Here is a 105,148-nt window from a genome sequence, read left to right on the forward strand (position 1 = left end):
CTTAAAACGACGCGCCGCAGGCGCCAGAGACATCGTAGCGCGGTGCACCTTGACGCGCACCGCCCCCGAACTGGAGACATGGCGGTTTTCCGCCGGCGCTGCACGCCGGGCGACCAGCCGCCGACACGACATGACCCGTGCCCCCGCTTCCCAGACGCCCCACCGCATCGCGCTGCTGTTCAACGCGAATAAGGTGTACGACCGCGAGATCATTGCGGGGATTGGCCACTATCTGCGCTCCACGCGCGTCGCGTGGGACCTCTTTCTCGAGGAGGACTTCCGCTGCCGCCTCGCGGGCATCGAGCGCTTCGACGGGGACGGCATCATCGCCGACTTCGACGACCCCGACGTGGCCGACGCCCTGCGCGGCTGCCCGCTGCCGGTGGTTGCCGTGGGCTCGTCATTCGAAGACGCGGCCCAGTACCCGGCCGACGTGCCCTATATCGCGACCGACAACCGCAAACTGGTCTCGCTCGCGTGGACGCACCTGATCGGCGCGGGCCTGCCGAATCTCGCGATGTACAGCCTGCCTGTCGCGCAGGAAAACCGCTGGGCCCAGGAGCGCGAACTGGCGTTCCAGGCGCTCGCCCGCGAAGAAGGCGTACAGGCGCCGATCTACCGGGGCCAGGCCACCAGCGCCAGCGCCTGGAACCAGGCCATCGAGCAGTTGAGCGTCTGGCTGCACAGCCTGCCCAAGCCCGTGGGCGTGATCGCCGTGACCGACGCACGGGCGCGGCATTTGCTGCAGGCGTGTCTGATTCACGGCATTGCCGTGCCCGAGCAGGTGGCGATCATCGGCATCGACAACGATCCGCTCACCCGCACGCTCACGCGCATTCCGCTCTCGTCGGTCATCCAGGGCACGGAGGAAATGGGCAAGACCGCCGCCCACCTGCTGCACCAGATGCTGCGCGGCGCACGTTTTCCGGGTCAACGCATTCTGGTTCCGCCCGTCGGCATCAACGTGCTCGAATCGACCCGCCACGAACCGCTGTCGAGTCCGCATGTCATGCGCGCACGCCATTTCATTCGCCAGTACGCCTGCCAGGGCATCAAGACCGAGCAGGTGGCCGACTACGTGGGCGTATCGCGCTCGTCGCTGGAAGACTACTTCCGGCGCGAACTGCAGTGCACGGTCCACCAGGAAATCCTGCGCCACAAGCTCGACGCCGCCAAGGCGATGCTCGCGAGCCGCGACGCCTCGAGTGCGGAGGTGGCGATCCGCTGCGGATTCACGTCGCTGCAGTACATGTATGCCGTCTTCCGGCGCGAACTGGGATGCACGCCGCGCGAATATCAGGACAGTGTCGCGAACGCTTCGGGCCCGCGCCTGTCCACCTGATGAAGCGGCTTCGGCCACCCCGGACAATCACGCTTTCTTCATACGTTCCCTTCACCTCATGAACACTCTTGCTGCCCATCTGACTTCCGAACCGTGGGGTGCCCTGCCCGGCGGCGACGCCGTGCGGCTCTACACGCTGCGCAACGCGCAGGGCATGAAGGTGACAGTCAGCGACCTCGGCGCGACGCTCGTCTCATGGCTCGCGCCCGATCGCGCCGGCCGCCTCGCGGACATCATGCTCGGCCACGACACGCCCGCGGACTATCTCGCCGCCACCACGTACATGGGCGGCCTGGTCGGGCGCTGGGCCAACCGCATCGCCGGTGCGCATTTCACGCTGGACGGCATCGACTATCCGCTCGATCGCAACGAGAACGGCAATCTGCTGCACGGCGGCGCGAACGGTTTTCATCGGCAGATGTGGCAGGTGGAAGAGGATCGGGGCTCGCTGGTGCTGCGGCTCGACTCGCCCGAAGGCGACGGCGGCTTTCCGGGCAACGTGAGCGTGCAGGTGCGCTATACGCTCGACGACGACGGCACGCTGACGCTCGAATACGAGGGGGTGACCGACGCGCCTACGCCGCTGAATCTCACGAGCCACGGCTACTTCAACCTGTCCGGCGAGGCGAGCCCGGACATTCGCGGCCACGTGCTGACGATCGACGCGGACGCCTTCCTCGAAGTCGATCCGCAGTTGATTCCCGTGCGCATCGCCGACGTCTCGGGCAGTGCCTTCGACTTCCGCCATGGCGCGCCGCTCGGTGCGCGGCTCGACTGGCCGCACGCGCAACTCGAGCGCGCACGCGGTTTCGACCACTGCTACGTGCTGCGCGCGCCCGAGAGCACGGCGGGCACGCTGCACGCCGCGCCGGGTCGCTGGCCCGTGCGGCCGGTGGCGCGCGTCTACGAGCCGGGCAGCGGACGCGAGCTTGCCGTCGCGACCGACCAGCGCGGTCTGCAGCTCTATACGGGAAATTATCTGAAGGGACAGCCGGGACGCCGCGGCGCGACCTGCGCGCGCTATGCGGGGCTGTGCCTCGAAGCGGGCGGCTTCCCGAACCAGATCAACATGGAAGCGCCCGCCTGCGAAGAGGTGGTGCTGCAGCCCGGCAAGACCTATCGGCAGGTCACGCAATACCGCGTGAGCGTGCTCGCCTGATGCCGGGCGCCAGGCCTTACGACACCTTGTCATACTGATACACGCCGCGGCCGGTCTTGCGGCCGAGCTGGCCCGCCGCGACCATCTCGCGCAGCAGCGGGCACGCACGATACTTCGAGTCGCCGAAGTCCTTCAGGAACACATCCATCACCGAGAGACACACGTCGAGTCCGATCAGGTCCGCCAGCGCGAGCGGGCCGATCGGATGATTGGCGCCGAGCTTCATGCCGGCGTCGATTTCCTCGGCGCTCGCAATGCCCTCGGCGAGCACGAAAAACGCTTCGTTGATCATCGGCACCAGAATGCGGTTCACCACGAAGCCCGGCGCGTTCTTCACGGCGATCGGCGTCTTCTCGAGGCGCAGCGCCATTTCGCGTACCGACTCGGCCACCTCCGGGCGCGTCTGCAGGCCGCGGATCACCTCGACGAGCGGCATCATCGGCACCGGGTTGAAGAAGTGCATGCCGATGAAGCGCGACGGGTCGGCGAGCGTGGTGGCGAGCGCCGTGATCGAGATCGACGAGGTGTTCGACGCGACGATCGCGTCGGGGCGGGCCGCGGCTTCGATCTGCTTGAGAATGCGCGTCTTGAGCTCGGCGTTCTCGGTCGCCGCTTCGATCACGAGATCGACGCTCGCGAGGCGCTGGTAGTCGGTGGTCGTTTCGATGCGTGCGAGCGCGGCGTCGCGCGCGCCGGCTTCGAGCTTGCCCTTCGAGACGAGCCGCTCGAGGCTATGGGTGAGCGCGGCGACACCCTTGGCGAGCGCCGCGTCGGTGACGTCGATCATCACCGCCTTGAGCCCCGCCACTGCCACCGCCTGGGCGATGCCGTTGCCCATCGTGCCTGCGCCCACGATCCCTACCGATTCGATTGCCATGCCTCGTCCTCACTCCTTGTCTGCGACCCCGGCGTGTCGCTATGGAAAATGCCGGTCGTGCGGCGCAACCCGTGGTGCACCGCACCAATACCCACAGTGTAACGGGTTGCGCGAATCGACTGGCACTCGCGTGACGGGGGAATCTGCGGCAAAGCGCCTGCGCGGCGACCTGAAGGGCTCGGCGCTCAGGCGCCGCCAAGCCGGCCGTACTCGATTGGCGTGCGCGTATAGAAGAGCTCGACGCCGCCCGTTTCGAGTGTGACGAGGAGCGCATCGATGGAGGGCTCGTCGGCGACGATCAGCACCACGGCGGGCTCGTCGGCCAGATCGAAGAAGTGGGCGGCGTGCATCTTTCCGTGGGCGTCGAGGCCTTCGTAGCCTTCCAGCACGGTGATGCCGAAGACGCCCTGCGCACGCGCGGCGTCGATGATCCACGCGACCGCGGACTTGTGGCCCTTCTTGTGCTTGCGGCTCGTGTAGAGCGTGAGTTGACTGCCTGCGGGCACGGGCACCTCCATGCAGCCGGAAATAGCGTCATCAAGCGCCGCGCGACAGGCGGCATGAAAAAAGTCTAGCACGCGCCCTGATACGCGCCGGCATGCCCGCTGGCGCCCTAGAAGTTGTACTGGAAGTAGATCTGACTGAAGTTCGTACCCGGATTCGGCTCCTTGATATCCGCGTTCGACAAATGCTGGAAGCGGAACCCGGCCTGGTAGTTGCCGTGCTCGCCGAACTGCGCGCCGACGCCGATCATGTCCACGAACTGGAACGACGTCGACGTCGCGCGATCGGGCGTCTGCCGGACATGCGAGAGAAAGTGAAAGCCCACGCCCGCCTCGATGAACGGCTTGAACCAGCCGCTGTCCTTGATGAAGCGAAAAACGGGCGTCACGCCGTATTCCCAGATATGCGAGTAGACGGCATCCGGCGCGTTCAGCTTCCAGTAGGCGACATGCGCCTCGCCAACCAGCGTGAAGTGATAGCCGCCGAGATGCCACCACTGCAGGCCCGGATCCCACACGAGGCCGAGATCGAGCTTTTTCACGTCGTGGTCCGCTACGCCCGCGCCGAGTTGCACGCCGAACGTGTTGTCCGCCTGCGCGCCAGCCGCGCCGAAGGCGCAAAGCGCGGCGAGCGCCCCACGCACTGCATGAGCGCGCCAGACGAATCTTCTTACTCTCATATATTTCCCCGATTCGCTCGATTCAGCACGACGCCATGCATCGGGCCCTACCACGCTTTGCGCGGATTCGGTACCAGCGCAAATGCCATACAAATGCACTACGCGCTTGTCGCCTGTACAGAACAAATACCATCACGCTCCAATGTTCACTAATGACTGGCGCACATATGAGAGCGAAGTTTAGCGTCGAAAAATCGGGCACGCTCGCTCGCGTGCCAACAGACCGTGCCCGTGCAGGGCCTGCGGCTTGATAAAGACTGACTGGCAGCTTTCAGTTTCGATTATCGAGTCGGGTAAATGGTGCTGAACGATTATTTACGGAAGGATTTACAAAATATGGAATCACCTTGTTAACGAATCCGTCTCAATTACCGCCCGTCGATTTACCGGGTATTCGCGTTTGTGATTAGCGATTTTCCGGTCAGCTGCCCATCCCGATAATCCTCAGCGTAAAGCCGGCGTGACATCTGGACCCGGGTATTCCCGAACATCGCGGAATGCGCTGCGCAGCTGTACCCAAATTGAGGACAGACAGCGCGCGGGCCCCTCGCATAATCCGCGTGAATTGTGATCCGCGGCAAACAACAACGTCATAACCCTTGCCACGCTCACGTCCCGGTGCTTAGGAGGAGACACATGAGCCCAATCCCGCAAGGGCATGCTTCGCGCGTGCCGCAAACGTCCGCGCAGGCGCAGTCGAACTGCGCAGCCGCCACCGAACAAGTTACGCGCAAGGTATCGCGCCATTTGCTCGGCTTCCTGTTCCTGCTGTTCGTCGTCTCGTTCCTCGACCGCATCAACATCGGCTTCGCGGGCCTGACGATGATGAAGGACCTCGGCCTGTCGAGCACGCAGTTCGGCTTCGCCACCACCCTCTTCTATGTCGCCTATATCGCGTGCGGCATTCCCGGTAATCTCATGCTCGCGCGCGTCGGTGCGCGCCGCTGGATCAGCTTCATCATGATTGCGTGGGGCCTCGCCTCCACAGCGACGATGTTCGCCACCAACGCCACCACGCTCTACTGGCTACGCATGCTGGTTGGCGTGACCGAGGCAGGATTCCTGCCCGGCATGCTGCTGTATCTCACCTGCTGGTTCCCGAGCGCGTGGCGCGCCCGAGCCAACGCCCTCTTCATGATCGCGATGCCCGTGACGGCCGCGCTCGGCTCCGCGGTCTCGGGCTTCATCCTCAAGCTCGACGGCCATGCGGGACTCGCGGGCTGGCAATGGCTCTTCGTGCTCGAAGGCATGCCGGCCGCACTGCTCGGCTGCGTGGCGTTCTTCTATCTGGACGACACGCCGCGCGCCGCGCGCTGGCTCAGCGCGCAAGAAAAGCACACGCTCGAAGCCGCGCTCGCCGAGCCGGCCGATGCCCTCGCTGCGCCCACGACGCACGCCGCGAGCGAGCGCAGCCTCTGGCAGCAACTGCGCTCGCCGGTGGTCCTGCGCTTCGCGGCGGCGTACTTCTGTCTCGTCAATACGCTCGCGATGGTCGCGGTGTGGGCACCGCTGATCGTGAAGGGCTTCAGCGCCGGGGCCAGCAACGTTACCGTGGGCCTCGTCGCGACGATTCCGCAGATCGTCACCATCGTCGCGATGATCGTGTGGGGGCGCCGCTCGGACCGGCGTCAGGAACGCAAATGGCACCTTGCCGCGCCCATGCTGCTCTCCGGGCTCGGCTGCGTGCTGACTGCGCAAGGCGGCGCGCCGCTCGTGCAGCTGCTCGGCGTGTGCCTCGCATCGGCGGGGTCGTACACGGCGATGTCGATCTTCTGGACCACGCCCGATCAGGCGTTCACGCCGCAGGCGCGCGCGGTGGGTATCGCGGTGATCAATGCGATCGGCAATATCAGTTCGGCGGCGAATCCACTCGTGGTCGGCTGGCTCAAGGATGCGACGCACAGCTATGCCGCGGGGCTCATCTATTCCGCGGTGTTGCTCGTGCTTGGGGGCGGTGATCGTCGCGACGTTGCCGATCGGGCGCGGTGGCCGCAGCAATCGGGAGAAGGAAGTGAAAGCCGTGCCGCGCGCGGCGGTTTGAGCGAGCTTCGGAGTGCAAATCGCGCGACGGTGGGCGCCGCGCGATTTCGTTGAGGCAGCTCGCAACGCAGTGCGTGGCGGTTCGCCCGCATCGCGCTCGCAGCACCCGCTTCGAGCGCGCCGTGCGGGCGCTACCCTGCTAACGTTCCGCGCCTGCCCGGCTGCGGCGCGCGGTGAAGCCCGGCAAGCGCTTCACGAAACCGGTGGCGAGCGCGGTGCCCACGAGAATCGCCGCGCACGCCTCGACCATGCCCATCGACACGCGTTCGCCGAGAAAGAGCGCGCCCCACAGAATGCCGAAGATCGGGATCACGAACGTCACCGTGATCGCGCGCGCCGGGCCCACCGCCGCGATCAGGCGAAAGAACAACAGATACGCGATGCCCGTGCACGCCACGCCAAGGCAGAGCACCGCGCCCCACGCATGCAGCGAGATGGGCGTAGCCGGCCAGGTTGCCACGGCGAACGGCGCGAGCACGAGCGTCGCGCCCGTCATCGTCCCGGCAGCGACCGTGAGCGGATCGACGCCCGTGAGATGGCGCTTCGTGTAGCTCGCGGCAACGCCGTACAGCGCCGCTGCAACGAGCGCCGCGAGGGCGGCGAGCGCAGCGCTGGTGGATGACGCGCCGTCGCCGGCGTGCGTCACGACCTGATCCCACACCAGCGCGAGCACACCGGCGAAGCCGATCGCGAGCCCGACCACCCGTAGCCCGCTCAGACGATCCTTGAGCCAGACATACGCGACGACCGCGCCCCACAGCGGCGTGGTCGCGTTGATCACGGACGTGACGCCCGCGGAGAGCGTGAGCTCGGCCCATGCGAACAGACAGAACGGTGCGGCCGAATTGAGGATGCCGACGATGAAAAGCGGCCACGCACGTTCGCGCAGCGTGCCGAGCGCTTCGCGTGCGGGGCGCCGCGAAAACAGCACGAGCAGCAGGAACAGCGCGCCGATGCCGACACGCAGCGCCATCAGGGGCGCGACGCCGAAGTCGGTCACGCCGACGCGGATGAACAGAAATGACCCGCCCCACAGGGCGGCGAGGATGACCAGTTGCGCGAGTTCGATCGGGTTCATGTGAAGTGGCGCTGAATGAGCACGGGTTTGCGCGCGGGCGCGCGATTGCACGAATCACCGGCGCGAAGGTATGCGTATCGTAAGGCGAGCGGCACGCGCCGTATAACGAAGGATTCTCACCGATATGTGAGAAAAATTAACAGCCGGATCTTGCGGTCTCGTTCTACGCTTCCTGCGCTTTCTTGTGCTTGCTATGTATTTGCTTTGCGGCGCACAAAAGAGAAAGCCCGCGTAATCTTTTGATTACGCGGGCTCTATTCTGGTCGGGGCGAGAGGATTTGAACCTCCGACCACCTGCACCCCATGCAGGTACGCTACCAGGCTGCGCTACGCCCCGAGAGCTAGAAAGTATAACAGAGAGTTTCTCTAATTAGAACCGCCTCGCACGTAATTCGTGAACGACTCACATGCATGCGTTCAGCGAGGTGTTTCAGCGCCCAAGCAGATCGAGCACATGCAGCAATTCCTTGCGCAACTGATCGACGTCCACGAGGGCGGTCGTGCCTTCGGCAACCGGCGCCCCTGCTGCTTCGGACTGCCCGGCTTCGTCGGCCGCCGCCCCGTGCGAGTCGAGCCGGTTGCGCGCGCCGTTGATCGTGAACCCCTGCTCGTAGAGCAGTTCGCGAATGCGACGGATCAGCAATACTTCGTGATGCTGGTAATAGCGACGATTGCCGCGCCGCTTCACCGGCTTCAACTGCGTGAACTCCTGCTCCCAATACCGCAGTACGTGAGGCTTCACGCCGCACAATTCGCTCACCTCGCCAATGGTGAAGTAGCGCTTGGCGGGGATGGGAGGCAAGACGACCTTTTCGCTTGTCGATGTCATCGCCGGGTTGCCGTCGTGGTGGTTGCGCAATGAGGCGTCGCCGCCTGGGTCCTTGAAGTCTGCTATTTCTACTTATACGTTCACGCCCGCCATATTGCCACCGGCGCGGGCATACCGGCGCGGGCATACCAGCGCGGGCAAACAACCTCAACGCATCAACGCGGGAAGCTCGCCTCGGCGCCGCTCTCCACGAGCGCCTTCAACTTCTGGCTCGCATGGAACGTCACCACGCGACGCGCCGCGATGGGTATCGCCTCGCCCGTCTTCGGGTTGCGGCCGGGTCGTTGCGGCTTGTCGCGCAACTGAAAATTGCCGAAGCCCGACAGCTTCACGCTGTCGCCGCTTTCAAGCGCGTCGCGAATCACTTCGAAGAAGGCTTCGACCATGTCTTTCGCTTCGCGCTTGTTGAGACCGACGTTGTCGAACAGCAGCTCAGCGAGTTCGGCTTTCGTCAGCGTGGGCGTGTCGTTCGTGGCGCTTGCCGACGAGGCAGGAATGTCGCGAATCATGGCGCTACGCTGTGCCGCAAGAAGGGCTTCGAAATCACTCGAGTTCATTTCGTTCATCTATCTATGCAATGGCGCGCTGCCGGTTGCGGGGTTCACTTGCTACCTCGCAAACCGGAAGCCGATGTCGGTACGTGAAGAGCCGAGGAGCTTATCCGCGCAACCGGGCGCCATACACTCGAGCCAGGCGATCCACCAGGGACTTGATGGCCGTATCGACCGTCTCGTCCTGAAGGGTTCCGCCAGTATCTTGCAGGGTCACCCGGAAGGCAAGGCTTTTCTCGTCCGCGCCAAGTCCGGAAGTATTTGATTTTGCACGAAATTCATCGAATAGCGCAACCCTCTGCACAATCCGGCAAGGCTCGTCTTGCATACCCTTCTGGAACTCGTCGAGCAACGCTTGCACCTCGATCTTTTGATCGACAACAAGAGCGATGTCACGGCGGACCGGCGGGAATTTCGAGACTTCGCCAGGCGTCGGCAGTTCGCGCGCCATCAGTGCGTCGGCCTCGACTTCGAAGAGCATCGGTGCGTGCGGCAGGTCGTACTTCTGCATCCAGCGCGGATGCAGCTCGCCAATCCAGCCCACGGCACGACCATCGACTTCGATGCGCGCGCTACGTCCCGGGTGCAGCGCGGGGTGTTCCGCCTTCACGAAACGCGGCGTCTTCGCGGCGCCGAGCGATGCGAACAACGCCTCGAGATCGCCCTTCACGTCGAAGAAGTCGACGCCGCGCGTCTGTGCGCCCCACTGCTCTTCGAGCGCGGGACCGTACGCGAGCGCGCCAATCATCTTCGGTTGTGCGAAGCCTTCCACCGTCATCTCACTCGCCTTGATCGACGGATCGTGCAGGAACACGCGGCCCGCCTCGAACACGCGCACGCGGTCGGCGCGGCGGTTGAGGTTGTGGCGCAGCACGTTGATGAGGCTGCCGAACAGCGTCGTGCGCATGACCGAGAGCTGGCTCGCGATCGGATTCAGCAGCTTCACGGGATTCGCGTTGCCGGCGAAGTCCTGCTCCCACTCGGCATCGACGAAGCTGAAGTTGATCGTCTCGGCGTAGTCGCGCGCGGCGAGCGCGTGGCGAATCGCGTGGATCGAGCGGCGCGTTTCGTGGGTCGCACGCATTTCGCTGCGCGCCACCGGCGGCAACGCCGGAATCTTTTCGACGCCGTAGATCCGCGCAACTTCTTCGATCAGGTCTTCTTCGATCTCGATGTCGAAGCGGTACGGCGGCGGCGTGACGCTGAAGCTCTCGTCGCCCGCATCGTCAACGCTACGCGTGAACGTGAGACCGAGGCGCGTGAAAATCTGCGCGATCTCGTCGGCGCCGATCTTCACGCCGATGATGCGGTTCGCGCGCGCCACACGCATCTTCACCGCTTCGCGCGTGGGTACGTTCACGGTTTGATCGTCGACAGGGCCGGCAGCGCCGCCGCAGATATCGAGGATCAGCTGCGTGATGCGCTCGATGTGCTCGACCGTCGTCGACCAGTCAACGCCGCGCTCGAAGCGATGGCCCGCATCGGTCGAGAAGTTGTAGCGGCGCGAGCGGCCACGGATGCTGTCCGGCCACCAGAATGCAGCTTCGAGATAGATGTTGGTGGTGTCGAGCGTAACGGCCGTGCTGTCGCCGCCCATGATCCCCGCGAGGCTTTCGATCTCGCGCTCGTCGGCGATCACGCCCACAGTTTCATCGAGTTCGACGGTGTTGCCGTTGAGCAGCTTGAGCGTTTCGCCCTTCTTGCCCCAGCGCACGTCCATCGAGCCGTGGATCTTGTCGAGATCGAACACGTGCGACGGGCGGCCGAGTTCGAGCATCACGTAGTTCGAGATATCGACGAGTGCCGAGATGCTGCGCTGGCCCGAACGCTCGAGGCGCTCGACCATCCACATCGGCGTCTTCGCGTGCGCGTTCACGCCGCGGATCACGCGGCCCGAGAAGCGGCCGCACAGGTCCGGCGCCGAGATCTTCACGGGCAGCTTTTCATCGAGCTTCACTTCGACCTTCGGATACACGGGCGCCTGCAGCGGCGCGCCGGTGATCGCAGCGGTTTCGCGCGCGATGCCGTACACCGAGAGGCAATCGGCCTTGTTCGGCGTGAGCTTGACTTCGAAGACGGTGTCGTCGAGATTGAGCGCTTCGCGGATGTCCTGACCGATCGGCGTATCTTCCGGCAGGATCATCAGGCCGCTGTGGTCTTCCGAGAGCTTCAGTTCGCGCGCCGAGCACAGCATGCCCTGGCTTTCCACGCCACGCAGCTTCGAGAGCTTGATCGCGAAAGGCTTGCCGCCTTCTTCGGCGGGCGGCAGTTCGGCGCCCACGAGCGCCACGGGCACCTTGATGCCGGGCGCGACGTTGGGCGCGCCGCACACGATCTGCAGCGTCGCGCCGGTGCCGGCATCGACCTGCGTGACGTTGAGCTTGTCCGCGTCCGGGTGCTTCACGACTTCGAGCACGCGCCCTACGACAATTTTCGTGGTGGGGGGCGCCGCCGGGCTCAGGCCTTCGACTTCGAGGCCGGCCATGGTGAGCGCGTGGGCCAGTTCATCGGTCGTGAGCTTCGGATCGACAAAGCTTCTCAGCCAGGATTCGGGGAATAGCATTTGGTTTTACGTTCCAGACAGATTGTGACCGTCGCGTAGGCGGGTGCTCGCGCACCTTCTCCAGGTGCTGCGTCCGCCTCGCGCACTGCAAGCGAATGCGTCGCTTCGCTCAGGCGAACTGACGCAAAAAGCGCAGATCGCCTTCGAAGAACAGGCGCAGGTCCTGCACGCCATAGCGCAGCATCGTCAGGCGTTCGAGGCCGCTGCCGAACGCAAAGCCGATGTAGCGCTCCGGGTCGAGGCCCATGTTGCGGATCACGGTCGGATGCACCTGGCCCGAGCCCGAAATCTCGAGCCACTTGCCGGCGTTCTTGCCTTGCTCGAACATCATGTCGATTTCGGCCGACGGCTCCGTGAACGGGAAGTACGACGGACGGAAGCGCACCTTGATATCGTCGCGCTCGAAGAACTTCTTGAGGAAGTCGGTGTAGACACCCTTCAGGTCTGCGAAGCTGATGTTCTCTTCGATCCACAGGCCTTCGACCTGGTTGAACATCGGCGAATGCGTGGCGTCGCTGTCCACGCGATAGGTGCGGCCCGGCACGATCACCTTGATGGGCGGCGTGTGCGTGCGCGCGTAGCGCACCTGCATCGGACTCGTGTGCGTGCGCAACAAAAGCTGACGGCCATCGGCGTCCTTGCCGTCCACGTAGAACGTGTCCTGCATGGAGCGCGCCGGATGGTTTTCCGGGCTGTTGAGCGAGGTGAAGTTGTACCAGTCGGTTTCGATCTCGGGGCCGTCGGCCACGTCGAAGCCGATCGAGCCGAAAATGCGCTCGACGCGTTCCCACGTCTGCATCACGGGGTGCAGGCTGCCCGTGCCCGTGCCGCGGCCCGGCAGCGTGACGTCGATCGCCTCGGCGGCGAGACGCTGGTTCAGGAGCGCGTCCGCGAGCGCCTGGCGGCGCGCGGTGAGCGCAGCTTCCACTTGCTGCTTGACGGCGTTGATGCGTGCGCCTTCGGTCTTGCGCGTTTCCGCGTCGAGCTTGCCGAGACCCTTGAGCAGTTCGGTCAGCGCGCCGGACTTGCCGAGAAAGCGGGCCTTTTCGTTTTCAAGCGTGTTGACGTCGGGGGCGCAAGCGAACGCGCTTTGCGCGTCGGCGACAATCTGGTCCAGATCCATTGATCCCATCTTTTCAGCGTCAGAGTTTGAGACTTGGAGCCTCTCCGCGCTCACGGCACGCCATGATGACGCCTGGCAATGACGGTGCGAAGACACTCCATGAAGCGGCGCAAGAAGCGTAATTACCAACAAAAACGGGGCTCGGTGAGGAGCCCCGTTTTTGTTGCAGCATCACCGAGACTACCGGAATGTCTGCTGCAACCAACCTGCGCAATACCTGCTATCAGGCAGCGACGGCGGCCTTCACCTGCTTGACGATCGCAGCAAATGCAGCCTTGTCGAACACAGCCATGTCAGCCAGAACCTTGCGGTCGAGTTCGATCGAAGCCTTCTTCAGGCCGTTGATGAACACGCTGTAGGTCATGTCGTGCTGACGCACCGCCGCGTTGATACGCGTGATCCACAGTGCGCGGAACACACGCTTCTTGTTGCGGCGATCGCGATAGGCGTACTGGCCTGCGCGCATGACCGCCTGCTTGGCGATGCGATAGACGTTATTGCGACGGCCGCGGTAACCCTTGGCCAGGTTGATGATCTTCTTGTGGCGGGCCCGTGCGGTAACCCCACGTTTGACTCGAGGCATGTTTCGCTCCTATGAGTTATCGGTTGAGGATTACGCGAACGGCAGCATTGCGCGCACGGAGTTCAGATCGGAATCATGAACGGCCGTTGCACCACGCAGATGACGCTTGTTCTTGGTGGTCTTCTTGGTCAGGATGTGACGCTTGAAGGCTTGACCGCGCTTGACGGTACCGCCCGGACGAACCACGAAGCGCTTTGCAGCGCTCTTCTTGGTCTTCATCTTCGGCATGACAGACAACTCCATTATTTGATGGACATGGGTGTGCGGTTGGCGCGGTGTTCGCACACCTTGCCGGGACTCCGCCCTTCGAAACCCACTCCACTTGTTTTGGCGACTGGCTGGCTTTTTAAAACAAGCTCGCCGCCGCTTCCAGGAAAAACGCCCGTTTGCCGCACTTCACGTGCAGCGCGCGGGCGCCGTTCCGGAACCTGCTTGCCGCCTTCTGCGCACCACGGCGCCGAAGACGTCATTGAAAACTGCATGTTGACCGCCGCGCAGGTCGAACCGCGCGGCGCGCCAATTACTTCTTCTTCTTCGGAGAGAGCACCATGATCATCTGGCGCCCTTCCATCTTCGGCATCTGCTCGACCTGACCGACTTCTTCGAGGTCGGTGCGCAGGCGCTCGAGCATGCGCATGCCGATTTCCTGGTGGGCCATTTCGCGGCCCCGGAAACGCAACGTGATCTTCGTCTTGTCGCCATCGTCAAGGAAGCGCATGAGATTACGCAGCTTGACGTTGTAATCGCCATCGTCGGTACCCGGGCGGAATTTGACTTCCTTGACCTGGATGACCTTCTGCTTGAGCTTGGCCTCGTGCTGCTTCTTCGATTCCTGGTACTTGAACTTGCCGTAATCCATCAGGCGGCACACGGGAGGCACGGCCTGCGGAGCAATTTCAACCAGATCGACGTCCTGCTGTTCCGACATGCGGAACGCATCGGCCAGCTTTACGATGCCGAGCGGCTCGTTCTCGATTCCGACGAGACGCACCTCGGGTGCAGTGATTTCACCGTTGATGCGATGCGACTTATCCGTAGCGATGTTACGTTTCCTCTAAAAATTAAAAAAACGAGCCGCGCTGCCGCAGTGGCTTACCTGAACGTCTTGATGTCTTCCGCAAGACGCGCTGTAAAGGCATCGACGGGCATGACACCCAGATCGACGCCGCCACGGGCACGCACGGCTACCGTTTGTGCTTCACGCTCCTTGTCGCCGACGACAAGCAGGTATGGAACCTTCTCAAGCGTGTGCTCGCGTATTTTATAGCTAATTTTCTCGTTGCGCAAATCGGCCGCCACTCTAAGCCCTTGTTTTTGCAACGATTGGACCAGATTCGCGGCATATTCGGCCTGACTTTCCGCGATATTCATCACAACGGCCTGCACCGGAGCGAGCCACGGCGGCATTGCGCCGGCATGGTGCTCGATCAGAATTCCGAGGAAACGCTCCATCGAACCGAGGATGGCCCGGTGCAGCATGATCGGGCGACGGCGGCTGTTGTCCTCGGCCACGTACTCGGCGCCAAGGCGCTCCGGCAGGACCATGTCGAGCTGCAGCGTACCGCACTGCCACGAGCGGCCCAGCGCGTCCTTGATGTGGTACTCGACCTTCGGACCGTAGAACGCGCCCTCGCCCGGCAGCTCTTCCCACTGCAGGCCGCAGGCCGTGAGCGCCTCGCGCAGGCCCTGCTCGGCGCGATCCCACGTCTCATCCGTCCCCGCGCGCGAATCCGGACGCAGCGAGAGCTTGATGTCGATGTGATCGAACCCGAAATCCTTGTAGATGCTCATCGCCAGCGTGTTGAAGGCGATCGACTCGCTGATGATCTGGTCTTCCGTACAGAAGATGTGCGCATCGTCCTGGACGAAGCCGCGCACGCGCATGAGGCCGTGCAGCGCGCCCGACGCCTCGTTGCGGTGGCACGAGCCGAACTCCGCGTAACGCAGGGGCAGATCGCGATACGAGCGCAGGCCGTGGTTGAACACCTGGACGTGGCCCGGGCAGTTCATCGGCTTGATCGCGTAGTCGCGCTTTTCCGACTCCGTCGTGAACATGTTTTCACGATAGTTCTGCCAGTGACCCGACGCTTCCCAGAGCGAGCGGTCCATGATCATCGGCGTCTTGATTTCGTCGTAACCGGCCAGGCGCAGGCGGCCGCGCATGTACTGCTCGACCTGCTGCCAGAGCGTCCAGCCCTTCGGGTGCCAGAACACCATACCCGGCGACTCGTCCTGCATGTGGAACAGGTCGAGCTGCTTGCCGAGCTTGCGGTGATCGCGCTTTTCGGCCTCTTCAAGCATATGGAGGTACTGGTCCTGGTCTTCCTTCTTCGTCCAGGCCGTGCCGTAGATGCGCTGCAGCTGCTCGTTCTTCGAATCGCCGCGCCAGTAGGCGCCCGCGACCTTCATGAGCTTGAAGACCTTGAGCTTGCCCGTGGACGGCACGTGCGGGCCGCGGCACAGGTCCGTGAAGCCGCCGTGCGAGTACAGCTTGATTTCCTCGGCGCCCGGAATCGACTCGATGATCTCGGCCTTGTACTTCTCGCCGATGCTCTTGAAGTAGTCCACGGCTTCGCCGCGCGTGACGACGCGGCGCGACACCGGCTCGTCTTTCTTCGAGAGTTCCTGCATGCGCTTTTCGATCTTCTCGAGATCTTCGGGCGTGAAGGGACGGTTGTAGGCGAAGTCGTAGTAGAAACCGTTGTCGATGACCGGCCCGATCGTGACCTGCGCTTCCGGGTACAGCTCTTTCACCGCATAGGCTAGCAAGTGCGCCGTCGAGTGACGGATGATGTCGAGGCCGTCGGCGTCCTTGTCCGTGACGATGGCGAGCGATGCGTCGTGATCGATCAGCGTCGACGTATCGACCAGTTCGCCGTCGAGCTTGCCGCCGAGCGCCGCCTTGGCGAGGCCGGGGCCAATCGAAGCCGCCACTTCGGCGACCGTGACGGGATGATCGTACTGTCGAACCGAACCGTCGGGCAGACGTATCGCAACCATGTTTTTCTCCAGAAGTGCCAGGCAGGCACATCGTATTGTTCGTGGGAACAGACTGCGGAAAACTTCACAGCGAAAAAAAATGCGGCCCCGCTTTCGAGGGGCCGCATTCACTTTTCAAACCTGCCTACAGAGGCGAAAGAGGTCCTCGACTAGCGTCGCTCCGAAGTAGTTTCGGTAAACGTTCGCGGTGTCATAACCGTATTCGCCTTATGGCGCTTCCTTTGCAGGCGCAGCGCGCTGTGTGCATTTACTGCCTTGAGCCCCGGCGAAGCCAGGATCTCGATTTCGTTGGTAGGCTCGATTGGACTCGAACCAACGACCCCCACCATGTCAAGGTGGTGCTCTAACCAGCTGAGCTACGAGCCTGAAGAAAAAAGATTATATGAAGTGGCCACAGACTTGGCAAGCATTTTTTTGCAGCGCGGCAATCTTTGGCTGCCCCGTCTGGCCGCTTCAGCCCCTGCGCGACGCCCGCTGCACCCCGCCCACCTCGCCGAGCAGCACGCAGGCGCGCTGGATCTGCGCCGAATTCGACACTTCCACCGTGAACTGCATATACGCCGCATTGCGGCGCGACTGGGTCTTCACGCCGATCACGTTCATCTTCTCGCGCGCGAACACTTCGGAGATGTCGCGCAGCAAACCCTGGCGGTCGGTGGCCTCGATCGAGATGTCGACCGGGTAGACCGACTGGCCGCGCCCGCCCATGACGTCGGCCGACCACGTGGTGTGCAGCACGCGCTCGGGCGCGCGGTTGGCCATGCGCCGGAAGGTCGGGCAGTCGCTGCGATGGATCGACATGCCCTTGCCGCGCGTGACGAAACCACTGATCACGTCGGGCGGCGCGGGCCGGCAACAGCGCGCGAGCTGCGTAAGAAGCGCGTCGACGCCCACCACCAGCACGCCCGACGACCCGCCATGCGCGACGTTCGCGCCGCTCGCGCGTTTGGTGAGCTGCTCGGGCGTCTCCTCTTCGGGCTCGGCCGTGGGCGCGTCGTGCAGCGCATGCTCGACGTTGCGCAGGCTGAACTCTTCCTTGCCGACCACGCTGAAGAGGTCGTCGGGCGACTTGAAGCCCAGCTTGGCCGCGAGCTGGTCGAGACTGACCGACGTGCGGCCCTCGCGCTGCAGCGTCTTTTCCACCATCGCGCGGCCGTTAGCGATGTTCTCCTGCGCCTCGATCGCGTTGAACCACGCGCGGACCTTCTGACGCGCACGCGGGCTGTGCAGATAACCGAGCTGCGGATTGAGCCAGTCGCGCGACGGGCCGCCCTCTTTCACCGAGACGATCTCGACCGTCTGGCCGTTGCGCAGCTGGGTGTTGAGCGGCACCATCGCGCCGTCCACGCGCGCGCCGCGGCAACGATGGCCCAGTTCGCTGTGCAGGTGATAGGCGAAGTCGAGCGGCGTTGCGCCCTGCGGCAGCGCGATCACGCGCGCCTGGGGCGTGAGGACGTAGATGTGGTCGTCGTCGAGCGTGGCCTGGCGCAGCTGCTCCCACGGCTGGCGCCCATCCGACACATCGTCCTTCCAGGCGAGCAGCTGGCGCAGCCACGCGATCTTCTCGTCGTAGCTGCTGCTCGCGCTGAACTGGCCGCCGTAGCCCTTCGCACCGGCTTCCTTGTAGCGCCAGTGCGCGGCCACGCCGTATTCGGCGAACTGATGCATCTCCTGCGTGCGGATCTGCACTTCGAACGCGCGGCCGTCGTCGCCGATCACGACCGTGTGCAGCGAGCGATAACCGTTGGGCTTGGGCCGCGAGATGTAGTCGTCGAACTCCCTCGGCACCGGCTGCCAGAGGTTGTGCACGATGCCGAGCACCGTGTAGCAATCCTTGATGTCGGGCACGATCACGCGGAACGCGCGCACGTCGTAGAGCTCGGAGAAGTCGATCTCCTTGCCGCGCATCTTCTTCCAGATGCTGTAGATGTGCTTGGGCCGCCCGCTGACCTCGGCCTGGATATGCGCCGCCGCAAGCTCGCTCTGCAGCCGCGCGATCGCCTCGGACACGTAGCTCTCGCGCTCCACGCGCTTTTCGTCGAGCAGCTTCGCGATGCGCTTGTAGGTGTCGGGCTCCTGGAAGCGGAACGCGAGGTCTTCGAGCTCCCACTTCAGTTGCCAGATGCCGAGCCGGTTGGCGAGCGGCGCGTAGATTTCGAGCGTCTCGTGCGCGATCCCGGGCGCCGGCTTGATCTTCGCCGCCGCATAAAAGCGCAGCGACTGCAGACGCGACGCGAGCCGGATCAGCACGACGCGGATGTCCTGCGCGAACGCCAGCAGCATCTTGCGCAGCGACTCGACCTGCGCGCGCCGCGCCGCCTGGGCGTCGCGACTTGCCCGGCCCGCTTCGGGCACGGCATGCTGCGCGGCGCGCAGGCTCACGGTGCCGAGCCGCAACAGCTTGCGCACGTCGAACACGAGCTTCGCGACTTCCGCGCCGAAGCGCGCTTCGAGCGCGTTTTCCGGATCGTCGAGATGCGGCGCGAGATTGAAGAGCGCCGCGGCGAGCACCGCAGGCGGATCGACGTTGAGCCGGCTCATGATGAATGCCGTGCCCTGCGCATGTTCGATGAGCGGCTCGCCCGTGGAAAGACGTGCGTCGCCGGCGTGCTCGCGCACGAACGCAAGCGCGTCGTCGAGCGACGGCAGCGCGCCGGTATCGGCGGAAACGGCGGGGGCGGGAGGAACGGTGTCGCTACTCATGAGGCGATGCCCGCCGGCTTGCCGGACGGGCGACAACGAAAAGGATCAAACCAGCTGCGCCGACTGAACGACTCGCGCTCAATCGCGCTGCGCAGCCACCACGACGATCTCGACGAGGCATTCCGGATTCGCGAGCTTCGCTTCGACCGTCGCGCGCGGCGGCGTCGCGCCTTGCGCGACCCACTTGTCCCACTCGGCGTTCATGCCGGGGAAATCCTTCATGTCGGCGATATAGATCTGCACCGAGAGCAGCAGCGACTTGTCGCTGTTCGCCTCACCCAGCAGGCGGTCGATGTGGCCGAGCACTTCGCGCATCTGGCCGCCGATGTCCTGCTTCGTGTCTTCGGCGATCTGGCCAGCCAGGTAGACGGTGCCGTTGTGGATGGCGGTTTCCGAGAGACGCGGGCCAACGTGGTGACGAATGACTGCCATGAAAATTCCTGTTGAGATGTGAAAAACGGTCGACTTCCGGGCCGTTGCGATCGAGCGCGCATCGGCGCACGCCAGAATATGCCGGCGAATCTCATATTATGACGCGCGAAGGGCCTCGCCGTCGAAGAAACGGCGCGCGATCGCGATCTGGTCGGGCGCGAGGAAGGCCGGCGCGTGCCCGACGCCCTCGATTTCCACGCTCGATACCTGGCGCCCGGTCGCGACCATCTTCTCGACGGTTTCGCGCGAAAGCAGGTCCGAAAGCGCGCCGCGCACGACGAGCACAGGCCCTTCGAACGCGGCGAGCGAGCGCCACAGGAACTTCTCGCCCTCCTCGTTCTGCTCGGGCGTGAGCGACTTGAAGGGCTCCGCAATGCGCGGGTCGTACCGGTAGCGCCACGTGCCTTCGACTTCATGCAGCAACGGCGTATTGATCTCGCGCCATTCATCGGCGCTCAGCGGGCCGAACGAGGCCGCGAGAAGCGCCGCATTGTCGATGCCTGCCTGGAGCGTGGCGAACGATCCGCCTTGCCCGACATACTCGCCGATCCGCGTGAGCGACGCGGGTTCGATATGCGGCCCGACGTCGTTGAGCAGCATGCGGCCAATGGGCGCGCCCGGCAGCCCCGCGAGCGCCATGCCGATCAGGCCGCCCATCGAGGTGCCGAACCAGTCCACCTTCTCCACGCCTGTGCGCGCGATCAACGTGACCATGTCCGCCACGTACTGCGCGACGCCATAGCCGCGCGGGTCGAGCAGCCACGATGACAGGCCCCGTCCGGCCACGTCCGGGCACACGACGCGATACTGGTCGGCCATCGCGGCGGCGAAGCGGTCGAAGTCGCGCCCCGAGCGCGTGAGTCCGTGCACGCATACGAGCACGCGCGGGTTGGCGGGGTCGCCCCACTCGGTGTACGCGATGCGGTGCAGGCCCGCGGGACTGAGACACTGGACGTATTGCTGGCGCGGCACTGCGGTCGATTCGGTCATCGCGGAATCCTCGCTCGAAGGCGCATCAAGGCTTTCGAACGATTGTAGACGGCTTTGCCGCACGGCATCGCCGGTCGAGCCTCCCGCGAACCACGCGCAAGCCGTGCGCAAAAACGAAACGGGCGAGACCGAAGTCTCGCCCGCCGTCAATCGTGCTTACGCTACGACGTTCAGCCCACGGCGCTCACATCGAGCGGCGCGCCGGTCTTCGCCATGATCTCGTCCACCGTCACGCCCGGTGCGAGTTCGGTCACCTTCAGCCCCGCGTCGCTCACTTCCATCACGCCGAGGTCGGTGATGATGAGATCGACCACGCCCACGCCCGTCAGCGGCAGCGTGCAGGCTTCGAGAATCTTGTGCTGGTCGCCCTTCGCGACGTGCTCCATCAGCACGACCACGCGGCCGACGCCGGCCACGAGGTCCATCGCGCCGCCCATGCCCTTGATCATCTTGCCGGGGATCATCCAGTTGGCCAGGTCGCCCTTCTCGCTCACCTGCATCGCGCCGAGGATCGCCAGGTTGATGTGGCCGCCGCGAATCATCGCGAACGAGTCCGCGGACGAGAAAATCGACGAACCCGCCAGCGTCGTCACGGTCTGCTTGCCGGCGTTGATCATGTCGGCGTCCACTTCGTCCTCGGTCGGGAACGGGCCGATGCCGAGCAGGCCGTTTTCCGACTGCAGCCACACTTCCATGCCCGCGGGCACGTGGTTGGCGACAAGCGTAGGCAGCCCGATGCCGAGGTTCACGTAGAAGCCGTCCTGCAGTTCCTTCGCCGCGCGCGCGGCCATTTCGTCACGATTCCATGCCATGGTCGGTCTCCTTCCTCAGTTGCCCGCGGGTTTGCCAGCTGCGGCGCGCACGGTGCGTTGTTCGATGCGCTTTTCCGGGTGCGCGTTGAGCACGATGCGCTGCACGAAGATGCCCGGCGTATGGATGGCGTCCGGATCGAGTGCGCCGTTCTCGACGATCTCTTCCACTTCCGCCACGGTGATCTTGCCCGCCATCGCGCACATCGGGTTGAAGTTGCGCGCCGTGCGGCGGAAGACCAGGTTGCCCGACTTGTCGGCCTTCCACGCCTTCACGAGCGCGACATCTGCCGTGAGCGAATGCTCGAGCACGTAGTGATTGTCGCCGAACTGGCGCGTTTCCTTGCCTTCGGCGATCAGCGTGCCGAAGCCCGTGTTCGTGAAGAACGCCGGGATGCCGGCGCCGCCCGCGCGCAGCTTTTCAGCCAGCGTGCCTTGCGGCGTGAATTCGAGTTCGAGTTCGCCCGACAGATACTGGCGCTCGAATTCCTTGTTCTCGCCCACGTAGGACGAGATCATTTTCTTGATCTGGCGCGTCTCCAGCAGCAGGCCGAGGCCGAAGCCGTCCACGCCCGCGTTGTTGCTGATGCAGGTGATGCCCTTCACGCCCGTATCGCGCAATGCGGCGATCAGGGCTTCGGGAATGCCGCACAGCCCAAAGCCGCCGACTGCGAATGTCTGGCCGTCCTTGACGATGCCCTCGAGCGCGGCAGCCGCGCTTTTATAGACCTTGTTCATCAGTGTGTCCCTTCCTCGAATGGAAATCCGCCAATCCGGTTTGTCGCGCGGACGTCTGGCGCGTCCGGATGTTCAATTCTAGTCATGCCCCGGCGGCGTTGCCGTGAAGCCGGCAGCCCGGCCGGGCCGCGCGCACTGGCCCAAACGAGCCGCGCGAGCCTGGAAAACCGCCCCTCCGATGGGTGCAAAGCGTACGCTGGCCCCCTGTTGCGGCACAATACGCAAAACTACATAAAGCAATACCCGCACCGTCCGCCATGGCTGCTCCCACCCAATCCGTCGAACGCTCCGCTCTCGACTACCAGACCGCGTTCCATCTCGCGCCCATCGGCCTCGTGCTGGCGCGCGAGCGCACCATCGTCGATTGCAACGATCAGGTCGCCGCCATCTTCGGCTGCGCACGCGAGGCGCTGATCGGCCAGTCGTTCCAGGTGCTCTACCCGTCAGCGGACGAGTTCGAGCGCATTGGCGCACGCATCCCGCCGATCATGACGGCGCAAGGCAGCTACGCCGACGACCGCATCATGAAGCGCGCCAACGGCGAACTCTTCTGGTGTCACGTCACGGGGCGCTCGCTCGATCGTGCCGAGCCGCACGCGGCGGGCGTCTGGACGTTTGAAGACCTGAGCGCGACGCGGCGCGTGGCCATCGAACTCACGCCGCGCGAGCGCGAGATCGCCGCGCAGCTCGTGACCGGCAAGACCAGCAAACAGATCGGGCGCATTCTCGAGATCAGCCCGCGCACCGTGGATGTCTATCGCGCGCGCCTCATGCGCAAGTACGACACCGGCAACGCCACCGAGCTGCTGCAGCGGCTGCTCGGCCAGTAAGGGCGCCAAGGCCGCGCGCTGCAGGGCAGCGCGCGATATAGGGGCGCTCAGCCTACCCGGTCGGACTTGACCAGCCCGGCATGCTCGATGGTGGCGCGCAGCATGTCGGGAATCGGCACCGATTTGCCTGCCGCGTAGTCGATCCACACGCAGCGCGCGTTTCCGCGTGCGTAAAGGGTGTCCGGCTCGTCGGCGCGGCGCAGTTCGAAACCGGCGTCGAAGCTGCTGCGGCCTGGCTGGCCGACCGTCATCGTGCAGACGATGTCGCCGGGGTAATGCAGCTGCTTGAGGAATTCCATCGAAGCATTGACGATCACGGGGCCCTGGCCGTCGCCGCTCTCCGCGGCCACGCCCAGATGCTCGAACCAGGAAATCCGCACCTGCTCCATGTAGCGGAAATAGACCGTGTTGTTCACATGGCCGAACGCATCCATGTCGCCCCAACGGATCGGCATGGTCATTTCAAATACGGGGTGGTAGTCACTCATTGCACTTCAACTTCGTGTTGTTGCGAAAAACAGGATGCCGGCGGGCGGCCGGACTCGCCTCGGTTCAGGTGAGCCCGAAGCCGTCGTCGGCGGCGATGATCGACCCGTTGATGAACGACGACTCGTCGGCCGCGAGCAGCAGCAGCAGGCCGTCGAGGTCCTCGGGTTTGCCGACGCGGTGGCGCGGCAGCATCGAAACGAGCTTTTGTCCCTGCTCGGTCGACCAGTGGTGGTGGTTGATCTCCGTGTCGATGTAGCCCGGGCAGATCGCGTTCACGTTGATGCCGTGGCGGCCCCACTCGAGCGCCATCGCCTTCGTCATATGGACGACCGCGGCCTTGCTGATCGCGTACAGGCCGATTTGCGGCAGCACGCGCAGGCCCGCCACCGAAGCGATATTGATGATGCGGTAGGCCGGCTTCGGGCCGCCGCCGTTGCCGCGCATGATCATGCGCTTGGCCACTTCCTGGGCCACGAAGAAGGCGCCGCGCGTGTTGGTGTCGAACACGTATTCAAAGTCGGCGGGTGTGACGTCCGCGAGCTTTTGCGTCGTGGAGACGCCCGAGTTGTTGACGAGGATGTCGATGGTCCCCGCCTCGGTTTCCGCGTGCGCGACCGCCGAGCGTATGCTCTGGTAGTCGGTCACGTCGAGCGAAACGACGTGCGCGGCGCCCCCGCTCGCCTCGATTTCGGCGCGCAGTTCCTTGAGCCGCTCCACACGACGGCTCGCCAGCACGACCTTTGCACCCGCCTGCGAGAGCACCTGTGCGAAACGCTTGCCGAGCCCGCTGGAGGCCCCCGTGATCATCGCGACCTTGCCTTCCAGATTGATCGAACGGCCCATTTCCGGTTCCTGTTCAGAAGTAAATAAGCGCCAGAACGCGGCGGCGTCGGCCCGCCAAATCTGACGCCAAAGAATAGAACGGTCGTGCTAATGTTAGCCTGTTGGGTTGCGGCACGGGGAACGTTACCCGACAATACGAACCCGAAAAAAGCATTCTAATGGCAAGAGGAGCATTGATGACCCCCGCAAGTCTTTTAGAGCAATACGGCCCACGCGAGTCGATGGAATACGACGTGGTGATCGTCGGTGGCGGCCCCGCCGGGCTGTCTGCCGCGATCCGCCTGAAGCAGCTGGCCGCGGAGAAAGGCGCTGAGATCGGCGTCTGCGTGCTGGAGAAAGGCTCGGAAATCGGGGCGCATATCCTCTCGGGCGCGGTCATGGATCCGCGTGCCCTGAACGAGCTGATTCCGGACTGGAAAGAGCAAGGCGCACCGCTGAACGTGCCCGTGACCGAGGACAAGTTCCTTTTTCTTTCCGAAACGGGGGCTAAGGCTGTGCCGAACTGGGCGCTGCCCGACAACTTCAAGAACCACGGCAACTACGTCATCAGCCTCGCGAACGTCACGCGCTGGCTGGGCCAGCAGGCCGAGGCGCTGGGCGTCGAAATCTTCCCGGGCTTCCCCGCTGCCGAAGTGCTCTACAACGACGACGGGTCGGTCAAGGGCGTCGCCACCGGCAACATGGGTGTCGGCAAGGACGGCGAGCCCACCGAGAACTTCCAGCTCGGCATGGAGCTGCACGCGAAGTACACGCTGTTCTGCGAAGGCTGCCGCGGGCATCTGGGCCGTCAGCTGAACGAGAAGTTCAAGCTGGGCAAGGATTCGGATCCGCAGGTCTACGGCATCGGCATCAAGGAACTGTGGGAGATCGATCCCTCGAAGCACCGGCCCGGCCTCGTGATCCACACCGCCGGCTGGCCGCTGGAAAGCGACACCTATGGCGGCTCGTTCCTGTACCACACCGACAACAACCAGGTGATGGTGGGCTTTGTCGTGGGTCTTGCGTATCAGAATCCGTACCTCTCGCCGTTCGAGGAGTTCCAGCGTTACAAGACGCACCCGGAAATCCGCAAGTATCTGGAAGGCGGCAAGCGCGTCTCGTATGGTGCGCGCGCGATCACGGCCGGCGGCCTGATGTCGCTGCCCAAGCTCGTGTTCCCGGGCGGCGCGCTGGTGGGCGACGACGCGGGCTTTCTGAACGCCTCGCGCATCAAGGGCAGCCACGCGGCGATCAAGACCGGCATGCTGGCTGCGGACGCCGCATTCGAAGCCGTGCAGGCGGGCCGACAGAGCGATGAACTCGCGGCCTACCCGGAAGCGTTCAAGCAGTCGTGGCTCCACACGGAGCTGTACAAGGCGCGCAACTTCAAGCAGTGGATGAGCAAGGGCCTGTACCTGGGCACGCTCATGGTGGGCATCGAGCAGAAGCTGCTGGGCGGCAACGTGCCGTGGACGCTGCATCACCAGCATCGCGACCACGAGATGCTAAAACCGGCTTCGCAGTGCAAGCCGATCGAGTATCCGAAACCCGACGGCAAGCTCACGTTCGATCGTCTGTCTTCGGTGTTCATCTCGAACACGAATCACGAAGAGAACCAGCCGGCGCATCTCACGCTCAAGGACGCGAGCGTGCCCGTGAACGTGAACCTGCGCACCTACGCGGGTCCCGAAGCGCGCTTCTGCCCGGCCGCGGTGTACGAGTTCATGAAGAACGACGACGGCAGCGACCGCCTGCAGATCAACGCGCAGAACTGCGTGCACTGCAAGACCTGCGACATCAAGGACCCGACGCAGAACATCGTATGGGTCACGCCTGAAGGTGGCGGCGGGCCGAACTACCCGAACATGTAAGTCCGGTGAGCGAAAAAAAGCCGCTTCAGGTGTGAGCCTGATGCGGCTTTTTTGTTGCCCGCGCAACGCGTGCGGCTCACGCCGCACCGATCGACTTCACTCGTCGCTGGCCGCGATCTTCGGCGTCGTCACGACGACGTCGGCATTCTGCGCGCGGTGGCGCAGCGCGTGATCGATCAGCACGAGCGCGAGCATGGCCTCGGCGATCGGCGTCGCGCGAATGCCCACGCACGGGTCGTGGCGGCCGAAGGTCTCGACCGTCGCGGGATCGCCCGCCTTGTCGATCGAGCGCCGCGGCGTGCGGATGCTCGAGGTCGGCTTGATGGCGATCGAGACGGTGATGTCCTGCCCCGTCGAAATGCCGCCGAGCACGCCGCCAGCGTGGTTGCCATGGAATCCATTGGGCGTGAGTTCGTCGCCGTGCACCGAGCCGCGCTGTGCGACGCTCGCGAAGCCCGCGCCGATCTCCACGCCCTTCACCGCGTTGATGCCCATCATGGCGTGCGCGATGTCGGCGTCGAGCCGGTCGAACAGCGGCTCGCCCCAGCCCACCGGCACCCCGCTCGCCACCACGTTCACGCGCGCGCCGATCGAGTCGCCGTCCTTGCGCAGCGCGTCCATGTAGCTCTCGAGCTGCGGCACGACGTCGGCGTTGGGCACGAAGAACGGATTCTCGTGCACGTGCTCCCAGCTCACGAACGGCACGTCGATCTCGCCGAGCGCGCGCATGTAGCCGCGCACTTCCACACCGAAGCGCTCGCGCAGCCACTTCTTCGCCACCGCGCCCGCCGCGACCGTGGGCGCCGTGAGGCGCGCCGACGAGCGGCCGCCGCCGCGATAGTCGCGAATGCCGTACTTCTGCCAGTAGGTGTAGTCGGCGTGACCGGGGCGGAAGGTCTCGACGATGTTGCCGTAGTCCTTGCTGCGCTGGTCGGTATTGCGGATCAGGAGCGCGATCGGCGTGCCCGTGGTGCGCCCTTCGAACACGCCCGAGAGAATCTCGACCTTGTCCTCTTCCTGGCGCTGCGTCACGTGGCGCGACGTGCCGGGGCGGCGGCGGTCCAGGTCGATCTGGATGTCGGCTTCGGTGAGCACCATGCCGGGCGGGCAGCCGTCGATGACGCAGCCAATGGCCGGGCCGTGGGATTCGCCGAAGGTGGTGACGGTGAAAAGCGTACCGAGCGTGTTGCCGGACATGGCGGTCGTCCAAAGTGAATCGGGGAATCCAATATTATGCCAGCCCGCGCGCGGCAACGCCCGACCGGGCGGTCGGGCCTTCTGGCGAAAGGAGGCGACGTGTTGGGTGGCGCGTACGCGCCGTATGGCCTGGCGTCAGCGCCGCGCACCGCGCAGTTCCGCCACCGTCTCCTGCAAGCGCTCAAGCGTCGCGTCCGCCGCCGCGATCGGCTCGCCCACCGCGAGCGTCAAACGGCTCGTCAGACCGCGTCGCAGCGGCCGCTCCTGGCCGGACCCCGCAAAACGCGAGAACGCACTGCCCCACAGCCCGCGCAACGCCATCGGCACGACCGTCACGGGCGAGCGCCTCAAGATTTCGCTCACGCCGTGGCGAAACGGGTTCATCTCCCCGGTGCGCGTGAGCTTGCCCTCGGGAAAAATGCAGACGAGGTCGCCCTCGGCCAGTGCGGCCGCACACGCGTCGTAGGCAGCAGCGAGCGCATCCGGGTCTTCGTGCGCGGGCGCAATCGGAATGGCCTTGGCGTGGCGGAACACCCAGCCGAAGAACGGCGAGCGGAAGATCTGCTGATCCATCACGAAGCGGATCGGCCGCGGGCTCTCAGCCATGATGACGATCGCATCGACATAGCTCACGTGATTGCAGACGAGCACGGCGGCGCCCTCGACCGGTATGCGTTCGGTATGCACGAGCCGCACGCGGTAGACCGTATGCACGAGCACCCACGCCACGAAGCGCAGCAGGAACTCGGGCACGAGCGTGTAGATGTAGGCCGCCACGACGATATTGAGCAGCGCCGTGGTCAGAAAGATGCCGGGAATGCCGACGCCCGCGGACGTGAGCGCCATCGCCATGAGCGCCGAGACGATCATGAAGAGCGAATTGAGGATGTTGTTCGCGGCGATGATGCGCGCGCGGTGGCTGGGCGCGCTGCGGCTCTGGATCAACGCGTAGAGCGGCACGCTGTAGAAGCCGCCGAACATGGCGAGCAGGAACAGGTCGGCGAGCACGCGCCAGTGCGCGGCGGTGCGCAGGAATTCGCCTACCGAAAGCAGATGGGACGCGGGAGGCAACGCGTGGCTCGCAAAGAACAGATCGATGCCGAACACGCTCATGCCGATCGAGCCGAGCGGCACGAGCCCAACCTCGATGCGCCGCCGCGAGAGCCGCTCGCAGAGTAGCGAACCCGAGCCGATGCCGAGCGAAAACATCGCGAGCAGCACGGTCACGACGTCGGGGTCGGCCGACATCACGTCCTTCGCGAAATTGAAGAACGAGGCGAGAAACGTCGCGCCCACGAACCAGAGCCACGAGATGCCGAGCAGGCTCAGGAACACGGTGCGGTTGCCGTGCGCGAGGCGCAGGTTGCGCCAGGTCTCGGACACCGGATTCCAGTTGATGCGCAGGTCCGGCTGCGACGGCTCGCACGGCGGCACGAAGGCCGACGCCACGCGCCCCACGAGCGCGATCACGATGCACATGCCGCCGAGCCACCATGCGCCCAGCGGCGGCCCAAGGTCCGCATGTGCCGACGCGGGATCCATCGCCCCGATACCCGCGGCCACGCCCCCGACGATCGTCCCGAGCAAGATTGCGACGAACGTGCCCATTTCGACGAGCCCGTTGCCGCCAACCAGTTCATCGGGCGTGAGGCGCTGCGGGAGGTACGCGTACTTGACCGGCCCGAACACGGTCGAATGCACGCCCATCAGGAAGGTGCACGCGTACAGCAGCGGCGCGCTGTGCATCCAGAAGCCGGCCGCGCCGATCAGCATGACCGCGATCTCGAAGGTCTTGACCCAGCGCGTGAGCATCGCCTTGTCGTACTTGTCGGCGACCTGGCCCGAGGTCGCGGAAAACAGCACGAACGGCAGGATGAAAATGGCCGAGATGAGGAATGCGACCGTCTTCGGATCGACGCCCGAAAAGCGCGCGGCCTGATAGGTGACGAGCGAGGTGAAGCCGATCTTGAAGACGTTGTCGTTCATCGCCCCGAGGAACTGCGTCCAGAAAAACGGGGCAAAACGGCGCTGGCGCAGCAGCGCGAACTGCGAAGCGTGGTCACCCTCAGGGTGCGCTTTGCGCTTGTCGCGCTGCGCCGCGGGCATCGGTCTATCGTTCATCGAGCAGGAATCGCACTGACGGAATTCATGGGGCCCAGACGCGAAAAAGCGCGCCTGAGGCGCGCTTTTCCATACTGATCAATCGGGCGAAGTCGGGCTGCGCTCAGCGCGCCGGCTGACGCTCCTCTTCGGGCCAGTCGCGAATATACGCCTTGAGCAGCTTGTTCTCGAAGCCCTGCGCTTCCACCACGGCCTTCGCCACGTCGTAGAACGAGATCACGCCCATGAGCGAGCGGCTTTCCATGACCGGCAGGTAGCGCACATGGTGCTCGAGCATCATGCGGCGCACTTCGTCGACCTCGGTTTCCGGCGTGCAGGTGATGGGATGATCGTCCATGACCTTGCGGATCGTCGTGGTGCCGACGCTGCCGCCGTTTGCGCGCAGCGTGAGGATGATCTCGCGGAACGTGAGCATGCCGACCAGATCGCCATATTCCATGACGACGAGCGAGCCGATATCGTGTTCGGCCATGGTGTTGACTGCCTCGTTCAGCGCAGTGTCGGGCGTGACGGTGTAGAGCGTGTTGCCCTTCACCTTGAGGATGTCGCTGACACGCATGATGTGTCTCCAGGAATGCCGCTAGTAATGGGGGAAATGCTGAAAAGATGCCTACCTGATTCGATCCTAGCGGAAAGATTGTTAAAAGGAAAGCCGCGCGGCGGGCGCTCCGGGGCTTACCGAAACGTCTGCCGAAAGCCGTGGCGAGGGGTTTTCCGGCACGAATCCGGCCACGCGGGATGCCCTCCATCCGGCCCGAAAAACGCCCGGCCGGGCGTCCCCGCGGCCCGCCGCCGGTGTTACGATGCCCTTCACCCCCGACCCCAGGCCGGTTCGCGCCGGCCGCGCCGCCACGATGTCATCAAATCCTGGATCGACTCCCGATAGCCGCTTCGACACGCTCGCGCTGCATGCGGGCGCGGCGCCCGACCCCGCCACCGGCGCCCGCGCGACGCCGATCTACCTCACCACCTCGTTCTCGTTTCGCGACACCGACCACGCCGCCGCGCTCTTCAACATGGAGCGCGCGGGCCACGTGTACTCGCGCATCTCGAACCCGACCGTCGCCGTGTTCGAAGAGCGCGTGGCCGCGCTCGAAGCCGGCGCGGGCGCGATCGGCACCGCGAGCGGCCAGGCGGCGCTGCATCTCGCGATCGCGACGCTGATGGGCGCGGGCTCGCACATCGTCGCCTCGGCGGCGCTTTACGGCGGCTCGCACAACCTGCTGCACTACACGCTCAAGCGGTTCGGCATCGAGACGACTTTCGTGAAGCCCGGCGACCTCGACGCCTGGCGCGCGGCGCTGCGGCCCAACACGCGTCTGCTGTTCGGCGAAACGCTCGGCAACCCGGGCCTCGACGTGCTCGACATCGAAGCGGTCGCGCAGATCGCGCACTCCCATGGCGTGCCGCTCCTCGTCGATTCGACGTTCACCACGCCTTACCTGCTGCGCCCCTTCGAGCACGGCGCGGATCTCGTCTATCACTCGGCCACCAAGTTCCTCGGCGGCCATGGCACGACGATTGGCGGCGTGCTGGTCGATGGCGGCACGTTCGACTTCGAAGCGTCGGGTCGCTTTCCCGAACTCACCGAGCCCTATGCGGGCTTTCACGACATGGTGTTCAGCGAGGAAAGCACGGTCGCGCCCTTCCTCCTGCGCGCGCGCCGCGAGGGCCTGCGCGACTTCGGCGCGTGCCTGCATCCGCAGGCCGCGTGGCAATTGCTGCAAGGCATAGAAACGCTGCCGCTGCGCATGGAGCGGCATGTGGCGAACGCGCGGCGCATCGTCGAATTTCTCGCCGCGCACGAAGCGGTCGAATCGGTCGCGTGGCCGGAACTGCCGAGCCATCCCGACTACGCGCTTGCGAAGCGTCTGCTGCCGCGCGGCGCGGGCGCCGTGTTCAGCTTCAACCTGCGCGGCGGCCGCGCGGCGGGCAAGCGCTTCATCGAAGCGCTCACGCTGTTCTCGCATCTGGCCAACGTCGGCGACGCGCGCTCGCTCGTGATCCACCCCGCCTCGACCACGCATTTCCGCATGGACGCCGCCGCGCTGGCCGCCGCCGGCATTGCGGAGGGCACGATCCGGCTCTCGATCGGGCTCGAAGACCCCGCCGACCTGGTAGACGACCTCAAGCGCGCGCTGAAGGCGTCGCAAAAAACGGAAGCAGCGAAAGCCAAGGCCACTGGCAAGGAGGCGTCATGATCGTCGATGTCGCCGGCAAGCCGGTCTATGCCTACACGGCCTCGCACGCGATCGACCCCGCGCTGCCGTTCGCGGTGTTCGTCCACGGCGCGCAGCACGACCACAGCGTCTGGGCGCTGCAATCGCGCTATTTCGCCAACCACGGCTTCAACGCGCTGGCCGTCGATCTGCCCGGCCACCTGCGCAGCGCGGGCCCGGCGCTCACGAGCATCGGCGCGCTCGCCGACTGGCTCGCCGCCCTGCTCGACGCGCTGAACGCCCCGCGGGCCTTCGTCGCCGGCCATAGCATGGGCTCGCTCGTCGCGCTCGAATTCGCGGCGCGCCATCCGGAGCGCGCACAGCGCATCGCGCTGCTCGCCACTGCATTCCCGATGACGGTCGCGCCAAGCCTGCTCGAAGCCGCGCGCGAGCGTGAGCCGGAGGCGATCGCGCTCGTCAACGCGTGGTCGCACTCGACGCTCGCCGCCAAGCCCTCGAGCCCCGGGCCGGGCTTCTGGCTGCGCGGCATGAACCAGCGGCTCATGGAGCGCGTCTCCGCGCGCGGCGAGCCGCAGCTGTTCCATACCGATTTCGCGGCGTGCAACGCCTATGCGGACGGCCTCACCAGCGCCGCGAAAGTCCGCTGCCCGGTGCGCCTGATCCTCGGCAAACGCGACGCGATGACGCCCCCGCGCGCCACGCGCGCCCTCGCCGAGGCCTTCGCGCAAGCGGGTACACCCGTGGACACGGTCACGCTGGACGCCGGCCACGCGCTGATGACCGAGCAGCCCGATGCGACGCTCGACGCGCTCTACGATTTTGCAATGCAGCAAACACCGCGCGCGGGCAACGGCTGAGGCTGTGACCACCCTGGTTGCACGGTCGTTCGGAACGCCGGAGAATGGCTGAATCAACCATCCCCTGCGTACCTGCGCAGAAAGGAGGAGACGATGCAACCCACCACGCATACCGAGCATTTTTCGAGCTTCGCGCAGTTCTATCCGTTCTACCTGAGCGAGCACAGCAATCTCATGTCGCGGCGGCTGCATTTCATCGGCTCGCTTGGCGTGATCGGCTTCGTCTGCATGGCGATCGCCACCGGCAACTGGCTCTGGCTGCCGCTTGCCATCGTGTGCGGCTACGGCTTCGCGTGGTTCGGCCATTTCAAGTTCGAGAAGAACCGCCCGGCCACCTTCCGTCACCCCGTCTACAGCTTGATGGGCGACTGGGTCATGTTCGCGGATATCTGCCGCGGCAAGATTTCTCTTTGATTCGAATCTGATGCGAGGGCGCGCCTGTCATGGGCGCGCCGCATCGTCACGCCGCCGGATGCGGGAGCACCGGCGGATGCTCCTCCGTGAGCGCCGGGAAACGCCGCGTCGCGAGCAGCGACGCGAGTGAAATCGAGAGCTTGTCGTTGTCGAGCGCACCGAGCAGCAGGTGCGCATCGATACTGCTCGACTTGAGCTGATACGCGAGTTCCTCGCGATCGATCGCGAAGCGGTCGAAGATGCGCGTCACCGAAATGCGCGCGGGATTGCCGAGCAGCAGGAACAGCGTTTTCGCGCGTTCCTCCTGCTCGAGACGCCCCACGAGTTCATCCTCTTCGAGGCCGTCGATCAGGCGCGTAACGGTGGCCAGGTCGCGCCGCAACAACACTGCGAGCTGTTCGATCGTGCGGCCCGGCTCGCCCGCTTCCCGCGCATCGGCGAGACCCGCGAGCAGTTCGAGCGCGTCGAGCAGATCGCTGCCCGGAAAGCGCGGCTTGTCGAAGCGCCCGGTGCGGATTTCGGGCAGCGCCGAGGTGATCATTGCGCCCACCAGCGTGATGAACCAGCTCAGATACATCCACAGCAGGAACATCGGCGCGGCCGCGAAGGCACCATAAACCGCCGTATAAGTCGGAATGCGCCGCACGTAGTAGCCAAAGCCGCGCTTGGCCGCCTCGAATGCGATCGCCGCGGCGATGCCGCCCACCAGAGCGTCGCGCCACTGCACCCGGCAGTTCGGCAGATACACATAGAGCATCGTGAACGCGAGCGCCGTCAGCGGCAGCGAGGCGCCGATCAGCATCCAGTCGAGAATGCCCGAGACATGCTGCTCGGTCGCGATCACGGCCGAGCGCGTGAACACGTACGAGGAGATCGACAGGCTCACGCCGATCAGGATCGGCCCGAGCGTGAGGATGGCCCAGTAGACGAGCACGCGCTGCGCGAACGGGCGCGCCTTGCGCACGCGCCAGATCAGGTTGAAGGCCGACTCCACGGTCATCATCGTCATGACCGACGTGACGAAGAGCACGATCATGCCCATCGTCGTGAGGCCCTTGGCCTTCGAGGCGAACTGGTTCAGGTACTTGAAGATCTGGCTGTTGATCTGCGCCGGCATCAGGTGGTCGGCGAGAAAGGCCTGCAGCGAATTCTGGAACGAAGCGAAGATCGGGAACGCGGTAAAGAGCGCGAATGCGACCGTGGCGAGCGGTACGAGCGAGAGCAGCGTGGTGAACGTGAGGCTGCCCGCGACCTGCGGAATGCGATCTTCGCGGCTGCGCCGCGCCGCGAAGCGCGCGAGCCGCTTCACGATGTCCAGATCGATCTTCACCCTCGACAGCACATCCATTGGCCTGCTTTCCTCGCCACCGTGAACACCTTGATTGCCGCGCTTTCGCTCTCTTGACGCCGCGTTTTGCCGCCGATTCCGCGCGCACGCAGTGTACCTATTTGCCGATGATTTGCACGTGACATGCGCGTCGCTCGCCGGTGCCCCGCTGCGGCGGCAGACCCAACCCCTATAATATCCCGTCCACCGACGAGGCCCGATGAAACCGATTCTTGTGCTCTATTACAGCCGGCATGGCGCAACGCGCGAACTCGCGCGCGCCATCGCCCAGGGTATCGACAGTGTTCCCGGCGCCGAAGCGCGCGTGCGCACGGTGCCGCCCGTCTCGACGGTCTGCGAGGCCACCGCGCCCGACATCCCCTCCGACGGCCCGCCCTACGTCGAGTTGCGCGACCTCGAAGAATGCGCGGGTCTCGCGCTCGGCTCGCCCACGCGCTTTGGCAACATGGCCGCGCCGCTCAAGTACTTTCTCGACGGCACCACGCCGCAGTGGCTGTCGGGTGCGCTCGCGGGCAAGCCCGCTTGCGTGTTCACGTCGACGGGCAGCCTGCACGGCGGCCAGGAGAGCACGCTGCTCTCGATGATGCTGCCGCTGCTTCATCACGGCATGCTGCTCGTGGGCATCCCCTACACGGAAAGCGCGCTCACGACCACGCAGGGCGGCGGCTCGCCCTACGGCGCCTCGCATCACGCGCGCCAGGACGCGCGCGGCCACGGTTTGAGCGCCGATGAAAAGACGCTCGCGAGCGCGCTGGGCGTGCGCCTTGCGCGCGCGGCGCTCGCACTCGCTGGCACCGAGCAAGGCCAGCGGCTGTGAACACCCGCGTGAACGAGGTCACCGAGCCCATCGTCCAGCGTCGCGGCGCCGCGCTCGGCGCTTTTGCGATGCTCGCCGCGCTCACGCTGCTGTGCATCGCGTGGGAGTGGCGGCTCGCACCGCTGCGCCCCGGCGGCAGCGCGCTCGTGCTCAAGGCCGTGCCGCTCGCCATCGCCCTGCCCGGCGTCCTGCGACGCAGGCTCTACACGCTGCAATGGGCGGCGATGCTCGTGCTGCTCTACTTCGCGGAAGGCATCGTGCGCGGCATGACCGACCCCGCGCCCGGCAACCGGCTCGGCTGGATGGAAGTCGCGCTGGCTCTCGGCTTCTTCGCGTGTGCGCTGGCCTATGTCGCGCCGTACAAGCGCGCTGCAAAGCGTGCCGCGAAGGCCGCGAAGCCCGCGAAACCCGAGTCCACCTAAGCGACTCCCTCCACGCCGCAACCGCCTTGTCCACGAGCGCTGCGTGAAGGCTATCACCGTGTCAAACTAGCCATTTGAGCCTCGCGACTTCATGACAATCGCGCCGCGAGCCGGCCCAGCCCAGGCGCGAATATCCGAGACACCATGACCGACTCCACCCCGACCGCCTGCCAAGCCTTTCTCGACGCCTGCGCCGCCGCCATCGGCGCGCAATACGTGCTGACCGACGCCCACGACTCCGCGCCCTACCTCGCCGACTGGCGCCGCCGCTACCAGGGCGCGGCCTGCGCCGTGCTCTGCCCGGCCGATGCGCAGGAAGTCGCCACCGTCGTGAAGCTCGCGCACGAGCATCGCGTGGCGCTCGTGCCGCAAGGCGGCAACACGGGCCTCGCGGGCGGCGCGACGCCGGACGCGACCGGCAAGCAGGCCGTGCTGAGCCTGCGCCGCCTGAACCGCGTGCGCGAAATCGATCCGCACAACAACACGATCACCGTCGAAGCCGGAGTGATCCTCGCCGAAGTGCAGGCACGCGCAAAAGATGCGGGCCGCCTCTTCCCGCTTTCGCTCGCGGCCGAAGGCAGCTGCACGATCGGCGGCAATCTCTCGACCAACGCGGGCGGTACCGGCGTGCTGCGCTATGGCAACACACGCGAGCTGTGTCTCGGCCTCGAAGTCGTCACGCCGCAAGGCGAGGTCTGGGACGGCCTGCGCGGGCTGCGCAAGGACAACACCGGCTACGATCTGCGCGACCTCTTCATTGGCGCGGAAGGCACGCTCGGCATCATCACCGCCGCCGTGATGAAGCTGCATCCGCTGCCGGCCGCGCGCGTCACCGCGCTCGCCGCCCTCGGCTCGGCGCATGCGGCGCTCGACTTCCTCGCGCTCGCGCAGCGCTACGCCGGGCCGCTGCTCACGGGCTTCGAGCTGATGTCGGACTTCTGCATGGCGCTCGTCGGCCGTCATTTCCCGCAACTGCGTTATCCGTTCGCGGAGCGTCACGCGCAGGTCGTGCTGCTCGAACTGTCGGACAACGAAAGCGAAGAACACGCGCGCGCCCTCTTCGAGCGGCTCATGGAAGAAGCGCTCGAGCAAGGTCTCGTGGAAGACGCCGTGGTCGCGGAAAGCCTCGCGCAGTCGCAGGCGTTCTGGAATATCCGCGAGCACATTCCGCTCGCGCAGGCGCAGGAAGGGTTGAACATCAAGCACGATATCGGCGTGCCGATCTCGCGCATTGGTCATTTCATCGAGGAAACCGACGCCGAAATCGCCCGCGCGGTGCCCGGCGCGCGCATGGTCACCTTCGGTCATCTCGGCGACGGCAATCTGCACTACAACGTGCAGGCGCCCGAAGGCGGCGACCCGAAGCGCTTCCTCGCCGACAACGAGAAGACGCTGAACCGCATCGTCTACGACAGCGTGGATCGCCATCGCGGCACGATCAGTGCGGAACACGGCCTCGGGCAGTTGAAGATCGACGAGAACATGCACTACAAGAGCGAGATCGAACTCGCGCTGATGCGCGCGATCAAGACCGCGCTCGATCCGCTGAACCTGATGAATCCGGGGAAAGTGCTGCGCTGAACGCGCAGGACGCAAGGAGCCGACATCGTGTTGAAGATCCGCGTGCTGTCCGACCTGCATCTGGAAAACGACGAGCCCGACACGATCCCGCACGCGCAGGCCGATCTCGTCGTGCTCGCGGGCGACATCCACAATCACGGGCTGGGCTTGCGCTGGGCGGCGGAAACGTTCGATCCGCAGGTGCCGGTGGTGTACGTGCCCGGCAATCACGAGTACTACGACGGCGACCTCGGCGCGCTGGAAACGGCGATGCGTGATGCCGCTTCCACGCTCGACAACGTGCACTTTCTCAACGACGGCGTGTACGTCGATCCGGCGGGCCGCTTTCGCGTGCTCGGCACGACGCTATGGGCGGACTTCGCACTCTTCGGCGCCGACGAGGCCGCGCGTGAGGCCTCCATCGCAGCGGCGATGCGCGTGATGCTGGACTTTCGCGGACTGATCCAGGTGTCCTGGCCGGACAGCCCGCAAGCGCTCGCCCGCGACTTCACGCCGGCCGACTCGCTCGCACTCCACGCGCGTTCGCGCGCATGGCTCGAAGCGGAACTGGCGAAGCCCTTCGCGGGCGAGACGATCGTCGTCACGCACCACGCCCCGCACAAAGGGAGTCTGGCGCCGCGCTACGCGGAGGATCGGGTATCGGCGGGATTCGTGAGCGATCTCGACGCGCTCGTGCGTGCGCCGGTCGCGCTATGGATACATGGCCACACGCATACGTGCTTCGACTACACGGTCAACGGCACGCGCGTGGTGTGCAATCCGCGCGGCTATCGCGACCGCCGCACGGGGCAGCCGGAGAATCCGGCCTTTGCGTGGGACAAGGTGGTGGAAATCTAGCGAGGCAAACGTGCCCGAAGCTTTAGCGCAGGCGTGCGTCGTCGCGGCGCACGCGCAGCGTCACGGGCTGCAGCTGCGCGCGGCGCATGCGCAGCAGATCGCGCGATGCCGCGATGCCGATCAGGCCCATCATCACGGCGATGCCGATCATCAGATGCGTATCCATTCGAGTTCCCGGTATTGGCAAGAAGAGGGTTGCGTAAAACAGTCCCGCTACCTTACCAAGCCGCCGCGCCGCCGGGCGTAAGGAAGTGTTGCCATCTGCGCAAGCTGTAACAGGCTGTCACAGCCCGCCCGCGCGCACCTGTTGATCGGCTGCGAGCGCAACGGGCTCAGGTGCGCGCGAACTGGCGCAGCTCGTTCTGATCCCGCGCGAGCGTCGCAGGCATGCTCTCGCGCAGCAGTTCGACCCATGTGCGGATCTTCGCGTCGAGATACTGGCGCGAAGGGTACACCGCAAAGACGTTCATCTCCTGCGACTTGTACTCCGGCAGAATCCATTGCAGCTCGCCGCTGCGCAGACCGCTGATCGCCGAATAGATCGGCAGCAGGCCCACGCCCATGCCCTCGCGCACGGCCACCGCCATCGCCTCCGCTACGTTCACCTGGAAGGTCGCCGGGCCGAGGTCGATCGTGGTCTCGCCTGCGGGGCCCGTGAACTGCCACTGCGAGGTCGGGAACACGGGCGTCACCATCTGCAGGCAGGTGTGGTTCGCGAGATCGGCGGGCTTTTGCGGCACGCCGCGCTTTTCCAGATACGCCGGCGAGGCGACCGCGATGCTGCACGCACTCGCGAGCCGCTGCGAGACGAAACCGGAATCCGGCAGATCGGTCGCGACCACGAGGGCCACGTCATAGCCCTCGTCGAGCAGGTCCGGCATGCGCTGGGCGAGCGTGAGTTCCACGTGCACGTCCGGATAGAGCTTCTGATACTGCCCCACCGCCGGCACCACATAGTGCTGGCCGAAGCTCGTCATCGCGTGGACCTTGAGCTTGCCCGAGGGGCGCGCATGCGCGTCGCCGGCTTCCGCTTCGGCCTGATCGACGTAGGCGAGGATCTGCTCGCAGCGCTGCAGGTAGCGCTCGCCCGCCTCGGTGAGCGCGATGCGGCGCGTCGTGCGGTTCAGGAGGCGCGTGCGCAGGTGCGCCTCCAGGTCGGAGACCGCGCGCGAAGCGTAAGCCGTGGTCGTGTTCAGGTATTGCGCCGCGCCCGTGAAGCTGCCCGCCTCCACCACCCGGACGAATACACGCATGTTTTGAAGCGTATCCATACCAATCCTCTATCTGACACACGAATTGTTTCATATTTCGTAAGATCGATTGTCTCACGTTTCGTAAAAATGCCTTGCATCCTTACCGGTTATTCATCAATCGCGCAAAAAATATAATGACGCACAGTGATTCATAGTCAAGATAAGGAGTAAATCGTGCAGTCTCCGGTACCGAAAGGACTAGCCGCACTCACGGTTCTTACGTTCTCGTTGATAATCGCGGGCTGCGCCAGTACCGGGGGCATCGCACCGCAAGCGAAGCAGGCCGAAGCCGCGCAACTCGACGCCGGCTCGGCGATCCGCGCAGCCGACACCGACGCCGGCTGGCCCGCCAGCGACTGGTGGCGCGGCTATAACGACCCTCAACTGAACGCCTGGATCGAAGCCTCCGTGGCCGGCAACCCCTCGCTTGCCGCCGCCCAGGCGCGAGTGCGCGAAGCGCGCTCGATGGTGGGCGTGGCCCAGGCCGGGCTCCTGCCGCAAATCAACGGCAGCATGTCCATCCAGCGCCAGCAATGGTCCGACAACGTCTACTACGGGCCGGGCCCGCTCGCGGGCGCGAACACGTGGAACAACACGGCCACGCTCGGCCTGTCGTATCACCTCGACCTCTGGGGCCAGGACAAGAACAACGCCGAGCGCGCGCTCGACGTGGCCCACGCCACCGCCGCCGACGCGCGCGCGGCGCAGCTCGAACTCGAAGTCAACGTCACGCGCACCTACATCGAGTTGTCGATGAACTACGCGCTGCTCGACATTGCGAAGCAAACGCTCGCCCAGCAGCAGCGCATTCTCACGCTCGCGCAAAAGCGCCTGGCGGGCGGCATCGGCACCCAGCTCGAAGTGAGCCAGGCGCAAACGCCGCTGCCCGAGTACGAGCGCCAGATCGACGCGCTCGAAGAATCCATCGCACTCGGCAAGAACCAGCTCGCAGCGCTCGCGGGCAAGGGCCCGGGTGCCGGTGAAGCGATCGAGCGCCCTGCGCTTTCGCTCGCCGCGCCCGCGGGCCTGCCCTCGGCGTTGCCCGCCCAGTTGATCGGCTATCGCCCCGACGTGGTCGCGGCGCGCTGGCTCGTCGCCGCGCAGGCGCGCGGCATCGACGTCGCGAAGGCCGACTTCTATCCGAACGTGAACCTGCTCGTCTCGATGGGCGGCTACGCGGCGGCCGGCCCGCTGTTCCAGTTCCTCAAGTCGATGAGCGGCAGCTATGCGGCAGGCCCCGCGTTCTCGCTGCCGATCTTCGACGGCGGACGCCTGCGCGCGCAGCTCGGCGCGCAGTCCGCCGCATACGACATCGCGGTCGATCAGTACAACCAGACGATCGTCACCGCGCTCAAGGAAATCGCCGATCAGGTGGTGCGCATGCGCTCGCTCGCGACGCAGGAAGACGACGCGCACCGCTCTGTCACGGCCGCGCAGCGCAACTACGATCTCGCGCAGGAAGGCTTCCGCCGCGGCCTGACCGACTATGTGAACGTGCTGATTGCGCAAACGCAGCTGCTGCGCGCGCAGGAAGGCGTCGCGCACATCCAGGCCGAGCGGCTCGCCGCGCACGCCACGCTCGTTGCGGCGCTGGGCGGCGGCATGATCGACGCATCGAGCGATGCCGCCGCGAAGGGCCCGACAGACGCCGAGCAACTCCCGGCGCATGGCAAGAAGACGCGCGACGTGCCGCTCATGCCCGCGGCGCTGCTCGCGCCGCGCGGCTCGCATGCGTCGTCCGGACCCGACGCCGCCGATGCGAGCGCATCGGGCAACGCCGGCGCAACCGGCGCGGCGCACTGAGGCAGCCGACGATGCAAGCGTCCACCTCCTCACCCTCGCAGCCGGGCGGCCAAAGCCTCTACGCCGCGCTCGCCGACTGGGCGCGGACCGACGGCCTCGTCTGGATCTATCTCCTCAAGGCAATCGCCGCTGCGCTGCTTGCGCTCGGCGTCGCCATGAAGCTCGATCTGCCGCAGCCGCGCACGGCCATGACCACTGTGTTCATCGTGATGCAGCCGCAAAGCGGTCCCGTGTTCGCCAAGAGCTTCTACCGGTTGTGCGGCACGCTCGTGGGCCTCGTCGTGATGCTCGCGCTGATCGGCCTGTTCGCACAGCAGCCGGAGCTCTTCATCGTCTCGACGGCGCTATGGGTCGGCCTGTGCACCGCGGGCGCCGCGCGCAACCGCAACTTCCGTTCGTACGGCTTCGTGCTCGCGGGCTATACGGCGGCGCTGATCGGCATTCCGGCCTCGCAGCATCCCGACGGCGCGTTCATGTCGGCGATGACACGCGTGGGCGAGATCTCGATCGGCATCCTTTGCTCGGGCTTCGTCAGCGCCGTGGTGTTTCCGCAGTTTACGGGCGAGCTGCTGCGCTCGAGCGTGCGGCGCCGTTTCTCGTCGTTCGTCGACTACGTTTCGGCGGCGCTGGCCGGACGTATCGATCGTTCGCACATCGAAGCGAGCCATGCGCGCTTCGTCGCCGACGTCGTGGGCTTCGAAGCGAGCCGCAGCACGGCCGTGTTCGAGTCGCCCGACGCACGCATGCGCTCGGGGCGCCTCGCGCGTCTGAACACCGAGTTCATGACGGTCTCCACGCGCTTTCACGCGCTGCATCAGTTGATGAACCGCCTGCGCGCCGATGGCTCCGCGGCCACCGTCGCTGCGCTCGAACCGTACTTCCGCGAAATCGCTCCGCTGTTCGCCAAAGCGGGCGAGCCGGTGCTCACGGCCGCCGACGCGACGCACGTCTCGAAGCAGCTCGACGACTACCGCTTGGCGTTGCCAAAGCGCGTGCGCGCCACGCGCGCCGAACTCGAAGCACAAGGCGATGCGCGCCTGCTCGACTTCGACACCGCCACGGAACTGTTCTACCGCTTCGTGCACGAGATGACCGAGTACACGGCCACCTATGCGTCGCTCGCCGTCGACACGCACGCGCGCGAAAAGTGGATCGCACGCTACGTGCCGAAGACGAACCTGATCGCGGCGGGCGTGGCGGGCCTGCGCGCTGCGATCGTGATGTCGCTGCTTGGCGCGTTCTGGATCGCCACCGCATGGCCGAGTGGCACGAACCTCGTGCTCAATGCCGCCGCGACCTGCGCGCTCGCCTCGTCCGCGCCGCAGCCCTCGCGCATGGCGACGCAGATGGCGCTCGGCACCGTGTTCGCGTCGATCGTCGGCATGATTCTCACGTTCGGCGTGTTTCCGCATATCGACGGCTTCGTCATGCTGTGCGTCGCGCTCGCCCCCGCGCTCGCGTTCGGCGTGTTCCTCACGACGCGTCCGAAGTACGCGGGCTGCGGCGTGGGCTACTGCATCTTCCTGTGCTTTCTCGCGGGGCCGGACAACGTCGTGCAGTACAACCCGAGCAGCTATATGAACGACGCGCTCGCGCTGATCGCGTCGATGGCGGTTTCGGCGCTGGCGTTCGCCGTGCTCCTGCCGCCTTCCACGCCGTGGCTGCGCCGGCGTCTGCTCGACGACCTGCGCGGCGGCGCCGTGCACGCGTGCCGCGCGCGCCTGAAAGGACTGCGCAACCGCTTCGAGAGCGGCGCGCGCGACCTGATGTTCCAGCTCTCGGCGATCGCCGGCAACGACGACGCGCAACGCCGCGACACGATGCGCTGGCTCTTCTCGACGCTCGAAGTGGGCAACGCCGCGCTCGATCTGCGCCACGAGCTGGCCGCGCTGCCCGCGCATCCGCAGTACGCGCGGGGAACGGCGTGGCGCGTGGCGATCGCCGCGACGCTCAAAGCCGTGAGCGCGCTGTTCGATCGCCCGGGCGAGGCGCGCTACCGCGACGCGCTCGCGGCAACGGCGCGTGCCATCGACGCAAGCCAGACCGTGCTGCAGGGCATGTGGAAGCCCGCTGCAACGAGCGCTGCCGAGCGTGGCGACATGCCGCCGCGTGAAGAGCGCCACCAGTTGCAGCGCATCCAGAGCCATCTGCACTTCATCCGCACCGCGCTCATCGACCCGCAATCGCCGCTCGCGGCGTATGCGGGCAACGAAGGCGCGAATCCTGGCGCGAGCCAAGGAGCCAACCATGCCTCGTGACGTCGCGTTTCTCGACGCCTATATCCCGGCGATCGTGCTGCTCTTCATTCTGGGCGCGGCGATCACCTGGGTGCTCGATTCCGTACTGGCCCGAACCGGCCTCTACCGGGTCGTGTGGCACCCGTCCCTCTTTCGCGTGAGCCTGCTCGTGGTCGTGTGCTGCCTGCTCGGTCTCGCGGTCTATCACTAAATGCGTCGCTGCATGCATCGCTGAACGAATCAACCGAATCATGACAATCCGCAACCTCATTGGCTTTATCGCGACGGCCATCATCTTCGTCGTCGCCATTCTGGTCGGGCGCGTCCTGTGGGTTCACTACATGGACGAGCCGTGGACCCGCGACGGCCGCGTGCGCGCCGAAGTGGTGAACATCGCCCCCGACGTCTCGGGCGCCGTGGTCGAGCTGCCCGTGAAGGACAACCAGTTCGTGCACAAGGGCGACCTGCTCATGCAGATCGATCCGTCGCACTATCAGATCGCCGTGGAGCAGGCCGAGGCCGCCGTCGCCGCGCGCAAGGCCGAGCTGACGATGCGCCAGGACGACGCGCGCCGCCGCGCCGACATGGACAGCGAAGTGGTCTCGGCCGAAAACCGCGAAAACGCCTCGCATACGGCGAACTCGGCACAGGCGCAGTACCAGCAGGCTATCGCCGCGCTCGACGCCGCCAAGCTCAACCTCGAGCGCACGCGCGTGGTCTCGCCGGTGGACGGCTACATCACGAACCTGCAGGTGTTCCAGGGCGACTATGCGATCTCGGGCCAGGCCAAGCTTGCCGTGGTGGACAGTCATTCGTTCTGGGTCTACGGCTACTTCGAGGAAACCAAGCTGCCGCACGTGAAGGTGGGCAACAAGGCCGACATCAAGCTGATGAGCGGCGGCACGCTCCAGGGCCACGTCGAGAGCATCTCGCGCGGCATCTACGACCGCGACAATCCGCAAAGCCGCGAACTGCTCGCCGACGTCAACCCGACCTTCAACTGGGTGCGTCTCGCGCAGCGCGTACCGGTACGCATCCACATCGACAAGGTGCCGGACGACATGGTCCTCGCCGCGGGCACGACCTGCACAGTGGTCGTCAAACCGGGCACGTGATGGAGCCGTGACGGCGCGTACTGCCAGCCGGGCTACGCAAAAGCGCACGCGAACAGGGAACGCCAGTTTGGGGTTCCCTTTTTTGTTGCTGTGCGCACACGGAGTGTTAGCGATGCCCGCACAGTGCGCCGACAGCGAATCGATGAGCATTGCAAAACATTGCCTTTATCACGTTAAAGCCTATCTCGATTGATACACATCAACGGAAGTTGGTCGGATTACTCGGATTATTCCTATTCCCCACTCTTCCAATTAGCCATCAACGTGATCCTTCGCCTTCACCGTCCTCACGAAATCGGCGCCATACCGCGGACGACGCGCGACGACGGCGCGGTGCGGGCCTTCGCGCGCCGCGCACTGGCCGGGCTCGCGAAGCGCCAGGCCCTCGCGCCGCAGCGGGTGGTCGTGCTCGGCCTCGGCAATGTTCAATGGGGCGATGCGGGCGTAGGCGTGCTCGCGCTCGAGCGCCTGAAGGCGACCTGGCAATGCCCCGCGCAGGTCGAGCTCGTGGAAGGCGGCACGCGCGGCCGCGCACTCCTGCCCGTCGTCGAATCCACGCAGCGTTTGCTCGTATTCAGCGCCATCGATTTCGGCCTCGAGCCGGGCGCGCTGCGCGTACTCACCGGCGATGCGGCCGCCGAACACCTCTACACGCGCCGTCCGAGCCGGCCCGGCATGGGCTTCGCCGCCGCGCTCGCCTGCGCGCAACTGAGCGGCCGCTCGCCGCGCGAGATCGTGCTGATCGGCGTGCAGCCACAAGGCAGCGACTGTTACGGCGCGGGCATGTCGAGCACGGTGCGCGCGCAGCTCGATGCGACTGTCGATGCCGCCCGGCTCTGGCTGCGCCGCTGGCGCGTCTCGAGCATCCCGAAATCGGCGGCTGAACGCGCGCAGGGGTTGCGCGGGCCTTCCACGCGCCCGGCGGGCGCGCCGCATGCGCCCGTATGAGGAAGTCGGCGAGGAAATCCGCGGGAGAACCCGCGTTGCCCGCGCGCATTGCACTGCACTATCCTGAAAAACTGCGCCAGATCCGGCCAACGGCTGCACCATCAGCACGGGAGGAAGGTAGTCATGCGTTACCGCGATTTTCACCGCGAGTCGGTGGCGAACCCCGACGACTTCTGGCGCCGCGAGGCCGGGCGCATTCATTGGGACACGCCGTTCGACCAGGTGCTCGACCGCTCGAACCCGCCGTTCGCGCGCTGGTTCCGCGGCGGCCGCACGAACCTGTGCTTCAACGCCGTGGACCGTCACCTCCCGTCGCGCGCGCAGCAGAACGCGCTCGTCTACGTCTCGACCGAGACCGGCATCGAGCGCCGCTACACCTATGCCGACCTGCACGCCGAAGTGAACCGCATGGCCGCCGTGATGCGCACGCTCGGCGTCGCGCGCGGCGAGCGCGTGCTGATCTATCTGCCGATGATTCCCGAAGCCGTGTTCGCCATGCTCGCCTGCGCGCGCCTCGGCGCGATCCACTCGGTGGTGTTCGGCGGATTCGCCGCGCCGAGCCTCGCCGCGCGCATCGACGACGCGAAACCCGTGCTGCTCGTGACCGCCGACGCCGGCGCGCGTGGCGGCAAGGTGATCGACTACACGCCGCTCGTGGACGAAGCCATGGCGCGCGCCGAATACGCGCCGCCCAAGGTGCTGCTGATCGACCGCCAGCTCGCGCCCGAGCGGCTGAACGCGCCGTATCTCGTCGACTACGAGCCGCTGCGCGAGCAGCATTACGACGTGCAGATTCCCTGCGAATGGCTCGAATCGAACGAGCCTTCGTACATCCTCTACACCTCGGGCACAACGGGCAAACCCAAGGGCGTGCAGCGCGACGTAGGCGGCTACGCGGTGGCGCTCGCGGCATCGATGGAATACATCTTCGAGGGACGCGCCGGCGACACCATGTTCACGGCGTCGGACATCGGCTGGGTGGTGGGTCACAGCTACATCATCTATGCGCCGCTGCTCGCGGGCATGACCACGGTGATGTACGAAGGCACGCCGGTGCGCCCCGACGGCGGCATCTGGTGGCGCCTCGTCGAGCAGCACCGCATCAACCTGATGTTCACGGCGCCGACGGCCATACGCGTGCTCAAGAAGCAGGACCCGGCGCTGCTGCACTGCGCCGATCTGTCGAGCCTGCGCACGCTCTTTCTCGCGGGCGAACCGCTCGACGAGCCCACGGCCGCATGGATCTCCGATGCACTCGGCAAACCCGTCGTCGACAACTACTGGCAGACCGAGACCGGCTGGCCGATGCTGGCGATCCAGCGCGGCGTCGATCCGCTGCCGCAAAAGCTCGGCTCGCCGGGCGTGCCCTGCTACGGCTACGACCTCGTGCTGCGCAACGAACATACGGGCGAGCCCTGCGCGCAGGGCGAGAAAGGCGTGATCACGCTCAGCTACCCGTTGCCGCCCGGCTGCATGCAGACCGTGTGGGGCGACGACGCGCGCTTCGTGAAAACGTACTGGGACAGCGTGCCCGGCCAGCAGGTGTATTCGACCTTCGACTGGGGCGTGCAGGACAGCGACGGCTACGTGACGATCCTCGGCCGCACCGACGACGTGATCAACGTGGCCGGCCATCGTCTCGGCACGCGAGAGATCGAAGAGGCGATCTCGTCGCATGCGGCAGTCGCGGAAGTGGCCGTGGTGGGTGTGAACGACGCGGTGAAGGGTCAGGCAGCGCTGGCGTTCGTCGTGCTGCGCGACGCGAATGCGGCCGCCAGTCCCGCCGATGCACAGAAGCTCGCGGCTTCGCTCGCCGCGACGGTGGACCGCCAGCTCGGCGCGATCGGCCGGCCCGCGCGCGTGCACTTCGTGCCGATGCTGCCCAAGACGCGCTCCGGCAAGCTGCTGCGCCGCGCGATTGCGGCGCTCGCCGAAGGGCGCGACCCGGGCGACCTGCCGACCATCGAGGATGCCTCGGCGCTGCAGTCGATTCGCGAGGCGGTCAGCGCAGGCGACAGCTGAGGCCTGCGCGTACGCCCGCTCAGCGTGCGAGCGGGCGGTAGGCGGCCAGGAAGCGCTTGAGGATGCCTGTCGAGTACGTGCCCGCGATATCGGTGAGGAAGCTCGAGAACGAGGTGCTCGCGTGCTCGTCGGCGGTATCGGAAATCGTGCGCACGATCGCGCACGGCACGTCGTACTCGTGGCAGACCTGGGCGATCGCGGCGCCTTCCATCTCGACGGCGAGCGCGTCGGGCAACAGCGCGCGCAGCGCGTCCACGGCCGCCGCGCTCGCCACGAACTGATCGCCGCTGATCACGAGTCCGCGATGCACCTGCGGCAGCGCGGTCTCCAGGCGCGGCAGCGCGGCCTTGAAGCGCGCCGTCAACTCCGGCCCCTCCTCGGCGATGAAACGCTCGCAGGCGGCGGCGAGCGCCTGCGCCAGCACATGATCGGCATCGAAACGCGAGCGCGCGAGCAGCGGGATCTCGTGGCGCGGGAACAGCGGCTCCGCGTTCATGTCGTGCTGGAGCAGCGTTTCGCCCACCACCACGTCGCCCACGTGGACGCCCGAACCCACGCCGCCGGCGACACCCGTAAAGACGATCGCTTCCACGTCGAACGCATGAATCAGCGCGCTGGCCGTGGCGGCCGCCGCGACCTTGCCGACGCGCGCGAGCGTCACCACGCACGGCGCGCCGTGCACGGTGCCGAGGTGATAGTCACGCCGGCCGAACGTTCGGGTCACGACACCCGATTCGGCCTGCATGGCCGCGATCAGATCGCCGAGTTCCTGGGGCAGCGCGGCGAGTACGCCGAGCGGACGGGCGGTCGTGCCGCCCGCCTGGATCGAGAGGTTCATCTTCGAATGATTTCCGTCTGAGTCGTTTGAGGCTTGCGCGTGCTCACTCCACCGGCTGCAGCTTGGCCACCGCCAGCGCGAGCCATTTCTCGCCGTGACGCTTAAAGCGCACCTGCGCCTTGGCGTCGGTGCCGCTGCCTTCGAGCGCCGTGATCGTGCCCTCGCCGAACTTCGTGTGGAACACGCCCTGGCCCACACGGAAGCCCGTCTCGGCGGCGCGCTGCTTGTTGGCGAACGCGGGCGCCGGGCTCTTGTCGGCGATATAGGCGTCGCGCTCGCGACGGCCGCCTTCGCTGCCGCCACTGCCGCCGCCCGGACGCGCGAACCAGTCGCGGCCCCAGCCGGCGTTGTCGGAACGCCCGCCCCAGCGCGCGCCCGCCTCGACCTTGGGCGTGAGCCACTTGAGCGATTCCTGCGGCAGTTCGTCGAAAAAGCGCGAGCGCACGTTGTAGCGCGTCTGGCCGTGCAGCAAGCGGCTCTGCGCGAACGAGATATAGAGCCGCTCCTTCGCACGCGTGATCGCCACGTACATCAGGCGGCGCTCTTCTTCGAGGCCGTCGGCCTCCATCGCGCTGTTCTCGTGCGGGAACAAGCCCTCTTCGAGACCCGTGATGAAGACCGCCGTGAATTCGAGGCCCTTCGCCGCGTGCACCGTCATCAGCTGCACGGCGTCCTGGCCTGCCTGCGCCTGGTTGTCGCCGGCTTCGAGCGACGCATGCGAGAGGAAGCCCGCGAGCGGCGTCATGACGTCGGGGTTCTGCGCTGGGTCGGTGATCGTGGGCGCGTCGAGCACTTCGATCTCGCCGTCCTGCGAGACGATCTCGGGCACCGCGCTCGCGCCCGGGCGCAGCGGGATCGAGCGCGCGGGCGTGTCGAGGCCATAGCCCTCTTCGCTCACGAACGCCGTGGCCGCGGTCACGAGTTCCTGCAAGTTCTCGAGGCGGTCCTGGCCTTCACGCTCGTTCTGATAGAACTCGGCGAGACCGCTCATGCGCACGGTGTATTCGACCGTTTCCGGCAGGCTCATCTGCGCGGTCTCGGCGCGCATCTTCGCGACCAGACTGGCGAACGAACCCAGGCTCGAGCCCGCCTTGCCCGTGACGTACGGAATGGCCGCGGCCATTGAGCAGTTGTAGAGGCGCGCGGCATCCGCCAGCTGCTCGATCGAACGCGCGCCGATGCCGCGCGTGGGGAAATTCACGACGCGCGCGAACGCCGTGTCGTCGTTCGGATTGTCGATCAGACGCAGATACGCGAGCGCATGCTTCACTTCCTGACGCTCGAAGAAGCGCAAGCCGCCATACACCTTGTACGGTACGCCCGCGTTCACGAGCGTGTGCTCGATCGTGCGCGACTGCGCGTTGCTGCGATAGAGGATGGCGATCTCGTTGCGCGCCAGCCCCTGGTTGATGAGCGCGCGAATCTCCTCGACGATCCAGCCCGCTTCCTGCGAGTCGGTGGCCGCTTCGTACACGCGCACCGGCTCGCCGTGGCCCGCATCGGTGCGCAGGTTCTTGCCCAGACGCCGCGAGTTGTGCGCGATCAGGTAGTTGGCCGCATCGAGAATATGGCCGTGCGAACGGTAGTTCTGCTCCAGCTTGATCATGTGCTTCACGCGGAACTCGTTCTCGAAGTCGCGCATGTTGCCGACGTTCGCGCCGCGGAACGCGTAGATCGACTGGTCGTCGTCGCCCACCGCGAAGATCGCGTTGCCCGGCCCCGCGAGCAGCTTGAGCCACGCGTACTGGAGCTTGTTGGTGTCCTGGAACTCGTCCACCAGAATGTCGCGAAAGCGCCCCTGATAGTGCGCGCGCAGCGGCGGGTTGTACGCGAGCAGCTCGTAGCAGCGCAGCAGCAGCTCCGCGAAATCGACCACGCCTTCGCGCTGGCACTGCTGGTCGTACGCTTCGTAGAGTTCGACGAACTTGCGGTTGAAGTCGTCGCTCACGTCGACGTCCTTCGGACGCAGGCCCTGCTCCTTCGCGTTGTTGATGAAGTACTGCAGGTTCTTGGGCGGGTACTTCTCGTCGTCGACGTTCAGGCCCTTCATCAGACGCTTGATGGCCGAGAGCTGGTCCGCGGTGTCGAGGATCTGGAAGGTTTGCGGCAGGCCGGCGTCGCGGAAATGCGCGCGCAGCATGCGGTTGCACAGGCCGTGGAACGTGCCGATCCACATGCCGCGCGTGTCGATGGGCAGGAGCGCCTGGAGGCGCCCCATCATTTCGCGCGCGGCCTTGTTCGTGAAGGTCACGGCGAGGATGGTCGAGGGCGAGGCCATGCCCTGCTGGATCAGCCACGCAATACGCGTGATCAGCACGCGCGTCTTGCCGCTGCCGGCCCCGGCCAGGATGAGCGCCGGTTCGTTGGGCAACGTGACGGCGGCGAGTTGTTCGGGGTTCAGGTTCGCGAGCAGTTCGGGCATGGGCTGAAAAGGAGCGTGACCCCAGGGCGGGACCCCGGGGACGTGGCGCGCGGCACAGGCGCGCCGTCGTTGAATGGCAGACCGCCATTATAAGTGCGCACGCACGCTGCGGCTTGGGTGACCCAAGCGGCACGCCTCGCGCGCAGAACGCCCGCACGACGGCTCGCACCATGGCCCGCCCAGCGCACCAGCTCGGCTGGCGCGTCGGCTCCGGCAGGACTTCCCCTTATAATCGAACGTTTCCGCATCCTTTTTTCGGCAGATTCCACCCATGAGCGACAGCACGCTAGCGAAAAGCTTCGAGCCCCAGACGATCGAGGCCCACTGGGGCCCCGAATGGGAGCGTCGAGGCTACGCCGCCGCGACCTTCGAGCCCGGCCGCAACAACTTCTCGATCCAGTTGCCGCCGCCCAACGTCACCGGCACGCTGCACATGGGGCACGCGTTCAACCAGACGATCATGGACGGCCTCGCGCGCTACCACCGCATGCTCGGCGACAACACGCTGTGGGTGCCGGGCACGGACCACGCGGGCATCGCCACGCAGATCGTGGTCGAACGCCAGCTCGACGCGCAGAAGATCTCGCGCCACGACCTGGGCCGCGAAAAGTTCGTCGAGCGCGTGTGGGAATGGAAGCAGCAGTCGGGTTCGACCATCACGGGTCAGGTGCGGCGCCTGGGCGCCTCGATCGACTGGTCGCGCGAGTACTTCACGATGGACGACAAGATGTCGACCGCCGTGCGCGACGTGTTCGTGCGCCTCTATGAACAGGGCCTGATCTACCGCGGCAAGCGCCTCGTGAACTGGGACCCGGTGCTGGGCACCGCCGTTTCGGATCTCGAAGTCGTGAGCGAAGAGGAAAACGGCAACCTGTGGCACCTGCGCTATCCGCTCACGGACGGCTCGGGCCACCTCACGGTCGCGACCACGCGCCCGGAAACCATGCTCGGCGACACGGCCGTGATGGTCCACCCGGAAGACGAGCGCTACGCGCACCTGATCGGCAAGACCGTGAAGCTGCCGCTCGCGGACCGCGAGATCCCCATCATCGCCGACGAATACGTGGACCGCGAGTTCGGCACGGGCGTCGTGAAGGTCACGCCCGCGCACGACTTCAACGACTACCAGGTGGGCCTGCGCCACGGCCTGCCGATGATCGAGATCCTCACGCTCGACGCGAAGGTCAACGACAACGCCCCCGCCAAATACCGCGGCCTCGACCGCTTCGAGGCGCGCAAGCAGGTCGTGGCCGACTTTGAAGCACTCGGCCTGCTCGACTCGGTGCAGCCGCACAAGCTCATGGTGCCGCGCGGCGACCGCACGGGCGTCGTGATCGAGCCGATGCTCACGGACCAGTGGTTCGTCGCGATGACGAAGCCCGCGCCCGAAGGCACCTTCAACCCCGGCAAGTCGATCACCGAAACCTCGCTCGACGTGGTGCGCAGCGGCCAGATCAAGTTCGTGCCGGAAAACTGGACCACGACCTACTACCAGTGGCTCGAGAACATCCAGGACTGGTGCATCTCGCGCCAGCTCTGGTGGGGCCACCAGATCCCGGCGTGGTACGGCGAGAACGGCGAGATCTTCGTCGCGAAGAGCGAGGAAGAAGCACGCGCGCAGGCCGAAGCCAAGGGCTACACGGGCGCACTGAAGCGCGACGAAGACGTGCTCGACACGTGGTTCTCGTCGGCGCTCGTGCCGTTCTCGTCGCTCGGCTGGCCTGCAGAGACGCCTGAACTGAAGGCCTTCCTGCCCTCTTCCGTGCTGGTCACGGGCTTCGACATCATCTTCTTCTGGGTGGCGCGCATGGTCATGATGACCACGCACTTCACCGGCAAGGTGCCGTTCGACACGGTGTACGTGCACGGCCTCGTGCGCGACGCCGAAGGCCAGAAGATGTCGAAGAGCAAGGGCAACACGCTCGACCCGATCGATATCGTCGATGGCATCGACCTCGAAGCGCTGGTCGCCAAGCGCACCACCGGCCTCATGAATCCCAAGCAGGCCGCGACCATCGAAAAGAAGACGCGCAAGGAGTTCCCGGAGGGCATTCCCGCGTTCGGCACCGACGCGCTGCGCTTCACGATGGCTTCCATGGCCACGCTCGGCCGCAACGTGAACTTCGACCTCGCGCGCTGCGAAGGCTATCGCAACTTCTGCAACAAGCTCTGGAACGCCACGCGCTTCGTGCTGATGAACTGCGAAGGCCACGATTGCGGTTTCAGCAAGCCGGGCGCATGCCAGCCGGGCGATTGCGGCCCCGGTGGCTACACGGACTTCTCGCAGGCCGACCGCTGGATCGTCTCGCTCCTGCAACGCGTGGAAGCCGAAGTCGCGAAGGGCTTCGCGGACTATCGCTTCGACAACGTGGCCAACGCCATATACAAGTTCGTCTGGGACGAATACTGTGACTGGTATCTGGAACTGGCGAAGGTGCAGATCCAGACGGGTACGCCCGAGCAGCAGCGCGCCACGCGCCGCACGCTGCTGCGCGTGCTGGAAACGGTGCTGCGCCTCGCGCACCCGGTGATTCCGTTCATCACCGAAGCGCTGTGGCAGAAGGTGGCGTCGCTCACCGACGCGTACCCCGAGGGTGCCGCCGAAGGCGCAGCATCGATCATGGTGCAGCGTTACCCGGTCGCGGAAGCCAAAAAGATCGACGAAGCCGCGGAACAGTGGGCCGCCGACCTGAAGGCCGTGATCGACGCGTGCCGCAACCTGCGTGGCGAAATGGGCCTCTCGCCCGCCACGAAGGTGCCGCTGCTCGCCACGGGCAACGCCGGGCGCCTCGCGACGTTCGCGCCCTATGCGCAGGCGCTTGCAAAGCTTTCGGAGGTCCAGATCATCGCCGACGAAGCGACGCTCGACGCGGCCTCAGCAGGCGCGCCAGTTGCTATCGTAGGGACGGACAAGCTCGTGCTGAAGGTGGAGATCGACGTAGCCGCCGAACGCGAACGCCTGTCGAAGGAAATCGCCCGCCTCGGCAATGAGGTAACGAAGTGCAAGGCCAAGCTAGGAAACGAGAGTTTCGTAGCAAAAGCACCGCCCGCAGTCGTTGAGCAGGAGCAGAAAAGACTGGCAGAATACCAGGCAACGCTGGACAAGCTGACCGCACAACTCACGCGGTTGCCGGCCTGAGCGCCATATCGGCCAAAGGCTGTAACGCGTCGCGCCGCACCCGCGGCGTCACACGAGCACCAGGACAGGGACAAAAGACATGCTGAAAGTGACAAAAGCGGTATTCCCGGTAGCGGGCCTCGGCACGCGCTTCCTTCCGGCCACGAAAGCCAGCCCGAAGGAGATGCTGCCCGTGGTCGACAAGCCGCTCATCCAGTACGCGGTCGAAGAAGCCGTGGCTGCGGGCATCACCGAGATGATCTTCGTGACCGGGCGCAGCAAGCGCGCGATCGAGGACCATTTCGACAAGTCGTATGAGATCGAGGCCGAACTCGAAGCGCGCGGCAAAGCCAAGCTGCTCGAACTGGTGCGCAACATCAAGCCGAACAACGTCGACTGCTTCTACGTGCGTCAGCCCGAGGCGCTCGGCCTTGGCCACGCCGTGCTGTGCGCGGAAAAGCTCGTGGGCGACAACCCGTTCGCCGTGATCCTCGCGGACGACTTGCTCTACGGCACGCCGCCCGTCATGCAGCAGATGGTCGAGGTGTTCGACCACTACCATAGCTCGGTACTCGGCGTGGAAGAGATCCCGCCCTCGGAAACGCGCTCGTACGGCATTGTCGACGGCAAGGAGTGGGAAGACTCGATCGTCAAGCTCTCGGGCATCGTCGAGAAGCCGGCGCCGGAAGTCGCACCGTCGAACCTCGGCGTGGTCGGCCGCTACGTGCTCAAGCCGCGCATTTTCGAGCATCTGAAGTCGATCAAGCCGGGCGCGGGCGGCGAGCTGCAGCTCACCGACGCGATCCAGTCGCTGCTCGCCGACGAACAGGTGCTCGCCTACAAGTACCACGGCACGCGCTTCGACTGCGGCAGCAAGCTCGGCTACCTGAAGGCGACGGTGGAGTTCGCGCTGCGTCATCCGGAAGTCGGCGCGGATTTCGACGAGTATCTGCGTACGCGCAAGCCGGTGCTGGAAGGCTAAGGCGCCCCCGGTTGAGACCTTCCGCTGTGCGCAAATGAAAATGGCCCGCATTCTCATGCGGGCCATTTCTTATCTGCCGATGCGTTTAGCGCCGGCGCATCAGGAACACGAACGTCTTGTCCTGCTGCGAGCTTTCCACGATCTCGTTGCCGGTTTGCTTCGCGAAGGCGGCGAAATCGCGCTGCGAGCCGGGGTCGGTCGCGAGGACCTTGAGGATCTGGCCGCTTTCCATGTCGGCGAGCGCCTTCTTGGCGCGCAGGATCGGCAGCGGGCAGTTCAGCCCGCGCGCATCCACTTCCTTGTGAACCTGAATCTGCATCGGGGTTGGATCCTTCGGTGGCGCACCGTCACGGCGTGAGACGGCGCTGGCAATAGCGTCGATTTTACCGCAGCCACGCCAGCCCCCGCTTGCGTCCCGATCACGGCACGGCTGACAGCGTGACCGCCGCCCCCGTATGCAGCGATTCGCGCAGCGCCTGGCCGATGCGCGTGGCCTCCAGGGCGTCTTCGAGCGTCGCGCCGAGGCTCCCCTTCTGCGCGCCGCCCGCCTTGCGCGCCGCGACTTCCGCGACGAACGCCTGCGCTTCGATCAGGAACGCCTCTTCGAAGCGGTCGAAGAACGTGGGCGTGCAAACGCTGCGCACGCCCGTCGAATCGTAGACATCGACGCGATTCGCGCGCGGGATGCGGCCGATCGCCAGCGCGCCCGCCGTGCCGATCACCTCGCTCGACGTGTCGTTGCCGTGCGCCATCGTGCGCGAGGCGTAAAACATCGCGAGACGCCCGCCCTCGAACTCGCAGATCGCCACGCCGTTGTCCACGTCGCCCGATTCGCGCAGGCCTTCGTGCAGCGCGATCGCGCCCGCGGCGTACACCCGCGTGGCGCGCGGCTTGCCGAGCAGCCAGCGCGCGACGTCGATGTCGTGGACCGTGCAGTCGAGAAAAATGCCGCCCGAAGTCGGCGCAAAGCGCACGAAAAAGCCTTCGGGATCGTTGAGATCGCAGGTCTGCGAGCGCACCAGGAACGGCTTGCCGATCGCGCCCGCCTGCACTTTTGCGTAGGCATCCTGATAACTCGGATCGAAGCGGCGCATGAAGCCGATGGTGACCTGCCGGCCGGCATGACGACGCGACACATCGACCACCCGCTCGCATTCGGCCACGTCGAGCGAGAGCGGCTTCTCGCAGAACACGTGCTTGCCCGCTTCGAGCGCCTGCACGATCTGCTCGGCATGCAATGCCGAAGGCGTGACGAGCCACACCGCATCGACCGATTGATCGGCCAGCAGGTCGGCGTACTCGCCATACAGCCGCGCGGCGGGCAGCGCCTCGCGCGCCCACGCTAGATCCGCTTCGAGCGGACTGCACGCGGCCGCAAGCGTTGCACCCGGCACGCGATAGGCCAGGTTCTGCGCATGCCGCCGCCCCAACCGCCCAAGTCCCGCCACGCCCACGCGCAACGGCTGGGCACGATCGATTGCCTGCATCCTCGCTCTCCTCGCTTGATCTGCGCTTCTTTTGCGCTCGATCCGTTTCAGTCGCCCAGCGTCACCACCCGGCCCTCGCGCCACGACAGCGAGGCGGCTTCGGCCAGCTCCAGTGCCTTCAGGCCGTCGGCGACCGACGTGCGCACCGGCACGCCCTGCGTCACCGCTTCGTGAAAGTGCGCCATTTCGCGCGCGTAGGCCGCGCGATAGCGCTCGAGGAAGAACGCCTCCGGCACGTCCTGCGCGACGGCGGTCTTCGACCACGCCACCACTTCGGTCGGCTTCATGTTGCCCGCCTGCATCATGCCCTCGCTGCCGAGCACCTCGAAGCGCTGGTCGTAGCCATAGGCCGCGCGCCGCGCCGTGTTGATCTGGCAAAGGCGACCGCGCTTCGTGCGGATCGTCACGGCCGTCGAATCGATGTCGCCCGCATCGGCAATCGCCGGGTCGGACAGGCAGCTGCCCGTGGCGTGCACGCTCAGCGCCTCGTCGTCGAGAATCCAGCGGAAGATGTCGAAGTCGTGGATCAGCATGTCCTTGAAGATGCCGCCCGAGTGCTTGATGTACTCCACCGGCGGCGCGCCCGGATCGCGGCTCGTGACGATCAGCATTTCCGGCGTGCCGATCTCGCCTGCGTCGAGGCGCGTCTTGAGCGCGGCGAAGGTGGGATCGTAGCGGCGCTGAAAGCCGATCATGGCCACGACGCCCGCGCGCTGAACGGCTTCAGCACAGGCGCGTGCGCGCTCGATGGTCAGGTCGACGGGCTTTTCGCAGAAGATATGCTTGCCCGCGGCGGCCGACTTGAGGATCAGTTCGGCGTGCGTATCGGTGCTCGAGCAGATCACCGTGGCGCCGATCGAAGCGTCGCCGAACGCGGCGTCGACGTCCACGACCTGCGCGCCGTGCTGTGCGGCGAGCGCGGCGGCGGCTTCGCGATTGACATCGATCACGTACTTCAGACGCACGCCGGGCTGGCGCGCGAGATTGCCCGCGTGAATGCGGCCAATGCGCCCCGCGCCGAATACCGCCACATCCAGCGTTTGCGCTGCGCCGCTTGCTGCACTAGTCATCGTATCCTCCGGTGTCGGTCGATTCTTCCACGTTGAGTTCGAGCCGGTACGCAAGCGCAATGAAGAGCGCCTGGCACAGGCAGAAGGTGCTGGTGAGCGAGCGGAACGCGAACGCACTCCCCTCCTTCACATAAAGCTGGGCGTTCGCGTGGCGCGCGAGCGGCGAGAGCTGGCTGTCCGTGATGACAAGTGTTTTAGCGTGATGCTGCTGCGCCACGCGCAGGCAGTACTGCGTTTCTTTGCCATAGGGCGCGAAGCTGATGGCGATCACCACGTCGCCCTTCTTCACGCCGCGAATCTGTTCGTGATACATGCCGCCGAGCCCCGAGACGAGATGCACGCGTTTGCGCGTGTGCTGCAGGGCATAGACGATGTAGCTCGCCACCGGAAACGAGCGGCGCACGCCGATCACGTAGATGTTGTCCGCCTGCTCGAGCATCTTCACGGCCTCGTCGAACTGCGCGCCGTCGAGGCCGGCTTCGAGTTCGTCGAGCCCGCTGCGGCACGCGCCGATGAACTCGCGCGCCACGGCGCCGCCCATGTCCGGGCTCGCCTCGCCCTCCTTGGCGTCGATCAGCTGGCGAATGCGCTGCTGATAGCTCGTGGCCGAGGCGCCCTGCCCCGCATAGGCCTGGCGGAACACGGCCTGCAGGTCGGAGAAGCCCGAGAAGCCGAAGCGCTGCGCAAAGCGCACCACCGCCGAAGGATGCACGCCACAGCTCGCGGCAATGTCGCTCGTGCGGTCCATCATCACGCTCGCGCGGTGCTGCTCGATGTAGGTCGCGATGCTTTTCAGCTGACGCGGCAGCGCCTCGTAATCGTGCGCGATGCGCTGCATCAATTCGTCTACGCCCGCTACGGCGTCGGTTGTGTCATCCGCCATGATGGTTTTCCCCGGCTGGTTGCCGCACTGCCGCAAAGCCTTACCAGGCCTTGATTCCACGGCATGCCGACGGAGCCGATTATAGGCAGCGTGTCACACGAATGGAACAGATTTTCCATTTTTATTTGCAATGAAATTTTCGTTGCAAGTCGCGAGGCGATGTCCTACTCTTGTCGATGAGCGCGGCAGCTGATGCAGGTAACAAGCGGCATGTCAAAAGCGCGGCTGCGGCATTCACCCCAAGAACGAACGACAGACCGAGAAAGGTGGAGACAATGACTCAACGCAAGGGCAAGACCATGCTCCGGAGGTTGGCCGCAGTGCTCGCGCTGGCAGCGGGCCTGACAGGTGCGAGCGTGCTCAGCGCGCAAACGGCGCAAGCTGCCGACGCGCATTTCGTGCTGATCAGCCACGCGCCCGATTCCGACTCGTGGTGGAACACGATCAAGAACGCGATCAAGCAGGCCGACGAAGACTGGAACGTCGAGACCGACTACCGCAATCCACCCAACGGCGATATCGCCGACATGTCGCGCCTGATCGAACAGGCCGCCGCACGCAACTACGACGGCGTGATCGTCACGATCGCCGACTACGACGTGCTCAAGAGCTCCATCGGCAAGGTCACGCAAAAGAAGATTCCGCTCGTGACGATCAACTCGGGCACCGAGGAACAGAGCGAGAAGCTCGGCGCGATCATGCACGTGGGCCAGCCCGAATATGTGGCGGGTCACGCAGCCGGCGAAAAGGCCAAGGCCGCGGGCGTGAAGTCGTTCCTGTGCGTGAATCACTTCGCGACCAACGCCGTGTCGTTCGAACGCTGCCGCGGTTTTGCCGATGCGCTCGGCGTGGACTACAAGAGCTCGACGATCGACTCCGGCCAGGACCCGACCGAAATCCAGTCGAAGGTGAGCGCGTATCTGCGCAACCATCCGAACACGGGCGCGATCCTCACGCTCGGCCCGGTGCCGGCGGCCGCTACGCTCAAGGCGATCGACCAGATGGGCCTCGCGGGCAAGATCTACTTCTGCACGTTCGACTTCTCGGATGACATTGCCAAGGCGATCCGCGCGGGCACCATACAGTTCGCGATCGACCAGCAGCCGTACCTGCAGGGCTATATCCCCGTGGCCGTGCTCGCGATCGTGAAGAAAGAGCACACCACGGACCCGCAGAAGATCCGCCAGATCCTCGAAGCGAATCCGAAGTTCAAGCAGCGCCTCGAAACCTATGGCCTGCAGCCCTCGTACGGTCCGAAGAACATCCGCTCGGGTCCGGGCTTCATCACCAAGGACAACCTCGACAAGGTCGTGAAGTACGCAGGTCAGTATCGCTAAGCATTTTTCGTCAGCCACGCGCGGCGGTGGCTAGCATCTTCCGATGCCCATCGCCTCTCGCCAGCCTCGCCGCGCGCCATTCACCGTGTTGCTTCTACTGCAAGGCAGTGGCTTGCAGGGAATGCGCTCGGGCATTTGAGCCAAAGCAGACGTGAATGCGCCTGCCGCGGCCGATCGCCTTGCAGAGGACCAGCGTAAGGCGCTAAAGCACCAACTCTGGTCGATACAGGAGACATCATGGGTGTAGCCGGCAAACACTTCCCCTCGCACACTCCGGAAAGCGGCGCGCAAGACGCACCCACGCCGCAGCCAGGCGCCAGCGACGAACGCGTGCGCCGCGAATCGTGGTTCGGCCATCTGCTCGGGCGCCCCGAATTCGCCGCAATATCCGGCGCCGTGCTGGTCTTCGCCGTCTTTGCGATCGGCGCGGGCGGCTCGGGCATGTTCGATCTCGACGGCGTGATGAACTGGTCCCAGGTCGCCGCCTACCTCGGTATCCTGAGTGTCGGCGCGTGCCTGTTGATGATCGCCGGCGAGTTCGACCTCTCCATCGGCTCGATGATCGGCTTCGCCGGCATGATGGTGGCGATCCCCACGATGTACTTCCACTGGCCCATCGCGCTTTCCATTCTGTTCGCGTTCGTGGGCTGCACCGCGCTCGGCGCGCTCAACGGCTACCTCGTGATGCGCACGCGGCTGCCTTCGTTCATCGTCACGCTCGCGTTCCTCTTCATCCTGCGCGGCCTGACGCTTGCGCTCTCGATCATGTTCGCCGACCGCACGATCGTTTCGGGTGTGGGCGACGTGGCCAAGGCCGACTTCGTGACCAACCTGCTCTTTCACGGCACGGCGTTCAAGGGCCTGTTCGTGGCGCTCGCGCATATCGGCATCGGCAGGATGCTCGACAACGGCCAGCCGCTCGTACCGGGCGTGCCCAAGGTGATTCTCTGGTGGTTCGCGCTCGTCGCGATCGGCGCATTCGTGCTCGCCAAGACGCGCTACGGCAACTGGATTCTCGCCGTGGGCGGCGACGCCAACGCCGCGAAGAACGTGGGCGTGCCCGTGAAGCGCGTGAAGATCTCGCTGTTCATGCTCACCGCGTTCTGCTCGTGCCTGTTCGCCGTGCTGCAGGTGTGCGACATCGGTTCGGCCGCCGCCGACCGTGGCCTGCAGAAAGAATTCGAAGCGATCATCGCCGCGGTGATCGGCGGCACGCTGCTCACGGGCGGCTATGGCTCGGTGATCGGCGCGGCATTCGGCGCACTCATCTTCGGCGTCGTGCAGATCGGCATCACTTACACGAACATCGATTCGGACTGGTTCCGCGTGTTCCTCGGCGTGATGCTGCTCATTGCCGTGCTCTTCAATCACTATGTGCGCCGCCGCGTCGCGCAATCGTAAGCCGGAGGCTCAAATGTCCGATACCCAAACCACCGCAGACGGCGACACGATTCTCGCGCTCGAGAACGTCAGCAAGTATTTCGGCAAGGTCATCGCACTGAACGGCGTCACGCTGCGCCTGAAGCGCGGCGAGGTGCACTGCCTGCTCGGCGACAACGGCGCGGGCAAGTCCACGCTCATCAAGACGCTCGCCGGCGTGCACCAGCCGACCTCCGGCCAGTATTTCGTGGACGGCAAGCCCGTGACGTTCGACTCGCCGAAAGACGCGCTCGACCTCGGCATCGCCACCGTCTATCAGGATCTCGCGCTCGTGCCGCTGCTCTCGGTCGCGCGCAACTTCTTCATGGGCCGCGAGCCGCAAAAGAAGCTGTTCGGCTTCATCAACGTGATGGACCTCGATGCGAGCGCGGCGATCGCGAAGGATCGCCTCGCCGGCATGGGCATCAACGTGCGCGACCCGCATCAGGCCATCGGCACGATGTCGGGCGGCGAGAAACAGTGCCTCGCGATCGCACGCGCCATTCACTTCGGCGCCCGCGTGCTGATTCTCGACGAGCCGACCGCCGCGCTCGGCGTGAAGCAGAGCTTCAACGTGCTCAAGCTGATTCACGCTGCACGCGCCAAGGGCATTTCGGTGATCTTCATCACCCACAACGTGCACCACGCCTACCCCATCGGCGACTCGTTCACGCTGCTCAACCGCGGTCGCTCGCTCGGGACCTACACGAAGGACACGATCAGCAAGAACGAAGTGCTCGACATGATGGCGGGCGGCGCGGAGATGCAGAAGATGATCGCCGAACTCGACGGCGCGACCATCTGAGCACGAGCGCACGGCACAGCACTCAACAGGAATACACATGGCCCTGACTCACTCAACCCCGCCGCGTTCCACTCCAGGCCGCTTCGCCGCCGGACGCAGCCGCGACATCGTCTGCCTCGGACGCCTGGGCGTCGATCTCTACGCCCAACAGGTGGGCGCGCGGCTCGAAGACGTCTCCACCTTCGCGAAGTACCTGGGCGGCTCCTCGGCGAACATCGCCTTCGGCTGCGCGCGTCTTGGCCTGAAATCGGCCATGCTCACGCGCGTGGGCGACGACCATATGGGGCGCTTCCTCGTCGAAACGCTCACGAAGGAAGGCTGCGACACGAGCCATGTGCACGTGGACCCCGAACGCCTCACGGCGCTCGTGCTGCTGGGCCTGAAAGACCGCGACACGTTCCCGCTGATTTTCTACCGCGAAAACTGCGCCGACATGGCCGTCGATCCGGGCGACTTCGACGAAGCCTTCATCGCCTCCTCGAAAGCGCTGCTCATCACCGGCACGCACTTCTCGACCGAGCAGGTGAACCGCACGAGCCTCACGGCGCTCGAGTACGCGCGCCGCAACAACGTGCGCACCGTGCTCGACATCGACTACCGTCCCGTGCTCTGGGGCCTCACGGGCAAGGCGGACGGCGAGACGCGCTTCGTCGCGAGCGAAGGCGTGAGTGCGCATTTGCAGCGCATCCTGCCGCATTTCGATCTCGTGATCGGCACCGAGGAGGAGTTCCGCATTGCAGGCGGCAAGGAATCGCTCGTCGATGCGCTCAGGCGCGTGCGCGAAGTCACGGGGGCGACGCTGCTCGTCAAGCGCGGGCCGCTCGGCTGCCAGATCGTGGAAGGCGCGGTGCCCGCCTCGATGGACGATTTGCCGATGCAGCGCGGCGTGGAAGTCGAAGTGCTCAACGTGCTCGGCGCAGGCGACGCTTTCGCCTCCGGCTTTCTTTCGGGCTGGCTGCGCGACGCCTCGCTCGAAGACTGCGCACGCTCGGCCAACGCGTGCGGCGCCCTCGTCGTCTCGCGGCATGGCTGCGCGCCCGCCATGCCCACGCCCGTGGAACTCGACTACTTCCTGCGCGAAGCGGCCGCCGACCCCGTGCGCATGCGCCGCCCCGACCGCGACGCGACGCTCGCGCGCCTGCATCGCGTCACCCCCGCGCGCAAGCGCCACGACGAAGTGCTCGGCTTCGCGTTCGATCATCGCAACCAGTTCTTCGATCTCGCACAGCAGACGGGTGTCAGCGAAGCGCGCATTTCGTATCTGAAGAATCTCTTCGTCGAGGCCGTCGCGCAGACCGAGCGCACGCTCGGTTTGCAGGGACGCATCGGTGTCCTGATCGACGACCGCTACGGCCAGGATGCTCTCAATGCCGCGACCGGCCGCGGCTGGTGGATCGGTCGCCCGGTCGAGTTGCCGGGCTCCGTGCCGCTCGTGTTCGACCATGGCCGCTCGATCGGCACGACGCTCGCGTCCTGGCCCATCGACCACACAGTCAAGTGCCTCGTGCAGTTCCATCCCGACGAGCCCATCGAGCAGCGTCTCGAACAGGAGGCGCAGCTGCGCGCGCTCTACGACGCCACCCAGGCGAGCGGCCACGAACTGCTGCTCGAAGTGATTCCGCCGAAACTGGGCGGCAAGCCGAATGCACCCGATACGGTCTATCGCGCGCTCAAGCGGCTCTACAACATCGGCCTCTATCCGGAGTGGTGGAAGCTCGAACCGACGGGCGCCGCGCAATGGCGCGAGATCGACGCGCTGATCGCCGAGCGCGACCCGTATTGCCGCGGCGTCGTGCTGCTCGGGCTCTCCGCGCCGATCGACCAGCTCGTGGAGGGCTTCCGCGCGGCGGCCGCCTCGAACACGTGCCGGGGCTTCACGGTGGGCCGCTCGATCTTCTACGAGCCGAGCGTCGCCTGGCTCTCAGGCGAAATCGGCGACGACGAAGTGATCGCCCGCGCGCGCCGCGCCTTCGAAACGCTGATCGGCGCGTGGCGCGCCGCGCGCACCGAGGCTCAAGGCGCGCACGACAACCATGAGGAGAAGGCGGCATGAATCAACGCATTGCTCCTGGCGACTACGCCGCGCAGGATAGCGCGCAGAACGCCGCGCCCACTGCGCACGCGAGCACCGTGCGGCTCACGGCGGCGCAGGCGCTCGTGCGCTATCTCGCTGCACAGCGCGTGGCGAGCGAGGACGGCTCCGGCCGCACCGAGCCGCTATTCGGCGGCGTGTTCGCGATCTTCGGTCACGGCAACGTGGCCGGCATCGGCGAGGCGCTCTATCAGTATCGGCACGAACTGCCCACGCTGCGCGCGCACAACGAGCAGGCCATGGCGCACAGCGCGATCGCTTATGCCAAGGCGCACTTTCGCCGCCGCATGATGGCGGTGACGACCTCGATTGGTCCGGGCGCGACGAATCTCGTCACGGCGGCCGCGCTGGCGCACGTGAACCGTTTGCCGGTGCTGCTGTTGCCCGGCGACATTTTCGTCTCGCGCGAACCCGATCCGGTGCTGCAGCAGATCGAGGACCTGCACGACGGCGGCCTCTCCGCGAACGACGCGCTGCGCCCCGTGTCGCGCTACTTCGACCGCATCGTGCATCCCGCGCAGCTGCTCACGGCGCTGCCGCGCGCGCTGCGCGTGCTCACCGACGCCGCGCTCTGCGGCCCGGTCACGCTCGCGCTGCCGCAGGACGTGCAGGCCATGGCGTGGGACTACCCGGCGAGCTTCTTCACGCCGCGCCTAGTGACGTTCCACGCACCCGCGCCCATTCAGACCGAGATCGATGCGGCGCTGACGCAGTTGCATCGCGCGAAGCGCCCGCTCATCGTGGCGGGCGGCGGCGTGCTCTATTCGCGCGCCTCGCAGGCCTTGCAGACGCTCGCGGCCTCGCGCGGCATTCCCGTGGCCGAAACGCAGGCGGGCAAAGGCTCGCTCGCGTGGGACGATCCGCTCAACGTCGGCGCGCTCGGCGTGACGGGCTCGCCCGCCGCCAACGAACTCGCGCGCGACGCCGACTGCGTGCTCGCCGTGGGCACGCGTTTGCAGGACTTCACGACCGGCTCGAACTCGCTCTTTGCGAACGCGCACGTGATCGGCGTGAATGCCAACGGCTTCGACGCACTCAAGCACGACGGCCTCGCCGTGCAGGCCGACGCGCGCCAGGCGCTCGCCGCGCTCAACGACGAACTGATCAACTGGCGCGCCGACGCGAACTGGACCGCGCGCGCCCAGCGCCTCGCCAGCGACTGGCGCGCGAGCATCGAGCGCCTCACGCACGCGCCGCAGGAACGCAACCGCCTGCCCTACGACGCCGATGTGATCGGCGCCGTGCAGCGATCGTCGAGCCGTTCGTACACCGAAGACATCGTCGTCTGCGCGGCAGGCACGCTGCCTGCCGAGCTGCACAAGCTCTGGCGCGCGGGCCAGCCCGGCGCCTATCACGTCGAATACGGCTACTCGTGCATGGGCTACGAGATCGCGGGCGGCCTGGGCGCGAAGCTTGCGCGGCCCGATCGCGAGGTCATCGTGATGGTGGGCGACGGCAGCTATCTGATGATGAACAGCGAGATCGCCACCTCGGTCATGCTGGGCGCGAAGCTCATCGTCGTCGTGCTCGACAACCGCGGCTATGGCTGCATCAACCGGTTGCAGCAGGCTTGCGGCGGCGCGCCGTTCAACAACCTGTTCGACGACTGCGCGCAAGGGCCGCTCGGTGCGCCGCGCATCGACTTCGCCTCGCATGCGCGCTCGCTCGGCGCGCAGGCCGAACACGTGGCGAACGTTGCGGAACTCGAAGCGGCGATGCAACGCGCGCGTGCTTCGTCGCGCACTTACGTGGTCTCCATCGACACCGACCCCGCGCGCACGACCGAGGAAGGCGGCTGGTGGTGGGAAGTCGCCGTGCCGGAGGTGTCCACGCGCCCTGCCGTGCGCGAGGCGCGCGAGCGCTATGAAGAACAGGTCGCGCAGCGCAGCGGACGCGCGCAAGCCGGCGAAGACGCGCCCGCCGGCGACGACGAACCCGGCAACGCATAACGCCTCTGACGACACAGACATCGAGGAGCGCACATGAGCGCATTTGAAGTACGTATCGGCATCAACCCGCTGTCGTGGATGAACGACGACCTGCCCTCGCTCGGCGGCGAGACACCGCTCTCGCAGGCGCTGACCGAGGGACGCGAGATCGGCTACGAGGGCTTCGAGCTAGGCAACAAGTTTCCGCGCGAGCCGCAGGCGCTCAAGGCGCTCCTCGCGCAATACGATCTGTCGCTCGTCTCCGGCTGGTACTCGGGCATGCTCGCGCGGCGCGGCGTCGAGGAAGAGATCGCCGCGGTCGAGAAGCATCTGGACCTGCTCGCACAGAACGGCGCAACGGTGATGGTCTATGGCGAGGTCGCCGATTCGATCCAGGGCGCGCCGCGACCGCTCTATCAGCGCCCGCGCTTTTTCAGCGACAAGCAGTGGGACGACTACGCCGCGCGCGTGGACGCCTTCGCGCGCCATACGCTCTCGCGCGGCGTGCGGCTCGCGTACCACCATCACATGGGCGCCTATGTCGAAACGCCCGCCGACGTCGACAAGCTGATGGCGCGCACGAGCGACGCCGTGGGCCTGCTGTTCGACGCGGGCCATATGACGTTTGCAGGCGGCGACCCCGTCGCCGAACTCGACAAGCACATTGCACGCGTATGCCACGTGCACTGCAAGGACGTGCGCCCCGCCGTCATGAAACTCGCTCGCAACCGCAACTGGAGCTTTCTCGACGCCGTGCTCGCAGGCGCGTTCACCGTGCCGGGCGACGGCGCCGTCGATTTTCCCGCGATCATCGCGCGCCTGAAGCGTCACGGCTATCGCGGCTGGCTCGTCGTCGAAGCCGAGCAGGACCCCGTAATCGCACCGTCGTATGAGTATGCGCAAAAGGGTTACCGTACGCTGCGCACGCTCGTCGATGCGACGGACACCCAATCGAAGGAGGCAGCATGACTCTGCTGGTCAAGGCCGCGCGCGAAGGCCAGACGATCGCGCGCGTCACGCCCGACACCGCGGGCTGGCGCTACGTCGGCTTCGCCGCATACCGGCTCGAAGCGGATGAACTCGTCTACGTGAGTGAGCCCGATCGCGAGAGCTGTATCGTCGTGCTTTCGGGAGCGGTGGATATCGAGGCAGGCGGCGAGCGCTGGTCGAGCCTCGGCTCGCGCGACAGCGTCTTCGAAGACGCCGCGCCGTATGCCCTTTATGTGCCGCCCGGCGTGAAAGCGACCGTGCACGCCAGACGCAACGCCGAAGTGGGCGTGGCGAGTGCGCCCGCCAAAGGCACGCTGCCCGTTCGCCTCATCGAGCCCGCGCAGATGAAGCGCTCCACGCGCGGCAAGGGCGCGAATACGCGCTACGTCTGCGATATCCTGCCGCAAGACGCGCCCGCGGAATCGCTGCTCGTGGTCGAGGTGCGCACGCCGTCGGGCCATTCGTCGAGCTACCCGCCGCACAAGCACGACGCCGACCGCTTGCCGCACGAAAGCGCGCTCGAAGAAACCTACTATCACCGGCTCAATCCGCAGCAGGGTTTCGCGTTCCAGCGCGTGTACACCGACGCGCGCGATCTGGACGAAACGATGGCCGTGGAAAATCACGACGTCGTGATGGTGCCGCGCGGCTATCACCCGGTCGTCGTCCCGTATGGCTACGACTCGTACTACCTGAACGTGATGGCGGGCCCCACGCGCGAATGGCACTTCCACAACGACCCGGCGCACGAGTGGATCATCGAGCGCGACGCGAAGTGACGCGCCCAAAAAAAAACGCCGCGTGTAGAACCACGCGGCGTTTTTCATCGTGCCCGCAACGAGCGACGAACGGCAACGGCGTCAAGCCAGCCGGAATTTCCCCACCAGCCGCTTGAGCACCTTCGCCTGATCGTCGAGCGATTGTGCCGCGGCGGTCGCCTCTTCCACGAGCGCCGCGTTCTGCTGCGTGCCGGCGTCCATCTGCGTGACCGCGCGGCTGATCTCTTCGATACCCGAGCGCTGCTCGCGCGAAGCGGCCGAAATTTCGCCGATGATGTCGTTCACGCGCCGCACGGCCTTCACGACTTCGTCCATCGTCGAGCCCGCGTCCTGCGCCAGCGTCGAGCCATTCGATACGCGCTCGACCGATGCGCCGATCAGCGCCTTGATCTCCTTGGCCGCCGCCGCGCTGCGCTGCGCGAGGCTGCGCACCTCGCCCGCCACCACGGCGAAGCCGCGCCCGTCCTCGCCCGCACGCGCCGCTTCCACGGCGGCATTGAGCGCGAGAATGTTGGTCTGGAACGCGATGCCCTCGATGACGCCGATGATGTCCGCGATGCTCTTCGCGCTGTCGTTGATCTCCTGCATCGTCGCGACCACGCGCCCCACTACCGAGCCGCCTTTCTCCGCGATTGCCGAGGCGTTGCCCGCCAGCGTGCTGGCCTGCTCCGCGTTCTCGGCGTTCAGGCGCACCGTGGACGTGAGCTGCTCCATGCTGCTCGCCGTGCGCTCGAGCGCCATGGCCTGTTCTTCGGTGCGGCGCGACAGATCGAGATTGCCGGTCGAGATTTCGCCCGAGGCGGAGGCGATCGCCTCGGCGCTGGCCGCGATCTCGGCCACCGTGGTCGAGAGACCCTTCTGCATGTCGCGCAGCGCGCCCAGCATGCTCGCCGCGTCGCGGGCGTGAACCGTGACGGGCTGGGCGAGATCGCCGGCCGCGATACGTGCCGCGATGGCCTTGGCGTGCGCGGGCTCGCCACCGAGTTGCCGCGCAATGCGGCGCACGACCCATTCGCTCACGAAGAAGGCGAGCACGAACATGGCCACCGTCGCCACGGCCATCATCACGAACGACGACTTGAAGATGAACTCGGCCTTCGCGAGGGTCGCCTTCGCGGCCGTGCCGCGCTGCGCGACGAGGTCGTTGACGAGCGTTTCGAGCTTGCCGGTCTCCACGAGTAGCGAGACGTCCTGCGTGCCCACCTGCCAGCTCATCTGCGAGAGATCGAGCGGCTGCTGCTTCACGAGCGTCACGAAGTCGCGCAGATGGCCGCTCCACGCCGTGGTCGCATCGGCGAGCTTCTTTTGCAGGGCGAGCGCGTCGCCGCCCTGCTCCTGTGCGTATTGCTGCAGCTGGCTCATGCCGCGCTCCAGCGCGCCGAGATCCTTGTCGATGTCCTGGCCCAGTTCGTCGCGCTCGCGCGCCGTGGTCGCGGTGAGCAGCATTTTCTGCGCGCGGCTCGCGCGCAGCACGTGGCCGCGCGCTTCCTCGGCCGCACGGCTCGCCACGTAGCCTTGTTCGTAGATCGATTGCGTCGAGCCGTTGAGACGGCTGATTTGCGCGAGCGAAATCGCGCCGATGGCGAGCGTGCCGATCAACACCAACGCGAAGGCGAGGCGCAGTGTGGCCTTCACGGAAAGCCGCGAGCTGCGCGTCGCCGCGCCAGCCCGTCCCGTTTTGCGTTGCTGCGCGTTCGCCGCGCCGCTTGCCGGATCCTGCGGCGCAAACCCTGCGTGGCCGCCGCCTTGCGATACTGCTTTCATTTTGGTCTCCAGCATTGTTGTCAGGCTCAGCGCCATCGTTCTTGATTTGCGCTACGCCTCAACCCCGGTCTACGGCACACCGCCGCGCATTCTTTAACGCCTTCGCGCGCGGCTGCGGCTCGTATTCCGGCCCCGTAATGCACGCCTCGTGGGCGCGCACATCGGCGGTTTATACACGGCCAAAATGAATTGCCAAAAATCCCGCATGAATTTTGTGTATTGGCTCCCGCCCTTGCGGCATAGGGCCGCAGGGCAACGGTGCGTCGCTCATGTCCGATTCTCGACAAATCTTGTCCGTCCGGTTCGAGCAAGACACATTACACTGCGCTCATAACTCTTATACATGTCCTTTCATGCCGCCGCCGCTGCCCGCCAGGCGTGGTGCCCGCTGAATACTCTCTGCTGCTACCGACAACATGGAAACCAGTCTCGACAAGCGCGCCCTGCCGGGCGCCGCCGCGGGTTCGTCCGCGGCCGCTTCTGCCCCCGCCGCAGGCGCGGTGCAACGCACCGTCTACTCGGTGCTGGGTGCGATCAGCTTCTCGCACCTGCTCAACGACATGATCCAGTCGCTGATCCTCGCCATCTACCCGATGCTCAAGGACAACTTCTCGCTGTCGTTCACGCAGATCGGTCTCATCACCCTCACCTACCAGATCACGGCGTCGATGCTGCAGCCGCTGGTGGGCTTCTTCACCGACAAGCGGCCGCTGCCGTACTCGCTGCCCGTCGGCATGGGTTTCACGCTGTGCGGCCTGCTGCTGATGTCGGTCGCGCCGACTTTCGGCGTGCTGCTCGTGGCGGCCGCCCTGGTGGGCTGCGGTTCGTCGGTGTTCCATCCCGAGTCGTCGCGCGTGGCGCGCATGGCGTCGGGCGGGCGTCACGGCCTCGCGCAGTCGCTGTTCCAGGTGGGCGGCAACGCGGGCACGTCGCTCGGGCCGCTGCTCGCCGCCGTGATCGTCATTCCGCACGGCCAGCGCAGCATTGCGTGGTTTTCGGCGGCGGCGCTCGTCGGCATGGTCGTGCTCACGCAGATCGGCCGCTGGTACAAGGCCCATCCGGCGATGAAGAAAAAGCGCGCCGAGGTGGCGCACGTCACGCTCTCGCGCAAGCGGGTGGCGACCGCCATGGGCGTGCTCGTGCTGCTCGTGTTCTCGAAGTACTTCTACCTCGCGAGCATCAACAGCTACTTCACGTTCTATCTGATCGACCGCTTTCACCTCTCCGTGCAGGCCGCGCAGATCCATCTGTTCGTGTTCCTCGCCGCGGTTGCCGCCGGCACGATCATCGGCGGCCCGGTGGGTGACCGCATCGGCCGCAAGTATGTGATCTGGGTCTCGATTCTCGGCGTGGCGCCGTTCACGCTGCTGCTGCCTTACGCCAACCTGTTCTGGACCGGCGTGCTCACGGTGATCATCGGCGTGGTGCTGGCCTCGGCGTTCTCGGCCATCCTCGTGTACGCGCAGGAGCTGATTCCCGGCAAGGTGGGCATGGTCGCGGGTCTCTTCTTCGGCTTCGCGTTCGGCCTCGGCGGCATCGGCGCAGCGGTGCTCGGCCAGTTGGCGGACGCGACCAGCATCGGCTTCGTCTACAAGGTCTGCTCGTTCCTGCCGCTCATCGGCGTCCTCACCGTGCTGCTGCCCGACGTGGAAGGCAAGCGCGCGAAGAAAACCGCATAAGCGCAGCGGCGCACGCGTCGCTCGGCAAAACGGCCGGACGCCCCTCGGGGCTCCGGCCGTTTTCGTTGTGCGCCTGCACACGCTTTGCCTCGCCGCGACTTCGTACTAGGCTTGTGGTTGGCCGCCGCCTCCGGCCCGCCAGCGAGCCCCTTCGGCCCGGCGCAAGGCGGCGCTTTCGAGACGCCCGCGCACGAGGTTCGCCATGCAACTGTCCACGGTAGAGATCGAAAAACCCGAAGCCACCAACTTCATCCTCGGCCAGACCCACTTCATCAAATCCGTCGAGGATCTGCACGAGGCGCTCTACGGCACGGTGCCGGGCATCCAGTTCGGCCTCGCGTTCTGCGAGGCGTCGGGCAAGCGGCTCGTGCGGCGCTCCGGCACCCAGGACGCGCTCATCGAGATGGCGACGCAAAACGCGTTGCGCATCGCGGCGGGTCACTGCTTCATCGTCTTTCTCGGCGACGGCTTCTTCCCCATCAACGTGCTCAACACGATCAAGGCCGTGCCCGAGGTCTGCCGCATCTTCTGCGCCACCGCGAACCCCACGCAGGTGCTGATCGCTGAGACGGATCAGGGGCGCGGCATCGTCGGCGTGGTGGACGGCATGCCACCGCTGGGCGTCGAGGCCGAGGACGACGTACGCTGGCGCAAGGACCTGTTGCGCGCCATCGGCTACAAGGCCTGAGCGCCGATGGGAACGCTGGGCGCGGCAATCGAGCGGCAGACGGCGCACGCGCTCGCCTGCGGCGCGCTCCATCCCATCGAGACGGCGCATACCTTCATCGACGATGGCGGCATGCGCTTCTCCGTGCGCGTGGCCGCGAATCTCGCGCGCAAGGAGGCGGCGCGGCTCACGCCGCAGACTTCGACTGCGTCTGTTCCGCAGCCCCCGCGCGATGCGTTCCTGCCTTACGAGCCCGATCTTTTCGTCGGCGACCTCTCGCCCACTCACGTTGCGCTGCTCAACAAGTTCAATGTGATCGACCGGCATCTGCTGATCGTGACGCGCCGCTACGAGCCGCAGGAGGCGCTGCTCGACGCGGCGGACTTCGCCGCACTGATCGCGGTGCTGCGCGAGATCGACGGACTCGGGTTCTACAACGGCGGCGCAGCCGCGGGCGCGAGCCAGCCGCACAAGCATTTGCAGATGGTGCCGCTGCCGCTCGCAGGCGATGCGCCTCACGCGGCGCCGCTCGAAGCGCTGCTCGGCGGTGCGCAGGCGGTCCACGGCGCGCCTCCCATCGCGATCGTGCCGGGGCTCGCGTTTCGCCATGCATTCGCGCGTCTCGATCTCGGCCCCGAGGCCGGCACGGCGGAAGATGCCGCGCATGTCGCACTCGGCTGCTATCGCGCGCTGCTGGACGCGGCGGGCGTGCCCGCTGTCGACGTGGGCGGCGTCGCGCATCAGGGCGCGCCCTACAACCTGCTCGTCACGCGCCAGTGGATGCTGGTGGTGCCCCGCACGACGGAATGTGTCGAAGGGATTTCGGTGAACTCGCTCGGCTTTGCCGGCTCGTTCTTCGTGCGCAATGCGGCTCAGTTGCAGACGCTCGCGCAACTCGGCCCGATGACGGCGCTCGAACGCGTGAGCGTGGCGCGTTGAGGCGTTGAGGCGTTGAGGCGTTGAGGCGCTGAGGCGCGTCTGGCCGACCGCGTCTGGCCGACCGCGTCTAGCCGACGACGAGCGGCTCGAGCGCCGCGCACAGCGCATCGGGCAACGCGCTCACGGGCCGGCGCGTCGCCCGATCGACGTAGACATGCACGAAATGACCCTGCGCCGCGGGCACGTCCTCGCCTTCGCGAAAGAGCCCGACCTCGTAGCGCACGCTCGACGACCCGAGGCGAGCCACGCGCAGCCCCGCCTCCACGCGCTCCGGAAACACGAGCGGCGCGAAGTAGTTGCACTGCGTTTCGACGACGAGCCCGATGGTCATGCCGTGCTCGATGTCGAGCGCGCCCGCGCGAATCAGATACTCGTTCACCACGGTGTCGAAGTAGCTGTAGTAGACGACGTTGTTCACGTGGCCGTAGACATCGTTGTCCATCCAGCGCGTGCCGATCGGCAGGAAATGACGATACCCGGAGCGGGCGACGGTGACGGGTCGGTTCATCGAGGAGATCCAGGGAGGGCGTAGCGGGAAAGCGTCGCTCGGCGCGCGGCCATCACTGGCCCGGACGCTCGACGAACTCGAACGGCAGGCCGCGCCGGCGCATCCATTCGCCGAGCGCCTGGCCCGTGCCCGCGCGCCACGGCCGCAGCTTCGCGGGCTCGACGAGGCGGTATTCGAGCAGTTCCGGCGAGAGCGCGATCGTGCCCGACGCCTTCACGTGATACGCGATGATGAGTTCGTTCTTGCGGATGAACTCGTACACACCAATCAGTTCGACGCTCTCGGCGCGCAGCGCGGTTTCCTCGTGCACCTCGCGCGCGATGCCCTCCTCTGGGGTTTCGCCGTTTTCGAGAAAGCCGGTGATGAGCGCGAACATGCCTTCGGGCCAGGCCGCGTTACGGGCCAGCAAAATGCGGCCCTCGTACTCGACGATCGCCGCCACGACGGGCAGCGGATTGTTCCAGTGGACGTAGCCACAGGCGTGGTCCGGGCAGGCGAGACGCACACGGCCGCCTTCGTGGGCGGGATCGGCGCGCTCGGTCAGACGCGTGGCGCAGCGCGGGCAAAACTGGTATTCGCTCATGGGGGAAAAGGCAGGGGTCGATGGCGCTGGGAACCAGCCGCGCGACCCGGTGGACACGCTCGCGGCTTGCGCGAAAGCGTCCATTCTAGTGTGCTATCAACGTCCGCGTGCGGCCTCGCGCGTATGCCAGGCCCGCCAGACGAGCCCGATTGCGCCGGCCACGAGCGCACCCGCCGCGAGCCACAGCGAAGGCGAGAACGAGCCCGTCGACGCCGCGAGCGGCGCGGCCACGAGCGGCCCCGCGATCTGCCCGACGCCATAGGCGGCCGTCGCATAGCCCATCAGCGCGGCGGCATGCTCGCCGCGCAGCAGACGCGCCTCGCGCATCGCGAAGAGCGTGATCGCCGTGAACGGCAGGCCGATCAACACGCTGCCGAACGAGAAGCCCGCGGCGTTGGGCCAGATGATGCCAAGCGCGATGCCCACGGCCTGCAGCACGTAGGCGCCCGCCAGCATCAGGCGGTTGTCCCAATGCAGCGGAAGCCGCGCAGCCAGCAGCGCGCCGGCGATCAGCGCCGCGCCGAGCATCGGCCAGAACAGGTCGGGCCACGCCGAGCCGGGCAGCGCATGGCGTGCGATCACGGGCAGGAACGTCGCCGTGATGATGTAGCCGAAACCCGGCACGCCGTAGAGCAGCACGAGCCAGAAGGCGTCGGCGCGGCGGCCGTCGCGCTCCGCGTGCGCGGCGTTTGCCGCAGCACGCGCGGCGGGGCGCGGCGCGAGCGCGCGCCTGTCTTCGCCAAACGTCGACCAGACGACGGCGGCGAGCAGCGCGCTGATCAGCCCGAAGCCAATCCAGCCCGTGCGCGCGCCGAGACCGCCGGCCGCGCTCACGAACAGTCCGGTCGCAATGATGCCGACGCCGGGACCGGTGTAGATCACGCCGCCCCACTCGTTCGCGCCGAGCTGCGCGAGCCGCCGCAGGCCCCACTGCGAGGCGAACACGAAGGTCCACGCGCTCACCGCGCCCGCCACGAAGCGCACCACGGCCCAGATCCAGAACTGCTGGGTGAGGCCCATCGCGAGCGTGAGGAGCACGGTGACCACGAGGCCCGCACGCACGATCCTCGCGGGCGCCATGCGCAGCGCGGCGCAGCTGATCGCGCCCACGAAGTAGCCCGCGTAGTTCAGCGAGGCGAGCCAGCCGCCGTGACGCAGGTCGAGCGCGCCGCCGTGCAGCATCAGCGGCAGGAGCGGCGTAAAGGCGAAGCGCCCGACGCCCAGCGCAACGGCAAGGGACACCATGCAGGCCAACGCCGCACGTCGCCCGGCATGCGGGCGGGGTTCGGAAACGTGGACGGTGCCGGGGACGTAGTCGTTCATGAGATCAGCGGATTAAGCAACTGCCTACCATCGTAGGCGATTCCATCGTTCACTAAAAATGAATTATCATGAATCGATGCATCCCGAGGAGAGAACTATGGACCTCGCCGAACTGGCGATTTTCCGGGCGGTCGTACGGGAAAACGGCGTGACGCGGGCCGCCGCCAAGCTCAACCGCGTGCAGTCGAACGTGACGACGCGCATCAAGCAGCTCGAAGATCAGCTCGGCACGCCGCTCTTCACGCGCGAGGGCCGCCGCCTGATTCTCACGCCCGCTGGCGAAACCCTGCTGCCCTACGCCGAGCGTCTGCTCGCGCTCGCCGACGAAGCGCGCCATGCGCTCAAGGCCGGGCGCCCGGCGGGACGCCTGCGCCTGGGCACCATGGAGAGCGCCGCGGCAAGCCGTCTGCCCGGCCCGCTCGCGCACTATCACCAGACGTGGCCCGAGGTCACGCTCGAACTGGAAACGGGCACGACCGGCACGATGATCGAGCGCCTGCGCGAATACGCAATCGATGCGGCGCTGATCGCCACGCCGCTCGCCGGGGTGCCGGACCCCGAGGTATTCGAGCACGTGCCGGTCTATCGCGAAGAACTGGTGATGATCACGCCGCGCGGCCACCGGCCGATCCGACAGCCCAGCGATATCGCGCTCTCCACGCTCGTCGCGTTCGAACGCAGCTGCGCGTATCGCGCCTATGTCGAGCGCTGGTATGTGGAGCATGGCATCCGGCCGTCACGCGTGCTGGAACTGGGCTCGTATCACGCGATCATTGCGTGCGTGGCGGCGGGCGCGGGTGTGGCCGTCGCGCCGCGCTCGGTGCTCGAACTGCCACGCAGTGCCGACGACGTCACGATTCATTCGCTTGGCAAGCTCGGTCAGATCGACACGCTGCTCGCCTGGCGGCGTGGCCACTATTCGCCTGCGCTCGGCGCGTTGAAAGAAGCGCTGCTGGAGGATGCGCAACGCACGGGCAGCACGGCATTGCGATTCGCGGCTGACGCGGCAGCCACGCCCGCAGGCCTTCACGCCTTATAAGGCGCGCGGGAAACAAAAAGGGCTGCCCTCACGGACAGCCCTTCTTCGTCGCGAAGCGGCGTTCACGCCGCGACGCGTCGTATTACAGCTTCGCTTCGACCCAGCCCTTCACGCCGGCGAGCGCGGCCGGCAGGTTGGCCGGCTCGGTGCCGCCTGCCTGCGCCATGTCGGGACGGCCGCCGCCCTTGCCGCCGACCTGCTGGGCGACGAAGTTCACGAGTTCGCCGGCCTTGACCTTCTTGCTCGCCTCGGCGGTCACGCCAGCGATCAGGCTGACCTTGCCGCCGTCGACAGCCGCCAGCACGATCGCCGCGCTCTTGAGCTTGTCCTTGAGCTTGTCCACGGTCTCGCGCAGCGTCTTCGAATCGGCACCATCGAGCGTCGCGGCCAGCACATGCACACCGTTCACTTCGATGGCCTGCCCCACGAGTTCGTCGCCCTGGCTCGAAGCGAGCTTCGACTTGAGCGCGCCCAGTTCCTTCTCGAGCGACTTCACCTGGTCCTGCACCTGCGCGATACGCTGCGTCAGTTCCGACGGTTGCGCCTTGAGCGCCGCCGCTGCCGCGTTCACGCGCGCATCGAGCTCCTGCACGAAGCGCACGGCGTTGTCGCCCGTGATCGCTTCCACGCGGCGGATGCCCGCGGCCACGCCGCCTTCCATCACGATCTTGAAGAAGCCGATGTCGCCGCTGCGCGTGACGTGCGTGCCGCCGCACAGCTCGCGCGAGAACCCGAGGTCGAGCACGCGCACTTCGTCGCCGTACTTCTCGCCGAACAGCGCCATCGCGCCGCCCTTCACGGCGTCGTCGTACGACATCACGCGCACGATGCCGGGCGCGTTCGCGAGTACTTCCGCGTTGACGATCTGCTCGACGCGGCGGATCTCGTCGTCCGTCATCGGCGCGTTGTGCGCGAAATCGAAGCGGGTTTTATCCGCGTCGACGAGCGAGCCCTTCTGCTGCACGTGCGAACCGAGCACTTCACGCAGCGCCTTGTGCATCAGGTGCGTGGCCGAGTGGTTGCGCGCCGTGCGGGCGCGCAGGATGGCGTCGATTTCCGCCTTCACGACGTCGCCGACCTTGAGCGTGCCCTGCTCGAGCGTGCCGTGGTGGCCGCTCACATCGGCCTGGACCTTGAGCGTGTCGGCCACGGCGAAACGGATGCTCGCGTTCGAGATCACGCCCTGGTCGCCCACCTGGCCGCCCGATTCCGCGTAGAACGGCGTGTGGTCGAGCACGACCACGGCGTCCTGGCCCGTCTTCACTTCGGTAACCGAAGCGCCGTCCACGTAGAGCGCGACGACCTTCGCGTCGTCGAACGCGATTTCCTCGTAGCCGTGGAACGTCGTCTTGGCGCCCGAGTATTCGAGGCCCTGCGTCATCTTGAACTTGCCTGCCGCGCGTGCCTGCTCGCGCTGACGCGCCATCGCTTCGTCGAACGCCGGCTCGTCGACCGTGACGTTGCGTTCGCGGCAAACGTCGGCCGTGAGGTCGAGCGGGAAGCCGTAGGTGTCGTGCAGCTTGAACGCGAGTTCGCCCGAGAGCGTCTTGCCGCCCTTGGCTTCGAGGTCGGCCAGTTCGGCTTCGAGAATCGACATGCCGTGCTCGATGGTCTCGAAGAAGCGCTCTTCTTCCTGGCGCAGCACGTCGGTCACGCGCTGCTGCGCTTCGGCGAGTTCCGGGTAAGCCGCGCCCATTTCCGCGACGAGATCCGCCACCAGCTTGTGGAAGAACGCGCTCTTCTGGCCGAGCTTGTAGCCGTGGCGGATCGCGCGGCGCACGATACGGCGCAGCACGTAGCCGCGGCCTTCGTTGCCGGGAATCACGCCGTCGACGATCAGGAACGAGCACGCGCGGATATGGTCGGCGATGACCTTCAGCGAGTTGTTCGTGAGGTCGGGCGTGTTCGTTTCGCGCGATGCCGCCTTGATGAGGTTCTGGAACAGGTCGATCTCGTAGTTGCTGTGCACGTGCTGCAGCACCGCGGCGAGACGCTCGAGACCCATGCCCGTATCGACGCACTGCTTGGGCAGCGGCGTCATGTTGCCCTGGGCGTCGCGGTTGAACTGCATGAACACGAGATTCCAGATCTCGATGAAGCGGTCGCCGTCTTCTTCAGGCGATCCCGGGGGGCCGCCCCAGATTTCCGGGCCGTGGTCGTAGAACACTTCCGAGCACGGGCCACAGGGACCGGTGTCGGCCATCTGCCAGAAGTTGTCTGAGGCGTAGCGCGCGCCCTTGTTGTCGCCGATGCGGATGATGCGCTCCACCGGCACGCCGATTTCCTTCGCCCAGATGTCGAAGGCTTCGTCGTCTTCCTGGTAGACGGTGACCGTGAGCTTGTCCGCCGGCAGCGCGTAGACCTTGGTCAGCAGTTCCCAGCAGTAGTGGATCGCGTCGCGCTTGAAGTAGTCGCCGAACGAGAAGTTGCCGAGCATCTCGAAGAACGTGTGGTGACGCGCCGTGTAGCCGACGTTCTCGAGGTCGTTGTGCTTGCCGCCTGCGCGCACGCTGCGCTGCGCGGTCGTGGCGCGCGAGTACGGACGCTTTTCGGTGCCGAGGAACACGTCCTTGAACTGCACCATGCCCGAGTTGGTGAAGAGCAGTGTCGGGTCGTTGCCCGGCACGAGGCTCGACGAGCGCACGATCGTGTGGCCCTTCGATTCGAAGAACTTGAGGAATTTCTCGCGGATGTCGGCGGCTTTCATGGCGTGCGTTGGGTCCTTCCTGGGGCGTACGGTGCTGAGTCTTTGTCGTGGTCGCGCTCGGGGCCCACGTTGCTCACGAAAACCCCGGTGCTGAATCGAACGATTATACGGGATCGTCGCGCGCTCGCGGCGGCGCGTCCGGCGTGGTTTGCATGGGCGCGACAGGGCGCGCGGTGACACGGCGGACCGAGTGGCTTTGTTCCGCACTGCGGAACCTTGTACCGAATATTGGCCCATGCCGCGCCTTTTCGCTTACCATGGGCGGCATCGGCCGGCGCACCACGCGCGCTCGCTGCCCGCCTTGGAACGACATTGGAAGACACAGCATGGGCGCTCTCAGCCATATCCGCGTACTCGATCTCACCCGCGTCCTCGCCGGACCGTGGTGCGCACAGACCCTGGCCGACTTCGGCGCCGACGTGATCAAGGTGGAGCGCCCCGGCGCCGGCGACGACACGCGCCACTGGGGCCCTCCGTACCTGAAGACGCCCGATGGCGCGGACACCGCCGAGGCCGCCTACTACCTCGCCGCGAACCGCAACAAGCGCTCGGTGACGGTGGATATCGCCACGCCCGAGGGGCAGCGCATCGTGCGCGAGCTGGCTGCGCAAAGCGATGTCGTGCTGGAGAACTACAAGGCCGGCCAGTTGAAGAGATACGGCCTCGACTATGAGTCGCTGCGCGAGGTAAAGCCCGACCTCATTTACTGTTCGGTCACCGGCTTCGGCCAGACCGGGCCCTACGCCTCGCGCGCGGGCTACGACTTCATCGTGCAGGGCATGGGCGGCTTCATGAGCATCACCGGCGAGCGCGACGCGCTGCCGGGCGGCGGCCCGCAGAAGGCCGGCGTCGCGATCGCCGACCTCATGACCGGCATGTATTCGACCATTGCCGTGCTGACGGCGCTCGCGCACCGCGACCGCACGGGCGTGGGCCAGTACATCGACATGGCGCTGCTCGACGTGCAGGTGGCGATGCTCGCGAACATGAATTCGAACTACCTGGCGAGCGGCAATCCGCCCGCGCGCTGGGGCAACGCGCATCCCAACATCGTGCCCTATCAGGCGTTCCAGACGAGCGACAGCTGGATCATCCTCGCCGTCGGCAACGACGGGCAGTTCCGCAAGTTCGTCGAGGTGGCGGGCCAGCCCGGGCTTGCCGACGACGAGCGCTTCGCGACCAATCCGGCGCGCGTGCGCCATCGCGACACGCTCGTGCCGATCGTCGCCGACCTGATCCGCACGCGCACGAAAGCCGACTGGATCGGCGCGCTCGAAGCAGCGGGCGTGCCGTGCGGGCCGATCAACAACCTCGCGGAAGTGTTCGAGAACGAGCAGGTGATCGCGCGCGGGCTGCAGGTGGACGTGCCCCACCCTTCGGGCGGCACGGCGCGGCTCGTCGGCAACCCCATCCGCATGAGCGAAACGCCGCCGCGCGTGGCGAGCCATCCGCCCACGCTCGGCGAGCATACCGATGCGGTACTGCGCGAAGTGCTCGGCTACGGCGATGAGCAAGTGGCGGCGTTGCGCAGCAAGGGCGTGGTCTAACCGCAAGGCCCCGGGGCGGCCGCTTGGCCTCAGCCGCCCAGTTTCTCCATCGACATCAGCCACGCCAGCCCCTGCGGCCAGTCGTCGAGCCCGCTGTCGGCATTGATGTGCCCGCGCGCGCCGATCTCGATCCAGCGGCTGCCCCACGCCTGCGCGCAGCGCTGCGAAAACGCCACGCCGCCATACGGATCGTCGCTGCTGGCGACGACGACGCTCGCAAACGGGAGCGCCGCCAGCGGCACCGGATCGAAGCCCCGCGCGTCGCGCGGAAATTCGGGACCGTGCGGATCGGGTAGCGCCACCAGCAGCGCGCCGGCCACCTTCGCGCGCGTCGCCGCGCTCGCGTGATGCGCGGCCCAGTGCGCCACGGTCAGGCAGCCGAGGCTGTGAGCGGCGAAGCGCACGCCGGCCGGCGCGCGTCGTACGGCAGCCTCCAGCGTCGCGCACCACGCCTCGCAGTCCGGGTGCATCCAGTCGGGCATCTGCACCCGTGCAAAGCCCGCGTGCGCGGCTTCCCAGCGCGTCTGCCAGTGCCCCGGCCCCGAATCCATGTAGCCCGGCAGCACCAGCACAGCCGTTTCGCTCGTCGTCACGTTTTTCCCTCGCTTGTTGTGGTCCGCGCGACGATCCGGCACCGGGACTGGCACGGCGGGTCGCGTCAGGTAGAATGGAAGACACCATCGGGTGCCCGGTTACGCGCTTTTATCCTTTTGACGGGCGCCCTCGAACGACTCCCTTTTCGCATGAATACCGAACGTAAAGACGCCGACCGCACGGACGCGCCTGCGGCATCCAATTTCATCCGCAACATCATCGACGACGACAACCGCTCGGGCAAGTGGGCGCAGCGCGTCGAAACGCGCTTCCCGCCGGAGCCGAATGGCTACCTTCACATCGGCCACGCGAAGAGCATCTGCCTGAACTTCGGCGTCGCGAAAAGCTACGGCGGCGTGTGCCACCTGCGCTTCGACGACACGAACCCGGAGAAGGAAGATGTCGAATACGTCAACTCGATCATCGACGCCGTCGAATGGCTCGGCTTCGAGTGGAAGAAGGAAGATCAGGAATACCTCTTCTACGCGAGCGACTACTACGACAAGCTCTACGAGTTCGCCGAACTGCTGATCCAGCGCGGCAAGGCCTACGTGGACAGCCAGTCGCCGGAAGAGATGCGCGCGAACCGCGGCTCGGCCACCGAAGCCGGCAAGAACTCGCCGTTCCGCGACCGCTCCGTCGACGAAAACCTCGACCTCTTCCGCCGCATGAAGGCGGGCGAATTCGAGGAAGGCGCCCATGTGCTGCGCGCGAAGATCGACATGGCGTCGCCGAACTTCAACATGCGCGATCCGGTGATCTACCGCATCCGCTTCGCGCATCACTACCGCACCGGCGACAAGTGGTGCGTGTACCCGATGTACGACTACACGCACTGCATCTCGGACGCGCTGGAAAACATCACGCATTCGCTGTGCACGCTCGAGTTCGAAGACCATCGCCCGCTGTATGACTGGGTGCTCAGCGAACTGGCCGACGCCGGCGTGTTCACGCGCCCGCTGCCGCAGCAAATCGAGTTTTCGCGCCTGAACCTGACCTACGCGATCACGAGCAAGCGCAAGCTGCTGCAACTGGTGACCGAAGGCCACGTGGAAGGCTGGGACGACCCGCGTATGCCGACCATCGTCGGCGTGCGCCGCCGCGGCTTCACGCCCGAAGCGATCCAGCTCTTCTGCGAGCGCATCGGCGTGACGAAGGTCGATTCGTGGATCGACATGAGCGTGTTCGAAGGTGCACTGCGCGACGACCTCGACGACAAGGCGCCACGCACGGCCGCCGTGCTCGACCCGCTCAAGCTCATCATCGACAACTATCCCGAAGGCCAGAGCGAGGACTGCACGGCCCCCGTGCATCCGCATCATCCGGAGCGCGGCCTGCGCACGTTCCCGATCTCGCGCGAGCTGTGGATCGAGCGCGAAGACTTCAACGAGACGCCGCCGAAGGGCTATTTCCGCCTGTTCCCGGGCAACAAGGTGCGTCTGCGCTATGGCTTCGTGATCGAATGCACGGGCGCGGACAAGGACGAGAACGGCAACGTGATCGCCGTGCACTGCAACTACTTCCCGGACAGCAAGTCGGGCACGGAAGGCGCGAACAACTACAAGGTCAAGGGCAACATTCACTGGGTCAGCGCACCGCATGCGTGCCCGGCGGAAGTGCGCCTCTACGATCGCCTGTTCCGCGAAGAGCAGCCCGACGCGGGCGGCCGCGACTTCCTCGAAGCGCTCAATCCGGATTCGAAGCGCGTGGTGCAAGCGTATCTGGAACCAGGCGCACGCGACGCCGCACCGGAAGACCGCTATCAATTCGAGCGCCATGGCTACTTCGTCGCCGACCGCTACGATTCGAAGCCGGGTGCACCGGTATTCAACCGCATCGTCGGTTTGCGCGACAGCTGGGGCAAGTAAGGCTCGCGCCGCGCTTGCCGGCAACAAAAAGCCCGCACGGATTCGTGCGGGCTTTTTTCATTTTGGCGGCTGGCGCGTCTCAATCGAAACGCCGGCTCACAGTCTGCGATGCAGTTCCGCGAGCGAGAGCGACATGCTAAAGAGCCGCGCGAGACTGCGGCTCGCGTAGCGATCCACTTCGCCGGGCAAGGTCCAGCGCCAGGCGTCCATTTCCGGAATCATCACGCCGTCCTCACGGCGCGGAAACAACGACACGCAAACGCAACGCGTGAGGTCGAGTTCATCGGCGCTCGCACGCGCGGCAAAGAGATGCAGATCCTTATCGCGCCGGTACACGTAGCGACCGAGATCGACGAGGCGCGGCGCCGCGACATCGATGCCGGTCTCCTCGACCATCTCGCGGCGCGCGCTCTGCGATTCGCTCTCGCCTAGCTCGCCCTGCCCCTTCGGAATGTCCCAGTGATTCGTGCCGGTTGCGTGCGCGAGCAGCACGCGGCCTTCAGGATCGAGCAGCACGATGCCGCACGAAACGATCTTGCCGTTCACTGCGCGCTCAGTGCTGCTTCTGGAAAACCCAGGCGCCTTGGCCCGTGCGGCAGAAGTGCGGACGCAGTGTCATCGACTGGCCCTTCGCGTTGATGACGACCTCGGTATCGCGGCAGGTCTTCTCGCCTTCCTTTTGCGTATTCGACGGCGTGATGGTCGAGGTGATGCGCGTGCCGTTGCGCGAGCCTTCGTTCGACCATGACGCGCTCTCGCCATCGGCCTTGTGCTCGACGGCATCGCGCACGGCATTCTGGAGCGAGTTGTAGTCGGCCTGGGTCATAAACGACATGGGCGTGTTGTTCAAGAAACCCAGGTTGGCGGCGTGCGCGCTGCCCATGCCGACGGCGACAAGGAGCGCCGCGCCCAGGGCGCTCAGCGTGTGACGGGTTCGGGGCATGCTGGACATTGTGTGTTCTCCTCGGCGGACTGAACGAATCGACGAAAAGCATAACACGCGCCCTTTTTTCGGCTCGCCCAGCAAGGCCGAACGCGCGCGGGCCGCCGGGTCCTTTTCAGACTGATCCGATGGTGAGGGAGAGGGCCGATCACTACGATGGCTCCCTCTCCCACTTACAGCCCATCGGCAATCCCTGACATGACCTACGCCATCGCATTGAGGGTCTTTGCAGTTCTGCTGACCCTCATCTGCATCGGCTTGATGGCGTTCGTCGCGCACTACACGCTCGCGCCACGACCGCAGGCGCCCGGCCCGAACTTCGTAGTCCGTCCCGAGCGCCCACCGCGCTGGCCGGACGCCACCGTGCGCATCGGCACGGTCGGCTTGCTCGCGTCCTTCCTCGTACTCACCGGTGCCTGCCTGCTGATCGCGGGCGTCTGACGCCGCGCGCCCAGTTCACACTCAGTTGATGCTCAATGCGGGCCCGGCTGCCAGCCGTCGGTAAGCGTATCGAGAAACGCAATCACATCCTTGATTTCGGCGTTGCTGAACACCGGCTCGTCGCCGGGCTTGCGATCGAACGGCGGATCCGTGTTGAGATTCACCCAGTAGCGACTCGGCAGGTCGTCGAATTTCTGCACCCGGCCCTTCACCACCGGATAGAACTCCTCCGGATTCGTGTCGCGCCGCGCGTAGAAACGCAGCACGTCTTCGAGCGAGTGATAGATGCCGTTGTGGAAGAACGACTTCTTGAGCGCAACGTTACGCAGCGTCGGCGTACGGAAGAGCCCGCAAAATTCCGCGCGGTGATCGAGGTCCGTGCGCTCGGGGCCGCATGCGCCGAGATCGAAAAACTTGCGGTCGTGATTCACGGCGAGCGCGCGGTTGCGCGGCACACCCACGGCGATCAGACCGAAATCGCTGAACTGCGGAGGCGAGCCGTCCTTTGCACGCTGGCTGATATGGCAGCTCGCGCAATTGCCCTTCTTCTCGTCGTTGAAGAGCTGCAGCCCGCGCAGTTCGGCGGCGCTGAGCGTGGCCCTGCCGGCCAGGTACGCGTCGTACTTGCTCGTGTACGGATAGAACACTTCAGGCGACTGCTCGAAGGTTTCCAGTGACTTCAGTACTGCCTTGAAAGTCGCGTCGTCGTCAGCGAGGACGCGCGCGCCGAAGGCCTCGCGAAACGCCCCTGCGTAGGGCGCCGCGCGCACGGCTTCGGCGACCTTGCGCGGCGAACTCGCCATCTCGAACGTCGAGAGCAACGGAATGCGCGCCTGCTCCGAGCCCCGATCGACGCGGCCGTCCCACGTGAGGCCGCCGGTCGGACCGGCATCGACGCTTTCATCGCCTTCGTCATCGGAGTCGTGATAGTGCTCGGCGAACGCCGGCACTGCCTGCAGATACTTGAGCGTCGGCACGGCGCGCATGCCCTGGCGTCGCATGTCGGCGCCGCCGATCTGCACGTCGAGCGAGTTCGTCGGCGTGAACGCGTGGTCCGGGCTGTGGCACGACGCGCATGCCATCTTGCCCGAGCCCGAGAGCGACGGGTCGAAGAACATCTGCTTGCCGAGCGCCGTCATGCGGCGCACCTGCGCATAGACCTCGGCACGCGTCTGCCCGCCTTGCGCCGGCGCGGCGATCTTCATGAGCTTCACGCCCTGTACGGCGCGTGCGTTCGCATTGGCGTCGTGCGCGCGCGAGGCGCTGCCGGATGCACCAGTCGTCGCATCGGCGTCGGCGGAAGCGGACGTGCTGCCGTCGCATGCCGCCAGCAGCAACGACAGCCCGGCCGCCATCACGAAGCGCCCCGCGTGGCGGCGCGCGCCGCCGTGCGATCGAGCCCGCGTCTCACCATCCGTTCGCGCCGAACGACGCGCCAATCTACGCAACATGCCTGGTCCCCGAAGCTTGAGCGCGGCGCGCGCGTGGCCGCGCGCCGCTGCAGTGCGAATGCCGATGCGCTCAGCCGCGCATCGAAGTCGCGAAAGCGTATGTCAGGGATATGACGCTCCAATGACATGACGTAAGACAGATGTCATGCAATCAAAGGCTTTGGAAAAGCTAAATGTAATTTTTTACATATCGCTGTCAAAATCCGTTGCGACACTGCGCCTCGCCCGAAGACCGGTGTCATTCGCGCCGGCCTCCATGCGGGCCCCCAACGCGAGAGAGAAAAATGATCAACAGAAAATGGTTCTATGCCACGCCGATCGCGGTAGCGGCGTCGGTATTGGCCGTCGCGGCTTGCGGCGGCAACGACAGCAGCAAGCCCGGCCTTTCGTCGGTGAAGAACATCGTCGTGATCTACGCGGAAAACCGCAGCTTCGACAACCTGTACGGCAGCTTCCCGAACGCCAATGGCCTGCAGAACGTGAGCGCGCAAAGCGCGCAGCAGCTCGATCGCGACGGCTCCGTGCTGGCCACGCTGCCGACCGTCTGGAACGGTCTCACGCAAACGGGCGTCACGCCCGTCGTGACCGCGGCGATGACCGAGAACATGCCGAATGCGCCGTTCGCCATCGACGACGCGAAGGGTTACAACGTACCGCTCTCGGTCACGACGCGCGACCTGTATCACCGCTTCTACGAGAACCAGATGCAGATCCACGGCGGCAAGAACGACATGTTCGCGGCCTACGGCGACTCCGGCGGTCTCGTGATGGGGCACTACACGACGAGCGCCGAAAAGCTGCCGCTCTGGAAGCTCGCCCAGCAATACACGCTCGCCGACAACTTCTTCATGGGCGCGTTCGGTGGCTCGTTCCTGAATCACCAGTGGCTGATCTGCGCGTGCACGCCGTACTACGCGAACGCGGACACGAACCCGGCCAAGCCGACGATCTCGACCGTGGACGCCGATGGCGTCTCGCTCACGCTCGCATCGAACTCGCCGAAGTCGGCGCTCGATGGCGTTCCGAAATTCGTGAAGTCGGGCAACCTGACGCCGGACTTCTACGCGGTCAACACGATGCAGCCGCCGTATCAGCCGAGCGGCAATGCAGCGGCTTCGGGCGGCGACACGAACCTGGCCGACCCGTCGAACGCCTCCACGCTGCCCGCGCAAACGGCCCAGAACATCGGCGATCTGCTTTCGAACGCGGGCGTGACGTGGGCGTGGTACGGCGGTGCCTGGGGCGCGGCCGTGAGCGCGGCGCAGAACAGCACCTCGGGCGTGATCTACGGCGCGAACATGACGGCGCCGAACTTCCAGCCGCACCACCAGCCGTTCAACTACTTCGCGAACTACGCGCCGGGCACCGGCGCGCGCGCGAAGCACCTGCTCGACGGCGGCATGGACGGCACGGAGTTCATCAAGGCGATCGACGCCGGTGCGCTGCCTGCCGTGGCGTTCTACAAGCCGCAGGGCAACCTGAACGAGCACGCAGGCTACACGGACGTGGCGAGCGGCGACCAGCACATCGCTGACGTCATCGCGCATCTGCAGAAGAGCCCGCAGTGGAACAACATGGTCGTGGTCATCACCTACGACGAAAACGGCGGCTTCTGGGATCACGTTGCGCCGCCCAAGGGCGACCGCTGGGGTCCGGGCTCGCGCATTCCGGCGCTCGTCATCTCGCCGTACGCGAAGAAGGGTTACGTCGACCACACGCAGTACGACACGACCTCGATCCTGCGCCTCATCACGCGCCGCTTCTCGCTGCCCACGCTGCCGGGACTCGCGAGCCGCGACGCCGCGCTCAAGAGCAACGGCGCCCAGCCGATGGGCGACCTGACCAACGCGCTCGACGTCAAGCTCTAAGCGCGCGACTAGCCATCGGATCATCGATTGCCGGATGTTGCTCATCCGGTTTTGCGGGCAGCCCTCGGGCTGCCCTTTTTATTGCGCCGCGGATTCATCGCCCCTTGCACGCGCCATGCGCCGGCGGAGCCCTGAGCCGCGACGTTTGACCACGGATCCTGCGCCGAAAGATGCACTACCTTACAGATTAATTACTGCACAAATATTGACGGAGGTCATTGTGAAATACGTCGAATCGACTCTCCTACCAGGCGAAAGGATCGTCTGCGAGGGACACCCCTGCTTCTGGGCGATGGGTCCGCGTATCACACTGAGCCTTTTGCTCATGATTTGGGGCGTGCTCATCGGCACCATGGGGACCTCGCCGCTCGCAGCGGTGAGTTTTTTTGCCGCAGGGCTGGGACTGTTCGGCGCGTCGCTGCTCGCCTGGTGGACGACGGAATTCGCCGTGACCAACAAGCGCGTGGTGGCCAGGTTCGGTGCCGTGCGTCGTCACACGGTGGAGTTGACGCTCGCGAAGATCGAGAGCGTGCGGATCGAGCAAAGCCTGATCGGCCGGATATTCGACTATGGCGCGCTCGTCGTGGGCGGCGGGGGCCTGATCGCTACGCCGATTCCCGGCATTTCGAACCCGAACGAGTTTCGCCGCATGGTTTTTCTCGCGCAGGCGGCTGAGGAGCCAGTGCCGTTGCGGCTCGTGGCGTGAGGGGTTTGAGGCGGGGTGGATTCGTGGTGAAGGAAAAAGCAAAAAGCCCGGCGGTGAACGCCGGGCTTTTTGTTTGACCTGACACGACAGGAGGGGCTCGAACTCCCAAGCCCTCGCACACTACACCCAGCAATATCAATGATTTAGCTGAAGTGTGCGTCATCATTCCGCCGTGGAAATTGACACAGGAGCGGCGATGTTATCACGGGTCGCGGCCAGTTGCTCGCGCAACCTCTTGCGGGCCGCGTGCATCGCGAGATGCTTGGCGATCTCACGGGTAGCCGTCACGTTGCGTTTGCGCTCGGCGCGGGCCGCATGGTCACAGAGTTTGCACGCGCGGCGCTTGCCGTCCCTGCGTGACCGATCAGCATAGAATGCCTCGAACGGCTTCGACTCGTGACAGGTGATGCACTCGAACGTCTGGGCGTGGATCGTCATGCGCGGCCCTCCAGGATGTCCAGGACGGTAAATCCGATCTCCGCGCCTCGGCGCTTGGTCGCTCGCATGTCGGCCACGCGTTGGCGCTCGCGGTCCTGGGCCGCTTGATGCTCGCGCGTCATGCGCTCGGCAGTCGCCTTGACCTGGGCGGCGTAGTGCGGGTCACGCTCGGCCCGCTCGGTGACAGTCAACAGGCCGCCCCTCGGCTTGCCCGTAACCGGCAGGACTTCAGGCTCACGGCGGCGGCTCACGATTCATCCTCGTGGAACTGGGCCAGGTCGGAGAACCGGCGCGGCTCCAGCTTCGCACCCTTCAGCGCGTGATACAGCGGACTGCGGAAAGCGTCGCGGCGCTCGCGGGCGGCCTGGGATTGCTCCTTGCCGTATGCCAGTTGATCGGCGCGGATATCTTCGGGGGTCTGGGTCATCTCTGAAATCTCGATTGCAGGCCATAAGCGGCCCGTGGCAGGGTTGCGGATACCTCGCGGGTCGCATATCGCTCGACCGGCGCGGGCGTCTCTGGCGGCTCCTGGAACGGCGCGGGGGGTCTCGTGTCAACCGGGGCGGCAGCTTGCTTGCGATGCCATCGAACCCAGTCCGATCGTCCTAGCTCGCCGTGGCGCGGCTCCTCGTACTTCACAAAGACGCCAGGGCCGCCGAACTTCTCGAACCGATAGACGGCCTCGCGGTCGTCGCGCGGCAGGGAGTAGCCAAGCGTCTCGCCGGACGGCCCCACGTAGCGCCAGGGGTTGCGCGAATCCGCATCCTTCGGAAAGGAGCGGACCCGGTGCAGGAATGCCACGGCGTTAGCTCGCGGCCATCGGATGCTTTACGCGGGTGATCGTGACGCCCTCATAGCTCGGCAGCGAGTCATGCGGGGTCTCTACGATGTCGCCGACCCTCGGGCCAGCATGCGACGGCGCGACGGACTGCGAGCCAAAGCGTTCGATCATCGCGGCACGGTTGGCGGCCACGCTCTCGGCGGTCTGCTCGGCGGTGTTGAAGTAGCTGCGTTGCGGCGACTTGCGGACATCCTCCAGGACTTCGCGCTGTGCTTCGATACTCAGGCGGCCCGGATCGGTCACGGCCTCGTACATGCCCTGCGCGTTCTTCAGCGGATAGCCCTCGTGATCGCATTGGACGTAATGGAGCGCACCAGCGGCGCGGGCCTCGGCCAGTCGTTGGACTTCGCTTGCGGCGACAGCTTGGCCGGTGCGGGTGTCGATGAGGCGAATCACTCTGCGGCCTCCTCGGTTGCGGCGGCGCTCGGCTCACCCTGATAGAGAATCTTGGTCGGCAATGTCTTGCCGTAGCCATTCACGGCGACCGGTGCCGGGTTCGGGCGCTCACGTTCGGGGTCGATGCCTTCCACGCGACTCGCGGCGCGGCTCACGTCGCGGCGGTAGTTGTCCAGCGCGGCCCAGGCGTTGCTGTCCGTGTGATTGGCTTCGAGCATTCCGGCGATGTCGCCAAGAAGCTTCACGGTCGTCGGGTGGCCTTGGTCGGCGGCGAGCGTCGCGGCCTCGGCGCGGAGTGCTGCGGGCAGATCGTCAGCGGACAGGCGCGTGAGTTTGCTGATTCGGTCGCTTGCTGCGCGGATGCGCGGTGCGGATTCTGCGGCGGCGAGTGCTCGCTTATAGCGTTGCTCGGCAGCGTGGCGGAGATGGTTGGTGTGCATGGTGTACCTGGTAGAACTGATTGATTGAATGCCACGCACGGAGGCGCGGCGGATGGTTCGGTGTCAGGTCCGGGGAGCGTCCGGGATCAATCCCAGACGTGATAAAGGATCGCCGTGAACCCGCATAGCAGCAGGACGGGCACGGCGGTTAGAGCCAGGTCGAACAGGACTTCGACCAGTAGCGGGGGGGATCATGCGCCCTTGGCGGCGCGGTATGCCTCGACCAGCTTGATGTGTTCGTACAGCATGGGGACCAGCTTGCTATCGACCAGCGCCAGTGCCTGGGCGCATTCGTCGCGCAGCGCGGCCAGCTTCTCGACGCTAACACGCTTGGCGTTGCCGATCTTCGCGATACGCTCGGCCAGGTCATCAGACGGGAACAGGTCGGCGGCAGTAAACGCGGAGTCCAGCCACTGCTTACGCTCGGCAGGCTTCGGAATCATCAGGGCGGCGCTCAGGTCGGCAGTGACACGCGTCAGGGCGTCGCGTTGCTCCTCCCAGGCGATCAGGCCGGAGGACTTACGGGGCCGCTTCGGGAGGGTGCGGGATTTCGTCATGATTGGTCTCGTCAGAGTGTGGAAAAGCGGACAGCAGAAGCGGTGCATCTAAGCTTGCGCAGCCAGTACCGGCATTGCTCGCACAGGAGCCGGGGCCGCTTCGTGGTGTCCAGCGAGCCGCCAGGATGCCGGAGACCTCACGGGCCGTACAAGTCTTGACAGGCGGTCTCGAACCTGGGTGATTAGAACGGTCGTTCGTAAGTCCTGGATTCTCCAGGCAAAACGAATTCAGCGCACACTTACAAAACCTTTCGATCTAGTCAGGTATTCCGGGATTGCTGAAGCTCGATCAGGGCGGCCATGCACTCGGCAGCGGTCATGCGCTCGGCGTCGCGGCCACGGAGAACACGAGCCACGCACTCGGCGTCTCTGGCCCGCTCGATGTCTTGCGCACGCTCGGCGCGAGCCTGGGCGGCGTCTCGCTCTGCCTGGAGCCGATTGACGCGGCGTTGCTGCTCCAGCTTGGCGCGGAGTGCGCGAGCGTCACGGCGGGACTGTAGAAGCTCCTCGAACGTCACGCGGGGTCTCGGTGATGTCCGCTTGATGCGTTGGCGCTCAAACTTACCTGGGAGTCCCTGGCGCTTGCGGAGACGGCCCAGGACAGCCTCGGCGGCTTCGGACGGCTCACGGGATCGGCGGGCCTGGCGGCGGCGCTTGTGGGCGGCAGCAGCGGCCACGGGATCGGCCTGGTATCGCTCGCGCCTCTCCAGCTTCGTGCATGCCTTGCAGCAGGACGAATAAGCGCCACGGGTCCAGGGTGCGCGGGATCGGTCACGGTAGAACAGCGAAGGCGGGAGCCAGGACAGGCAGCGGAGACACAGGACGGTCTCCAGGGGGTCCACGGGCCTCGCGGGCGGATAGATCGGCATGGGATGTCCTTTCGCAAAAAACGTTGGTGCATCCACGCGACCAGGTGCGGGCGTGTGCGACCTCAGAAACGACAAGAGCCGCGCATGGCGGCCCTCGGGGGATTGGTTGGTGTTCGGGATCAGGCTGATTCTGCGGCGGCCTTGGCGGCCCGGACGGCTCGCGCTACTGCGGACTTACTCACGCCGTAGCGTTCCATGACATCCGCCCACTTCGCGCCATCGGCCACGGCCTGGGCGATCTCTGCATCGTTGATGGACTTCGCGCGGCCCTTGTACTTCCCTGCGGCCTTGGCGATCTCGATTCCACGGTCTGCCATCTCGCGACGGTTCTTGTAATCCGCCTCGCCCTGGGCGCACATGAACGCTAGAACGGCGTCACGCGCGGCCTTAGTCATGGGGTTGGTGTCCGCGCCATCGAACGTCATGCCGTTCATCGTGCAGACCACCTTGACGCCTCGCGACATCAGACGTTGCATGGTCGAATGCAGTTCATCGTACCGGCGCGAGATGCGATCCAGCCAGCGCACATACAGCACGCCACCATGCCGCAAGTCATGCTCAACCTTCTGCCACTCGGCACGGTCGGCAGGCGCTACGTGATACCCGCTCACACCTTCATCAATGAACGTGTCCACCTGGGCCACGCCTTGCTTCTCAGCGTCAGCGTATTGGCTCGCGCTCGATTGACCGTCAACGGTGGAGATACGTCCGTAGTAGAGATTCCGCATGGTGTCGCCTTGGTGTCAGTGAGTTCAGGTGTCGAACTCTACCAGGGTGTCAAAATACGGTCAACTCAAAAGACACCTTTACTTGATACCAGGCTAAGGTGTCACGCCGGTATACCCTAGCGACACCACTTACAGCCGCGCGATCCAGACGGCAGCACGGGCCACGCTCGCGCCGTACAGGACGGCAGCAGCGAGACGGGCAGCGAGCCAGCGACGGCAGCGGACAGGCCAGCGCGTGGCCCAGGTCGATTCATTCATGACAGGGATTCTCACTTGCCCGCCTGGACGGCTTGGCGGGAGACACGGGGGAAATTGACGTCGCGCGGAACCCGAAAAGGTGTCGCGGATTTTCGCGTGATTTTCTAGGCGGCTCGGGCCTCATGGCGACCCCCAAGGGGGAGGAGAACCCGCAGTGATCCACGGGCCTCCTATGGGGAGTGAGTGCGTCTCAGAGACACACGGCAGGCTCCTCCTCCACCGCAACCTTTACGCGGCCCGCGCTCGCTCGTATTCCGCCAGGAACGTCGCTACGTCAGCCGGTGCGAACCCCTGGCGCATCAGTCCCGCCGCCAGGTCGATAGCGGCAGCAGGAGCCGTATGCGTGCGTCCGAACGAACCAGGACCACGGGCAAACATCGGGACCGCCTCGGCGGTCTTCGTGACCTCCAGGACGGCCTGTGCATTCGTCTCGATGTCCATGGGAGCCGGTGCCGGGAATTCGCATGGGACATCCACGGCCACGCCTCGCAGCGCCTTGTATTCCGGGTAGCTGGAGACGACGCCCACGCGCATCTGTAGCTGTGCGACCTTGATCGGAGACCCCTTGCTCATCTTGCGGGGCGCATCGGGGTCCAGGGCCAGCGCGGCGGCGCGTTCTGCCTCGCGGGTATCGACGCATGTGCGGCACTTCGCGACGGTCCCCAGGAACCCGTTCGGCTCGATGCCGAACTCCTCAAGCGGCTTCAGCGTATGGCAGCAGCTACAGACCTTCGCTCGCTTCGCGCGAGCCAGGGCCAAGAGTTCAGGGCTCGTGTTCTTGATCTCGATTTCTTGCATGATTTTTCCTCGTCAAAAGGGAATTGGATAGGACAGCCAGGAAAGCTATCGGGCAGCGCACACAGGCGCGGCGAGATGTTGACGGGCGGAACCATGAACGCCTCGCGGTCCTCGCGGTACACGCGCATCTCACGGGGCCGGTGCGCTGTCCGGTAGCTTCTGGGAATGGGTAGGATGGTGCGGGGCGTCTCTCGACGTTGCCGCGTGATGTGCGATTCTCAGGCCGCACGGTTCGCCGGTTCGCGAGTCGGTTGGATAGTCCGACTGGGCGCGAGACCTCTTCCCAACACAAGGGCCGTACCTCGCGCGTCTCGAATCTTCGCGTCGGCGGGGGAGGTGCCTTGTTATGTCACCTCGGCAGGATTGCCGGGGCGTGTGCCAGACGGCACAGGTCGAACCTCGTGCAGACGTCAACAGCGATCAATGACGGTTCGCCCGTGATCCTCGCGGATACACGTTGTCTGCTCAAGGTTCGGCCCGTGCCGTCTCAGAGACGGACAAGATTGGGATTGGAGTGGCGGTAGCCAGGGACGGTCACCGTGAAGTCCTGGAGTCCAGTGAATCACGGTGAAGTCTTAGGGAAGAACTTCTACAGAAACAAAGAGGAGCGAAGCGACGATCCTTAGAGTCTTAAGGACGTCTCTTAGAGTCTCAGAGAGACACCAGGAATCCTAGGTGCCCCCCTTACCCCCCAAACCAGCCAGTTTTGAGGGCATTTTGTATGTCGCCCCCTTGGGACATACGCGCTCAAAACCAGCCCGCCGATTGAACGGCAGGTTGGAAGGTGTCGGAACCGGTCGCCGGACGTCTGCGGCGGTTCTCTCTTACCATGTGGTATATTTTTTTTTCGGTGTAGTTACAGCCATTCTTTATAACCAAATCGATATAGAGAATGGACCCTCGAACGGGGTCATCTACCCTATGCGGTATTCTTCTGGGTTATGAATATCGGCTATCATCATATCGAAAATCATATATAGGTCACGGCCACTTCACGGCGTCCAATGCGGCCTTCATCGTCGGCAGACTCGCCGTCGCCGTGTAGACCCTTCGGCCACTACTGCCGGTCGCAGCGTGTCCCGTGATCGCATCCGCCGTCTCGGTGTTCACTCCGACCTCAGCCAGCGCAGTGCGCAGCCAATGCCGGAACCGATGGGAGCCTTTCAGCTTTCCAGCGGGCAATCCAGTGGCCTCGCGGTACTGCGCGAACCACCGTGCGCCGACATCGGATACACCCTTCACTCGGCCATTCAGCGACGGCAGCGCCTGGCCCGTGCGCCCCTGTACTCCCTGGAGCCAGCCAGCGAACCACGGATCGTCCAGGAGATGCGACGGAAGCGGCACAGTCCGCTCAGATTCGGCAGTCTTGAGCGTGCCTGCCTCGGCGGTGAATCGGATGCACAGCAGCCCGGAGCGCGTCACGAAGTCTTCGCAGCGTAGCTGCCCGACCTCGCCCAGTCTCGCCCCTGTGTGCATCAGGATCGACAGAAGCGCCCTGCCGTCCTCGGGGTCCACGTTGGCCCAGCGTGGCACGGTTGCCATCTGGTCGGAGAACAGCGGACTACCTAGCATCAGCTTCAATTCCTCATCGGTCCACGGCTCCCGGCGCTCGCTCCCAATGGTCTTGTCGAAACTCAGGTCCAGCGGGTTCCGGTCGATCAAGTCATCCTTGACGGCCACATTCACCACAGCCGTTACAGCGGCGGCGATGTTCCCGGCGGTCTTCCTGCCGAACTCTCGGGACGGATCAAGCAACCAGGCGACAAATGCGGCCCCGTGCGCCTTGCGAAGCTCAGGTACGGGTATGCCCTGGGTGACCTGCTCGAACAGCGCCACCGCCCGTCTCGTTCGCCCTATGGCGTCCTGCTTGGGGGAGTTGCGATTGATCCACGATGGGATGACGTCGGACAGCTTCGGCGGCTTCGTGACCGCTTGGGACGGCACGGGCGGCGCTGCGGGTTCCGGCGTCTCGATGGGGTCGCCCTGCTCCCGGCGCTCGACATCCTTCCATGCGCCGACAAGCGCCCTGGTGATGCGGATCAGACAAGATCGACCATCGGGAGCGGCCCAGTCCACTCGCAGCCCCCATGCGTGCGCAACGATCTCGCCGTATCGCTGGGCCAGGTCTGTGCTGCCCTCGCGCATCGCAGAGACCGCTTCGAGTCCTGCGCTTGCGAAATCGTCACGGATTTCCTGCTTCGTGTCGGGAATGAAGTAGCGCACGTACCCAGCGGGTCGCTTCTCCACAGGTGTGGTGTAGAACGTGTTGCTCTCCTCGGCCTGGAGAACCAGACGGCGAGCCTCAGCGGCGAATTGATCGGCAAGCGGTGCCGTGATCGTCACGAAGGGAGCCGGGGCATTGCGAGCGCGGATGTCTTCGAACTGGCGATGATAGTCCGCAATGATGGCGTGAGCGCGTGCGGCGGCTTCGTTGCGATTGGATGTCTTGAGACTCGCGCGGTATGCGTCGATGGCTAGTGATCCATCAGCGCGGCGCGGCCAGAGATGCCGGATGTCGTCAGGAACTCCAATGCGGAGTTGGTAGGTAGAGCCGCGAAGGCGGACTCCAGAAGGAAGCGAAGCGGGCATATCCATTCCAAGGATTATCCCACGGCTGATTGACACACTTCGCTGACACACGCTGAAAACAAAACAGGCCGGAGAACCTTACCGGACGGGGCATTCCCTTATCTGGCGTGGCTTCCAGCCTGTAGTCTATGGCGCGACAGGAGGGGCTCGAACCCCCGACCCTCGGCTTAGAAGGCCGATGCTCTATCCAGCTGAGCTACTGTCGCGTGAACGTGGGCAAGGCCGCAAGCGGGCCTCGCCAAGACGGGGCTGGATTATACCGCGATCGTCTCACGCGGTCGCGCCTCGCTCATCGCACTTGCCAGGGCGCCTGGCGCCAGAATCAAACCGGCTGCTGATGCAACGCGAACCAGCCGAGGAAAATCGCACCGGCGATCAGGCAATACGCACCGAACGACGCGAGGCGCCCGCGTCCCTCGAAGTAGCTCATCAGGAACTTCACGCTCAGCCAGGCCGCAATACCCGTGAGCACGCCGCCAACGGCCGCAGTCATCAACTGATCTCGCGCGTGAAACAGCTTGGGCAGTTCAAGCACGCCAGCCGCGAAGATGATCGGCGTGCCGAGCAGGAACGAGAACTCTGCCGCCTTTTCTGCCGTGAGGCCCGCTGCATTGCCGGCGATCATCGTGAGCCCGCTGCGCGAAAAGCCGGGAATGAGCGCGCCGATCTGCGCGAGGCCGACGAGAAACGCCTGGCGGAACGTGAGTTTCTCGGGCGGACGATGTGCACGCGCGCGCTGGATGCGATCGCCGAACCAGAGCAGCACGCCATTGACCATCAACGCCGCCGCGACGATACGCAGATCGTGAAAGATGGCTTCGATGCGCTTTTCGAGCACAAGGCCAACGATACCCGTCGGAATCGTACCGATGATGAGCGCCCACATCATGTGCCCGTCGTCGTTCTTGCGACCGCCCAGCGAGGCAAAGAAGCCGCTGATCAGTGCGACCCAGCGCTCGCGGAAATACCAGAGCAGCGCAACTGCGGTCCCCAGGTGCAATGCGACGAGGAACGGCAGCAATTGCGGCGCGTGCTTGTCGATATGCATGCCGAACAGTGCCGGTACGAGCAGCGTATGACCGAGGCTGCTCACGGGAAACAGTTCGGTGACGCCTTGCAACACGCTCAGGAAGAATAGAAACCAGAGACTCACGCGCGGATCCTCGTAATGGTGGTGTAAGGGGCCGGACCGTTGCGGAGCCGGTGCGGCAAAGCGCACCGATTATGCCTGGGCCGTATTGCAGCGCCAAGCTTGAAGATGGATTTGTCAGAAAAGTTACTGCGTCGCAACAAAATTGGCTGCGAATGCAAGGATCCTGGCGCGAACGCGCGTGTCGCGCTCGCGGGAATCAAACTAGGGGGACGGAACGTGGCGTGATCAGCGCGCCATCTTGTAGAAGAAATACGCGCTGCTACCGACAAAGAGGCTGAACAGAGCCATGCTCATTGCCATTGCGAGGTCCATGGGGAGGTCTCCTGCGAAAATGCTCTGTGCGCTACCGCACGGTCATGCGGATTATGCTGACTCTCCTCCGTCGACGACACCCACGCTTTCCCGACGAGGGTTTTCACGCATGAGAAAGCGGCGCAAAATCCGCCTCTGCCCGGCGCATCCGCGCCACGCTCCTTCCACCCACTCCAGGCCCGCCCATGAACGCCCATCCAGAACAGGACATCCTCACCCTCACCCGTGGTGCCTCGACGCTGCGCTTCGCGCCGTGGGCCGGCGGCCGTTTGCTCTCGTGGCTCGTCGGCGGCCAGCCGGTCATCGTGTGGCCGGAAAATGCGAACTGGGCCGAGCCGGCACGCGTGCGCGGCGGCAATCCGCTGCTCTTCCCCTTCCTTGGCCGCCATCGCGTCGACGGCCAGATCGGGCGCTGGCGCGACGCCCAGGGCGTGGTTCGCGATCTGCCGATGCATGGCTTCGCGCGCGATCTGCCGTTCGCGGCGCAGGTCGACGACGATGGGCACGGCCTGAAGATGACGCTCGTCGACTCCGACGCCACCCGCGCTGGCTACCCGTTCTCCTTTCGCTTCGAGGCGGTCTACCGGCTGGCCGACGCGCATACGCTCGACGTGACGCTCGCGGCGACCAATACCGGCCAGGATCCGCTTCCCTGGTACGCGGGCCATCATTTTTACTTCGCCTTGCCCCACGCCCAGCGCGCGCAGACGACGCTCGACCTGCCGGCGAGCCAGCGCCGTCATCAACTCGCGGACGGTTCGATCAGTGCGCCCGAACCCGGCAAAGCGCAATACAGGCTCGACGACGCAAGCATCATCGACCGCTTCCATGTGCTCGAGCCAACGCCGCCCGCCTCGCCGGTGCGCCTCGTAGCGCCGGGACTCGGCCGCGCAGTGACGATCGATCTGAACCGGCCCGGCTCGCTTCCCTGGTACGCCGTCACGACGTGGACGGAAGCCGCGGACTCCGACTTCTACTGCGTCGAACCCTGGCTCGGTCTGCCCGATGCGATCCACAACGGGCTCGGCCTGCGCTGGCTCGCACCGGGTCAAACGGAGACGGCGACGCTGCGTATCGGCGTCGAGACGCTCGGCGGCTGATCGCGCGCACCGGCGCCGTGCCGGGCCGGCGCCGGTCTGGATGCTGGGGCCCGCGTCAGGCATTCATCAGGCAAAACCCCAGTTGCGCTGGCAAACCCGCTAAAATCAGGCGTTTTGCCAGCGCGGCGGACCGTGGTCCGTCGAGGCAAGGTCATGCGAGGTTCAATGTTGGCACCAGGAATCAGACGGATTGCATGTGCGGCGCTCGTTGCGCTGCTCGCGGCGTGCGGATCGGCTCCGGTCGGCCCCGGCTTTTATCGCGTGGAACGCGGCGACACCCTGTACAAGATCGCACGCAGCAATCGCCAGTCCGTGCAGAACATCGTGCGCTGGAACAATCTGTCGAACCCCGACGCCATCGAAGTCGGCCAGGTCCTGCGCGTAGAGCCGCCCGCCGGCACCGCGAGCGCCCGCACCGCGCCGCGTAGCGCAGCGACTGCCCCGCGCGAGAGCGCCGACACAACCGATACGGCATCCGCGCCTTCGTCCGCACCTTCGGCGGCGGCTGCCCCGTCGATTTCGCTCGTCTGGCCGACCAGCGGCCAGGTCATCCGCAACTTTGACGGCCGCAACTCGAAGGGCATCGACATCGCCAATGCGGCAGGCACCCCCATCGTCGCCGCGGCGCCCGGCACCGTGGTCTATGCCGGCAATGGTCTGCGCGGCTACGGTAACTTGCTGATCATCAAGCACAGCGGCGATTACCTGACGGCCTATGCGCACAATCAGGCGTTGTTCGTGAAGGAAGGCCAGAGCGTCGCGCAAGGGCAGAAGATCGCGGAAATGGGCAGCAGCGACAACGATCGCGTCATGCTGCATTTCGAGCTGCGATACCAGGGACGCTCGATCGATCCGACTCGCGAACTTCCCGCACGTTGAGACGGGCCACTGCGGCCTGCCAAATCAATGGACGAAAAAAAGCCCGGCATGGCGCCGGGCTAACGGGGGTTTGGCGCATATCGGCAAAGGACCGGTTTACCATGCGCCGAGTCGCAATCTATCAACGCGCTTCCTGCGGCGCAATCACTTAATTAGCGCGAAAATGTGCTACGGCGCACGGATTATGTGTCGCATCACTTTTCAGCAACGAATGAGGACGCAGAATCAACTGCTGCGGCCCATAAGACCGGACGCTTCAGTGACACACATCGACAAGTCATCAATCGGCGCAAAGGCTTGCTGGACGGGCCGATCAGGCTAAAGAACATGGTTTTGTCGAGGGGATTTGCAAGCCAGAATCGTCGGTTTAAAGCATGGTATTTTTCGCATTTTCGAGGCGGCCGGCTTGAGTGTGCAAGCGCACGCAACATTGCATTTATCCGGTGTGGTGTACAAATTTGAAACACCAATTCGCAGCGTGCTTAGCTCAGATGTTTGCTGATTTAATGTGGCTTATTGTCTGTATTTTGGCGCCGCAAGCCTGGATATCGACTTATTAATGTGATTAATACCGCGGATCCGGCGTTCGCCATCGGCCGCCGGTCTGCAGGCAGACTATCGTTTATAGTATCGGCCGCAACGAAAATCCAATCACCATGACTATCGAAGACGCCAATCCCAGTCCAACGTACGCCAGGCTGCTCGGCGAAACCGCCAAGATCGACTGGCAGGATCTCGAACGTTTCTTCGCGCAAGGCAAGTTGCTGAGCGTGGCGCGCGACCTCGACCTCGTCAGCGTGGCGGAGGCCATCGCCAACGACGACAGTGCGGTCGTCATGCAATGGCTGTCTTCGGGCCTCGTCGGCCGTATGCCGGCAGAAACCGCAGCCGATTACTCTGCGCGCAAGCCGGAGTTGTGGGCGGTCGTCGTCTCGCCCTGGGTGTGCGTGCAGGAACGGGCTTGAGCGGCGCGGAGGCTCTGCCCGAGCAGCGAGGCTGGCATCGACGCGTGCTGACGCTCGCGTTTCCCATCGTCCTCGCCAATCTCACGCAGCCCATCCTTGGCGCCGTCGATACGGCTGTGGCAGGCCACCTCGGCAGCGCGGCCGATCTTGGCGGCGTCGCACTAGGCGGCCTGTTCTTCAACTTCGTGTTTTGGGGTTTCGGCTTCCTGCGCATGGGGACGACGGGACTCGTCGCACAGGCCTACGGCGCCCGCAACCTCCCCGCATTGCGCGCGAATGTCGTGCGCGCCCTGCTGCTGGCATTCGCGATCGGCGCCGCGATCCTGCTGATTCAATCGCCCTTGATCCACTACACGCTCGCGGCCATTGGCGGCAGCGCAGACGTGCAGCGCAACGCCGGGGTCTACTGCCTTGCGCGTATCGGCTCTGCGCCTTTCGCTTTGGCGAACTACGTCGTGCTCGGATATCTGCTCGGTACCCAGCGCGTGCGCATTGCTCTGCTTTCGCAGATCTTCATCAATCTGACGAACGTCGTTGCGGTGCTCGCCTATGTGTACGGGCTGCAGTGGGGCATCGCCGGGATCGGCGCAGCGACGGCTACGGCCGATACGCTTGGTTTTGTCTTCGGCGCCTGCGTGCTGTGGAGGCTTCGTCCTCGCGGGCTCGCGCCGCTCGCGTTGCAAACTGTGCTCGAACCGGCGGCGCTCAAACGACTCGTCGCGATCAATCGCGATATCTTTCTGCGGACGCTTTGCCTGCTGGGCTCGTTTGGATGGTTCGCGCATCTGGGCGCGAAGCAAGGCGACGCGATCCTTGCCGCGAACGCCCTGCTCCTCAACTTCCAGACCTTCATGGCCTACGGTCTCGACGGGTTCGCCCATGCAGCCGAGGCGCTTGTAGGCGCGGCGATCGGCGCAGGTAATCGCAATGCGTTTCGCCAGGCCGTGAAGTTCAACCTGTTCTGGGCAGCGCTGGGAGCCTTCAGTTTTTCTCTGGTTTATTGGGCCTGCGGACCGTGGATCATCAGGCAGCTAACCGACCAGCCGTCGGTGCGTGCCGCCGCTCAGGCATTCCTCCCATGGGCCGCGCTTTCGCCGCTCATCTCCGTTTGGGGCTTTTTGCTGGACGGCGTATTCATCGGCGCGACGCGCACGCGCGAACTCATGCAAGCCATGGCGGTGTCGCTGGCTGTGTTTCTGTGCGCGTCATGGGCGCTGGTCGGGCCGCTCGGCAATCACGGGTTGTGGATCGCCCTGCTCGTCTTCATGGCCGCGCGCGGCCTGACGCTCTCGCCCTTGCTGCCGCGCATCAGCGGCGCGATCGTACCTGTGTCTGTGCAGCTGCGCTGACAGCGCTCGCGCCCGGCGTCGGCGCTCTTACTTTGCAGGCGGCGGGTTGTCGATCATCATCGGCGGCCGGTCGTCGGTCGGCACACCATGGTAGTCGGGTGGATCCTGCGGCGGGGTGCCGTGGCGGTGAGTCGTTGCGTTGTCGGCACACGCCGAAAGCAATACGGCCATTGCAAGGGCCAGATAAACACGGTACATCGCCTGAAATCCTTTCTGAATGGTGATCCGAGCGGCGCTCCAGCCGGCTGGCGAAGCGGCTGAAGTCGCTATTTTTTCCGTAGCGACACTGTTCTAAGATACGAACATGGCTGCAATCGACAGGAGGCTGCCATGGATGCCGAAACTATTGCGGGTCTGATCGGTCTTGCTGTGGGTCTGCTGGTTCTGCTTGGGCTATCGATCTTCGAATCGCGCGCCTACCGGAAAGAGCACGACGGCGAAGGCATGATGCATCACTGGCTGGCCGAGCATCACGTGCTCGACCGGGTTCGCCGCAGGCACTGAACCCAGCGCCGGGACCGCGTCGGCGCGCCCCTTGCCTGAATCTCACCACGGCCAGTCGAGCTGGCCGTGAGGTGGTTTTGCTGCGTCGTTCATTGAACGAGCAGCTAGCCTTTTATTTTCCAGCGCCCAAACGCCAGAACCCCGGTGCTCTTTCGGAGCCACCGGGGTTCTGGACGTACTGCATAAGGAGCCTGACGATTACCTACTTTCACACGGGCAATCCGCACTATCATCGGCGTGGAGCTGTTTCACGGTCCTGTTCGGGATGGGAAGGGGTGGGACCAGCTCGCTATGGTCATCAGGCATGACGGGTTGCTGCGTCGCAGGATTCTGCGCCACAGCCAATCGGGAAGAAGCGTAAAGAGGTGTTGCTGAATTGGGGTTGTGTTGTTTCAGGCACAACACGTGATCTCAACCGTGCGTCACTCCCTTCGGGAGCAGGATGCTCGTAAGTGCTGAAGCACTAACGATCATCGCGAAACACACCTGTTATAGGATCAAGCCTTACGGGCAATTAGTATCAGTTAGCTTAACGCATTACTGCGCTTCCACACCTGACCTATCAACGTCCTGGTCTCGAACGACCCTTCAAGGGGATCAAGTCCCCGGGGAAGTCTCATCTTGGGGCGAGTTTCCCGCTTAGATGCTTTCAGCGGTTATCTCTTCCGAACATAGCTACCCGGCGATGCGACTGGCGTCACAACCGGTACACCAGAGGTTCGTCCACTCCGGTCCTCTCGTACTAGGAGCAGGCCCCCTCAAACTTCCAGCGCCCACGGCAGATAGGGACCAAACTGTCTCACGACGTTTTAAACCCAGCTCACGTACCTCTTTAAATGGCGAACAGCCATACCCTTGGGACCGGCTACAGCCCCAGGATGAGATGAGCCGACATCGAGGTGCCAAACACCGCCGTCGATATGAACTCTTGGGCGGTATCAGCCTGTTATCCCCAGAGTACCTTTTATCCGTTGAGCGATGGCCCTTCCATACAGAACCACCGGATCACTATGACCTGCTTTCGCACCTGTTCGACTTGTGGGTCTCACAGTCAAGCACGCTTATGCCATTGCACTATCAGCACGATTTCCGACCGTACCTAGCGTACCTTCGTACTCCTCCGTTACCCTTTGGGAGGAGACCGCCCCAGTCAAACTGCCTACCATGCACTGTCCCCGATCCGGATCACGGACCAAGGTTAGAACCTCAAACAGATCAGGGTGGTATTTCAAGGACGGCTCCATGCAGACTGGCGTCCACACTTCACAGCCTCCCACCTATCCTACACAAACCGGTTCAAAGTCCAATGCAAAGCTACAGTAAAGGTTCATGGGGTCTTTCCGTCTAGCCGCGGGGAGATTGCATCATCACAAACACTTCAACTTCGCTGAGTCTCGGGAGGAGACAGTGTGGCCATCGTTACGCCATTCGTGCAGGTCGGAACTTACCCGACAAGGAATTTCGCTACCTTAGGACCGTTATAGTTACGGCCGCCGTTTACCGGGACTTCAATCAAGAGCTTGCACCCCATCATTTAATCTTCCGGCACCGGGCAGGCGTCACACCCTATACGTCCACTTTCGTGTTTGCAGAGTGCTGTGTTTTTATTAAACAGTCGCAGCCACCAGTTTATTGCAACCCCTTCACCCTCTGCGCGCAGGCGCATCAAGCTACCAGGGCGTACCTTATCCCGAAGTTACGGTACCAATTTGCCGAGTTCCTTCTCCCGAGTTCTCTCAAGCGCCTTAGAATACTCATCTCGCCCACCTGTGTCGGTTTGCGGTACGGTCACTGTGAAACTGAAGCTTAGAGGCTTTTCTTGGAACCACTTCCAGTTGCTTCTTCACCTAGGTGAATGGCCTCGCACCCTTGAATCCCGCGCCCGGATTTGCCAAAGCGCCTTCTCCAATGCAAGGACCGGGACTTCCAACACCCGGACAACCTTCCGCGATCCGTCCCCCCATCGCATTTCACAATGGTGCAGGAATATTGACCTGCTTCCCATCAGCTACGCATTTCTGCCTCGCCTTAGGGGCCGACTCACCCTACGCCGATGAACGTTGCGTAGGAAACCTTGGGCTTACGGCGAGGGGGCCTTTCACCCCCTTTATCGCTACTCATGTCAGCATTCGCACTTCCGATACCTCCAGCACGCTTTTCAACGCACCTTCGCAGGCTTACGGAACGCTCTCCTACCATGCATATAAATATGCATCCGCAGCTTCGGTATATGACTTAGCCCCGTTACATCTTCCGCGCAGGACGACTCGATCAGTGAGCTATTACGCTTTCTTTAAAGGGTGGCTGCTTCTAAGCCAACCTCCTGACTGTTTTAGCCTTCCCACTTCGTTTCCCACTTAGCCATATTTGGGGACCTTAGCTGGCGGTCTGGGTTGTTTCCCTCTTGACACCGGACGTTAGCACCCGATGTCTGTCTCCCGTGATTGCACTCTTCGGTATTCGGAGTTTGCTATGGCGACGTAATCCGCAATGGACCCATCAACCATGACAGTGCTCTACCCCCGAAGGTGATACACGAGGCACTACCTAAATAGTTTTCGGAGAGAACCAGCTATTTCCAGGTTTGTTTAGCCTTTCACCCCTATCCACAGCTCATCCCCTAACTTTTCAACGTTAGTGGGTTCGGTCCTCCAGCACGTGTTACCGTGCCTTCAACCTGGCCATGGATAGATCACCTGGTTTCGGGTCTACACCCAGCGACTGGACGCCCTGTTCGGACTCGCTTTCGCTACGCCTGCCCTATTCGGTTAAGCTTGCCACTGAATGTAAGTCGCTGACCCATTATACAAAAGGTACGCCGTCACCCCTTGCGAGGCTCCGACTGTTTGTATGCATGCGGTTTCAGGATCTGTTTCACTCCCCTCCCGGGGTTCTTTTCGCCTTTCCCTCACGGTACTGGTTCACTATCGGTCGATCACGAGTATTTAGCCTTGGAGGATGGTCCCCCCATCTTCAGACAGGATTTCACGTGTCCCGCCCTACTTGTCGTACACCTAGTTCTTCCATTCCG

General features: G+C 65.2%; 95 protein-coding genes, 3 tRNA genes and 2 rRNA genes. 42 read left to right on the plus strand and 58 right to left on the minus strand.

The features are described from left to right. Nucleotides 1–130 precede the first annotated feature (130 nt). Together AB4Y42_RS05680 and AB4Y42_RS05685 are read left to right on the plus strand one after the other, a co-directional pair. A complete protein-coding gene (locus tag AB4Y42_RS05680) occupies nt 131–1,342 on the plus strand; it encodes a DNA-binding transcriptional regulator (protein ID WP_069268209.1) in 1,212 nt (403 codons plus the stop codon). A gap of 58 nt (nt 1,343–1,400) precedes the next feature. Beyond that, nucleotides 1,401–2,501, plus strand: coding sequence for an aldose epimerase family protein (locus AB4Y42_RS05685; protein ID WP_368693602.1), 1,101 nt, complete (start codon nt 1,401–1,403; stop codon nt 2,499–2,501). 16 nt (nt 2,502–2,517) lie between these two features. Here AB4Y42_RS05685 and AB4Y42_RS05690 read toward each other — a convergent pair whose 3' ends face one another. From AB4Y42_RS05690 to AB4Y42_RS05700, 3 genes are all read right to left on the minus strand, one after another. Next, a complete protein-coding gene (locus tag AB4Y42_RS05690; protein WP_368686270.1) occupies nt 2,518–3,378 on the minus strand; it encodes a 3-hydroxybutyryl-CoA dehydrogenase in 861 nt (286 codons plus the stop codon). Nucleotides 3,379–3,563: 185 nt separating this feature from the next. After that, the gene (locus AB4Y42_RS05695) at nt 3,564–3,884 is read right to left on the minus strand and encodes a DUF190 domain-containing protein (RefSeq protein ID WP_368686271.1); all 321 of its coding nucleotides are present in this window, start codon (nt 3,882–3,884) and stop codon (nt 3,564–3,566) included. Nucleotides 3,885–3,991: 107 nt separating this feature from the next. Further along, nucleotides 3,992–4,561, minus strand: coding sequence for an acyloxyacyl hydrolase (locus tag AB4Y42_RS05700; RefSeq protein WP_368686272.1), 570 nt, complete (start codon nt 4,559–4,561; stop codon nt 3,992–3,994). Between the two features lie 636 nt (nt 4,562–5,197). Here AB4Y42_RS05700 and AB4Y42_RS05705 point away from each other — a divergent pair. Beyond that, a complete protein-coding gene (locus tag AB4Y42_RS05705; protein WP_368693603.1) occupies nt 5,198–6,655 on the plus strand; it encodes an MFS transporter in 1,458 nt (485 codons plus the stop codon). 85 nt (nt 6,656–6,740) lie between these two features. Here AB4Y42_RS05705 and AB4Y42_RS05710 read toward each other — a convergent pair whose 3' ends face one another. The 16 genes from AB4Y42_RS05710 to AB4Y42_RS05785 form a co-directional block, all read right to left on the minus strand. Further along, nucleotides 6,741–7,679, minus strand: coding sequence for a DMT family transporter (locus AB4Y42_RS05710; protein ID WP_368686274.1), 939 nt, complete (start codon nt 7,677–7,679; stop codon nt 6,741–6,743). 260 nt (nt 7,680–7,939) lie between these two features. Then, a tRNA-Pro gene (locus tag AB4Y42_RS05715) sits at nt 7,940–8,016 on the minus strand. A 93-nt stretch (nt 8,017–8,109) separates the two neighbouring features. Further along, the gene (locus tag AB4Y42_RS05720) at nt 8,110–8,508 is read right to left on the minus strand and encodes a MerR family transcriptional regulator (RefSeq protein ID WP_368686275.1); all 399 of its coding nucleotides are present in this window, start codon (nt 8,506–8,508) and stop codon (nt 8,110–8,112) included. A gap of 155 nt (nt 8,509–8,663) precedes the next feature. Further along, entirely contained in the window at nt 8,664–9,074 is a 411-nt protein-coding gene (locus AB4Y42_RS05725; RefSeq protein ID WP_028204248.1) for an integration host factor subunit alpha, read from the minus strand. A 91-nt stretch (nt 9,075–9,165) separates the two neighbouring features. Continuing rightward, complete coding sequence (pheT, locus tag AB4Y42_RS05730) at nt 9,166–11,622, minus strand: phenylalanine--tRNA ligase subunit beta (protein ID WP_368693604.1); 2,457 nt, start codon at nt 11,620–11,622, stop codon at nt 9,166–9,168. A gap of 109 nt (nt 11,623–11,731) precedes the next feature. Then, the gene (pheS, locus tag AB4Y42_RS05735; RefSeq protein WP_368686277.1) at nt 11,732–12,745 is read right to left on the minus strand and encodes a phenylalanine--tRNA ligase subunit alpha; all 1,014 of its coding nucleotides are present in this window, start codon (nt 12,743–12,745) and stop codon (nt 11,732–11,734) included. Nucleotides 12,746–12,968: 223 nt separating this feature from the next. Continuing rightward, nucleotides 12,969–13,328 (minus strand): 50S ribosomal protein L20, encoded by a 360-nt coding sequence (gene rplT / locus AB4Y42_RS05740; protein WP_004192938.1) that lies wholly within the window; start codon nt 13,326–13,328, stop codon nt 12,969–12,971. A gap of 30 nt (nt 13,329–13,358) precedes the next feature. Further along, nucleotides 13,359–13,556, minus strand: coding sequence for a 50S ribosomal protein L35 (gene rpmI, locus AB4Y42_RS05745; protein WP_004191477.1), 198 nt, complete (start codon nt 13,554–13,556; stop codon nt 13,359–13,361). A gap of 292 nt (nt 13,557–13,848) precedes the next feature. Further along, a complete protein-coding gene (gene infC, locus AB4Y42_RS05750; RefSeq protein ID WP_342923698.1) occupies nt 13,849–14,370 on the minus strand; it encodes a translation initiation factor IF-3 in 522 nt (173 codons plus the stop codon). A 50-nt stretch (nt 14,371–14,420) separates the two neighbouring features. Then, nucleotides 14,421–16,328 carry a threonine--tRNA ligase gene (gene thrS / locus AB4Y42_RS05755; protein WP_368693605.1) on the minus strand — a complete coding sequence of 636 codons (1,908 nt, stop codon included), beginning with the start codon at nt 16,326–16,328 and terminating at the stop codon, nt 14,421–14,423. A gap of 289 nt (nt 16,329–16,617) precedes the next feature. Continuing rightward, nucleotides 16,618–16,694: transfer RNA gene (locus AB4Y42_RS05760), tRNA-Val, on the minus strand. 87 nt (nt 16,695–16,781) lie between these two features. Beyond that, nucleotides 16,782–19,031, minus strand: a complete 2,250-nt coding sequence (locus AB4Y42_RS05765; RefSeq protein WP_368693606.1) for a bifunctional (p)ppGpp synthetase/guanosine-3',5'-bis(diphosphate) 3'-pyrophosphohydrolase — start codon at nt 19,029–19,031, stop codon at nt 16,782–16,784. 78 nt (nt 19,032–19,109) lie between these two features. Next, nucleotides 19,110–19,463, minus strand: coding sequence for a RidA family protein (locus AB4Y42_RS05770; RefSeq protein WP_028216802.1), 354 nt, complete (start codon nt 19,461–19,463; stop codon nt 19,110–19,112). Nucleotides 19,464–19,559: 96 nt separating this feature from the next. Beyond that, complete coding sequence (locus AB4Y42_RS05775) at nt 19,560–20,453, minus strand: alpha/beta fold hydrolase (protein WP_368693607.1); 894 nt, start codon at nt 20,451–20,453, stop codon at nt 19,560–19,562. Nucleotides 20,454–20,623: 170 nt separating this feature from the next. Then, entirely contained in the window at nt 20,624–21,265 is a 642-nt protein-coding gene (locus AB4Y42_RS05780) for a CoA transferase subunit B (RefSeq protein ID WP_368686281.1), read from the minus strand. 15 nt (nt 21,266–21,280) lie between these two features. Continuing rightward, nucleotides 21,281–22,000 (minus strand): CoA transferase subunit A, encoded by a 720-nt coding sequence (locus tag AB4Y42_RS05785; protein ID WP_368686282.1) that lies wholly within the window; start codon nt 21,998–22,000, stop codon nt 21,281–21,283. Nucleotides 22,001–22,257: 257 nt separating this feature from the next. Between AB4Y42_RS05785 and AB4Y42_RS05790 the strand changes: the two genes are divergently transcribed. Continuing rightward, on the plus strand, nt 22,258–22,830 hold the full coding sequence (locus tag AB4Y42_RS05790; protein ID WP_110388941.1) for a LuxR C-terminal-related transcriptional regulator: 573 nt from the start codon (nt 22,258–22,260) through the stop codon (nt 22,828–22,830). A gap of 47 nt (nt 22,831–22,877) precedes the next feature. Here the strand turns inward: AB4Y42_RS05790 and AB4Y42_RS05795 are convergent, their stop codons facing one another. Both AB4Y42_RS05795 and AB4Y42_RS05800 read right to left on the minus strand, forming a co-directional pair. After that, nucleotides 22,878–23,318, minus strand: a complete 441-nt coding sequence (locus AB4Y42_RS05795) for an acyl-CoA thioesterase (protein WP_368693608.1) — start codon at nt 23,316–23,318, stop codon at nt 22,878–22,880. 64 nt (nt 23,319–23,382) lie between these two features. Continuing rightward, nucleotides 23,383–24,162: an SDR family oxidoreductase gene (locus AB4Y42_RS05800; RefSeq protein WP_368686283.1), complete on the minus strand. Its 780-nt coding sequence runs from the start codon at nt 24,160–24,162 to the stop codon at nt 23,383–23,385. Between the two features lie 176 nt (nt 24,163–24,338). Between AB4Y42_RS05800 and AB4Y42_RS05805 the strand changes: the two genes are divergently transcribed. After that, nucleotides 24,339–26,012: an electron transfer flavoprotein-ubiquinone oxidoreductase gene (locus tag AB4Y42_RS05805; protein ID WP_368693609.1), complete on the plus strand. Its 1,674-nt coding sequence runs from the start codon at nt 24,339–24,341 to the stop codon at nt 26,010–26,012. A 96-nt stretch (nt 26,013–26,108) separates the two neighbouring features. Here AB4Y42_RS05805 and aroC read toward each other — a convergent pair whose 3' ends face one another. The 3 genes from aroC to AB4Y42_RS05820 form a co-directional block, all read right to left on the minus strand. Next, a complete protein-coding gene (gene aroC, locus AB4Y42_RS05810; protein WP_368686285.1) occupies nt 26,109–27,209 on the minus strand; it encodes a chorismate synthase in 1,101 nt (366 codons plus the stop codon). 135 nt (nt 27,210–27,344) lie between these two features. Continuing rightward, a complete protein-coding gene (locus tag AB4Y42_RS05815; RefSeq protein ID WP_368693610.1) occupies nt 27,345–29,330 on the minus strand; it encodes an MFS transporter in 1,986 nt (661 codons plus the stop codon). A 103-nt stretch (nt 29,331–29,433) separates the two neighbouring features. Then, a complete protein-coding gene (locus tag AB4Y42_RS05820; protein ID WP_069268653.1) occupies nt 29,434–29,889 on the minus strand; it encodes a CBS domain-containing protein in 456 nt (151 codons plus the stop codon). A gap of 295 nt (nt 29,890–30,184) precedes the next feature. Here AB4Y42_RS05820 and AB4Y42_RS05825 point away from each other — a divergent pair, with 295 nt between their 5' ends. From AB4Y42_RS05825 to AB4Y42_RS05835, 3 genes are all read left to right on the plus strand, one after another. Then, a complete protein-coding gene (locus AB4Y42_RS05825) occupies nt 30,185–31,531 on the plus strand; it encodes an O-acetylhomoserine aminocarboxypropyltransferase (RefSeq protein WP_368693662.1) in 1,347 nt (448 codons plus the stop codon). Continuing rightward, nucleotides 31,528–32,367: an alpha/beta fold hydrolase gene (locus tag AB4Y42_RS05830; RefSeq protein ID WP_368693611.1), complete on the plus strand. Its 840-nt coding sequence runs from the start codon at nt 31,528–31,530 to the stop codon at nt 32,365–32,367. The genes AB4Y42_RS05825 and AB4Y42_RS05830 overlap by 4 nt, the downstream gene beginning before the upstream one ends. Before the next feature lie 93 nt (nt 32,368–32,460). Next, the gene (locus tag AB4Y42_RS05835) at nt 32,461–32,781 is read left to right on the plus strand and encodes an Mpo1-like protein (protein WP_368693612.1); all 321 of its coding nucleotides are present in this window, start codon (nt 32,461–32,463) and stop codon (nt 32,779–32,781) included. A gap of 46 nt (nt 32,782–32,827) precedes the next feature. On the opposite strand, the gene AB4Y42_RS05840 is transcribed toward AB4Y42_RS05835, so the two are convergent. Further along, nucleotides 32,828–34,129, minus strand: a complete 1,302-nt coding sequence (locus tag AB4Y42_RS05840; protein ID WP_368693613.1) for a YihY family inner membrane protein — start codon at nt 34,127–34,129, stop codon at nt 32,828–32,830. Between the two features lie 199 nt (nt 34,130–34,328). Between AB4Y42_RS05840 and wrbA the strand changes: the two genes are divergently transcribed. The 4 genes from wrbA to AB4Y42_RS05860 all read left to right on the plus strand — a co-directional run bounded on the left by wrbA (nt 34,329) and on the right by AB4Y42_RS05860 (nt 37,786). Next, on the plus strand, nt 34,329–34,946 hold the full coding sequence (gene wrbA / locus AB4Y42_RS05845) for an NAD(P)H:quinone oxidoreductase (protein ID WP_368686291.1): 618 nt from the start codon (nt 34,329–34,331) through the stop codon (nt 34,944–34,946). Nucleotides 34,947–35,014: 68 nt separating this feature from the next. Beyond that, nucleotides 35,015–35,368, plus strand: a complete 354-nt coding sequence (locus AB4Y42_RS05850) for a DUF2069 domain-containing protein (protein ID WP_368693663.1) — start codon at nt 35,015–35,017, stop codon at nt 35,366–35,368. Nucleotides 35,369–35,512: 144 nt separating this feature from the next. Next, nucleotides 35,513–36,949, plus strand: coding sequence for an FAD-binding oxidoreductase (locus AB4Y42_RS05855; RefSeq protein WP_368693614.1), 1,437 nt, complete (start codon nt 35,513–35,515; stop codon nt 36,947–36,949). Nucleotides 36,950–36,979: 30 nt separating this feature from the next. Beyond that, a complete protein-coding gene (locus AB4Y42_RS05860) occupies nt 36,980–37,786 on the plus strand; it encodes a metallophosphoesterase (RefSeq protein WP_368693664.1) in 807 nt (268 codons plus the stop codon). A 22-nt stretch (nt 37,787–37,808) separates the two neighbouring features. Here the strand turns inward: AB4Y42_RS05860 and AB4Y42_RS05865 are convergent, their stop codons facing one another. Together AB4Y42_RS05865 and AB4Y42_RS05870 are read right to left on the minus strand one after the other, a co-directional pair. Further along, nucleotides 37,809–37,952 carry a hypothetical protein gene (locus tag AB4Y42_RS05865; protein WP_342924566.1) on the minus strand — a complete coding sequence of 48 codons (144 nt, stop codon included), beginning with the start codon at nt 37,950–37,952 and terminating at the stop codon, nt 37,809–37,811. Nucleotides 37,953–38,118: 166 nt separating this feature from the next. Next, nucleotides 38,119–39,057 carry a LysR family transcriptional regulator gene (locus AB4Y42_RS05870; protein ID WP_368686293.1) on the minus strand — a complete coding sequence of 313 codons (939 nt, stop codon included), beginning with the start codon at nt 39,055–39,057 and terminating at the stop codon, nt 38,119–38,121. A gap of 156 nt (nt 39,058–39,213) precedes the next feature. On the opposite strand from AB4Y42_RS05870, the gene AB4Y42_RS05875 reads away from it, so the two are divergent. The 6 genes from AB4Y42_RS05875 to AB4Y42_RS05900 all read left to right on the plus strand — a co-directional run bounded on the left by AB4Y42_RS05875 (nt 39,214) and on the right by AB4Y42_RS05900 (nt 47,164). Next, nucleotides 39,214–40,842 carry an efflux transporter outer membrane subunit gene (locus AB4Y42_RS05875; protein WP_368693615.1) on the plus strand — a complete coding sequence of 543 codons (1,629 nt, stop codon included), beginning with the start codon at nt 39,214–39,216 and terminating at the stop codon, nt 40,840–40,842. A gap of 11 nt (nt 40,843–40,853) precedes the next feature. Then, the gene (locus AB4Y42_RS05880) at nt 40,854–43,100 is read left to right on the plus strand and encodes an FUSC family protein (RefSeq protein WP_368693616.1); all 2,247 of its coding nucleotides are present in this window, start codon (nt 40,854–40,856) and stop codon (nt 43,098–43,100) included. After that, complete coding sequence (locus AB4Y42_RS05885) at nt 43,090–43,290, plus strand: DUF1656 domain-containing protein (RefSeq protein ID WP_042271036.1); 201 nt, start codon at nt 43,090–43,092, stop codon at nt 43,288–43,290. The genes AB4Y42_RS05880 and AB4Y42_RS05885 overlap by 11 nt, the downstream gene beginning before the upstream one ends. 40 nt (nt 43,291–43,330) lie before the next feature. Next, on the plus strand, nt 43,331–44,194 hold the full coding sequence (locus AB4Y42_RS05890) for an HlyD family secretion protein (protein ID WP_069268663.1): 864 nt from the start codon (nt 43,331–43,333) through the stop codon (nt 44,192–44,194). Nucleotides 44,195–44,458: 264 nt separating this feature from the next. Next, entirely contained in the window at nt 44,459–45,142 is a 684-nt protein-coding gene (locus AB4Y42_RS05895) for a hydrogenase maturation protease (protein WP_368693617.1), read from the plus strand. Nucleotides 45,143–45,265: 123 nt separating this feature from the next. Beyond that, nucleotides 45,266–47,164: a propionate--CoA ligase gene (locus AB4Y42_RS05900; RefSeq protein WP_368693618.1), complete on the plus strand. Its 1,899-nt coding sequence runs from the start codon at nt 45,266–45,268 to the stop codon at nt 47,162–47,164. Between the two features lie 19 nt (nt 47,165–47,183). On the opposite strand, the gene AB4Y42_RS05905 is transcribed toward AB4Y42_RS05900, so the two are convergent. Both AB4Y42_RS05905 and AB4Y42_RS05910 read right to left on the minus strand, forming a co-directional pair. Next, complete coding sequence (locus tag AB4Y42_RS05905; RefSeq protein ID WP_368693619.1) at nt 47,184–48,002, minus strand: 5'-methylthioadenosine/adenosylhomocysteine nucleosidase; 819 nt, start codon at nt 48,000–48,002, stop codon at nt 47,184–47,186. Between the two features lie 43 nt (nt 48,003–48,045). After that, nucleotides 48,046–50,424: a UvrD-helicase domain-containing protein gene (locus AB4Y42_RS05910; RefSeq protein WP_368693620.1), complete on the minus strand. Its 2,379-nt coding sequence runs from the start codon at nt 50,422–50,424 to the stop codon at nt 48,046–48,048. Between the two features lie 271 nt (nt 50,425–50,695). On the opposite strand from AB4Y42_RS05910, the gene AB4Y42_RS05915 reads away from it, so the two are divergent. Together AB4Y42_RS05915 and galU are read left to right on the plus strand one after the other, a co-directional pair. Beyond that, a complete protein-coding gene (locus AB4Y42_RS05915) occupies nt 50,696–53,563 on the plus strand; it encodes a valine--tRNA ligase (RefSeq protein ID WP_368693621.1) in 2,868 nt (955 codons plus the stop codon). 79 nt (nt 53,564–53,642) lie between these two features. Continuing rightward, entirely contained in the window at nt 53,643–54,524 is an 882-nt protein-coding gene (gene galU / locus AB4Y42_RS05920) for a UTP--glucose-1-phosphate uridylyltransferase GalU (protein ID WP_028208043.1), read from the plus strand. An 85-nt stretch (nt 54,525–54,609) separates the two neighbouring features. On the opposite strand, the gene AB4Y42_RS05925 is transcribed toward galU, so the two are convergent. The 4 genes from AB4Y42_RS05925 to AB4Y42_RS05940 all read right to left on the minus strand — a co-directional run bounded on the left by AB4Y42_RS05925 (nt 54,610) and on the right by AB4Y42_RS05940 (nt 57,964). Next, nucleotides 54,610–54,837 (minus strand): sulfurtransferase TusA family protein, encoded by a 228-nt coding sequence (locus AB4Y42_RS05925; protein ID WP_028208042.1) that lies wholly within the window; start codon nt 54,835–54,837, stop codon nt 54,610–54,612. A gap of 106 nt (nt 54,838–54,943) precedes the next feature. After that, complete coding sequence (locus AB4Y42_RS05930; protein ID WP_368693622.1) at nt 54,944–56,011, minus strand: Gfo/Idh/MocA family oxidoreductase; 1,068 nt, start codon at nt 56,009–56,011, stop codon at nt 54,944–54,946. 47 nt (nt 56,012–56,058) lie between these two features. Beyond that, nucleotides 56,059–57,081 carry an inositol 2-dehydrogenase gene (iolG, locus tag AB4Y42_RS05935; protein WP_368693623.1) on the minus strand — a complete coding sequence of 341 codons (1,023 nt, stop codon included), beginning with the start codon at nt 57,079–57,081 and terminating at the stop codon, nt 56,059–56,061. Then, nucleotides 57,074–57,964, minus strand: coding sequence for a MurR/RpiR family transcriptional regulator (locus AB4Y42_RS05940; protein ID WP_342924577.1), 891 nt, complete (start codon nt 57,962–57,964; stop codon nt 57,074–57,076). The genes iolG and AB4Y42_RS05940 overlap by 8 nt, the downstream gene beginning before the upstream one ends. Nucleotides 57,965–58,239: 275 nt before the next feature. Here AB4Y42_RS05940 and AB4Y42_RS05945 point away from each other — a divergent pair, with 275 nt between their 5' ends. The 7 genes from AB4Y42_RS05945 to iolB all read left to right on the plus strand — a co-directional run bounded on the left by AB4Y42_RS05945 (nt 58,240) and on the right by iolB (nt 67,314). Further along, complete coding sequence (locus AB4Y42_RS05945; RefSeq protein ID WP_368693624.1) at nt 58,240–59,301, plus strand: sugar ABC transporter substrate-binding protein; 1,062 nt, start codon at nt 58,240–58,242, stop codon at nt 59,299–59,301. 237 nt (nt 59,302–59,538) lie between these two features. After that, nucleotides 59,539–60,702: an ABC transporter permease gene (locus AB4Y42_RS05950; RefSeq protein WP_368693625.1), complete on the plus strand. Its 1,164-nt coding sequence runs from the start codon at nt 59,539–59,541 to the stop codon at nt 60,700–60,702. A 13-nt stretch (nt 60,703–60,715) separates the two neighbouring features. Next, nucleotides 60,716–61,525, plus strand: coding sequence for an ATP-binding cassette domain-containing protein (locus AB4Y42_RS05955; RefSeq protein WP_368693626.1), 810 nt, complete (start codon nt 60,716–60,718; stop codon nt 61,523–61,525). 37 nt (nt 61,526–61,562) lie between these two features. Next, a complete protein-coding gene (gene iolC, locus AB4Y42_RS05960; RefSeq protein ID WP_368693627.1) occupies nt 61,563–63,578 on the plus strand; it encodes a 5-dehydro-2-deoxygluconokinase in 2,016 nt (671 codons plus the stop codon). After that, the gene (gene iolD / locus AB4Y42_RS05965; RefSeq protein ID WP_368693628.1) at nt 63,575–65,566 is read left to right on the plus strand and encodes a 3D-(3,5/4)-trihydroxycyclohexane-1,2-dione acylhydrolase (decyclizing); all 1,992 of its coding nucleotides are present in this window, start codon (nt 63,575–63,577) and stop codon (nt 65,564–65,566) included. The genes iolC and iolD overlap by 4 nt, the downstream gene beginning before the upstream one ends. 33 nt (nt 65,567–65,599) lie before the next feature. Beyond that, complete coding sequence (gene iolE, locus AB4Y42_RS05970; RefSeq protein WP_368693629.1) at nt 65,600–66,514, plus strand: myo-inosose-2 dehydratase; 915 nt, start codon at nt 65,600–65,602, stop codon at nt 66,512–66,514. Next, nucleotides 66,511–67,314 carry a 5-deoxy-glucuronate isomerase gene (gene iolB, locus AB4Y42_RS05975; protein ID WP_368686305.1) on the plus strand — a complete coding sequence of 268 codons (804 nt, stop codon included), beginning with the start codon at nt 66,511–66,513 and terminating at the stop codon, nt 67,312–67,314. Before iolE ends, iolB begins: the two co-directional genes overlap by 4 nt. An 81-nt stretch (nt 67,315–67,395) precedes the next feature. Here iolB and AB4Y42_RS05980 read toward each other — a convergent pair whose 3' ends face one another. After that, nucleotides 67,396–69,078 (minus strand): methyl-accepting chemotaxis protein, encoded by a 1,683-nt coding sequence (locus AB4Y42_RS05980; protein ID WP_368693630.1) that lies wholly within the window; start codon nt 69,076–69,078, stop codon nt 67,396–67,398. 416 nt (nt 69,079–69,494) lie between these two features. Here AB4Y42_RS05980 and AB4Y42_RS05985 point away from each other — a divergent pair, with 416 nt between their 5' ends. From AB4Y42_RS05985 to AB4Y42_RS05995, 3 genes are all read left to right on the plus strand, one after another. After that, nucleotides 69,495–70,757, plus strand: a complete 1,263-nt coding sequence (locus AB4Y42_RS05985; RefSeq protein ID WP_368686307.1) for an MFS transporter — start codon at nt 69,495–69,497, stop codon at nt 70,755–70,757. A 202-nt stretch (nt 70,758–70,959) separates the two neighbouring features. After that, the gene (locus AB4Y42_RS05990; RefSeq protein ID WP_368686308.1) at nt 70,960–71,445 is read left to right on the plus strand and encodes an adenosine-specific kinase; all 486 of its coding nucleotides are present in this window, start codon (nt 70,960–70,962) and stop codon (nt 71,443–71,445) included. A 6-nt stretch (nt 71,446–71,451) separates the two neighbouring features. After that, nucleotides 71,452–72,363, plus strand: a complete 912-nt coding sequence (locus AB4Y42_RS05995; RefSeq protein ID WP_368693631.1) for a DUF4922 domain-containing protein — start codon at nt 71,452–71,454, stop codon at nt 72,361–72,363. Between the two features lie 67 nt (nt 72,364–72,430). Here AB4Y42_RS05995 and AB4Y42_RS06000 read toward each other — a convergent pair whose 3' ends face one another. From AB4Y42_RS06000 to AB4Y42_RS06010, 3 genes are all read right to left on the minus strand, one after another. After that, nucleotides 72,431–72,871, minus strand: a complete 441-nt coding sequence (locus tag AB4Y42_RS06000) for an acyl-CoA thioesterase (RefSeq protein ID WP_368686310.1) — start codon at nt 72,869–72,871, stop codon at nt 72,431–72,433. Nucleotides 72,872–72,923: 52 nt separating this feature from the next. Next, nucleotides 72,924–73,454 carry an NUDIX domain-containing protein gene (locus AB4Y42_RS06005; RefSeq protein WP_368686311.1) on the minus strand — a complete coding sequence of 177 codons (531 nt, stop codon included), beginning with the start codon at nt 73,452–73,454 and terminating at the stop codon, nt 72,924–72,926. A 96-nt stretch (nt 73,455–73,550) separates the two neighbouring features. Continuing rightward, the gene (locus AB4Y42_RS06010) at nt 73,551–74,699 is read right to left on the minus strand and encodes a YbfB/YjiJ family MFS transporter (protein WP_368693665.1); all 1,149 of its coding nucleotides are present in this window, start codon (nt 74,697–74,699) and stop codon (nt 73,551–73,553) included. Nucleotides 74,700–74,874: 175 nt separating this feature from the next. On the opposite strand from AB4Y42_RS06010, the gene AB4Y42_RS06015 reads away from it, so the two are divergent. Further along, nucleotides 74,875–75,816 (plus strand): LysR family transcriptional regulator, encoded by a 942-nt coding sequence (locus AB4Y42_RS06015; RefSeq protein WP_368693632.1) that lies wholly within the window; start codon nt 74,875–74,877, stop codon nt 75,814–75,816. Nucleotides 75,817–75,898: 82 nt separating this feature from the next. Here the strand turns inward: AB4Y42_RS06015 and alaS are convergent, their stop codons facing one another. Beyond that, entirely contained in the window at nt 75,899–78,523 is a 2,625-nt protein-coding gene (gene alaS, locus AB4Y42_RS06020; protein WP_368686314.1) for an alanine--tRNA ligase, read from the minus strand. Nucleotides 78,524–78,849: 326 nt separating this feature from the next. Here alaS and AB4Y42_RS06025 point away from each other — a divergent pair, with 326 nt between their 5' ends. Beyond that, nucleotides 78,850–80,070, plus strand: coding sequence for a CaiB/BaiF CoA transferase family protein (locus AB4Y42_RS06025; protein ID WP_368693633.1), 1,221 nt, complete (start codon nt 78,850–78,852; stop codon nt 80,068–80,070). A 29-nt stretch (nt 80,071–80,099) separates the two neighbouring features. Here the strand turns inward: AB4Y42_RS06025 and AB4Y42_RS06030 are convergent, their stop codons facing one another. Beyond that, nucleotides 80,100–80,663 carry an RBBP9/YdeN family alpha/beta hydrolase gene (locus AB4Y42_RS06030; RefSeq protein WP_368686316.1) on the minus strand — a complete coding sequence of 188 codons (564 nt, stop codon included), beginning with the start codon at nt 80,661–80,663 and terminating at the stop codon, nt 80,100–80,102. Between the two features lie 150 nt (nt 80,664–80,813). Between AB4Y42_RS06030 and AB4Y42_RS06035 the strand changes: the two genes are divergently transcribed. Beyond that, a complete protein-coding gene (locus tag AB4Y42_RS06035; protein ID WP_368686317.1) occupies nt 80,814–82,532 on the plus strand; it encodes a glutamine--tRNA ligase/YqeY domain fusion protein in 1,719 nt (572 codons plus the stop codon). A 96-nt stretch (nt 82,533–82,628) separates the two neighbouring features. Here the strand turns inward: AB4Y42_RS06035 and AB4Y42_RS06040 are convergent, their stop codons facing one another. Both AB4Y42_RS06040 and AB4Y42_RS06045 read right to left on the minus strand, forming a co-directional pair. Then, a complete protein-coding gene (locus tag AB4Y42_RS06040) occupies nt 82,629–83,078 on the minus strand; it encodes an NUDIX domain-containing protein (protein WP_368686318.1) in 450 nt (149 codons plus the stop codon). A 7-nt stretch (nt 83,079–83,085) separates the two neighbouring features. Further along, nucleotides 83,086–83,484, minus strand: a complete 399-nt coding sequence (locus AB4Y42_RS06045; protein WP_368686319.1) for an RT0821/Lpp0805 family surface protein — start codon at nt 83,482–83,484, stop codon at nt 83,086–83,088. 189 nt (nt 83,485–83,673) lie between these two features. Here AB4Y42_RS06045 and AB4Y42_RS06050 point away from each other — a divergent pair, with 189 nt between their 5' ends. Continuing rightward, entirely contained in the window at nt 83,674–83,916 is a 243-nt protein-coding gene (locus tag AB4Y42_RS06050) for a hypothetical protein (RefSeq protein WP_368686320.1), read from the plus strand. 32 nt (nt 83,917–83,948) lie between these two features. On the opposite strand, the gene AB4Y42_RS06055 is transcribed toward AB4Y42_RS06050, so the two are convergent. Continuing rightward, nucleotides 83,949–85,271 carry a cytochrome-c peroxidase gene (locus tag AB4Y42_RS06055; RefSeq protein WP_368693666.1) on the minus strand — a complete coding sequence of 441 codons (1,323 nt, stop codon included), beginning with the start codon at nt 85,269–85,271 and terminating at the stop codon, nt 83,949–83,951. Between the two features lie 380 nt (nt 85,272–85,651). Between AB4Y42_RS06055 and AB4Y42_RS06060 the strand changes: the two genes are divergently transcribed. Then, nucleotides 85,652–87,235 carry an acid phosphatase gene (locus tag AB4Y42_RS06060; RefSeq protein WP_368693634.1) on the plus strand — a complete coding sequence of 528 codons (1,584 nt, stop codon included), beginning with the start codon at nt 85,652–85,654 and terminating at the stop codon, nt 87,233–87,235. A 325-nt stretch (nt 87,236–87,560) separates the two neighbouring features. Beyond that, on the plus strand, nt 87,561–87,941 hold the full coding sequence (locus AB4Y42_RS06065; RefSeq protein ID WP_368686322.1) for a PH domain-containing protein: 381 nt from the start codon (nt 87,561–87,563) through the stop codon (nt 87,939–87,941). 162 nt (nt 87,942–88,103) lie between these two features. On the opposite strand, the gene AB4Y42_RS06070 is transcribed toward AB4Y42_RS06065, so the two are convergent. The 7 genes from AB4Y42_RS06070 to AB4Y42_RS06100 form a co-directional block, all read right to left on the minus strand. Then, entirely contained in the window at nt 88,104–88,379 is a 276-nt protein-coding gene (locus tag AB4Y42_RS06070) for a hypothetical protein (RefSeq protein ID WP_368693635.1), read from the minus strand. After that, nucleotides 88,376–88,630 carry a hypothetical protein gene (locus tag AB4Y42_RS06075; protein WP_368693636.1) on the minus strand — a complete coding sequence of 85 codons (255 nt, stop codon included), beginning with the start codon at nt 88,628–88,630 and terminating at the stop codon, nt 88,376–88,378. The genes AB4Y42_RS06070 and AB4Y42_RS06075 overlap by 4 nt, the downstream gene beginning before the upstream one ends. Continuing rightward, nucleotides 88,627–88,806, minus strand: a complete 180-nt coding sequence (locus tag AB4Y42_RS06080) for a hypothetical protein (RefSeq protein ID WP_368693637.1) — start codon at nt 88,804–88,806, stop codon at nt 88,627–88,629. The genes AB4Y42_RS06075 and AB4Y42_RS06080 overlap by 4 nt, the downstream gene beginning before the upstream one ends. Next, complete coding sequence (locus AB4Y42_RS06085) at nt 88,803–89,180, minus strand: hypothetical protein (protein WP_368693638.1); 378 nt, start codon at nt 89,178–89,180, stop codon at nt 88,803–88,805. Before AB4Y42_RS06085 ends, AB4Y42_RS06080 begins: the two co-directional genes overlap by 4 nt. Before the next feature lie 4 nt (nt 89,181–89,184). After that, on the minus strand, nt 89,185–89,616 hold the full coding sequence (locus AB4Y42_RS06090) for a hypothetical protein (protein WP_368693639.1): 432 nt from the start codon (nt 89,614–89,616) through the stop codon (nt 89,185–89,187). Then, nucleotides 89,613–90,056, minus strand: a complete 444-nt coding sequence (locus tag AB4Y42_RS06095) for a hypothetical protein (protein ID WP_368693640.1) — start codon at nt 90,054–90,056, stop codon at nt 89,613–89,615. The genes AB4Y42_RS06090 and AB4Y42_RS06095 overlap by 4 nt, the downstream gene beginning before the upstream one ends. Before the next feature lie 191 nt (nt 90,057–90,247). Continuing rightward, nucleotides 90,248–90,613, minus strand: coding sequence for a hypothetical protein (locus AB4Y42_RS06100; protein ID WP_368693641.1), 366 nt, complete (start codon nt 90,611–90,613; stop codon nt 90,248–90,250). Nucleotides 90,614–90,888: 275 nt separating this feature from the next. Here AB4Y42_RS06100 and AB4Y42_RS06105 point away from each other — a divergent pair, with 275 nt between their 5' ends. Next, nucleotides 90,889–91,113 carry a hypothetical protein gene (locus tag AB4Y42_RS06105; RefSeq protein WP_368693642.1) on the plus strand — a complete coding sequence of 75 codons (225 nt, stop codon included), beginning with the start codon at nt 90,889–90,891 and terminating at the stop codon, nt 91,111–91,113. Nucleotides 91,114–91,601: 488 nt separating this feature from the next. Here the strand turns inward: AB4Y42_RS06105 and AB4Y42_RS06110 are convergent, their stop codons facing one another. The 6 genes from AB4Y42_RS06110 to AB4Y42_RS06135 all read right to left on the minus strand — a co-directional run bounded on the left by AB4Y42_RS06110 (nt 91,602) and on the right by AB4Y42_RS06135 (nt 97,008). Then, nucleotides 91,602–92,210, minus strand: coding sequence for a recombinase family protein (locus AB4Y42_RS06110; protein WP_368693643.1), 609 nt, complete (start codon nt 92,208–92,210; stop codon nt 91,602–91,604). A gap of 129 nt (nt 92,211–92,339) precedes the next feature. Then, complete coding sequence (locus AB4Y42_RS06115; protein ID WP_368693644.1) at nt 92,340–92,468, minus strand: hypothetical protein; 129 nt, start codon at nt 92,466–92,468, stop codon at nt 92,340–92,342. Between the two features lie 228 nt (nt 92,469–92,696). Next, nucleotides 92,697–93,266: a hypothetical protein gene (locus AB4Y42_RS06120; protein ID WP_368693645.1), complete on the minus strand. Its 570-nt coding sequence runs from the start codon at nt 93,264–93,266 to the stop codon at nt 92,697–92,699. Between the two features lie 981 nt (nt 93,267–94,247). Continuing rightward, on the minus strand, nt 94,248–95,855 hold the full coding sequence (locus tag AB4Y42_RS06125; protein ID WP_368693646.1) for a tyrosine-type recombinase/integrase: 1,608 nt from the start codon (nt 95,853–95,855) through the stop codon (nt 94,248–94,250). Nucleotides 95,856–95,984: 129 nt separating this feature from the next. Continuing rightward, nucleotides 95,985–96,061 (minus strand) — tRNA-Arg (locus tag AB4Y42_RS06130). A gap of 116 nt (nt 96,062–96,177) precedes the next feature. Further along, the gene (locus AB4Y42_RS06135; RefSeq protein ID WP_368686324.1) at nt 96,178–97,008 is read right to left on the minus strand and encodes an undecaprenyl-diphosphate phosphatase; all 831 of its coding nucleotides are present in this window, start codon (nt 97,006–97,008) and stop codon (nt 96,178–96,180) included. A 497-nt stretch (nt 97,009–97,505) separates the two neighbouring features. Here AB4Y42_RS06135 and AB4Y42_RS06140 point away from each other — a divergent pair, with 497 nt between their 5' ends. The 4 genes from AB4Y42_RS06140 (at nt 97,506) to AB4Y42_RS06155 (ending at nt 101,613) form a co-directional block, all read left to right on the plus strand. Next, nucleotides 97,506–98,420, plus strand: coding sequence for an aldose epimerase (locus AB4Y42_RS06140; RefSeq protein WP_368693647.1), 915 nt, complete (start codon nt 97,506–97,508; stop codon nt 98,418–98,420). Between the two features lie 165 nt (nt 98,421–98,585). Beyond that, nucleotides 98,586–99,299, plus strand: a complete 714-nt coding sequence (locus tag AB4Y42_RS06145; RefSeq protein WP_368693648.1) for a peptidoglycan DD-metalloendopeptidase family protein — start codon at nt 98,586–98,588, stop codon at nt 99,297–99,299. A gap of 656 nt (nt 99,300–99,955) precedes the next feature. Next, on the plus strand, nt 99,956–100,264 hold the full coding sequence (locus tag AB4Y42_RS06150) for a DUF2288 domain-containing protein (protein ID WP_368686327.1): 309 nt from the start codon (nt 99,956–99,958) through the stop codon (nt 100,262–100,264). Further along, on the plus strand, nt 100,261–101,613 hold the full coding sequence (locus AB4Y42_RS06155) for an MATE family efflux transporter (protein ID WP_368686328.1): 1,353 nt from the start codon (nt 100,261–100,263) through the stop codon (nt 101,611–101,613). The genes AB4Y42_RS06150 and AB4Y42_RS06155 overlap by 4 nt, the downstream gene beginning before the upstream one ends. 27 nt (nt 101,614–101,640) lie before the next feature. On the opposite strand, the gene AB4Y42_RS06160 is transcribed toward AB4Y42_RS06155, so the two are convergent. Further along, nucleotides 101,641–101,811 carry a hypothetical protein gene (locus AB4Y42_RS06160; protein WP_368686329.1) on the minus strand — a complete coding sequence of 57 codons (171 nt, stop codon included), beginning with the start codon at nt 101,809–101,811 and terminating at the stop codon, nt 101,641–101,643. Between the two features lie 132 nt (nt 101,812–101,943). Between AB4Y42_RS06160 and AB4Y42_RS06165 the strand changes: the two genes are divergently transcribed. Continuing rightward, nucleotides 101,944–102,117: a hypothetical protein gene (locus AB4Y42_RS06165; RefSeq protein ID WP_165822956.1), complete on the plus strand. Its 174-nt coding sequence runs from the start codon at nt 101,944–101,946 to the stop codon at nt 102,115–102,117. Between the two features lie 189 nt (nt 102,118–102,306). Here the strand turns inward: AB4Y42_RS06165 and rrf are convergent. Continuing rightward, nucleotides 102,307–102,420 (minus strand): 5S ribosomal RNA (gene rrf / locus AB4Y42_RS06170). 190 nt (nt 102,421–102,610) lie between these two features. Continuing rightward, nucleotides 102,611–105,148: ribosomal RNA gene (locus AB4Y42_RS06175) — 23S ribosomal RNA — on the minus strand; the annotation flags it as partial.

This window comes from Paraburkholderia sp. EG286B (assembly GCF_040965655.1).
GTDB lineage: Bacteria > Pseudomonadota > Gammaproteobacteria > Burkholderiales > Burkholderiaceae > Paraburkholderia.

Coding starts and splice junctions, on each gene's coding strand:
- AB4Y42_RS05890 (WP_069268663.1), top strand. CDS start 43,331: ATGACAATCCGCAACCTCATTGGCTTTATCGCGACGGCCATCATCTTC.
- AB4Y42_RS05850 (WP_368693663.1), top strand. CDS start 35,015: ATGCTCGCCGCGCTCACGCTGCTGTGCATCGCGTGGGAGTGGCGGCTC.
- AB4Y42_RS05835 (WP_368693612.1), top strand. CDS start 32,461: ATGCAACCCACCACGCATACCGAGCATTTTTCGAGCTTCGCGCAGTTC.
- AB4Y42_RS05725 (WP_028204248.1), bottom strand. CDS start 9,074: ATGAACGAAATGAACTCGAGTGATTTCGAAGCCCTTCTTGCGGCACAG.
- thrS (WP_368693605.1), bottom strand. CDS start 16,328: ATGGTTGCGATACGTCTGCCCGACGGTTCGGTTCGACAGTACGATCAT.
- AB4Y42_RS06125 (WP_368693646.1), bottom strand. CDS start 95,855: ATGCCCGCTTCGCTTCCTTCTGGAGTCCGCCTTCGCGGCTCTACCTAC.
- AB4Y42_RS05805 (WP_368693609.1), top strand. CDS start 24,339: ATGACCCCCGCAAGTCTTTTAGAGCAATACGGCCCACGCGAGTCGATG.
- AB4Y42_RS06165 (WP_165822956.1), top strand. CDS start 101,944: ATGGATGCCGAAACTATTGCGGGTCTGATCGGTCTTGCTGTGGGTCTG.
- AB4Y42_RS05995 (WP_368693631.1), top strand. CDS start 71,452: ATGGGAACGCTGGGCGCGGCAATCGAGCGGCAGACGGCGCACGCGCTC.
- AB4Y42_RS05690 (WP_368686270.1), bottom strand. CDS start 3,378: ATGGCAATCGAATCGGTAGGGATCGTGGGCGCAGGCACGATGGGCAAC.
- AB4Y42_RS05680 (WP_069268209.1), top strand. CDS start 131: ATGACCCGTGCCCCCGCTTCCCAGACGCCCCACCGCATCGCGCTGCTG.
- AB4Y42_RS05980 (WP_368693630.1), bottom strand. CDS start 69,078: ATGAAAGCAGTATCGCAAGGCGGCGGCCACGCAGGGTTTGCGCCGCAG.
- AB4Y42_RS05955 (WP_368693626.1), top strand. CDS start 60,716: ATGTCCGATACCCAAACCACCGCAGACGGCGACACGATTCTCGCGCTC.
- AB4Y42_RS06055 (WP_368693666.1), bottom strand. CDS start 85,271: ATGGCGGCCGGGCTGTCGTTGCTGCTGGCGGCATGCGACGGCAGCACG.
- AB4Y42_RS05795 (WP_368693608.1), bottom strand. CDS start 23,318: ATGAGTGACTACCACCCCGTATTTGAAATGACCATGCCGATCCGTTGG.
- AB4Y42_RS06010 (WP_368693665.1), bottom strand. CDS start 74,699: ATGGTGTCCCTTGCCGTTGCGCTGGGCGTCGGGCGCTTCGCCTTTACG.
- AB4Y42_RS05765 (WP_368693606.1), bottom strand. CDS start 19,031: ATGAGTAGCGACACCGTTCCTCCCGCCCCCGCCGTTTCCGCCGATACC.
- AB4Y42_RS05900 (WP_368693618.1), top strand. CDS start 45,266: ATGCGTTACCGCGATTTTCACCGCGAGTCGGTGGCGAACCCCGACGAC.
- AB4Y42_RS05930 (WP_368693622.1), bottom strand. CDS start 56,011: ATGCAGGCAATCGATCGTGCCCAGCCGTTGCGCGTGGGCGTGGCGGGA.
- AB4Y42_RS05985 (WP_368686307.1), top strand. CDS start 69,495: ATGGAAACCAGTCTCGACAAGCGCGCCCTGCCGGGCGCCGCCGCGGGT.
- AB4Y42_RS06045 (WP_368686319.1), bottom strand. CDS start 83,484: ATGTCCAGCATGCCCCGAACCCGTCACACGCTGAGCGCCCTGGGCGCG.
- AB4Y42_RS06145 (WP_368693648.1), top strand. CDS start 98,586: ATGTTGGCACCAGGAATCAGACGGATTGCATGTGCGGCGCTCGTTGCG.
- iolD (WP_368693628.1), top strand. CDS start 63,575: ATGAATCAACGCATTGCTCCTGGCGACTACGCCGCGCAGGATAGCGCG.
- iolG (WP_368693623.1), bottom strand. CDS start 57,081: ATGACTAGTGCAGCAAGCGGCGCAGCGCAAACGCTGGATGTGGCGGTA.
- AB4Y42_RS06080 (WP_368693637.1), bottom strand. CDS start 88,806: ATGACCCAGACCCCCGAAGATATCCGCGCCGATCAACTGGCATACGGC.
- iolE (WP_368693629.1), top strand. CDS start 65,600: ATGAGCGCATTTGAAGTACGTATCGGCATCAACCCGCTGTCGTGGATG.
- iolC (WP_368693627.1), top strand. CDS start 61,563: ATGGCCCTGACTCACTCAACCCCGCCGCGTTCCACTCCAGGCCGCTTC.
- AB4Y42_RS06035 (WP_368686317.1), top strand. CDS start 80,814: ATGAATACCGAACGTAAAGACGCCGACCGCACGGACGCGCCTGCGGCA.
- AB4Y42_RS05905 (WP_368693619.1), bottom strand. CDS start 48,002: ATGAACCTCTCGATCCAGGCGGGCGGCACGACCGCCCGTCCGCTCGGC.
- AB4Y42_RS05915 (WP_368693621.1), top strand. CDS start 50,696: ATGAGCGACAGCACGCTAGCGAAAAGCTTCGAGCCCCAGACGATCGAG.
- AB4Y42_RS05775 (WP_368693607.1), bottom strand. CDS start 20,453: ATGACCGAATCGACCGCAGTGCCGCGCCAGCAATACGTCCAGTGTCTC.
- AB4Y42_RS06005 (WP_368686311.1), bottom strand. CDS start 73,454: ATGAGCGAATACCAGTTTTGCCCGCGCTGCGCCACGCGTCTGACCGAG.
- AB4Y42_RS06110 (WP_368693643.1), bottom strand. CDS start 92,210: ATGCGGAATCTCTACTACGGACGTATCTCCACCGTTGACGGTCAATCG.
- AB4Y42_RS06115 (WP_368693644.1), bottom strand. CDS start 92,468: ATGAATGAATCGACCTGGGCCACGCGCTGGCCTGTCCGCTGCCGTCGC.
- AB4Y42_RS05940 (WP_342924577.1), bottom strand. CDS start 57,964: ATGGCGGATGACACAACCGACGCCGTAGCGGGCGTAGACGAATTGATG.
- AB4Y42_RS06025 (WP_368693633.1), top strand. CDS start 78,850: ATGGGCGCTCTCAGCCATATCCGCGTACTCGATCTCACCCGCGTCCTC.
- AB4Y42_RS05825 (WP_368693662.1), top strand. CDS start 30,185: ATGTCATCAAATCCTGGATCGACTCCCGATAGCCGCTTCGACACGCTC.
- AB4Y42_RS06100 (WP_368693641.1), bottom strand. CDS start 90,613: ATGACGAAATCCCGCACCCTCCCGAAGCGGCCCCGTAAGTCCTCCGGC.
- AB4Y42_RS06160 (WP_368686329.1), bottom strand. CDS start 101,811: ATGTACCGTGTTTATCTGGCCCTTGCAATGGCCGTATTGCTTTCGGCG.
- AB4Y42_RS05910 (WP_368693620.1), bottom strand. CDS start 50,424: ATGCCCGAACTGCTCGCGAACCTGAACCCCGAACAACTCGCCGCCGTC.
- iolB (WP_368686305.1), top strand. CDS start 66,511: ATGACTCTGCTGGTCAAGGCCGCGCGCGAAGGCCAGACGATCGCGCGC.
- AB4Y42_RS05770 (WP_028216802.1), bottom strand. CDS start 19,463: ATGGCAGTCATTCGTCACCACGTTGGCCCGCGTCTCTCGGAAACCGCC.
- AB4Y42_RS05840 (WP_368693613.1), bottom strand. CDS start 34,129: ATGGATGTGCTGTCGAGGGTGAAGATCGATCTGGACATCGTGAAGCGG.
- AB4Y42_RS05830 (WP_368693611.1), top strand. CDS start 31,528: ATGATCGTCGATGTCGCCGGCAAGCCGGTCTATGCCTACACGGCCTCG.
- AB4Y42_RS06065 (WP_368686322.1), top strand. CDS start 87,561: ATGATTTGGGGCGTGCTCATCGGCACCATGGGGACCTCGCCGCTCGCA.
- AB4Y42_RS05800 (WP_368686283.1), bottom strand. CDS start 24,162: ATGGGCCGTTCGATCAATCTGGAAGGCAAGGTCGCGATGATCACGGGG.
- AB4Y42_RS05700 (WP_368686272.1), bottom strand. CDS start 4,561: ATGAGAGTAAGAAGATTCGTCTGGCGCGCTCATGCAGTGCGTGGGGCG.
- AB4Y42_RS05705 (WP_368693603.1), top strand. CDS start 5,198: ATGAGCCCAATCCCGCAAGGGCATGCTTCGCGCGTGCCGCAAACGTCC.
- AB4Y42_RS05815 (WP_368693610.1), bottom strand. CDS start 29,330: ATGAACGATAGACCGATGCCCGCGGCGCAGCGCGACAAGCGCAAAGCG.
- AB4Y42_RS05870 (WP_368686293.1), bottom strand. CDS start 39,057: ATGGATACGCTTCAAAACATGCGTGTATTCGTCCGGGTGGTGGAGGCG.
- aroC (WP_368686285.1), bottom strand. CDS start 27,209: ATGTCCGGCAACACGCTCGGTACGCTTTTCACCGTCACCACCTTCGGC.
- wrbA (WP_368686291.1), top strand. CDS start 34,329: ATGAAACCGATTCTTGTGCTCTATTACAGCCGGCATGGCGCAACGCGC.
- AB4Y42_RS05790 (WP_110388941.1), top strand. CDS start 22,258: ATGGCTGCTCCCACCCAATCCGTCGAACGCTCCGCTCTCGACTACCAG.
- AB4Y42_RS05945 (WP_368693624.1), top strand. CDS start 58,240: ATGACTCAACGCAAGGGCAAGACCATGCTCCGGAGGTTGGCCGCAGTG.
- AB4Y42_RS06050 (WP_368686320.1), top strand. CDS start 83,674: ATGACCTACGCCATCGCATTGAGGGTCTTTGCAGTTCTGCTGACCCTC.
- AB4Y42_RS05720 (WP_368686275.1), bottom strand. CDS start 8,508: ATGACATCGACAAGCGAAAAGGTCGTCTTGCCTCCCATCCCCGCCAAG.
- pheT (WP_368693604.1), bottom strand. CDS start 11,622: ATGCTATTCCCCGAATCCTGGCTGAGAAGCTTTGTCGATCCGAAGCTC.
- AB4Y42_RS06060 (WP_368693634.1), top strand. CDS start 85,652: ATGATCAACAGAAAATGGTTCTATGCCACGCCGATCGCGGTAGCGGCG.
- AB4Y42_RS05865 (WP_342924566.1), bottom strand. CDS start 37,952: ATGGATACGCATCTGATGATCGGCATCGCCGTGATGATGGGCCTGATC.
- AB4Y42_RS06000 (WP_368686310.1), bottom strand. CDS start 72,871: ATGAACCGACCCGTCACCGTCGCCCGCTCCGGGTATCGTCATTTCCTG.
- AB4Y42_RS05885 (WP_042271036.1), top strand. CDS start 43,090: ATGCCTCGTGACGTCGCGTTTCTCGACGCCTATATCCCGGCGATCGTG.
- AB4Y42_RS05855 (WP_368693614.1), top strand. CDS start 35,513: ATGACCGACTCCACCCCGACCGCCTGCCAAGCCTTTCTCGACGCCTGC.
- AB4Y42_RS05685 (WP_368693602.1), top strand. CDS start 1,401: ATGAACACTCTTGCTGCCCATCTGACTTCCGAACCGTGGGGTGCCCTG.
- AB4Y42_RS06095 (WP_368693640.1), bottom strand. CDS start 90,056: ATGCACACCAACCATCTCCGCCACGCTGCCGAGCAACGCTATAAGCGA.
- galU (WP_028208043.1), top strand. CDS start 53,643: ATGCTGAAAGTGACAAAAGCGGTATTCCCGGTAGCGGGCCTCGGCACG.
- AB4Y42_RS06120 (WP_368693645.1), bottom strand. CDS start 93,266: ATGCAAGAAATCGAGATCAAGAACACGAGCCCTGAACTCTTGGCCCTG.
- AB4Y42_RS05880 (WP_368693616.1), top strand. CDS start 40,854: ATGCAAGCGTCCACCTCCTCACCCTCGCAGCCGGGCGGCCAAAGCCTC.
- AB4Y42_RS06015 (WP_368693632.1), top strand. CDS start 74,875: ATGGACCTCGCCGAACTGGCGATTTTCCGGGCGGTCGTACGGGAAAAC.
- alaS (WP_368686314.1), bottom strand. CDS start 78,523: ATGAAAGCCGCCGACATCCGCGAGAAATTCCTCAAGTTCTTCGAATCG.
- AB4Y42_RS05820 (WP_069268653.1), bottom strand. CDS start 29,889: ATGCGTGTCAGCGACATCCTCAAGGTGAAGGGCAACACGCTCTACACC.
- pheS (WP_368686277.1), bottom strand. CDS start 12,745: ATGGATCTGGACCAGATTGTCGCCGACGCGCAAAGCGCGTTCGCTTGC.
- AB4Y42_RS05710 (WP_368686274.1), bottom strand. CDS start 7,679: ATGAACCCGATCGAACTCGCGCAACTGGTCATCCTCGCCGCCCTGTGG.
- AB4Y42_RS05780 (WP_368686281.1), bottom strand. CDS start 21,265: ATGGCATGGAATCGTGACGAAATGGCCGCGCGCGCGGCGAAGGAACTG.
- rpmI (WP_004191477.1), bottom strand. CDS start 13,556: ATGCCGAAGATGAAGACCAAGAAGAGCGCTGCAAAGCGCTTCGTGGTT.
- AB4Y42_RS05785 (WP_368686282.1), bottom strand. CDS start 22,000: ATGAACAAGGTCTATAAAAGCGCGGCTGCCGCGCTCGAGGGCATCGTC.
- AB4Y42_RS06140 (WP_368693647.1), top strand. CDS start 97,506: ATGAACGCCCATCCAGAACAGGACATCCTCACCCTCACCCGTGGTGCC.
- AB4Y42_RS05950 (WP_368693625.1), top strand. CDS start 59,539: ATGGGTGTAGCCGGCAAACACTTCCCCTCGCACACTCCGGAAAGCGGC.
- AB4Y42_RS05990 (WP_368686308.1), top strand. CDS start 70,960: ATGCAACTGTCCACGGTAGAGATCGAAAAACCCGAAGCCACCAACTTC.
- AB4Y42_RS06150 (WP_368686327.1), top strand. CDS start 99,956: ATGACTATCGAAGACGCCAATCCCAGTCCAACGTACGCCAGGCTGCTC.
- rplT (WP_004192938.1), bottom strand. CDS start 13,328: ATGCCTCGAGTCAAACGTGGGGTTACCGCACGGGCCCGCCACAAGAAG.
- AB4Y42_RS06070 (WP_368693635.1), bottom strand. CDS start 88,379: ATGACGATCCACGCCCAGACGTTCGAGTGCATCACCTGTCACGAGTCG.